The following is a 113212-nucleotide window of genomic DNA, read 5'->3' on the forward strand; positions in this document are numbered from 1 at the left end:
CGGGTGCCCGCCCAGGCCCAGCCCCCGGCGCACGCCCAGCTCCAGGGAAGATCCTCGGCCCCCCCCCCCCGCCCCCGCGCCCCCCCCCCGCCCCCCCACCCCCCCCCCCCCCCCCCCCCCCCCCCGCGCCCCCCCCCCCCCCCGGCCCCGCCCCCCCCCCCCCCCCCCCCCCCCCCCCCCCCCCCCCCCCCCCCCCCCCCCCCCCCCCCCCCCCCCCCCCCGCCCCGGCGAGCCACCCTCGGTGCCACTCGACGTCATGGATTCACCCTTCGAAGTCGACTGGATAATTAGGCTCTTTGGCTCAACTTGTGAAGTCAAGGCGCGGCGGGGGAGCGAGGGAAGCATTAGGCATCCTGCGAGTGCGCCCCCTCACCGGCGTTCGAGGTTCTTCCCTGTTCTTCCGCCTCGGCGTTGCGGCTTGCACGAAGAGGAGTGGAGCCGCAACACCGAGGCGGATGGGTCAGCCGCCGATCACCTGAAGCGTTGTCGGCCAGCCGTTCCTCTTGAGGTTGCGGAAGAGCTTCTTGATGTCCTCGGGGTGCATCTTGATGCACCCGTTGGACTTGTAGTCGTTCGTACCGTCCCAGCGCCGGCTCTCGGTACTGCCCTGGCCTCCGGAGCGCGTCATCTCACTGTGGATGAACAGCTCGGTGCGAGGTGTGCCGTTGTGGCACTTCTTGCTGCCGATATCGATGGCGTAGCCCTTGATCAGCCTGCCGTTGTAAGAGGTGTAGTGCCCCTTGATGGTGTAGGTGCCGTTGGGAAGCCAGCCCTCGTTCCGGACGCAATCACTGGTGCTGGTTCCCGATCCGGCGCGGAAGTCGGCCACCGCTTTGCCGTTGCGGACGATGGACAGGGTCGAGTTGGTGGTGGAGCGCTTGACGAACCGCAGCTGATACGAGCCGACCGAGGTCGGAGCTTCGGCAGTGGTACGGCCATTCGAGAAGGTCGCAGCGGCCTGTCCTGCGGGTGCGAGCAGGGTCAGCGCGGTCAGAGCGGCGCCGACCATCACGGTTCGGGGTGCACGGAAGAGTGATGTGCGGTTCATGGGATTACCTCCTGCGGGGGAGAGCCGAGAGTCGAATCCCCTGCCTCGGACCGGAACCCGCGCGGCCAGGAGTCTCCTGCGAGCTGCGCGTATACGAATCAGGGAAGGGGGCGCGGCGGTCACGCCGGGCGCAGAACAACCATGCGGCCTGCTTGTCGACCACACCTAGCATCTGCGCGATACAGAACATGCACCGCATGCACCGCTCGCGGATAACCCTCCGGCCAGCGGTTATACAAGGCATTTGCATCGAGGAGCGGCAGTGGACACGGCACGTGGCAATCACGACGCAGAGGAAGCCGGCGCGGCAGGGGCGGAACTCGCCGCGATGCTACGAAAGTGGTGGGACGACTCGGCGCGCGACGGGCTGACCAAGCCGACTCAGCAGTCACTGGCCAAACAGCTCGTCATCACCCAGGCAACGCTGTCTCGGTACCTCAACCCTCGCCACCCCTCCAACGCCCCCGTCCGAGTCATCGCCGAACTGCACGCCCGTCTGGGTGCCCCCGTCGAAGAACTGGAGCGTGCCCGCGCCTTGCGCGAGGCGGCACTCGCGGAACCGCTACGCAGACGCACCGGGCCCGACGACACCGACGCGGCCGGGACCGAAGCCCCTGCGCCGGAGACGGGCGACACCCCGGCAACCGCGTGCCTGCCCACCAGGGCGCCGGACCGCCGGAGGAGCGTTCTGCGGACCGCGGTCGCCGTGCTGCCGGTCTTCCTCGTCGGCCTGGCGACCTGGTGGGCCACCACCGCACCCGCATTCCGCTCGGACAACGACAAAAGCGGTACCCACGCTCTGTCGGCGAACCGGACGCCGGGACGGGCGACATGGCCGCTGATCCGCGAAGGGGACCGGGGCGGAAGGGTGTTCGCCGTACAGCACCTCCTCGCCGAGCACGGATACCGGCTGAACGCCGACGGCATCTTCGGGAAGATCACCAAGACCGCGGCGAAGGAACTGCAGCGTCGCGCCGCGCTGCTCCCCGATGGCGAGATCGGACCGGACACCTGGCCCCACCTGATCGTCCTGGTCGATTCTCGTGCACAAGGACATGCCGTCGAGGCGCTGCAGATCCTCCTGCATCACGCGGGGCACCGGACCAGCATCACCGGTGACTTCACCGCAGCGACGGGAGAGTCCCTCAAGAAGTTTCAGGGCTCCCATGAACTGCCGGTCACCGGCGTCGCGGACGAGGAGACCTGGCTGCTGCTCGTGACGTCGCAACAGCCGGCCATTCACTCCTAGAGAATCAGAGCGCAGTGCCCTGGACCACGGCTCCTTGGGGGCGAACATGGCCGGTCGCGGCACTAGGCTGACCTCCATGCATGATCTGGGGTCGGGTTTCGGCTATGTGATGAAGGGCCAGCGCTGGGTCGCCGGTCACGGCCGGTGGCTGGGGTTCGGGCTGCTGCCCGGTCTGGTCACCCTGGTGCTGTACGCGGGCGCGCTCGTCGGGCTCTTCTACGGGGCCGACAACGTGATCGCCTGGACGACACCCTTCGCCGACGGCTGGGCCTCGCCCTGGCTCGGACTCTTCCGCGGCTTTCTGACCGTGCTGCTCTTCGTCCTCGGGCTCTTCCTCGCGGTGATCACCTTCACCGCGGTGACGCTCCTGGTCGGCCAGCCCTTCTACGAGTCGCTGTCCGAGGAGGTCGACCGCACGGAGGGCGGCGAGGTCCCGACCTCGGAGCTGCCGCTCTGGCGCGATCTGTGGATCTCCGCCAGGGACAGCGTGCGCATTCTGGTGCGGGTGGCGTTCTACGGGATCCTGCTCTTCGCGCTCGGCTTCATCCCGGTCGTCGGGCAGACGGTCGTGCCCGTGCTCGGCTTCTGCGTCACCGGCTACTTCCTGGCGGAGGAGCTGACGGCGGTGGCGCTTCAGCGGCGCGGCGTCGAGCTGAAGGAACGTCTCGCGCTGCTGCGCGGCCGGCGGATGCTCACGCTCGGCTTCGGCGTCCCGATCGCGCTCGCCTTCCTCGTCCCGGTCGTCGCCGTCTTCCTGATGCCGGGGGCGGTGGCCGGAGCGACGCTGCTGGTCCGCGACCTGACGGCGGAGCGCGAACCGGAGCGGGATGCGGAGCCGGACGACACGGGCGCGGGACGGCCCGGCGTACCGCTCACACTGGAGAAGTAGCCGGGCGCGTCCCGTGCGGGTGAGGGCAGCCCTCAGGAGGCGTCGGCGGCCACGGTGATGATCGACCGGAGTTGCGCGATGATGTCCAGCCGGTTCTGTACGAACTCCGGGTCGGTCACCGTCCCCGTCGCCGGATCCGTGTTCCCGGCCCCGAACTGGAGCACCGGCGTGTGCACATGGCCGCCCGGGATGTCCCGGCCGAGCCGGTCGCGCAGCAGGGTCGCCCGGTAGGCGATCTCGTTGGAGAGGTAGTCCCCACCGCCCCCGGCCCGCGCCGCCGAGCCCAGGGTCGGCCCGTCAGGGCGCACCACCGGGGCGGTGGCGCCCGCCGGGACCTCGGTCACCGACGTGTTGTCGTACACGGGGAAGCGGCCGGTGTCCGCCGCCACGATCGCGCGGTACGGCAGGCTGGTCACCGTCCACTGCGGCTGCGAAGCCGGGTCGCTCACCGGGACGAGGCCGGTCTCCGACACGTTCTCGTTGTCCCCGAACCCGCCCCGCCAGGCGCCGTTGAACCGCTCGACGTCGATCCGGCCGACCCGGCCCTGGCTGACCGTGGTGAAGAGATCGGCCCGCGCCAGCGGCCGGCGCAGCGCCCGCTCCACCGTCCCGTCGGCGAAGTCCTGCCAGCGGACGGGGAAGACGGCGGTCTCGATCCTGGCCGGCCCCTCGGCGGTCTCGACGACCGTGCCGTCCAGGGCGAGCGCGGTCGCCCCCGACGGGTTGCTGATCCGGATGTCACGGTCGAGGGTGAACGGGTCGAAGCCGGTCACGACGATCCGCTTGACGTCCTTGCGGTCCGTCCTGGGAAAGTCCATGGAGTCCTGCCCCCGCGAGGTACGCTCCAACGTCCCGAGCAGCCGGGCGCGCGCCGCCTCCGACAGCCCGAACCCCGGCTGCCACTGCCGCAGTTCACGGCTCATCGCCAGCCGCGCCCAGTACAGCGGCCGGTCGTCGTCCCGACTCAGGGCCGGTGCCCCTGGATCCCCGAGCGCGGACCCACGCCCCTGCGCCCGGTCCACCGCCCGCTGCCACAGCCGCGCCCCCTCCCTCCCGACGGCCCGCTCGGCCGCCCGGTACGAAGCGGCGCCGCGCAACGCCCGTACGAAATCGGGCGCCACCTGGTCGAACCCGCTGCGCCGCAGGATCTCCCGCGGCACGGCCCGGTCGAGGCGCTGCTCCTCGACGGTGGGCGTGGGCGCCTTCGTGGCCGGGGCGGCGGAGGCGGCCGGAGGCAGTGCGGCGAGAGTGAGCGCGGCGGTGGTGAGCAGCACGATCCCGAGCCGATCGGGCCGTACGCGCAGACGTATTCGTAGGGGCGTGAGTCTCACGGGAGTCCTTCCGTCGGGTGGCGGAAGTATCGCCTCCGGACAGCCCTGTTGACCATGGCCACCGGTGGACCGGCCGGGGAGAGGCGGCCGGCTCAGCCGGGCGAGCCCGTGCCCTCCGCCGGCCCCGTGTCGTGTTCCTCCGCTGTACCGCTCAGGAGCCCATCGGCATGGGCGAGTTCTTCTCTGAACTACCGAGGGTGTCCCGTGATCAGGTGAGGGGACGATCAGTCCTGAGGGGAAGGGCCGGCGAACGGCTGCGACCGGCGAAGGTGTTAGTTTCCTTCCCGTGTTAAGCCACCAGGACGAGACTAGGGCGGCCTATGACGGGGTCGTCGACCTGTACGCGTCGATGTTCGCTAATCGGCTGGAGACGCAGCCGTTCGCGCGGAACATGATCGGTACCTTCGCCGAGCTCGTGCGTGCCACGGGGAACCTGCGGGCAGCCGACGTCGGGTGCGGGCCCGGTCATCTGACGGCTATGCTGCACGACTTGGGGCTGGACGCCTTCGGGCTCGACCTCTCCCCAGCCATGGTCGCCCACGCCCGGCGGGCCCATCCGGCGCTGCGGTTCGACGAAGCGCGAATGGAGGCCTTGCCGGTCGAGGACGCCGCGCTCGGCGGAGTGCTGGCCCACTACTCGATGATCCATACCCCACCTGAGGAATTGCCCGTGCTGCTCGCCGAGCAGGTGCGTGTCCTGGCACCAGGGGGCCTGCTCCTGGTGTCCTTCTTCGGGACCGAGGGACCGAAGCCGGTCCGCTTCGACCACAAGGTGACGCCCGCCTATAGCTGGCCGGCGGAGCAGTTTGCCGCGCTGCTGACCGGGGCCGGACTCGTCACAGTTGCTCGGTTGCTCCATGACCCAGCGTCCGAGCGTGGATTCCTCGACACCCACTTGCTGGCCCGCCGCCCGTAGAGCGTGGCCCGTGGCCTGGGTCAGGGTGGTGTAGATCATCCGGGTGGATGAAGCTCGTCTAACTTGAAGGTCCTCTTGCCGTACTGATTCGTGTCGCGATCTGGCTGAAGCTGGGCATGCCCAGATCGATCACATGGCGTTGACGGACTTGCTCTGCATCGAGCTGGATGAGCTTCTCCTCTGCGCTGGCGAGGCTGACTTGGAGTCCTTCGATCTCACCGAGCCATCCCTCCTGTTCTGCTTCGGTGATTCGGGCGATCAGGTTGTCGCGGATCTCGACGAGGCGGTGTCTCTGAGCCGGATCCGGTCGGAGCATGGAGCATCGAATGTCCCGTTGACCGAACTAGTTTGGGCTCCCTTCCAGGTCAACTCATAGTGATGACAAGGGGGTTGTGGCTGTTGCTCGCGAGTCGTGGTGATGAGCGGGTAGTGGTGGATCTGGTTTCATCGCGTGTCGTCGAGTAGGTCGGCCCGTGGAGGTATGGATGCCAGAGCACAGCACGACGGTCCGGGATGTGGCGGTGCTGAAGGTGGCGCGGGTCGGCCGCGTTGAGAAGAGCGATGACCCGCTGAGGCCGTTTCGGCTCGTAGACGCCGATGGCACCGAGGTGGCGGCGGTCAGTGAGTTTCTGCACCACATGCTCGCCGACGACGCGAGTCCGACGTCGCTGCGGTCTTACGCCTATGAGCTGTTGGCGTGGGTCCGGTTCTTACGCGCAGTGGACGTTCCCTGGTATCTCGCGAGCCGGGTCGAGGCCCGCGACTTCGCACTGTGGCTGAAGACCACGAAGAAGCCGCCGCGGCAGCGCCGTCCCGATGCGCCCGCCCCGGGTTCGGTGAACCCGGTCACTGGGAAGGCCGTGCCCGGCGAGAACTATGCCGCTCGGACCAGGCGGCACGCTCGCGCGGTGATCGGCTCGTTCTACGAGTACCACCGCGAGACTCACGGCCGACCGCTGATCAACCCGTTCCCCCAGGGCGGGGCTGCCGACGAGGGGAGTCCGAATGCGCATCACAACCCGATGCAGCCGTTCCGGCGGCCCTCGCGCCGGGGCACCTATCAGCCCAAGGAGCCCAAGCCGACCCCGCGGATCATTCCTGACCAGGCGTTCAACGACCTGTTCGCCGCGTTGAAGTACAACCGGGACAGGGCACTGATCGCGTTCTACATCTCCACCGGCGCCCGCGCCTCTGAACTGCTGGGTGTCCCGCAGGGTCTGGTCGCGCCCGGGGAGCAGACGATCGGCGTGGTCCGCAAGGGCAGCCAGGTCCTGCAGCATCTCCCCGCCTCCGCCGACGCGTTCGTGTGGCTGCGGTCTACCAGCAAGAACTGCGCGGCGTGGTCCCCAAGCACCCGTCGGAGCCGCTGTGGTGGACGCTGCGACGGCCCTTCCGCCCGCTGGAGTACGACGCTGCCCGGATGGTCTTCACCCGTGCGAACCAGCTGCTCGGCGCGAACTGGACCCTGCACGATCTGCGGCACAGCGCGGCCAAGAGGATGGTCCGCGATCCCAACCTGACCCTCGCCGACGTGCAGTGGGTCATGGGGCATGCCCACATCACCACCACGGAAATTTATATCGCTCCCACTCCCGACGAGGTCGTCGCCCACGTCCTGGCCCACCACGAGCGGCAGCGCACCGAGCAGGCCAAACCGCCGGCCCCGCCGGCGCCGGGGTACCGCCCCGAGGTGCTGGCAGCGCTGTTCGGGACATCAGCTGCGGGCGGCGAAAGCCGGTGAACCCGACCGCGAACGTCGACGTTGCCAGGGCCGTTGAGTCACCTGAGGTAGACAAAGCGCTGGAGTGGGAACCGCGAGTCGGCGAAGCGAGCTGGTGGCAGACCCGTCAGAGCCGGGAGAGCCTGGTCGAGCGGTTGCTGGGATTGTTCACCGACCCCGGTGCGGGCCTGACCCGCAACAAGACCCGACGGCGGGGCCTGGGCAAGCTGCTGGACTGGCTCGAAGGCCAGCCCGGAGAGACCTGGCAGGATCGCTGGATGGCCAGCGGGGCGGACGACGCCGGCTTCGAGTGGACCGATCTGCCCCTGCAGGGACGCGGCACGCCCAAGAGCCACTGGCGCGATGAGCTGGCCACGGGACTCGTGCTCCTGGTCGCCGGGCAGGCGATCCGCCCCAGCTACCCGTGGCTGCTGCGGCAGCGCGTGACGGTGATGCTCACCGAGTCCCGGGCCGCCAGCGACCCCGATGCCTTCCAGCGGCTCGAACAGCTGGCTCAGCATGCGACAGCCACAGCGAGGTCCGACGCCCTGAACAAACTCACCTGGATCGTGATCCGCAAGGGCGGCCTGGTCAGCGATATCACCGTCGGCGACTGCATCGAGCTGACCGCCGCACTGGAGGAACACCACTTCCGCGGCAGCGCCGGCCGGCCGCTGTTCTACGCCCTGCTCAAGGAGACCGGCGTGCTCCCGGCCAGCGCACCGCTGCGGCTGCGGGCGCTTCGCATCGAAGGCCGCCGCAGCGTCGAGCAGATCGTCGACGCGTACGGCATTGAATGCCGGGCCGTCCGTGACCTGCTGGTCGAGTACTTCACCGAGCGGGCTCCCGAGCTCGACCACGTCTCGCTGCGTTCCATCGCCCGCAACCTGTGCCGGTCATTCTGGCGCGACCTGGAGATCCACCATCCGGGCATCGAGTCGCTGCGACTGGCGCCCGAGGTCGCGCAGGCGTGGAAGGAACGTCTGGCCTTCATCCGTGATGCCCAGGGCCACCCGGTGCGGCCGCGGGTAAACTTCCGCAGCGAGCTGGTGTTCGTCCGGGCGTTCTACCAGGACATCGCCCGCTGGGCAGCCGACGATCCTGCGCGGTGGGCGCCTTGGGTGGCGCCGTGTCCGATCAAGTCGAACGAGTGCGCGACGAAGAAGGCCAGGTCCGGGGTGAAGTCCCGGATGGACCAGCGGACCAGGACCCAGCTGCCGCTGCTGCCCGCGCTGCTTCGCGCCGTCGACCGGCAGCGCAAGGACACCATGGCCCGCCTCACCGCAGCTCGGGCGACGCCGGCCGGTGCACGGTTCCTCTTTGCCGGGGAGGAGTTCGAGCGCTGCCAGTCCGGGCAGGCCCGCCGCGTCTACGCCACCGAGGTGGCCGCTGGCAGGCGGCGGAACCTGACCCACGAGGAGGAGGCGGCGTTCTGGTCCTGGGCGACGGTGGAGGTGCTGCGGCACACCGGCATCCGGATCGAGGAGATGCTGGAGCTCACCCACCACAGCTTTATCGCCTACGCCCTGCCCACTACCGGCGAGGTGGTGCCGATGCTGCAGGTCGCCCCGTCCAAGACCGATGCGGAGCGGCTGCTGCTGGTCTCCCCAGAGCTGGCGGAGGTGCTGACCGCGGTGATCTTCCGGGTCCGGGCCGGGGATGCCGCTCTGCCGCTGGTGTCGGCCTACGACGTGTTCGAGCAGACCTGGAGCCCGCCCAGGCCGTTCCTGTTCCAACGCAGGTACGGCACCGAGGACCGGCCGCTGACCCGTAGCTACATCCGCGAGTGCCTGGTCGCGACCTCGCAGTCCGCCCAGATCACCGTGGCCGGCGACCCGCTCGAATGGCGCCCCCACGACTTCAGAAGGATCTTCGTGACCGACGCCCTCCGCTCCGGACTGCCCCCGCACATCGCCGCGAAGATCTGCGGCCACGCTGCTTTGGACACCACCATGGGGTACGCCGCGATCTACCCGCAGGACGTGATCTCCCATCACCGGGCCTTCATCGCCCGCCGCAGAACCGAGCGGCCCAGCGAGGAGTACCGCGAGCTCACCGCCACAGAGTGGGACGAGTTCCTGGCCCACTTCGAACTCCGCAGGGTCGCCCTGGGGACCTGCGGCCGCGACTACGCGACCCCATGCCAGCATGAAAACGCCTGTGTCAGATGCCCCCTACTGCTCGTGGACCCAGCCCAGATGCCACGCCTCCAGGAGATCCACGCCAACCTCGTCGACCGCCTCCAAGAGGCAAAGGATCAGGGCTGGCTCGGCGAGGTTGCCGCCATCGAAACCACCATGGCCGCCGCCGCGCAGAAACTGGGGGCCATGCGCGACCGTGCAGCCCAGCCGTCCACCGTCCACCTCGGCATGCCCGACATCCGCAGCAGCGTTGGTCGCATTACTCCGGAGCCGTGACAGACACTGCCGCCGAAGAAGTCAGCATCGCTGGGAGGGTCGGCCCATAGCCCTAGACACCCGCGTAAAGCCGTCGGTGCCACCATCGGTACGGACTCCCGCTCCAGTCCACCCAGTGGCTTGGATCAGGATCGTGCAGTGTCCTGCTTCGGAATTCCGCATCAAGGCCGGCAAGCAGTCGTCGCAGTTCGATGCGTGCCGGAAGCGGGAGCATGCCCACTATGCCCTCCAACGCGTCCCTGACTACCGCGACATCGTCGTACTGGCACCCAGGACAGGCCGGGCACTCCGAGGCAGTCAACCTCAGCTTCCGACCGGGCTGGCGCAAGAAATTCCGGTAGCTGTAGAGGAATTGAGAGGTCCGCCCAGGTTGGACCTCATAGCTGTGAGAGCTATGTTCCACCAAGTGAATCGCGGCACTCGTGTCAGCCGACAGACGGTCGATGGTGGGCAGTTCACGCGCCCACTTGGGCGGTTGGCGCTCGCGCACGGCGCGGATTGCACCCGGGCGCTTACGCGGCATGAGCCTTTCTGGTGATCATCATGGAGGCCATCCTGCCATCAGCGGTACTTGACGCGCTAGAGCCGTGCCTGCAGGCCCCAGACGAGGGCACGACTAGACGGGCTCAGGTGCGTGGCGGCAGTATCTCGATCACGGTGGCCGTGCCGGCTACAGGTCGGGCTTCGTGCATGGTGATGACATCGCCGCACTTCAGATGTCTCCACTGTTCGGGGTTCAGGGGAGCCAGCCGAACGTCGGCGGTCTCTCCCGGGCCGAGCTCCTGCGCGTACTCCACCCACAGCCTTGCGATGCTCAGCTCTCGTTCTCCACCAGCGCTGCGGTTGCCGATGTCCCACATCGGCCGGAGTCGACCGTCTCCGGAAAAGGCAGTCCGGCGTCGGCCCTCCTCCGCACCCACCAGGTTCAGGGTTGCCCGGACGGTGCCGTTTTGGACTTCCCAGGCTCGCCACTCGCACCAACGGCAGCTGCGGTCGAGCATCATCTGGCGAGCGGCCTCGGCGAGGAGTTCCCAGAAGTCCACTGACACGGGGTGGACATCCCCGATCTCGATGAGAACGCCGAGCACCATCTCCCACTCCTGGCGCCCGATGTCCTCGCGAACATCCCCAACCGTCTGCCCGTTCTCTGCTGCGGCGTCCTCGGACAGCAGGTCGACGGCCCGCCGAAGGAGTGTGAACGCGTCATCCATATCCTGCATTGTCCCCTGTCTCCGGAAGCCCGTTCATCGGCGACAAGGCAGGAGTCAGCCGCACGACACGCCCGGATGGTCCCAGCAGGCGAGATTTCTGCCCACTACTTTCAGCAACTCGATGGCGGTCCACCCCACCGGGCGGCCAGCTGGGCTAGTTCGGATAAACACGCGTGCTCGTGGATGCAGGGAGTTCCGAATGCGCGAGCGCAGATTCCGATGGACAGTTTGCGTCGCTCGAAGTGCCCGAGGAAGGCATCCCATTCCTCGTTGGTGGGGGTTCGGTACTCCTCGCTGGGTCGGAGCGTTCGGCGCCGGGCGATGAATGCGCGATGGGCTTCGATGGCCTCGCCGGGGTAGATGGCGTTGTATCCCATGGTCGTGTTGATGCTGGTGTGCCCGGCGATGACCTGCGCGATGTGCGGGGGAAGGCCGCTGCGGATGGCATCGGTGATGAAGATTCGCCGAAAGTCATGGGGCGAGAAGTCCAAGGGCTGTCCGGCTGAATCGGTCAGATTCGTGGAGGCCAGCACTTCCTGGAGTGCTTCGCGCAGGAGCTTCGGGGAGAGGCGGGAATTCTCGCCGCTGCGGCACCACTGGAAGAGCAGTGGCATCTGTGGATTCCAGGTCTTCTCGGCCATGTCATAACTGGAGACGTAGGGGACGGCACCGGTGCGAGGGTCGCGGATGCGGGCGATGATCGCACTCAGCACATCGGCGAGCTCCGGGCTGACCAGGATGACCCGCTCCTCATCGGTCTTGGACGGCGCGATCTGCAGGAGGGGGACAGTTTCGCCGGTCGTGGGCAATTTGTACTGGATCAGGCTGTGATGGCTGGCCTCCAGCATCTCCTCGATGCGGACACCAGTGTGCTGAAGGAACTCGACCATCGCCCAGGCCCAGAACGCTCGGCTCTCCGCGAGGGCCAGGTCGACGCGCCGACCGGTGGCGATGTTCACCGCCCAGGTCGTGCCGTCCTTCGCTGCCCGCCTGAAGGTGTCGCCCGCGAAAGCGAACCGACCGCCTGGCGGGGTGGCCATCAGAGCTTGCAGCCGGGCTTTGGCCTCGTTCAGGCATGATGAAGCCGCTCGGGCGACGAGAGGCAGAGCCGGAAGGCGTTCCCTCGTCCGGTGGTCCATTCGCGCTTTGCGCCGCTTGTTGCCTTTCACGACAGCGACATCAGCGTCCTTGATCGGACTCGGCACCGCCCAAGGCCCCCAGCGCGCCGGCTCGTCAATGGCCCACTGGGCGATGTCGAGATAGAACGCCCGGACGGAGAGCATGATGCTGGCGACGTTGGCGCGTTCGGTCACTACTTCACGCACTTTTCCGTCTGGTTGGCGGCGCCGTTCGATGCGGGTCTGGCATCTCTGCTTCCAGGCCGCGCTCACCTCGGGCGTCAGGTGGAGAGAGTCGATCCCTGGATGATGTTGTTCCAGGTCACCCCAGAAGTTGCTGGCCAGGTGCCGGGACAAGTTGTTCAGGGACGTGTAGTCGAGACCCGGCTGCCGCTCTTTGAGATAGTCCGCCAAGAGATCTCGGACAGGGCGGCAGCGGACACCGAACCGGTCGATGAGCTGCTCCATCGACACCTGACCACTGGTGTTGGCCAGGTAGCGCAAGGAACTGGGTGCTTCTGCAGGCAGGGTGCCTAACTCTCGCAGCCAGGCGTAGAAGAGGGTGTTGCCGCGCGCTTTGGCGTTCGCGGCTTTGTTCGCCGCTTTGAGTGCGGCGAGATACTCCACGGCGTCGCCGACGGTGATGTCCGCCAAGGTGCCGCCCTTGGCGGCCACGATCTTGACCAGGGAGTGCAGGGCATCACGCCCAACCTTGGAGGACCACGAGGCAGATTCGATCATCGCTTCAAGTTGGGCGAATCCTTCCGGGTCACGGGCAGGGATCAGTCCGATCCGCAGGCTCGTCATGTTGGCCGAGGTCCGTGACAGCAGCCAGGCGAGGGCGGGCCTGACAACGTCGACGCAGATCAGACTCAGCAGCCCTCCCGACAGTGCCTGCCGCTGCGAGGGACCAGCAGCCGTTCTGATCCAACCGGGGGCCAACCGGGCCCAGTCATTGCCAGGAAGCGTGCTCGCGGGACTGGCGTTCCAGCGCTGCTGCCAGGTGGCCCCCGGGAACGTCTCCAGCCACTGCAAGATCTGGCGAGCGCCGCGGATCCTGGCTCGGTGCTGCTTCACGTTCATCGGCCGCAAAGGAGTTTGCTGCAGACGAGCCAGGATGTCGGCTCGCGCGCGTGCAGTGGCCGCCCAGTGATCCTCCGCAGGTCTGGGCGGGAAGCGCAAAGCGACGGCTTTCAATGCCTCCCCGGCCAGGCTCAGGGATGCGGGAGGTGCGACATGCGTCGCGACGGACAGGGTCTCCGTAGGTGTCACCAGGCTGTCCCGAAGAGGTTGTTGAGGGATTCAGGGTTGTAGCCGGCTGCCGGAGGTGCGGGAGTCCGCTCGGCGGACTTGGCCCGTCGGGCATGGTGTGCCCGAACATGTTCGATCACCTCGTCCCGGTCGGCCGGAAGATAGAGCTGTGTCGTCGACAGGTGTGCATGACCGAGCACCCACTGCACGTCGGTCAGCGGCATCTTCGGATCCCGCGCCAGCCGAAAGGCGGCGGTGTGTCGAAGATCGTGGAGAGTCCAGTTCGAACCGAGCAAACTGTTGGCCCGGTTGAACATCGCACGGGCCGCCGGATAGTTCAGGGGACGCCACGGGCGGCGCAACGTCCACCACAACCCCTCGTTCTGTCCGCGGGGCACCCCAGCCTGCCAGGCGCTCTCCTGATAGAGCCGTAGCCAGACGAAAGCGTCCGCTGAGCAGGGAAGTTGTTGATAGGCCCGGCTCCCCTTGCGGACCACCCCCAGGATTTGTTGGCCGGGCAGTGCGTCGCGTTGCCGACTGGTGAGCAGTTCCTCGGCGCGTGCCCCGTTGGAAACCCAGAAGGCCAGCAGAGCTCGATCACGGTCATGCTTCAGCGCGGCGAAGAGTGCGTTGAACATTGCGTCGGGGATCCGCCGAGGGGCTCTCTTGGGGATGGTCGGCCGATAGCGGCCTTGCTGTTCGTGGCGAAACCGCTTGTCAGGGTTGTGGTGAGCGTGTGTCCTGCCATGGCGCCGGGAGCGATCCAGTGGAAACGGGTTCAGGATCGGCCCGGTTCCTTCGGAGAGGTGGAAGTCGTAGAAGGCCCGCAGGACGGTCTCGCAGTGCGCTCGCGTTGTCGGCGCATACCTCAACCCTGGTGACGACTTTCCCGTGATCGGATTGGGGGCTCCGGGAGGCAGCTGCTCCGGTACTCGGTTTGGTGCTGTCTGTGTCTTGATGTCCCGTCGGTGGCGCCAGTGTCGCGGTGCGGGTTTGTTCGCGATCTTCATCCAGCGGGCGAAGTCCCGAGCGTCCGACCGGACTGCTCGATCCCATGCGATCCCCCAGCCCCACAGGAAGCGCCACCAACGCAGCAGATCCATTCCGTACGACCGGATCGTGGCTGCTGACTTGTCACAAGCCAGCAGCTCCGCGAAGAAGGCGGCCACGGGTTCGATCTCGACCCCGTCCGCGTCCAGCAGGACAAACGGCCTCCATCGATCTCCCGTCTCCGCCAGTTGTCCGGCCTCGGGCAGCACGAAGCTTGCTAACTCCCTCTCGGGATCACGTCCAAGCATCCACGGAAACTAGCAGAAGGGCTATCTGACCTGCGAGAATACTGGATCTAGTTCAGTCAACGGATCGTCATCGCTGAGTTCTCCGTGGCGGGCCTCGTGATCGTCGACGAGTTCCTTCAGCCGGTCCATGGCGGAACGATGCCCAGGGGCAGCGGTCACCTGCACCGGGAATCCTCCGCTGTCGCAGTACTCGTGCGTGGCGTCGTTCATGCCCTGACCGTACGGTCGGCGGTAGCCCGAAGAATCGCTCACGCGGGCGCCCCCGTGCCTTCCGGCGGCCCCGGGGCCTGAGGCGCCCCGGCGCCCCCCGCCCGCAGCAGGGTCAGGAAGTCGCGGAACGCCGCCGCCATGTCCACCGCGTCCGGGTCCAGCAGCCACTGGTACTGGAGCCCGTCCAGCACCGCCGTCAGCAGCGGCGCCGCCTGTTCCGGGGTCAGTCCGCCGGGCAGCCGGTCGCCGAACTCGCCGCGAAGCACCTCGGCCATCTCGCCCCGTACCTGCGTGTAGCGGCGGGTGAAGAACTCCCTCGCCGGGTGGGACTCCGTCACGCTCTCGCCGAGCAGCGCCGAGAAGGTCTGCACGATCCCCGGGCGCATCGCGTTGTACTCCACGAGCGAGCCCAGCAGATCGAGCCGCCACCCCCGCCGGCCGTCGCTGCGTCCGCCCGTGTCCCACTGGTCGCGCTCCTCCAGTACGGCGACGAGCAGCGCCTCCTTGGAGGGGAAGTAGTGCAGCAGCCCCTGCTGGGTCAGGCCGGCGCGCTCGGCCACCGCGCCCAGGGCCGCGCCGCGGTAGCCGCGTTCCGCGATCACTTCGAGGGCGGCGCGGAGGATGTCCGCGCGCCGCTCCTCGCTCCTGGCCCTCGCCATCGACCGCTCCCTCGTACCTCAAAAGTAACGGAGAAATAACCAAACTTACCGGTCTACAGAATGGGGCGTCCCCATGTAACCATTCCTTCGACCGCCGGTACGCAGTAACACTGACGAGGAGGTACGGCCGTGGCCGACGCACCCACCACCCGGGCCGATCAGGCACGTGACGCCGCCGTCGCCGCGGCCCTCGGCGCGCTCGATCTGGACGCCAAGGCCCGGCTGCTGGCCGGCCAGGACATGTGGTCCCTGCCCGGCCTGCCCGAGATCGGGCTCGCGTCCCTCGTCATGTCCGACGGGCCCGTCGGGGTGCGCGGAGTGCGCTGGACCGCGGGCGACCCGTCGGTGGCGCTGCCGTCCCCGACCGCGCTCGCCGCCTCCTGGGACCCGGGGCTGGCCCGCGAGGCGGGCCGGCTGCTCGCGCAGGAGGCGCGCCGCAAGGGCGTGCACGTCCTGCTCGCGCCGACCGTCAACCTGCACCGCTCGCCGCTCGGCGGCCGGCACTTCGAGGCGTACAGCGAGGACCCGTACCTCACCGGCGAGATCGGCACCGGCTATGTGCTCGGCGTCCAGGACGGCGGGGTCGGTACGACGGTCAAGCACTTCGTCGCCAACGACGCCGAGACCGACCGCTTCACCGTCGACAACCTCGTCGCCCCGCGCCCGCTGCGCGAGCTGTATCTCGCGCCCTTCGAGGCGATCGTCGCCAACGCCCACCCGTGGGGCATCATGGCCGCGTACAACCAGGTCAACGGCTCCACGATGACCGAGCACCGCTACCTCCAGAACGATGTGCTGCGCGGCGAGTGGGGCTTCGACGGCTACATCGTCTCCGACTGGCTCGCCGCGCGCTCCACCGTCGGCGCGCTCCTCGGCGGTCTGGACGTCGCGATGCCGGGGCCGCGCACGGTCTACGGCGAGGCGCTGGCCGCCGCCGTACGGGCCGGGGACGTGGCGGAGTCCGCCGTCGACGACGCCGTACGCCGGGTCCTGCTGCTCGCCGCCCGGGTCGGCGCCCTCGACGGCGCGCCCGCCGCCGTCACCGACCCGCCCGCGCCGATCGACGGCGAGGCGCTGGCCCGCGAGATCGCCCGCCGCTCCTTCGTCCTCGTACGGAACGAGGAACGGGGAGGCCGCCCCGCGCTCCCGCTGGACCCGGCGGACGGGACGATCGCGCTCAGCGGCGCCGCCGCCCGCGACGCCCGGGTCCTCGGCGGCGGTTCGGCGACCGTCTTCCCCGACCATGTCGTCTCCCCGCTGGACGGCCTCACCGCCGCGCTCCCGCCGGGGCGTCTGACGTACGCGATCGGCGCCGACCCCAGCGACGAACTCGCCGACGCGGGACAGGGGTTCGAGCTGACCGCCGTCTGCCGGGACGCCGCAGGGCAGGTCCTGGGCACCGCCGCCGTCCCCGACGGCCGGGTGCAGTGGGCGGGCAGCGACCTGCCCGACGGGGTCACCCACGAGGCGCTCCACACCGTCGAGCTGACGGGCACGTTCACACCCCGGGAGAGCGGCGAGCACACCTTCGGCACCCGCGGCCTCGGCGGCTTCCGGCTGACCGTCGGCGGCGACGTCCTCTTCGAGGGCTCCCAGGAACCCGGCCCCGGCGCCGACCCGTTCGAGGAGTTCTTCGGGGCACCCGTGGAGCGCGCCCGCGCCACCCTGACCGAGGGGGAGCGGGTCGAGGTCTCCCTCCAGTACACCGTCTTCACGATGCCGGACGCCCCGATCAGCGCCGTCGCCCTCTCCCTGCTCCACCTCGGCCCGCGCCACGACCCCGACGAGCTGATCGCGGAGGCCGTCGAGGCCGCCCGTACCGCCGCCACCGCCGTGGTCGTGGTCGCCACGACGGAGAGCGTCGAGTCCGAGGGCTTCGACCGGGAGAGCCTGCGGCTCCCCGGCCGTCAGGACGACCTCGTGCGCGCCGTCGCCGCCGTCAACCCGAACACGGTCGTGGTCGTCAACACCGGCTCCCCGGTGGAGCTGCCGTGGCGCGCGGACGTGGCCGCGGTGCTGCTGACCTGGTTCCCCGGCCAGGAGGGCGGCGGGGCGCTCGCCGACGTCCTGCTCGGCGCGGCGGAGCCGGCCGGCCGGCTGCCCACCACCTGGCCCGCCGTCCTCGCCGAGGCGCCGGTCACCAGGACCACCCCGGAGAACGGCGAACTCCCGTACACCGAAGGCGTGTTCATCGGCTACCGGGCCTGGGAGCGGGCGGGCGCGACCCCCGCTTACCCCTTCGGCCACGGCCTCGGCTACACCGACTGGGAGTACGAGACGATCGCCGCCACCCCGGAGGAGACATGGGTGCGGGTGCGCAACGCCGGTCCGCGCGCGGGCCGCGAGGTCGTCCAGATCTATCTCGCGCCGGTGGCCGCAGCGGACGCGGACCAGGTCGAGCGCCCGGCGCGCTGGCTGGCCGGCTTCGCCTCCGTGGCGGCGGCGCCCGGCGAGCGCGTCGACGTGCGCATCCCGCTGCGCCGCCGGGCGTTCGAGATCTGGGACGAGGCGTCCGGCTCCTGGCGGTACGTCGCCGGTACGTACGAGGTCCAGGCGGCCCGCTCCGTCACCGACCGCCGGCTGAGCACCCTCGTGGCGGCCAAGGGCCTGGCGTGAGGTGAGCGGGCGGGAGAAAGACGTGCGGCCCCGGGGCGGAACCTGACACCACCCCGGGGCCGCACCCCTGTGCGCGCCGCGTCAGCGCGTGGAGAACCGGCAGACCGTGGTCGACGCGTACACCTCGCCGGGCCGCAGCACCGTGCTCGGGAAGTCCGGCCGGTTCGGCGAGTCCGGGAAGTGCTGGGTCTCCAGCGCGATCCCGGCGCCGGGCCCGAACGGCTTCCCGTCGAAGTGGTCCCCGGTGTAGAGCTGGAGCCCCGGCTCGGTGGTGGTGATCGTCAGCACCCGGCCGGACGCCGGGTCGTACAGCTCGGCCGCGAGCGCGTCCTCCGGAGCGCCGTCGCCCCGCCCGCCGTCCAGGACGAAGTTGTGGTCGTAACCGGGGCCCACCGGACGGGACTTGCGGAAGTCGAAGCGCGTGGCGTCGACCGGTGCCAACTCCCCGGTCGGCAGGAGGGAGCCGTCCACCGGGGTGATCCGGCCGGCCGCGATCCGCAGCTCGTGCCCCGCCGTCGCCGGAGCACCGCCCGCGCCGCCCAGGTTCCAGTACGTGTGGTTGGTCAGCGCGATGTGCGTGGGGGCGTCCGTCACCGCGCGGTACGCGATGCGCAGCGCCCCGTCCTCGTCCAGCGTGTACGACACCGACACGTCGAGGCGGCCGGGGAAACCCTCCTCACCGTCCGGGCTGACCCGCGACAGCCGTACCCCGTACTCGTCCCCGCCCACCGGCTCCGCGTCCCACACCCGCCGGTCGAAGCCGTACGTGCCGCCGTGCAGGCAGTTCGGCCCCTCGTTGGGCGTGACCCGGTGCACCACCCCGTCCAGGGTGAAGGCGGAACCCGCGACCCGGTTCGCGTAACGGCCGACGAGGGCCCCGTAGTACGGGCCCCGGTGGTCCAGATAACCGGCGAGGTCGGGGAAGCCGAGGACGATGTCGGCGACGGCGCCGTTCCGGTCGGGAACCTCCACCGACTGCACGATGCCGCCGTACGTCAGCAGGCGTATCCGGGTACCGGCCCGCTCCAGGGTCCAGCGGTCGACGGGCGTACCCTCGGGCGTGGCGCCGACGCGCTCGGTGTTCATGACAGTCACGATCAAGCACCCTACGCGGGCGGCCGAGCCGCCGTGACATTGCGGTACGCGATCTCCGCCAGCCTGCCCTGCCCGTTCTTGCTGGGGTGGAACCAGTCCCAGGGGCTGAGCTGCTTGCCGCTGAACCGGACGGCGAAGACCTCGCCGCCGTCGTACCGGCAGCGCTTGTCCTTCGCGCACACGTCCCGCAGCGCGCCGTTGTACGCCACCACCCGCTCGTACACCAGATCCCGCCGCGCCCCGGCGGCCTTGCTGTCGTCCTGGGAGTCGCCGAGCATCGACGCGCAGATCCCGAGCTTCCAGACCTGACGGCCCAGCGGATTGCCGCGCCCCGCCGACCAGAGCCGCTTGAGGTCCGGCACGCTCGACACATACACCTGCGCCTTGGGCGCGCCCGCGCGGAGCCGGCGCAGCGACGCCTCGAACGAGGACCTGAAGGAGTCGACCGGAGTCATCCGCTCCGTCGAGTTCCGGCAGGCGTCGTTGGCGCCGGCCAGGACCGTGACCAGCTCCGGTTCGTGCTGCGCGGCCCGCGCCATCTGGGCCGGCAGATCGGCCATCCGGGCGCCCGTCTCGGAGAAGTTCCAGGTCTTCTCCGCGAGCAGCTCCGCCGGCGGCCCGTCGAGGAGCCGGTAGGCGAGGCTCCGTACGGCACGGTCCGTACCGGTCGCCCAGGACACCTCGGGGCAGTCGGCGAGCACCCCGCAGGCGTCGAAGCCACGCGTTATCGAGTCCCCGACGGCGGCGACGGAGGACGGGCTGCGGTCCCAGACCGGGGTGGGGCGCGGAGAGGGCCTGGCCGCCTCGGTGGAGGAGTCGGAGGAGGCGGAGTCGGAGGAGGTGCACCCGGTGAGCACCCCCGTCCCGGCGAGGACGGCGGCGGTCACGGCCGCGAACACGGTACGGGCCCGCCCGGGCCCGCCACGGCTCCGCAGGCTCTCTCCTCGCATCAGGCCTCCCGATCGGCGTCCGTCGCGTGTGCTCGGTCTTCCCGGGGTCCGGCCGCCCCGGCGCCGTTCGGGCGAGTGAAGGCTTCGCGCATATCGGCCTCGGGACCGACGGTACGTCACCCCGGGCACCCCACCGCACGATAGCTTTTCCCACGTCGAAACAGAGGCGCCTGATCGCTCGGCTCCGGTAAATTACCTCACGTCACAAGCTGTCCCTTTTGCGGGGTTTCACTCCCGATGCTGTTTACTGAGGCCGCTGGGAAAGGCGAACCTCGTCCCACACTGGAGGTCCCGGTGACGACACGTGGAGTTCTGTACATTCACTCCGCACCGCGCGCGATGTGTCCCCATGTCGAATGGGCGGTGGCCGGGGTGCTGGGGCTGCGGGTCCAGCTCGACTGGATCAGGCAGCCGGCCTCGCCCGGCACCTGGCGGGCCGAGGTCTCCTGGAAGGGCCGGGCGGGCACCGCCTCCAAGATCGCATCCGCGCTGCGCGGCTGGCAGATGCTCCGCTTCGAGGTCACCGCGGAACCCTGCCCCACGGCCGAGGGCGAACGCTACAGCGCCACCCCTGACCTGGGCATCTTCCACGCGGTCACCGGCATGCACGGCGACATCCTGGTCCCCGAGGACCGGCTGCGGGCGGCGCTCGCCCGCGCGCAGCAGGGCGAGACCGTGCTGGCGGCGGAGATCGCCAAGCTGCTCGGCAAGCCGTGGGACGACGAACTGGAGCCGTTCCGGTACGCGGGCGAGGGCGCCCCGGTGCGCTGGCTCCACCAGGTGGTCTGAGCGGACGCCCGGCAGGTGCGGGCGCCCGTGCAGAGGCCCGGCCTGTGCGGCGCACCGCCCCCGGGCCTACGGTGGCCCTATGGCTGACACCCTCGCAGTAGCCGTCCTCGGCACCGGAATCATGGGCGCCGCGATGGCCCGTAACCTCTGCCGCGCCGGACTCGACGTACGCGTCTGGAACCGCACCCCCGCCAAGGCCGAGCCCCTCGCCGCCGACGGCGCCCGGGTCGCCGGGACCCCCGCCGAGGCGGTGAGCGGCGCGGACGTCGTCCTCACGATGCTGTACGACGGACCGGCCGCGCTGGAGGCGATGGAGGCCGCGGCGCCGGGCCTGCGCCGTGGCGCCGTCTGGCTCCAGTCGACGACGGTGGGCGTCGAGGCCGTCACCCCGCTGGCCGAACTGGCCGCGGAGCGGGGGCTGCTCTTCGTCGACGCCCCGGTCCTCGGCACCCGGGCCCCCGCGGAGAGCGGCGAACTCCTGATCCTGGCCGCGGGCCCGCAGGAGGCACGGGGGCCGCTCGCCCCGGTCCTGGACGCGGTGGGCAGCCGTACGGTCTGGCTCGGCGAGGACGGCACCACGGCGGCGGCCACCCGGCTCAAGCTCGTCTGCAACAGCTGGGTCCTGGCCCTCACCAACGGCACGGCCGAGGCGCTCTCCCTGGCCAAGGGGCTCGGCGTGGACCCGAACCACTTCCTGGAGGCCATGACGGGCGGTGCGATGGACTGCGGCTACCTCCATGCCAAGTCCCACGCGATCCTGAACGACGACTACACCCCGAGCTTCACGGTCACCACGGCCGCCAAGGACGCCCGCCTGATCGTCGCGGCGGGCGCGGCCGAGGGCGTACGCCTGGACCTCGCGGCGGCGGGCGCGGAACGCTTCCGCCGGGCGGAGGCCCAGGGACACGGCGAGGACGACATGGCGGCGACGTACTTCGCGAGCTTCGGCGGCGCGTAGCGAGGGCGGGACGTCCCCACGGGGCTTCCCCGCAGCCGGCGGTCAGCCTCGGCGTGCGGCCTTGTCCGGCCACACCACATCCACGGGAAGTCCGGCCTCCCGAGCCTCGGCCACGACATCCGCCGTGCCCCCTCCTTTGCCCGAAGGCGGCTCACCGTTCCACACCGCGATCAGCCGGTCCGCCCGCTCCAGCAACACGGAGTTGGCGGCCTCGTACGCATGCCGGTTCGCGGACTCGTGCGGCATCACGAGAACCTCAGCCGCCGCCCCGCGCAGTCGGTCGAAGACGGGAGCGTGATCCGGCTTGACCTTGGCGTCCCGGTAGTCCCGTGAGGGGATCACCACGACGAGTCTCCCGCCGACCTCGATCACGACTTCGGCGAACAGGGAATCGGACCCGGCCGCGATGCAGGACACGCCGACAAGTCCGTCCCTGTACGGCTGGAGGAACTCCCGCAGAGCGGCCCGCACGAGAGGGACGCTTTCCTCTGTGAGGTCCATGTGCCCAGTCACAGCCAGTGTCGCCATGTGGCCCTTCTCCTCAACTCGACAGCAGGTCGCGGCCACTATCTCGCGTCTACGATGCGTAACGCGCCGGATGGCGGCTTCGCCATCCCCATCAGGGTTCATTTCCATGAGGGCTCACACGGGAGTGGCCCCGCCCATACGCTGACACGAACGACGAACTGTCCAGAGAAGGGCAAGGCCGTGTCATCTGACGCCACCCCGGACCCGTACGCCGACCCCATCGCCTTCGGGCAGAGGCTCAAGATTCTCCGTACCCGTCGGGGCATGACCCGAGAGCAACTCGGCGGACTGATCGGCGGTAAGTCCGCTTCGTGGGTGAGGGCAGTGGAAGTGGGCCGCCTCAAGACACCCAAGCTGGATGTCATCCTCCGGATGGCCGAGGTGCTGCGTGTACAGGACCTCGCCGAACTCACCGGGGACGAGTCAGCGCACGTCGATCTCTTCACCGGCCCCGGGCATCCGCGCCTCGGCGCCGTGCGGACGGCGGTCAACGCCTATCGCCTTGCACCGTCACGCGAGGCGCCGCCGATCGCCCACATCAGGGCCCGGCTCGCCCGCGCCTGGACGGCCCGGCACGCGGCTCCGAATCACCGGGAGGTCGTGGGCGCGCTGCTGCCGGGGCTCATCCGGGACGCGCAACTCGCCGTACGCCAGTCCGATCGCGCCGCAGAGCGCCGCACGGCGCAGGCCGCGCTCTCCGAGGTGTACTCCCTGTCGCAGTTCTTCGTGGCCTATCAGCCGGACCCCGCGCTGTTGTGGCGCGTCGCCGAGCGCGGAATGATCGCCGCGCAGGAGTCCGAGGACCCGCACGTCATCGGCGTCGCGGCCTGGCTCGCGGCGCAGGCGCACCGCGACTCGGGCCCTGGCCACTACGACGCGGCGGACGCCGTGAACCAGGAGGCACTGGCGTTCCTTACGCCGCTCCTCCCGGACGCTTCGGACGATGTTCTCGCCATCACCGGGGCGCTGACCTTCGAAGCCGGGTACACGGCTGCGCGCCGTGGAGAGACGGGCACCGCATGGCGCTATTGGGACCAGGCACGAGCCATGTCGCAACGCCTGCCCGCCGCGTATTACCACCCGATGACCAGTTTCTCCCACGCCATCATGGGCGCTCATGCCGTCACCGTCGCCGTCGAACTGCACGCCGGAGGAGAATCGGTACGACAGGCCGCCACGTCCGAGGCAACGTTCATCCCCTCCCGCCCGCGACGCGCCCGCCACCGAATCGAAGCCGCCCGCGGCTATCAGATGGACGGGCAGCCGGACGCCGCCCTGTCCACGCTGGCCCGGGCGTACGAGACTGCGCCGGAGACGGTCAAGTACAACGGATACGCCAAGACGATAGTGCTGGCAGAGACCAAGTCGAAGAGCCCTGCCCGCCGCCGCCGAGCGTCGGAACTCGCCGTCAAGATCGGGCTGTTGGCTGCCTGAATGAGGGCGCACAATCTGTGCGCCCGCGCTTGCCATACTGCTCCTACGGTCGTCATCGGAAGTCGAAACCGCTGATGACAGGGGCAGTTGTGTACACCAGAGCACGGACCGAAGCGGCGATCTCCCGCTGGCTGATGTCGTCCCTCAGCCATCCCGACGTCGCTCGCCAGGACTGGCTCGCGGGTCGCCATGCCGTACTGCGTACGGGAGTCGTCTTCGATGCCGTCCGGATGCACCAAGCGTTGGTGCACGCGGCAGTCGGCTCCACGCAGCCGGACACCGTCTCCGGCGCGCTGGCCGAGATCATCGACGGCCCGGTGATCAGCGACCCGCCCGTCTGGTTCTACGCGCTGGTGCCGCCGGGGGCGTGCGAGGCGTGGCGGTCGCCGTACGCGCAGGTGCGCGGGCCTGGTGGCTGGCTCGGGGTGCCCCGGGTGGACCGTGTGCTGCCGGTGGGTCTGCACTGGTCCGTGCCCGTCGAAAAGGTGGGCAGGCTCTGCGGGCCGGACACGGTGGCGGAACTGCTCCGGGCGGGGGCGACCTGCCTGGAAGGCACCGACCGGTGAACGCACGCATTGCTCCCTACACGGCACCCGCCTGCCGTATCGATGAGCACGGGGAGTGCTCGGGGCCCGGCGAACTCCGTCTGCCCTGGCAGTCGCCCACCGAGCCGCCACTGGAAACTCTGCGCTGCGACTGCCCGTGTCACCGGCGAGTGCGGGGGGCCACCGGTGAGCGGTGAGGCACCACGCTGCACGGCGTGCGGCACCGGCATGTCCGTACGAAGGGTCGGCTCCGAACACTCCCCGAGCGGCGCCGGCGCGGACGTCTACGGCTGTTCGGCTCACGCGGGGCCGCTCGCGGCCGCGTTGGACGACGTCTTGGCGGACCTGGAGTGGCTGATCGCTTCCCGCGCCGGCCGTATCGGGCACCGGGATCCCGCCTGACCACCGGTTGCGGGCGCGTTGGGCGTGTCACGGTGTTGGGCTTGCCTCTGGGCTGCTCTTGTAGCACTTGGAAACGACTGTGACCTCGATGAGTGACGGATCGTCGCCGTACTTTCGATTGTCCAATAGTCTGATGTCGGCTGAGAATTCTCCATTCTTGGAATTTGCTACGATCTGGGGGGCCTTCCCGACGGTGTCGTCAGGGCCGTCCTTGACGATGTTCCAGCCGTTCTTGGAAAGCTCCTCCCGTAGTCGGTCCATGGCGTTTTTCATTTCTTCGATCGGGATATTACGGAGGCTCCATGGGTGGCGGGCTCTGTATACTTCATCCTCGGGTGAGTAGTCCGAGCAGCGAAGGATCAGTGCGCCCGACTCGGTAACTTTTCCCTTCAGGTCCATCATGTCCAGGATCTGGCTTGAGGCATTTTCGGTTCCCTTCTGTACTTGCTTTCCATCGCGTTCTGGTGTGTTGGCGTCGTTCATTTGTGAGCATCCCACGAGTAGTGTGCATGCCGATAGGGTCTGCATTGCTGCCCAGACTCGCCTATTCAAGTTTCACCCACTGGTATTGTTCTGTTACGACGGCTGCCTGGTTTCGGAGACTCTGTGAGTCATCGTCCCAGAATCCGCTATGGTCGGGCGAGTCGCTCTTCATGATGTTCCCGCCGAACACTTCGTCGGTGGGGACGATGGTGTTGTCGCCGAGCCCCACCAAGGAGCCGCCCAGCCGGACGCCGAAGTCGTCACCCGGGGCGCCCATGGCCCACATGTGTTCGGGGCGGATTCCCAGGTCGACGGCGCGGTTCACCTGCATGCCGGGGCTTCCGGCGACAAGGATGTCATCGGCCATGGGGCCGTCCAGCATTCCGCCGGACTGCGATGCGACGCCGACGACCGTACTGCCGTAACTGTGGCCGATGACCGTGGTGTGCGCCGAACTGCCGGTCGCGTACTCGTGAGCCGTCCGGTTGCCGTCGAGGAACTGCCGCAACTTCGGGCCGCCTTCGTCCGCGTATGAGCCGCGTGTGGCCTCGGGGACGATGTTGTCTGGAGCGTTGTAGTCGAACCATGTAATGGTTGAGATTTCCTTCTCCGGAGAGAGCTTGTCGCTCTCGGTCCAGAGCCTTTCAGTGCGTCCGAGGTCCCCGAACTCGTCACCGTCGCCGATTTTCCCGAGCTTTGATTTTGTGCCGGGTACGTACACGGCGGTGTGGTCCGCCGTGTCAGGATTTCCATTGGCGAGGATGATCCTCCCGTCACCGTTGCTCTCGGGGTGAAATCCCAGAAGGTACGCCTCGGGCAGTCCTCCCTCGCCGGTGCGGTCGAATCGGTCCTGGACCGCATTCATGCCCTTAAGGGTGAATTCCAGATGTTTCTGTCTGTCCCCGTACTTCTCGTTCCACTTCTCCCAGTCGACGCTGTGGACGATGACCGAGGAAGAGCCGCTGGGGTTGCGGACATACTTCGAGGGTTCGGGAGGAATGGAGTCCAGCTCCATCTGGTACTTACCTCTGGTCTCCGCGAGTACCGTACGGTTCGCCTCGTCACGGACATCGCTCGGGAGTCCGTCGAGCGCGCCGAGCGAGGCAGGGCGAAGCGCGACGTAGTCGGCCTTCTCCTGTTCGGAGAAGCCCTTCCACCATTCGGCGTTGTCGTTGGGGCTGCCGTCCTTGGGCGGGGCCTTGATGTCGGCCAGGTAGTCGTCGGCGCTCTCACGGACTGCGGCCATGTCCTTCTGGGCGTCCGCCCAGTCCTCGGCGGAGACGGTGAGATCGTCGTCGGCCTTCAGCTTCCTGAGCGCCGGGGCCCACTTCTGGTCGGCCTCCGTTGCTTCTTTCAGCGCCTCGGCGATGCGGTCGGCGCAGTCCTGGGCAAACGCGTAGTTCGGATTGGGGTCGAAGCCGGCGGCCTGGCGGGCGATCGCGTTGGCCGTGTCGTCGGTGAGGCCGCCGGCCGTACCGCCTTTCGGGGACCGTCCGTCGACCTTGTCGCCCGCGGCCGGGTAACTGACCGAGCCGTCGGGTCCCACCGTGAACTTCCGGGCCTCCGCGTCAGCCAGAGCCGTGTCCAGTTTCTTCTTCGCGGATCGTGCCTCGGAGGCGAACGCGTTGAGGGCGGTGCCGACCAGACCACATTCGACCTGGATGTAGTGGAAGTTCTCCGTCAGTTTGCGGAGTTCGCCGAGGGCCGCGTTCACGGCCTCGCCTTCCAGGGCTTCACGCATCTTGGCGCTGATCTGGTTTTCGAGGTTGTCCTTGGCCTGGGCGGCCATGGTGCTGGTCGAGCGGTATCCGTCCGCCGCGTCCTCGAACTCGGACGGTGTGAGTGATCTCAGTGACGCGAGGTCCATGGCTCGGACTCACCGGCCCCGGCTCTGGCCGCCGGTGGCGGGGGTGTCCTGGTACTGGCCGCCCAGCTGCCTGAACGCGCTCTGGACGGCCTCGTCGTTCTTGTACTCGTCGTTGCCCGTTTTCTCCAGCAGTTCGCTGAGGCGACCACATCTGCCGTTCACATCGGCCAAGTAGTCCTTCCAGGAACGGTAGAGCTGTTTCTGGGCTGCCGCGCTCTCCACACCGCCCGCCGTGACCAGGCCGCTCTGTCCCTGCTCCAGGGCCGTTCCTGACCTCTTGATGTCGGCTCTGAGCAGGCCGACACCGTCTCCTGCCGCGGTCCACGCCGCCTTGTCCGTCTTCAAACCGCCAGAGCCGGTGCCACTCCCGCCGGCGCTTGCGAGGACCATTCCGGAGCGTGCGGCCGCATCCCGCTTCATCTCCGCCCACTCAGCCTCAAAAGACACCGTGATCCTCGCCCTCGAATCCGTATCGCCGTTCGCGATGGCAACAACCGGGAGTCTAAGGGCGGGCATTGGGCAGACGTATGAGTAGTCCTACTCAGAATCGGGCACGTCGGGTGTGGGAAGTGGCCTGGGGAAACGGACCGGCCGACGAGGCCGGAACCGCGCCCCGGGCCGACGGTCGGCGCGCCCCGGGAGCACCAGCGGGCCCTTCTCGGGTAACGCGGCTCGTAGTCGGCCTCTACGGAACATGGCTCCTTCCTTACGTTTACAGTCGGTGGCTGCGCCGCCATTGAGCTGTGTCTTCCCTGACTGCGAGGTGCTTGATGGGTAGGTTGCTGGATTCCTGCGACACGACGGTGTCAGCGAGCTATCGGTTGTTCGGGCTGGTCGACACGACCATGGGGGCTGAAACGTTCGATGATGATGCGGACAGATCGAAGTGGCTGCTCCCCGGGCCGGGCCTGGTGTATCTGCAGGTGCCCTCGGAGGTGGGCACGACGGTGATACGTCTGGAGTCGTGGACCAGTGCACCGGCGCTGCCGCCCGGTCGGTGGGCGGGGTGCGAGGAGGTCGAGGTGGACCTTCCTGAGGGCGAGCTTGGGGTGCAGACCGTCGACGGTGGGCTGAGGGAGATTCCGCTGGTGTTGCCGTCGCCGGGTACGTACCGGATGCGGTGGCAGTGGACGTTCAACCCGAACGCGGGTCCTTTCACCTCTCCTCTGCAGGGTTGTTCCGACGTGTTGGACACGCCCGCCGGTCATGAAGCCGCTCCGGGGGGCGAGGACCAGTTCTGTCTGGTTCAGATCTGGCGGACCGTCACCGCCTGAGCCGCGTCGAAGGGACCGCAGGGCCGCCCCCGATCCAACCCGGTTCGGGGGCGGTTGCATGTGGTCGACTTGGTCAATGACGTCACGGACTCTGTACCTGTTCGGCACTGCTGCGCCGCCTGTCTTCGACATGGCTCAGGTGATCGGGGACGCCCACAACCAAGGGTGGGACGTGCGGCTCGGGTTGACGCCGACAGCGGCTCGTTGGCTGGAGCCGCAGCGCACCGAGCTGGAGCGGCTGACCGGAGGACCGGTTCGCTCCGATTACAAAATGCCTGGGGAGCCGGATGTCTGGCCGAAGGCGGACGCCATCCTGGTGGCGCCGACCACGTTCAACACGCTCAACGAGTGGGCGCTCGGGCTGACGTCGAAGTTCGTGGTGGGCGTGCTTGCCGAAGGCATCGGCAAGGGCATCCCCATCGTGACGATGCCGTGCGTGAACGCCGCCTACGCGCAGCATCGCCGGCTCGACAAGAGCGTTGAGGAACTGCGAGCCATGGGCGTGACGGTTCTGTACGGCGAGGGTTGGTTCGTCCCGAACCAGCCGGGCGAGAAGAAGCCGTATCCCTGGGCGACGGCGCTGGAAGCAGTCGGAAACAGCGCCAGGGCATGACGGGAGTGCCCTCCATCAGCGCGCCGTAAGCCTGCGGGCGCCGAAGGCTTACGGCGCGCACCAGGCCGTATCACGCAAAGGCGCCCGCCCGGGAAGTCCCCGGACGGGTGCCTTGGTGCAGGCGATGCGGGCGGCTGAGGCCCGGGACCGAGCGCGTCAGACCGTGCGCAGCGCCAGCACCACGTTGTGGCCGCCGAAGCCGAACGAGTTGTTGATCGCCGCGATCGTGCCCGACGGCAGGGTGCGGGGCTCGCCGCGCACCACGTCCGCGTCGACCTCCTCGTCGATGTCGTCGAGGTTGATCGTCGGCGGAGCCGTGCGGTGGTACAGCGCGAGAGCCGTGGCCACCGTCTCGATACCGCCCGCGCCGCCCAGCAGATGGCCGGTCATCGACTTCGTGGCGGAGATCGCGACATGGTCCAGGTCGTCGCCCAGGACCTGGCGCAGCGCCTTGATCTCGGCGATGTCGCCCTGCGGCGTGGACGTGGCGTGCGCGTTGAGGTGCATGACCTCGGACGGCTTGAGGTCCGAGGAGTCCAGCAGGTTGTGCATGGCCTTCGCGATACCGCGGCCGGTCGGCTCGGGCTGCGCGATGTGGTGGGCGTCCGAGGAGAGGCCCTGGCCCAGCACCTCGCAGTAGACGCGCGCGCCGCGCCTGGCCGCGTGCTCGGCCGACTCCAGGATGACGACACCGGCGCCCTCACCGAGGACGAAGCCGTCGCGGCCCTTGTCGTACGGGCGCGAGGCCCTGGTGGGCTCGTCGTTGTTCTTGGACATCGCCATCATGTTGGCGAACGCCGCGATGGGCAGCGGGTGGATGGCCGCTTCCGTACCGCCGGCCACGACCACGTCGGCGCGGCCCGTACGGATCATCTCCACCGCGTAGCCGACGGCCTCGGCGCCCGAGGCGCACGCGGAGACCGGGGTGTGCACGCCCGCGCGGGCGCCCACTTCCAGGCTGACGTTGGCGGAGGGGCTGTTGGGCATCAGCATCGGCACGGTGTGCGGGGAGACGCGGCGCACACCGCGCTCCTTGAGCACGTCGTACTGGTCGAGCAGGGTCGTGACGCCGCCGATGCCGGAGGCGATCACGGTGCCGAGCCGGTCGGCGTCGACCGTGGGGTCGTCGCCCGCCTTGGCGGTGTAACCGGCGTCCGCCCATGCCTCCCTGGCCGCGATCAGCGCGAACTGCGCCGAGCGGTCCAGCTTGCGGGCGAGCGGCCGGGGCAGTACGTCGTACGGGTCGACGGCAGCGGTGGCGGCGATCCGGACCGGCAGGTCGGCGAAGCGCTCGCCTTCCAGGGGCCGTACTCCGGAGCGGCCGGCGAGCAGACCCTCCCAGGTCGAAGCGCTGTCGCCACCCAGTGGTGTGGTTGCGCCGATACCGGTGACGACCACGGTGCGATTGGTCTGGCTCACTGGAATTCTTCTCCACGTGTAGAGGGTGCTGAATTTGTTACGGCGCCACCACCGGGTGGCGTCTGCCGCGATGAACGGGTCAGGCGTCAGGCGTCAGACGTGTCCGGAGGGACCTCTCCGGAGGGATCCGGAGTCGTGCCTCGGAGCTGTCAGGCCTGGTGCTTGGCGATGTAGTCGGCGGCGTCGCCGACCGTCTTCAGGTTCTTGACGTCGTCGTCCGGGATCTTCACGTCGAAGCGCTCTTCGGCGGCGACGACGACCTCGACCATGGACAGCGAGTCGACGTCCAGGTCGTCGGTGAAGGACTTGTCGAGCTGGACGTCCTCCTCGGGGATCCCGGCGATCTCGTTCACGATCTCGGCGAGACCCTTGACGATCTCTTCCTGGGTGAAGGCCATGGTGGGCGATCTCCTTCGATATTGAGCAGATATTGAGCAGAGGATTACGGAAGGCGCTCCGGAATGATCCGGTGTGCCTAGGGGAGGGTAACGACCGTCGCCGCGTACACGAGACCCGCCCCGAAGCCGATGACGAGCGCGGTGTCACCGCTCTTCGCCTGCCCGGTCGCCAGTATCCGCTCCATAGCGAGCGGGATCGAGGCGGCCGAGGTGTTGCCGGTGGTTTCGACGTCGCGCGCGACCGTGACGCTGTCCGGCAGCTTCAGAGTCTTCACCATCGAGTCGATGATCCGCATGTTGGCCTGATGCGGAATGAAGACGTCCAAATCTTGCGGGGTGATGCCTGCGGCGTCCAGCGCCTGCTGGGCGACCTTCGCCATCTCGAAGACGGCCCAGCGGAAGACCGCCTGGCCCTCCTGCGTGATGGCCGGGAACTTCTCCATGGACCCCGCGTGGAAATCGTCCCACGGCACGGTCTGCTTGATGGTGTCGGACTTGTCTCCCTCGGAGCCCCACACCGTCGGGCCGACCATCGGTTCCTTCGAGGGGCCGACGACGACGGCGCCCGCGCCGTCACCGAAGAGGAAGGCCGTCGCGCGGTCCTCCAGGTCGGTCAGGTCCGAGAGCCGCTCCACGCCGATGACCAGGACGTGTTCGGCCGAGCCCTCGACGACGATGCCCTTGGCCAGGGTCAGTCCGTAGACGAAGCCCGCGCACGCCGCCGAGATGTCGAACGCGGCGGGCCTGCCCGCGCCGATCCGGTCCGCGATCTCCGTCGCGATGGCCGGGGTCTGCTTGAAGTGCGAGACGGTGGAGACGATCACGGCGCCGATCTGCTCGGGAGTGATCCCGGCGTCGGCGATGGCCTTGCCCGCCGCCTCGACGGACATCGCGGCGACGGTCTCCTCCGGGGAGGCCCAGTGACGGGTCGCGATACCGGAGCGGGAGCGGATCCACTCGTCGGACGAGTCGATCGTTTCGAGGATCACCTCGTTCGGCACCACCCGGACCGGACGGTACCCGCCCACGCCCATGATGCGCGCGTACGGGGCGCCCTTGCTGGGCTTGATCTTCGACATGCTCTCTGGCTCCTTATTCAGCCGTGGAGGAGTGCTCGGCGATCAGTGCGCGGGCCGCTTCGAGGTCGTCGGGGGTCTTCAGCGCCAGGGTCGTCACGCCGGGCAGGGCGCGCTTCGCGATCCCGGTCAGGGTGCCGCCGGGGCACAGCTCGATCAGCGCGGTCACCCCCCGCTCCTGGAACGTCTCCATGCAGAGGTCCCAGCGCACCGGGTTGGCGATCTGGCCGATCAGCCGCGCCACCACCTCGGAGCCGGTGGGAACGGCGCCGCCGTCGCTGTTCGAGACGTACGGGACGACCGGGTCGGCGGTGTCGACGGAGGCGGCGGCAGCCGCCAGCTTCTCGACGGCGGGCGCCATGTGGTGCGTGTGGAACGCCCCGGCGACCTTCAGCGGCACCACACGCCGTACGCCCTCGGGCTTGTCCTCGGCCAGCGCGGCGAGCTGGGCGAGCGTGCCCGCCGCCACGATCTGACCGGCGCCGTTCACGTTCGCCGGCGTCAGGCCGAGCGTGTCGAGATGGGCGAGCGTGGTCTCCGGGTCGCCGCCGAGCAGCGCGGACATTCCGGTCCCGGTGACGGCGGCGGCCTCGGCCATCGCCAGCCCCCGGGCCCGTACGAGGCTCATGGCGGCGTCGTCCGTGAACACACCGGCGAGCGCCGTGGCGGCCAGCTCACCGACGCTGTGGCCCGCGACCGCGCCGACGTGCGGCACGAGGTCGGCGGTGGCCGGGAAGAGCTGGCGCGCCGACAGCAGCGAGGCCGCCACCAGCAGCGGCTGCGCGACGGCGGTGTCGCGGATCTCGTCCGCGTCGGCCTTCGTGCCGTAGTGGACCAGATCCAGGTCGATGGCGGCCGACCAGGCCCGCAGCCGGTCTTCGGCGCCGGGGAGATCGAGCCAGGGGGTCAGGAAGCCGGGCGTCTGAGCGCCTTGGCCGGGAGCGACGAGTACGAGCACACTCACACTCTCTCTTGTGGACGGTCCTCACCGCCCGTGGGGACAGGAACGAAGAACCGCTGGGGGAATTGTTGGGGTACGACAAAAGTCTAGGACTGGGGATCCCCGTCGGCCAGACGCCCCAGGATCAGGGCAATCCGCAGCGTAAACGCGGACCTGACATCGGAGGGTGACCATCCGGTGACGTCAGTCACACGTCGCAGCCGGTAGCGCACGGTGTTCGGGTGGACGAAGAGCATCCGCGCGGCGCCCTCCAGACTGCTCGCCTGTTCGAGATAGACACTCAGAGTCTCCAGCAGCGCCGACCCGGCCTCTTCGAGCGGTCTGTAGATCTCCTCCACCAACTGCTCGCGCGCCGCCGGATCGGAGGCGATCGCGCGCTCCGGCAGCAGATCGTCCGCCAGCACCGGGCGCGGGGCGTCCTGCCAGGCGAAACACGCCTTGAGGCCCGCCGCGGCGGCCTGCGCCGACTTCGTGGCGGCCAGCAGATCGGGCACCACGGGGCCCGCGACGACCGCGCCGGCCGCGTACGGGCCGATCAGCGCCTTGGCGACCTTCAGCGGATCGTCGCTGCCGCCCGCGATCACCACGAGCCGGTCGCCCAGCACCCCGGTCAGCACCTGGAGCTTGGCGTGGCGCGCGGCCCGCCGGATCGCCTCCACCGTCAGCTCGCTGTCCCCGTCGGGGGCCGTGCCGAGCAGCACGCAGACATGGTCGGGGGAGCTCCAGCCCAGCGCCGCCGCCCGGGACACCGCGCCCTCGTCCGCCTCACCGGAGAGCACCGCGTTGACGACCAGCGACTCCAGCCGCGCGTCCCACGCGCCTCGCGCCTCGGCGGCCTGCGCGTACACCTGTGCGGTGGCGAAGGCGATCTCCCGCGCGTAGACGAGCAGCGCCTCGCGCAGCGCGGACTCGTCGCCGGGGGCGGCCACCTCCCCGATCGCCGTCTCCATGACCTCGATCGTGGTCCGCACCATCTCGACGGTCTGGCGCAGGGTGATCGCCCGCGTCAGCTCGCGCGGCGCCGTACCGAAGACGTCCGTGGAGATGGCCTGCGGGGTCTCCGGGTGACGGAACCACTCGGTGAACGCGGCGATGCCCGCCTGTGCCACCAGCCCGATCCACGAACGGTTCTCCGGCGGCATCGCGCGGTACCACGGCAGCGTCTCGTCCATGCGGGCGATGGCGTTCGCGGCGAGCCGTCCTGAGGACTGCTCCAGCCGCCGCAGCGTCGCGGGGTGCGGATGGGGTTCGTTCGAGGGTTCAGGCACGGGACAAGACTGCCTTATCGGGTCGGGTGCCCGTGGGGCCGGGGCCATGGGGCGGGGCTACGGTGGAAACGTGATTCTCGTACGGTACGCAGCGGAGCGTTACGCGGGCGGCGACGCCGCCGCGGGCGTCGAATCGCTGCACGCCTTCTCCTTCGGGCACTTCTACGATCCGGACAACCTCCGCTTCGGCGCGCTGCTGGCCTGCAACGAGGAGCGGCTCGAACCCGGCGCCGGGTTCGACGAACACCCCCACAGTCACACGGAGATCGTCACCTGGGTCGTCGAGGGCGAGCTGACCCACCGCGATTCGGCCGGACACGCCACGGTCGTCCGCCCGGGAGACGTCCAGCGGCTCAGCTCCGCGGGCGGGGTGCGCCACGTGGAGCGCAACGACGGGGCGGTCCCGCTGGTCTTCGTCCAGATGTGGCTGGCGCCGCTGGAGCCGGGCGGCGAGCCCGCGTACGAGGTCGTACGGGGCATCGCCGACGCCACGCCGTACGCCCTGCCGCAGGCCGGCGCGATGCTGCACGTACGGCGGCTGCGGGCGGGCGAGCGCTCCGCCGTGCCGGACGCGCCGTCGGTCTACGTGCACGTGGTGCGGGGCGCGGTACGGCTCGACGGACCCGACCGGACCGAGGGTGCCGGGGGCACGGGGGAGCTGGGCCCCGGCGACTCGGCGCGGATCACGGACGCGCGCGGTCTCGAACTGGTCGCCGGGCCGGGGACGGGGAGTGCGGCGGCCGAGGCGCTGCTCTGGGAGATGCCGGCCTGACGCACGTCCGTCCGGCGGGGCGCGGCAGGGGCGCTACGACAGCTCCGCGAGCACCGCGTCCGTGAACGGCGGCCACGCCTCGATCGCCCATGGCCCGAAGTCCCGGTCCGTCAGGGCCACACAGGCGGCCCCCGCTTCCGGGTCGACCCACAGGAACGTACCGGACTGCCCGAAGTGGCCGAAGGTGCGCGGCGACGACGAACCCCCCGTCCAGTGCGGGGACTTGCCGTCGCGGATCTCGAAGCCGAGACCCCAGTCGTTGTTCTTCTGGTTGCCGTAGCCGGGCAGTACGCCGGAGAGCCCCGGGTGGACGACGCTCATCGCCTCCAGGACCGTACGCGGGTCGAGCAGCCGGGGCGCCTGCACCTCGGCGGCGAACCGTGCCAGGTCGTCGGCGGTCGACACCCCGTCCTTGGCGGGCGATCCGCCCGGCGGCAGTGTCGTGTCGGCCATCCCGAGCGGTTCGAGTACGGCCTCGCGGAGGTAGTCGGCGAAGGGGATGCCGGTGGCCTGGGCGACATGGTCGCCCAGCACCTCGAAGCCCGCGTTCGAGTAGAGCCGCCGGGCGCCCGGCGCGGCGGCCGTACGGTGCTCGTCGAAGGCCAGCCCACTGGTGTGCGCGAGCAGATGCCGCACGGTGGCCCCCTCGGGCCCGGCGGGCTCATCCAGCTCGACGGCGCCTTCCTCGTACGCCACGAGCACCGCGTACGCGGCGAGCGGCTTGGTCACGGAGGCGAGCGGAAAACGCCGTGACGTGGGCCCGTACGACCCGGCGACGCTCCCGTCCCCCCGTACGACGACGGCCGCGGCGTGCGGCACGGGCCAGTTCTCGATCATCGCCAGGCTCTGCATGCGCACGAGCCTACTGGGCGGGTACGACACCCCGAGGGGCGCCCTGTGGGCCCGTGCGGTCCGACCGGGACCGGGCCCACCGCGATCATTCGGGCGTAAGGACTTGCTTCGAGCGCACTCGAAGGTTCTAGCGTGGAAGGCATGACGCTGATCCAGACCAGCCCCGTACGGACAGACCGCGTCGATCACTGCGCCGCCGCGCCGCCCGCGCATCCACGCCCCAACGGCCAGGACCGTTACACGATCAGCGAGGTCGCCGGCTTCACCGGACTCACCGCGCACACCCTGCGCTGGTACGAGCGGATCGGCCTCATGCCGCACATCGACCGGTCGCACACCGGGCAGCGCCGCTTCAGCAACCGGGACCTGGACTGGCTCATCTTCGTCACCAAACTGCGGCTGACCGGGATGCCCGTCGCCGACATGGTCCGTTACGCCGAGCTTCTGCGGGTAGGCGACGACACGTTCGAGGAGCGCCAGGAGCTGCTGGAACGGACACGCCGTGATGTCCTGCGCCGGATCGCGGAGCTCCAGGACACCGTGTCCGTACTCGACCACAAGATCAGCTTTTACGCGGACGCCCGCACGGCGTCGGAGAGGTTCTGAACCCCGATGAGCGACAACAAGAGCCACAGCGCGGGTCACGGCACGAACGACGGCAGGATCGAGAAGGTACGCCTAGGCGTCGGCGGCCCGGAGGTCGGCTCCCAGGGGCTCGGCTGCATGGGCATGAGCTTCGCGTACGGGCCCACGGACGCCGACGAGGCGCGGGCCACCCTGGAGCGCGCCCTGGAGCTGGGCGTGACCCTGTACGACACGGCGGACGTGTACGGGAACGGCGAGAACGAGAAGTTCCTCGCGCCGTTCGTCGGGGCACACCGCGACGAGATCGTCCTGGCCACCAAGTTCTCCCTGGGCGTCGACCCTGACGACCCCACCAGGCGGACCATCCGCAACGACCGCGCCTACCTGCGAGGCTGCGTCGAGGCCAGCCTCCAGCGGCTCGGCGTGGAGCGGATCGACCTCTACTACATGCACCGGCGCGATGTGAACGTCCCCATCGAGGAGGCCGTCGGCGCCATGGCCGAACTGGTCGACGAGGGCAAGGTCGCGTACCTCGGGCTGAGCGAGGTCACCGGCGCCGAGCTGCGCGCGGCCCACGCCGTGCACCCGATCACCGCGCTCCAGTCGGAGTGGTCGCTGTTCAGCCGGGACGTCGAGCGGACCGCCGTCCCGGCCGCCGCCGAGCTGGGCGTGGCGCTCGTGCCGTACTCCCCGCTCGGCCGGGGCTTCCTGACCGGCTCGTTCGTCCACGCCGAGCGCGAGCTGAGCGCCGACGACTTCCGCCGTCAGCAGCCGCGCTTCACCGGTGACAACGCCGCCGCGAACGCCACACTGCTGGACCCGGTCCGCAAGATCGCCGAGGGGCGCAACGCCACCCCGGGCCAGGTCGCGCTCGCCTGGGTGCAGCAGCAGGCACCGCTGCACGGCCTGGCCGTCGTACCGATCCCCGGCACCCGCAGGCGCACCAGGGTCGAGGAGAACACCGCCGCGACGCGCCTCATCCTCACCGAGAGCGAGCTGAGCCTCCTGGAGCCGATCGCGGCGAAGGTGGCGGGCGGCCGGTACGCCGACATGAGCTCCACGTCGACCTCCCGCGAGTAGCCGGCCCACGGCGAGTAGCGCCGTCCCCACGGCTCACGCCAGCCCCAGCGCGAACACCGCGAAACCCGCCGCGAGCAGCCCCGCCGCCGCGCGGCGGGTCCTCGCGCGCCGTGTCCCGGTCTCCCACGGCGCGTCGAAGCCGCGCGCGTACCGGCCGATGACCACCAGCAGCGTCGCGAAGAGCGGCAGCCACGACAGCCGGGCCAGGATCCACCCGAGCGTGTCCGGCGAGGTCGTCAGTCCGGCCAGTTCGCCGACGAAGGAACCGGGCACGGCGACGGCGAGCATCGCCGTCTGGTGCCAGCACAGGATCGTCATCGCGGACAGGTTCACGACCACCACCGGCGCCCACAGCGCGGGCCGCGCCAGCAGCCGCCCCAGCCGGTCCCTGACCAGGATCGCCGCACCGCTCTGCGCGGCGGCGAGGGCGAGCACCAGCAGCGACGGCGGATGCGAGTTGGTCCGCACCTCTCCCGGAACCCCGACCATCGACGCCGGGTAGTGGAAGACCACCAGCAGTACGGCGAAGAGCAGGCAGCCGCCGACGAGCAGCACCCGAGCCCCGCGCCGCCCGATCCGCCCCTCGCCCCAGGAGACGCCGAGCTGGTACGCGAAGAGCCACCCCGGCAGGATGTTCAGCACGCTCAGCCAGGACGGTACGGCCTGCGCGTACGGCCCGTACCGCAGCAGGTCGACGGCGGCGACGGAGACCAGCAGCGGGGCGGCGGCCCAGGCGCCGAGCCGGCGCGCGGCGGCGACGCAGTACGGGGTCAGCGCGGTCACGATCACGTAGATCCCCACGAACCACAGCGGCTGGATCACCAGCGTCGACCCGGTCCGCAGGGTCGTGGCGGGCACCCCGAGCGCGTACAGCACGGGCAGCAGCACCGCCCACACCGCCGTCACCCCGAGGACCGGCCTGCCCAGGCGCACCACGCGCCCACGGAGCCAGGTGGCGGTCGTGGAGCGCCTTCTGCGGTACGAGAGGACGGAGGCGTATCCGCCGACCAGGAAGAAGATGCCCAGCATCTGGAGCACCCAGCTCACCGGGGCGAAGCCGCCGAAGGTGGAGAGAGGGCTCGCGTTGTGCAGCGCGCCGTCGGCGTCGAGCGTGAAGCCGCCGAGCAGCCAGTGCCCGGTGGGTACGGCGAGCAGCGCGAGGGCGCGGAGCCCGTCGACGGCGCGGTCGCGGGAGGCGGGGGTGCGCGCCTCGATCTTCGCCACGGCAGAGGCCGCGGTCCCGGCGATCATCGCGCCTCTCCCGCCGTGCGGGCGCCGGCGCTCTCACCGAGCGCGATGGCGGCGAAGGCACGGAGCGAGTCCGTGCCGGGGACGAAGTAGCCGGTGTGGCCGTGGGCCGTCGCGGCGGGCACCCGGCGGGCGCCGAAGTCCGCGCCGGCCGGGTCGGGGCCGTGGCCGAGCCCCGCGAACTCGACGTTCGGAACCTTGGAGATCCAGTCGGACGGGTCCTTCGCCGCCCAGACACGCGCCTCCGTACGGAGGTCCGCGACACGGTCGGCGCGCATCCCGGGCGAGCCGGACACCACGATGTCGATGGCGTTCACCTCGGAGGCGGCGAGCCCGCACACCACCGAGCCGTAGCTGTGGCAGAACAGCGCGGGCTTCGCCGCCCCGGCCGCCACGAGCCCCCGCGTGAACCGGGCCAGCCGCCCGGCCCCCACCTCGGCGAGGTGCCCGGTGGCCGCGTCGAGACCGACGCCCACGGGGGTGGTGTAGCCCGCCCACGCGACGACGGCGGTACGGCCGCCGGTCGCGGCCCGCAGCGACCTGGCCATCCCGGCGGGCGTGCCGTACGGGTCCTTCGCGCGGTCGAAGGTCCCCGCGTCGATGTCCGAGCCCGGCACGACGACGGAGACATGGCGAGCGGCCGTCAGATCGCCGTACACCTCGGCCACCTGGCCCCGGCCGCGCGGGTCGAAGGCGAGGATCCGCCGGCCGGGCTCCGCGAGGCGCCCGTAACGGGGGTCGCGCGTGGCCCGGATCGCGAGCGCGTTGGCCTCGTAGCGCAGCGCCACCGGCGCCCCGTCGAGATTGCCGACGACCGAGGGGTGCCGGTGGGCCAGCTCCCGCTGCCGGCCGGGCGTCAGCGTACGGAAGAAGGAGGCGATGTCGCGCGGGCTCGCCGTGCCCGGATCGGGCAAAGGCCGGCCCGGCGAACCGTCCGCCCGCCAGGCCGCGCTCCCCGGCGGCGGCCCGGTCACGGCCTGCTGGGCATCGCCCGCGGCCCAGCCCGCCGTACCCCCGACCACGGTCGTCGCCAGCGCGGCGGCGGCCAGAGTCCTCTTGTAGCGGCGCATGTACGTCCCCCCTCTTCCCGCTCCCGTCCGTCGAGGCGGCGAGAGGGAAGGTAGGAAGAGGGTGTACGGGCGGACATCACACCGGAGGGCCAACTACGGTGTCATACCTGGGTAGTGGGGGTACTCAGGGGCTCGGGCGGGGAGGCTCAGGCGGGCGCGTCCCCCGGGGTGACCAGGCCCGACTCGTACGCGAAGATCACGGCCTGTGCGCGGTCCCGCAGCCCGAGCTTGGAGAGCACCCGGCCGATATGGGTCTTCACCGTCTGCTCGGCGACCACCAGCCGGTCGGCGATCTCCAGGTTGGAGAGCCCGCGCGCGATCAGCTCCAGCACCTCGGTCTCCCGTGGCGTCAGCCCGCGCAGCCGCAGCGCCCGGTCCTTGCGCGGGGCGGGCCGCTGCTGGGCGAAGTCCGCGATCAGCCGGCGGGTCACGGACGGCGCGAGCAGCGCCTCGCCGGCCGCGACGATCCGTACGGCCGCGATCAGATCGGCCGGGGGCGCGTCCTTGAGGAGAAAGCCGGACGCGCCGGCGCGCAGCGCCTCGTACACGTAGTCGTCCACGTCGAAGGTGGTCAGCATCAGCACCTTCGGCAGGTGGACCACGCCCACCGGCGGGCTCAACAGCTCGCGGGCGGCGGCCAGTCCGTCCATCTCCGGCATCCGGACATCCATCAGCACCACATCCGGGTGGACGGTACGGCTGACCTCCACGCCCCTGCGGCCGTCGGGCGCCTCGCCCACCACGTCGATGTCGGACTGCGCGGACAGCAGCGCGGCGAACCCCGCGCGCACCATGGCCTGGTCGTCGACGATGATCACGCGGATGGTCAAGGGGTGTCCTCGGGGGCCGGGCCCTTCGGCGCGTTCGTCGGATCGCCCGTCAGGCCGTCGGTCAGGGGGAGCCGGGCCGCGACCCGGAAGCCGCCGTCCGGCAGCGGCCCGGTGTCCAGCGTGCCGCCGGTCAACCGTACGCGTTCGCGCATCCCGATCAGTCCGTGGCCCGTGCCGGTGGTCTCCAGCGGCGAAGTCCGCGCGGTGCCGGGGCCGTTGACGATCAGAACGGTCAGCCGGTCCGCGTGGGCGACCACCGACACCTGGGTCCGCGCGCCGGGCGCGTGGCGCACCACGTTGGCCAGCGCCTCCTGCACGATGCGGTACGCGGAGAGGTCCACGGCCGGCGGTACGGCTCCGATCCCGGCCTGTAGCGACAGCTCGGCGGGGACCCCCGCCCGTACGGTCGCCTCCACGAGCTGCTGCACCCGGTCGAGCCCCGGCTGCGGTGCCCGCTCGCCCTCCGTACCGTCGCTGCGCAGCACCGAGAGCAGCCGCCGCATCTCCGTCAGGGACTCCCGGGCGCCGGCGGCGATCGTGGTGAACTCCTCGCGCGCGGCGTCCGGCAGCCCCTCGATCCGGTACGGCGCCGAGTCGGCCTGCACGGTGATCACCGACATGTGGTGGGCCACCACGTCGTGCAGCTCACGGGCGATCCTGGCGCGCTCCTCCAGCAGGGTCCGCCGGGCCCGTTCCGCCTCGCTGATCGTCTCCTGCTCGGCCAGTCTGCGCTGGGCGTCGCCGCGCTCGCGCAGCGCCGCGCTGAGCACCAGGAGGAGCCCGCTGAGGACGAACAGCAGCAACTGGGTGCCGTCGCCGCCGACCGGCGAGAGCACCTCGAAGAAGAGTCCGGCGAGGCCGGTGGCCAGCCAGACGGCGAGCAGGGTACGGCGCGGTTCGCGCAGCCCCAGGCAGATCATCAGCACCAGGTAGCCCACGATCACCATGGGCGTCCAGGGCCAGGGCCGCCCGTCGATCCCCTCCGCGCCCCGGAGCAGGATCCCGCCGAGGACATCGGCGGTGAAGACGACCCACCACGCCTGGAGCGGCCGGGTCACGGCGAGCAGCAGCGGCGCGCTCTGCGCGGTGGCGAGCGCCCCCGCCCAGCCGCCGCCGAGCCGGTAGTCGTGGCTGAGCACCGAGGCGGTGACGGGCAGCAGGGTGACGGCGAAGCCGAGGACCACCGCGTACGGGAAGAGCCGCTGCCACTGCTTGGGCGCGTGCGAGAGGAGCGGTTCGGTGGAGTCCGAGGGGGTGCGCAGCGAGGCGGCGAGCGCCCGCAGGGTCCGGAGCGAGGAGGCGAAGCGCGGGGAGGCCGGGGGCGGGGAGGCCGGGGGCGGGGAAGCCGGGGGCGGCGGGGACGGGGGAGCGGTACTCATGACCTGGTCAGCCTAGGCAGCCGTCGGCCGGACGGCGTCATACCGGAGAGCCGGTCCACGTCTCATACCCAGGTATGACACACGGCCCCGCACCCGCCACGCCCCCTGTCCCGCTGCCACGCCCCCCGCCATGCAACCCGCCACGCCCCTCCCGCCCCGTGCGCTCACAGCTCCGCCAGCAGCTCCGTCTTCTTCGCGGTGAACTCCTCGTCCGTCACCAGACCCGCCTGGTGCAGCTCCCCGAGGTGTCTGATCCGGTCCGCCACGTCGGCCGGGTCGCGCCGGCCCGTCGGGGCCATCGCGAGGACCGGGGCCGCCACCCGCTTCGTCGCCGCGCTGCGGACCGCCTCCAGGACGGCCGCGGCGAACGGCAGTGACTCGTGGACCGGGCCGTAGCCGAGCCCGAAGACCACGGCGGCCGGATCGTGGTCGGCTCCGCCCGCGCCGGAGCCCGCCCCGGAGCCGGCGCCGGATCCCGCGGTGGGGCCTGCTCCGGAGCCCACCCCAGAGCCCGCCGCGCCGTGTCCGTCGCGCGGCAGCAGGCGCAGATAGCCGTTGAAGAGTTCGGGGGAGCGCCACTCGACCCCCTCCAGCTCCGTGACCGGCAGGCTCTGGTCGCCCGCCTTCCACTTCGCGGAGGACGCGCCCGTCCAGAACCAGCGGAACGAGACCGTCTCGCCGTCGAAGGACGCCTTGCCGTCGTACGCCTTGAAGTGGCGCGGCCCCTCGGGCGCCGCCACCAGATACCGTTCGGCGGGCTCGTCGGGCGCCGGTCCGCCGTCCGTGCCCCGGCCCCGGCGCCGCAGCCGCGAGGCGGCCAGCGCGGCGCGCAGCTCGTCGGCGTAGTACTCGGCGAGGGTCTCGGACTCGGCGGGCAGCACCAGCCGGTACGGATCGCCGCTCTCCTTGAGCTGCCCTGCCGCGGCCTCCGTGAGCGGGTCGGCGCCCGGTCTCGGCACGGCGCGCAGCACGACCGTGCCCCGTTTGCCCGGAGTGAGCGTCACCGCTGACAACGCCTCGTGAGGGATACGCCGTTCGCCCAGCGCCGAGAGGAGCTTCGGCGTCCGTATCCCGCGTTCGAAGCGGATGAGCACGCTGTCGCTGTCGAACTCCCAGGTGGCATGAATCCCCGCAAGCACATCACCCATGTGCCTCATCGTAGGCGGCGCGCGCGCTCGCGTCGCCTGCGGAAGAGGGGGAATCTACGCGCGTCGGGCCCGGTGGGGCGCGCCACGCCGCCGGGAAGCGGGTGGCCTACGGCCGCTGCCTATCCGGCCATCGTCTCGCCGTCGTAGGCGATTCCGCTCCGGCACGACCCGGCGGCGTCCGCGCACGTCACCGCGCGGTACGAACCGACTCCGATGTCCGCGAAGTTGTCCAGGCTCTCCGTGCCCGGCTCGAAGTAACCGGCGTGGCCGGCCGCGCCCGCCGCCGAGAGCACCCGGGCGCCGAACGCCCGGGTCACCGGGTCGGCGCCGTGGCCGAGCCCGCCGACGGCGAGGTACGGCACGTCCTGGATCCAGTCGTCACGGTCCCGCATGGCCCACACATGGGCACGGGTCCCGAGCTGCGCCGCGTTCTCGACGCGCATCCCGGGGCTGCCCGCGACGGCGACGTCGGTGACCCGGGAGGGCAGGGCGTGCGCGGCGACCCCGCACACCACGGAGCCGTAGCTGTGGCAGAAGAGCGAGATCCGCGACCGGCCGGGCAGGGCGGCGGCGAGCGCGGTGAGCCGTACGGCGCCGTCCTCCGCGAGTTTGCCGATGGCCGCGTCCACACCGACCCCGGCGGGCGAGGTGTAGTCGGCCCAGGCGATGACGGCGGTACGGGTACCCGGGTCGGCCTTGCGCTCGGCGGAGTACAGCGATTCGGCCATGCCCGCGGTCGCCGAGTACCAGCGGTCCGAGCGCTCGAACGTCAGGACGTTCGTGTCGACCCCGGGCACCACGAGCGAGACGCGCTGGGCGCGGTCGAGATTGCCGTGGACCTCGGCCACCCGGCCCTGGCCCGACGGGTCGAACGCGAGGATCTGCCGGTCGCCGCTGAGCAGTGACTCGTACCGGTGCATGCGGCGGCTCGCGAGTTGACGGCCGTCGCTCGACAGCCTGCTGTCCCGCATCCGGCCTTCCTCGATCGTGCGGGCCTGCGCCAGCGCGATCCGGTTGGCCCGGTAGCGGAGGGTGACCGGGGCGCCGTTGAGGTTGCCGACGGCGAGCGGATACCGGTGCGCGAGCTGTGACTGCTCCCAGGAGCGGAGGGACGCGAAGAAGGCGGCCAGTGTCTTGGCCGGCCCGGTCGGGTCGGGCAGGTGACGGGCGCCTATCCGGCCCCGCTCCCACGCGCTGAAGGCGGCTGTCAGCGGCTCGCCGGGACCGCGCTGGTGCTGGACGGCGGTCCATCCGGTGGTCGCCAGCATCACGAACACGACGGCGAGGGCGAGCAGCGCGCGCCACACGCTCAGGGTGGGGGAGGAGTCGAAGGAAGTCACTGGTTCTCACCCTAGAGCGCGCGCGAGGGGCCTCGCGACGAGCGTGAGACAGATCACCGGGCACGCAGGATTGAACCGCCGGTAACTTCACCGAACGTGCGGCGAGGTGCACGCTCCGCCGCCTGTGGGTGCCCGGAAGGGCCGTACCGCACGGCCGCTGCGGCCGTCGCGGGTTGTCCCCGGTTTTCACCCGAACAGCCCTTGCGGATGGCGCTGCGGCGCGAGTGGGCCGGGTGCTGTACGGCGGCTCAGTGCCAGTCGTCCCTCAGGAGCCGCGGGGTGAGCTGGTCGAGATACGCCTCGGTCATGCGGCCCAGCCCCGCCACGCTGCAGTCCTCGCCCCGGCCCCAGATCCGCCCGGTGGCCCGCATCACGCCGGTGAACGCGGCGACCGCCACCCGGGGGCGCGGGTCGGCGTCGACGTCCAGGCTCTCCCGGTCCGCGATGAGCCGGGCGACCCCGTCCTCCAGGTCGGAGGAGCGGCGCAGATGGGCGGCGAGCAGGACCGGGGTCGACTCGATCATCCGGTAGGACCGCATGTACAGCTCCACCGTCACGACGGACTCGATCGTGTCGCCCACGCTGCCCCAGACGGACGAGACGGCGTTGCGCATCGCCTCGAACGGGCCTTCCGCGGCCGGCCGGGCGCGCAGCGCCTCGACGAATTGGGACTCCACCATGTCCACCAGGGCGAAGGCCACTTCCTCCTTGCTGGCGAAGTAGCGGAAGAACGTGCGCTGGGAGACCTCCACCGCGTCCGCGATCTCGTCGACGGTGGTCCGCTCGTACCCCTGCGTGGTGAACAGTTCGAGCGCCACACGGAGCAGGGACTCCCGAGTGCGTTGCTTCTTGCGGGCGCGCAGTCCGCCGGTCATCGCGGAGACCTCACTCTCGCTCAGGAGCAACATGACTCGCTCGGGAGTAACGTGACAGTTACTGGCTTGTGAAATGGTTTGTCAATTGTCAGTGGCTGACACTACCGTCTGCGGTATGACTAGTCAGACCACTGTCGACAAGGCGCCATCGAGCCCGGAACCCGCGGAACCTCTCGGACCGTCGCCCTCCAAGGGACGGCGCGGCCACCCTTGGCTGACTCTCTTCTCCGTGGCCATCGGCGTCATGATGGTGGCCCTCGACGGCACCATTGTCGCCATCGCGAACCCGGCCATCAAAACCGACCTCGGTGCGTCGTTCGCCGACGTCCAGTGGATCACCAACGGCTACTTCCTCGCGCTCGCCGTGGCGCTGATCACCGCGGGCAAGCTGGGTGACCGCTTCGGCCACCGGCAGACCTTCCTCATCGGTGTCGCCGGATTCGCCCTTGCCTCCGGGGCCATCGGGCTCTCCCACAGCATCTCCCTGGTGATCACCTTCCGGGTGCTCCAGGGGCTCTTCGGCGCGCTGCTGATGCCGGCCGCGCTCGGTCTGCTGCGGGCCACCTTCCCGGCCGAGAAGCTCAACATGGCCATCGGTATCTGGGGCATGGTCATCGGCGCCTCGACCGCCGGCGGACCGATCCTCGGTGGTGTGCTGGTCGAGCACGTGAACTGGCAGTCCGTCTTCTTCATCAACGTGCCGGTGGGCATCATCGCCCTGGTGCTCGGCACGCTGATCCTGCTGGACCACCGGGCCAGGAACGCCCCGAGGTCCTTCGACGTCCTCGGCATCCTGCTGCTCTCCGTCGCCATGTTCGCCCTGGTGTGGGCGATCATCAAGGCCCCCGAGTGGGGCTGGGGCGCCGGGATGACCTGGATCTTCATCGTCGTGGCGGTGGTCTGCTTCGGCGGGTTCGCCTACTGGGAGACGAAGGTCAGGGAGCCGCTCGTACCGCTGGCGCTCTTCCGCTCCGTACCGCTCTCCGCCGGTGTGGTGCTGATGGTCCTCATGGCCATCGCCTTCCTGGGCGGGCTCTTCTTCGTCACCTTCTACCTCCAGAACGTGCACGGCATGGGCCCGATCGACGCCGGTCTCCATCTGCTGCCGCTCACCGGCATGATGATCGTGGGATCGCCGCTCGCCGGGATCGTGATAACCAAGGTGGGGCCCCGGATCCCGCTGGCCGGCGGCATGGTGTTCACGGCGGCGGCCATGTTCGGCATGTCCACCCTGGAGACCGACACCAGCAGCCTCACCATGTCCGTCTGGTTCGCGATGCTCGGCTTCGGCCTCGCCCCCGTGATGGTCGGCGCGACCGAGGTCATCGTGGGCAACGCGCCGATGGAGCTCTCCGGGGTGGCCGGCGGCATCCAGCAGTCCGCCATGCAGATCGGCGGCAGCCTCGGTACGGCCGTACTCGGCGCCGTGATGGCCTCGAAGGTCTCCAGCGACCTGCCGGGCAACTGGACGGCCGCCGGGCTGCCCCCGCTCACCGCCGCCCAGGTGGGCCCGGCGACCGAGGCCGTCCAGGTCGGGGCGCCGCCGGTGACACCGGACATGCCGCCCGCGGTCGCCCAGCAGATCACCACCGTCGCCCACGACACCTTCATGTCCGGCATGAGTCTGGCCAGCCTCGTCGCGGCCGGGGTCGCGGCCGTGGCGGTCCTCGTCGCCCTGCTGACGAAGCGCGGCGACAACGCGGACGCCGCGGGTGGCGGGGTGCACATCTGACGTCAGCCGCCGGGTGACCCGACGTCAATTCCACGCCCAGGACAGCCCCGCCGGAAGGTTCCGGCGGGGCTGTCGCCTATTCGGGTGGAGGGTGGCCCGCCCCCCTTCCGGCAGCCCTCAGCCGCAGGTCAGAGTGGTGGGACCGGGATCGCAGCACGCGCTCCCGGCACCGCACGACACGAACACCACCGACACCACCGACGCGACCGACACGACACACGGGGGCAGAACGAGATGACTCAGCCGCGCACCACCACGACGCCGGGCTTCACCGCCACCACCTTCCGCCGTACGGCCGGGACCGTCGGCGCCGCCGTCGGGGCGCTCACCCTCGCCGTCCTGCTGCCCCAGACCGGCACCGCCGCGCCGGCCGCCCCGGCCGCGCCGCCGCGCCTCGGGGCGTGCGCCGCGGGCGAGCTGTGCCTCTGGGCGAAGGACGACTTCAAGGGGGCCTGGCAGACCCACGAACTCTCCGGGACCGACATCGACAGTTGTGTGCCGCTCCCCGCGGGTACGAGCGCCCACTCCCTCGCCAACCGCACCGGACGGCCCGTGACGACCTACCAGTCCGACACCTGCGGGGAGACCGGGGAGTTCGAGACCTACCCCGGCACCGGCACCTGGCTGCCCAGCTCGCCGTACCGGGTGAGGGCCTTCAAGATCTGGGAGCGATGACCGGGCGCCGCCGTACGCCGGAGGGCGGCGGAACCGTCCAGGTCCCGCCGCCCTCCGTACGTACCGACTCCCCGAGGCTACGTACCGACTCCCCGCGCCCTCGGTCAGGCGTCGCCGCCCGCCGCGCCCGGGTCCGCCGCCGACGCGTCCAGGAGCTGGTAGCGGTCCACCGCCTGCTTCAGCGCCGAACGGTCGACCTTGCCCTCCCTGGCCAGCTCGGTCAGCACGCCCAGCACGATCGACTGCGCGTCGATGTGGAAGAAGCGGCGGGCCGCGCCCCGCGTGTCCGCGAAACCGAAGCCGTCCGCGCCCAGCGACTGGTACGTACCCGGCACCCAGCGCGCGATCTGGTCCGGCACGGAGCGCATCCAGTCGGAGACCGCCACGAACGGGCCCTGTGCGCCGGAGAGCTTCCGCGTCACGTACGGCACGCGCTGCTCCTCCTCCGGGTGCAGCAGATTGTGCTGCTCCACCTCCACCGCCTCACGGCGCAGCTCGTTCCAGGACGTCGCCGACCAGACGTCCGCCCGGACGTTCCACTCCTCGGCGAGGATCCGCTGCGCCTCGACCGCCCACGGCACGGCCACGCCGGACGCCATGATCTGCGCCGGGATCTCGCCCCGCTCGGCCCCCCGGTAGCGGTGGATGCCCTTGAGGATGCCGTCGACATCGGCGTCGGCGGGCTCGGCGGGGTGCTGGATCGGCTCGTTGTAGACCGTGAGGTAGTAGAAGATGTCCTCGCTGTCCGGGCCGTACATCCTGCGCAGACCGTCCCGGACGATGTGCGCGATCTCGAAGCCGAAGGCCGGGTCGTAGGCGACGCAGCCCGGGTTGGTCGAGGCCAGCAGATGCGAGTGGCCGTCGGCGTGCTGGAGCCCCTCGCCGGTCAGCGTCGTACGGCCGGCGGTGGCGCCCAGGACGAAACCGCGCGCGAGCTGGTCGGCCATCTGCCAGAACTGGTCGCCGGTCCGCTGGAAACCGAACATCGAGTAGAAGACGTAGACCGGGATCAGCGGCTCGCCGTGCGTGGCGTACGCGGAACCCGCCGCGATCAGCGACGCCGTACAGCCCGCCTCGGAGATGCCGTCGTGCAGCATCTGCCCGGTCGGCGACTCCTTGTACGCGAGCAGCAGCTCCCGGTCGACGGACTCGTACTGCTGGCCCAGCGGGTTGTAGATCTTGGCGCTCGGGAAGAACGAGTCCATCCCGAACGTGCGGTACTCGTCGGGCGCGATCAGCACGAAGCGCCTGCCGATCTCCTTGTCCCGCATCAGGTCCTTGAGCAGCCGGACGAACGCCATCGTGGTGGCGATCGACTGCTGGCCGGAGCCCTTCCTGACCGCCGCGTACGCCTTGTCGCCGGGGAGCGTCAGCGGCTTCGCCCGGATGACCCGGGTCGGTACGTACCCGCCCAGCGACCTGCGCCGGTCGTGCATGTACTGGATCTCCTCCGAGTCCCTGCCCGGGTGGTAGTACGGCGGCAGCCCGTCCTCCAACTGGCTGTCGGTGATCGGCAGGTGCAGCCGGTCCCGGAAGCCCTTGAGGTCGGCGACGGTGAGCTTCTTCATCTGGTGGGTCGCGTTGCGGCCCTCGAAGTTCGGCCCGAGCGTCCAGCCCTTGACGGTCTGCGCCAGGATCACCGTCGGCTGGCCCTGGTGGGCCTTGGCCGCCGCGTACGCCGCGAAGACCTTCCTGTGGTCGTGTCCGCCGCGCCCGAGGTGCAGGATCTGGTCGTCGGTCATGTTCTCGACCATGGCGCGCAGCCGCTGGTCGTCGCCGAAGAAGTGGTCGCGGATGTACGCGCCGGTCTCGGTGGCGTACGTCTGGAACTGCCCGTCCGGCGTGGTGTTCAGCCGGTTGACCAGCACACCGTCGCGGTCCTGGGCCAGCAGCGGGTCCCACGAGCGGTCCCAGACCAGTTTGATGACGTTCCAGCCCGCGCCGCGGAACTGGGACTCCAGCTCCTGGACGATCTTGCCGTTGCCGCGCACCGGGCCGTCGAGGCGCTGGAGGTTGCAGTTCACGACGAAGGTCAGATTGTCCAGGCCCTCACGGGCGGCGATGGAGAGCTGTCCCAGGGACTCGGGCTCGTCCATCTCGCCGTCGCCGAGATACGCCCACACGTGGGAGCCGGAGGTGTCGGCGATGCCGCGCGCCTCCATGTACCGGTTCATCCGGGCCTGGTAGATCGCGCCGAGCGGGCCGAGGCCCATCGAGACGGTCGGGAACTCCCAGAAGTCCGGCATCAGGCGCGGGTGCGGATAGCTGGACAGCCCGTACGGGGCCTTCGACTTCTCCTGGCGGAACGCGTCGAGCTGCGTCTCGCTGAGCCGGTCCAGCAGGAAGGCGCGGGCGTAGATACCGGGGGAGGCGTGGCCCTGGAAGAAGATCTGGTCGCCGCCGTCACCGCCGTCCTTGCCCCGGAAGAAGTGGTTGAAGCCCACGTCGTACAGGGAGGCGGAGGAGGCGAACGTGGCGATGTGGCCGCCGACGCCGATCCCCGGGCGCTGGGCGCGCGAGACCATGACCGCGGCGTTCCAGCGCGTCGCGTTGAGGATCTTGCGCTCGATCTCCTCGTTGCCCGGGAAGAACGGCTCGTCCTTGGTGGCGATGGTGTTGACGTAGTCCGTGCTGCGCATCTCGGGAACGGCGACACGCTTCTCCCGCGCGCGCTCGATCAGCCGGAGCATCAGATACCGGGCACGTTCACGGCCTCGCTCGTCGACAGCGGCGTCGAGTGAGTCGAGCCACTCCTGGGTCTCTTCGGGATCGAAGTCCGGGACCTGGCTGGGAAGGCCGCCAATGATGATCGGATTGCGATCGGATCCGGAAGCCACGCTTGTCCTTCGCTGGTCGGGAGGTGTCGTGCCCCGCACGCGAACGATGCGGTGCACGCCGTCGGGATACTGCTGCTACGCGGGGGTACGTACGCCGCATCCATCGTGTACCGCGACGACGGAAACGTCATCTCTACCGAGGGGTAACCCGGATTCCCCAGGAAATTCCTGGCTCCGGGGCCGCTCGGGGCCGGTTCTCGCGACGATCAAATCGCAACCTTACGCCCATCCCGTCCATCCGTTTCGTTCGGCCGTTCGGGCCGGATTGACGTACCGAAACGGCATAGCATGGCAAAGAAGGAGGAAACGTGTGGCCCAGGTCACGCGCGGTGGGGTCGAAGTGGCTGGAGATGCGTCGAAGGCGCCCGGAACGTCACCGTTTCGGCGGTCTCGGCGGCCGGGTACTTGCGCGATCCGCCCCGCCCGTGTGGACTACGGCCAATGCCCCGCGTACGCGCGCGGCCCGAAGCGTTTAATCGAAACATGATCAGGAGGCAATCCGTGAGCGCGACCGCGGACCACGCGGAGGAACGGACCAACCTTGCCGCACGGCTTGGGTTCGAACCCGGACAGGTGGTCCAGGAGATCGGTTACGACGACGACGTCGACCAGGATCTCCGCGAGTCCATCGAGGCCATCACCGGCCAGGATCTTGTCGACGAGGACTACGACGACGTGGCCGACGCCGTCGCTCTGTGGTTCCGTGACGAGGACGGCGACCTTACGGACGCGCTGGTGGACGCCATCGGTTTGATCGAGGACGGCGGAGTGATCTGGCTGCTGACGCCCAAGACCGGCCGTGACGGCTACGTCGAACCGAGCGACATCAACGAGGCGTCCCAGACCGCGGGCCTGTCCCAGACCAAGAGCATCAACGCGGGCAAGGACTGGACCGGCAGCCGGCTCGTCACGCCCAAGGCGGCGAAGAGCAAGCGCTGACCCCCGGCGCCGCCTCGGGCGCGCAATGAAGCGGCAGCCCCTGGTGCCACCACCGGTACCAGCAGCGCAGCCTTGAAGGCCCCCGCCGACCTCGTCGGCGGGGGCCCTTTTGCGTGTGTGCGTGATCTCGGGGCCACCGATCCCTTCGGGAGCCCTTTGCGTAGGCTCGGAGGTCCACCCGGCGTGTGGGCCGGATGCCGCCCCTGGCATCGGGACCGCCGCGCCGAGCCTTCGAAAGGACGTGCATCCATGGCGATCGAGGTCGGCACCCCTGCCCCGGACTTCGAGCTGAAGGACAACCACGGGCGGACCGTGCGGCTGTCCGACTTCCGCGGGGCCGACGCGGCCGGCGGCGCCAAGAACGTGGTGCTGCTCTTCTACCCCTTCGCCTTCACCGGTGTGTGCACCGGCGAGCTCTGCGCCCTGCGCGACGAGCTGCCCTCGTTCGTCAACGACGACACCCAGTTGCTCGCCGTCTCGAACGACTCCATCCACACCCTGCGGGTCTTCGCCGAGCAGGAGGGCCTGGAGTACCCGCTGCTGTCGGACTTCTGGCCGCACGGCAACGTTTCGCGCGCGTACGGCGTCTTCGACGAGGAGAAGGGGTGCGCGGTGCGCGGCACCTTCATCATCGACAAGGAGGGCGTCGTGCGCTGGAGCGTCGTCAACGCCCTGCCCGACGCCCGGGACCTCGACGAGTACGTCAAGGCCCTCGCGTCGCTCTGACGCGCACCCTGTTCTGACGCGACATCCCCGTATCGACCGCCGAAAACGCGCAAGGGCCGGGAACCGGTCACTAGGATCCAGTCGTTGATCGGATGCCAACGCTTCACACCATAGGGAGGACTCGTGGGAGTCAGCCTCAGCAAGGGCGGAAACGTCTCGCTGACCAAGGCCGCGCCCAACCTGACCGCGGTCACCGTGGGTCTGGGCTGGGACGCACGCAGCACCACCGGCAGTGACTTCGACCTCGACGCCAGCGCCCTGCTGACGAACGCCGAGGGCAAGGTCGCCATCGACGGGAACTTCATCTTCTTCAACAACCTCAAGAGCCCGGACGGCTCCGTCGAGCACACCGGTGACAACCTCACCGGTGAGGGCGAGGGCGACGACGAGGCGATCAAGGTCAATCTGGCCGCGGTCCCCGCCGACGTCGACAAGATCGTCTTCCCTGTCTCGATCTACGAGGCGGAGGGCCGTCAGCAGTCCTTCGGCCAGGTGCGCAACGCGTTCATCCGCGTCGTCAACCAGGCCGACAACAACGAGCTGGCGCGTTACGACCTGAGCGAGGACGCCTCGACGGAGACCGCGATGGTCTTCGGCGAGCTGTACCGCAACGGCGCGGAGTGGAAGTTCCGCGCCATCGGCCAGGGGTACGCCTCGGGTCTGCGCGGTATCGCCCAGGACTTCGGCGTCAACGTCTGAGCCGACCGTCCCTCCGTACCCCCGCCTCCGGCGCCGCACCTTCCGTGCGGCGCCGGACGCGTCCCCGGACCGGCCCGGACCGGCCCGGACCGGACCAGGTCCCCGCACCGGTCCCAGGTCCCGGGTTCGTACCGTCCCAGGTCCCGGGTTCGTACCGGTCCCGGAGAGTGGGTGCGCGGACACGGGCGGGGACGGCATGATCTCGGTACGGGCACGAACGGCATGACCGGGTACGGAACGGGCAGGACCTCAGGCGCGTCCCGCCTGTCAGCACGGCACGAACACCACCTCGGGGAGGACTCACCATCATGGGCGTCACACTCGCCAAGGGAGGCAATGTCTCCCTCTCCAAAGCCGCACCCAACCTCACCCAGGTGTTGGTCGGGCTCGGCTGGGACGCCCGCTCCACCACCGGAGCGGACTTCGACCTCGACGCCAGCGCGCTGCTCTGCCAGTCAGGGCGCGTGCTCGGGGACCAGTTCTTCATCTTCTACAACAACCTGACGAGCCCCGAAGGCTCCGTCCAGCACACCGGGGACAACCTGACCGGTGAGGGCGACGGCGACGACGAATCACTGATCGTCGATCTCCCCCAGGTCCCGGCCCACTGCGACAAGATCGTTTTCCCGGTGTCGATCCATGACGCCGACAATCGCGGCCAGACGTTCGGCCAGGTCGCCAACGCTTTCATCCGGGTCGTGAACCAGGCCGACGGCCAGGAACTCGCCCGTTACGACCTCAGCGAGGACGCCTCCACGGAGACGGCGATGATCTTCGGTGAGTTGTACCGGTACGGCGGTGAATGGAAGTTCCGGGCCGTGGGCCAGGGGTACGCGTCGGGCCTGCGGGGCATCGCTCTAGACTTCGGGGTCAACGTTTCGTAAAGCAGTACGCTGCGCGGGGGAAAACCCGTTAATCACCAGATGGGGTAGCCAGTGATCCTGAAAACCTTCGGCTGGTCGTTCGCCATCACGGCGATCGGCCTGGCCTTCGCGGCCTGGCAGTGGGGGTGGGAGGCGTTCGGGATCGTACTGATCCTGTCGGTCCTTGAGATCTCGCTGTCCTTCGACAACGCGGTCGTCAACGCCGGGATCCTGAAGAAGATGAATGCCTTCTGGCAGAAGATCTTCCTCACCATCGGCATCCTCATCGCCGTGTTCGGTATGCGACTGGTCTTCCCCGTCGTCATCGTCGCCATCAGTGCCAAGGTCGGGCCCATCGAGGCCGTCCAACTGGCGATGGACGATCCAGGCCGTTACGAGGACCTGGTCACCGACGCCCACCCGGCGATCGCCGCCTTCGGTGGCATGTTCCTGCTGATGATCTTCCTGGACTTCATCTTCGAGGACCGGGACATCAAGTGGCTCGCCTGGCTGGAGCGCCCGCTGGCCAAGCTCGGCAAGGTCGACATGCTGTCGGCCTGCGTCGCGCTGATCGTCCTGCTGGTCACGGCCATGACCTTCGCGACCAACGCGCACACCAGTACCGGGTACGCGGACAAGTCGGCCACCGTGCTGCTGGCAGGCATCGCCGGTCTCATCACCTATCTCGTCGTCGGCGGTCTCTCGGGCTACTTCGAGGACAAACTCGACGAGGAGGAGGAGCGCGAGCACGAGGAGGAGGAGAAGGCCAAGGCCGAGGGCAAGGAGGTCTCCGCGATCGGCCTGGCCGGCAAGGCGGCGTTCTTCCTCTTCCTGTACCTGGAGGTCCTGGACGCGTCCTTCTCCTTCGACGGCGTGATCGGTGCCTTCGCCATCACGAACCACATCTTCTGGATGGCGCTGGGCCTCGGCATCGGCGCGATGTACGTCCGTTCGCTGACGGTGTACCTGGTCCGTGAGGGCACCCTGGACGACTACGTCTACCTGGAGCACGGCGCGCACTACGCGATCGGTGCGCTGGCCGCGATCCTGCTCATCACCATCGAGCACTCCATCAACGAGATCATCACGGGTCTGGTCGGGGTCATTCTCATCGCGGCCTCCTTCTGGTCCTCCGTGCGCCGTAACAAGGCGCTCGAAGCGGAAGGCGGCGGCAAGGACGCCGACGGGGACAAGACGGCGCTCCACGTCTGAGCGCATGCTCCGGTGAGCCCTCCCGTGAGCCGGTGCTCAGGGGTGTGACACGGAGCGGATCCAGGGAACCCTGTTGAACGGGGCGGCCAAGAGGCGGGAGCCTACCGGCCGCCCCGTTCTGCCGTGCCGATATGACGGACTTTTGGCACGCGGGACGACGAGCAGGACGACGAGTGGACGACAGGAGTGGGGTGGGGGCATGGCCTTCTGGGACAACCTGTGGCAGGGGCAAAGGGCATCACAATTCGATTCGGGCAGCGCGTCCAACTCCATCGAGCTGACCAAGCGGCGCCCGACGATCTCGCTCTCCAAGCAGGGCGCGGCGACCGGTAACCTCCGGGTGAACCTCTCCTGGCAGATGCGCACCTCCGACATCGGGGGGCGCTCGCGCCAGAGCGGCAAGCTCCTGGGCAACCCGCTCAAGCTCTTCAAGCCCGAGGTGGTCCAGGCCCATACGCAGGGCGTGGTCAATGTCGACCTGGACCTCGGCTGCATGTACGAACTGATGGACGGCAGCAAGGGCGTCGTACAGCCCCTGGGCAACTTCCTCGGGGACCTCAACGACCCGCCGTACGTGAAGCTCAGCGGCGACGACCGGTTCGGGGCGGGCTCCGGGGAGACCGTCTATGTCAACCTCGACAACCGGGACGAGATAAAGCGCCTGCTGTTCTTCGTCTACATCTACGACCAGACGCCCGCGTTCAACCGTACGCGCGCGCATGTGACGCTCTACCCGAGCAACGGCCCGCGGATCGAGATCGACCTCGACGACGACGAGCCGCAGGCCCGGTCCTGTGCCGTCTTCTCGCTGCAGAACGTCAAGGGCGATCTGGTCGTCCGCCGCGAGGTGAAGTACGTGTACGGCTTCCAGGCCGAGTTGGACCGGCTGTACGGCTGGGGCCTCCAGTGGGGCCGCGGCTACAAGGCGAAGACCTGAGGAGAGGCGGCCTTGACCGGGAAGGACCGGTACGGGCGCCCCGGGCCGCGTGGACTGACCGACGGCGGTCCACCGGCCGGTGGACCGCCGTCGTGCGCCGCGCTACTGGCGGGCGAACTGCGGGCCCATCGGAGGCAGCCTGAAGTGCGGATCCGGGGCGGGCGCCGCCGCGGCGGCCGGCTGCGGATAGCCGTACGCGGGCTGCGGACGCGGCGCCGAGACGGGCTGCGGATAGCCGTAGGGCGGCTGGGCGGCGGGCAGGTCGGGCTGCGGATAGCCGTACGCGGAAGGCGGGACCGGGAGCGGCGGGAGCTGGGCCGCGGGCCGGGTGGCCTCCGTGGCGTCAGGCCCGGGGTGGAACACGGTGTCGGCGCCGGGGTCGGCGGCGATCGTGCCTTCCTCCGGTGCCTCCGCCCCGGCCGGCCCCTCCGTGTCGTCGACCGAGATGCCGAACGCGGTGGCGAGGCCGATCAGCCCGGTCGGATACCCCTGCCCCACGGCGCGGAACTTCCAGGAGTCCCCGCGCCGGTACAGCTCACCGCAGATGATCGCGGTCTCCTCGCCGGTCTCCGGCTGGACGTCGAAGACGGCCAGCGGCTCCCCGTCGGCCGCGCCCGCGTCGTACAGCATGATCCGCAGGTCGCTCACGTGCTGGAAGCTCGCGCCGTCCGAGGAGGCGGCCAGGACGACCTGTTCGACCGAGGGGTCGAGCGCGGTGAGGTCCGCCTCGACGGAGTCGGTCAGCCATTCGCCGACCTGCTTCTTGGGCAGCCTGCGCACCACCCCGGACGGATGCCTCGGCTGGTTGTAGAAGACGAAGTCCTCGTCGGACCTGACCCGGCCGCCGGAGCCGAGCAGCAGCGCCGAGGCGTCCACATCCGGGACCCCGGCGCCGGGAGACCAGCGCAGCACGGCCCGTACGGCCGTGGCGTCGAGGGGGACGTTCGAGCCCTTGAGCATCGCGTGCGTCATACCGGTCATCCTGCCTTCCCACCGCCCACGGGGACAACGTGGCGGCCCCTCCGCCACGTTCCGTACCGCCGGCCGTACGGCCGGTACGTCGGTGGAGCCACCGCGAAGCAGACGAGTTACCAGGATTTCATGCGCCCGGGGAACTCTTGACACCCGTCCATACGTACTATTACCGGCCACATGACCAACGGGCCATATTGGCGGTACGGGGGGTTTACATGCGTCATTTCGGGCATATCCCGCCCGCTGCCCGCAAGGGCCTGTTCCACCAGGAACCGTGCGAGTTCACCGCCGGGTCCCCCGCCAGGCTGCTCTCGGCCGCACTCGGGGCCACCCTCTACAGCCCGGCGACCCGGCCCCGGCTGGCGGACGACGTCCTGAAGCAGGCCGGGCGCGGAGTCGTCTCCATGGTGCTCTGCCTGGAGGATTCCATCCACGACGCCGAGGTCGAGGACGCCGAGGCCAACCTGGTGCGCCAGTTCGCCGACCTCGACGAGCGGGGCGCCGGGACACCGCTGCTCTTCATCCGCGTCCGCGAACCGGAGCAGATCCCCGACCTCGTCCGGCGCATGGGCGCCTCGGTCCGGCTGCTGTCCGGATTCGTACTCCCCAAGTTCACCGAGGAGCGCGGCACCGCCTTCCTGGAGGCCCTCGCCGAGGCGGAGGCCGCCTGCGGACGCACGCTCTACGCCATGCCCGTCCTCGAATCGCCCGAACTCCTCCACCTGGAGACCAGGACGGCGACGCTCACCGGCATCGCCAACGCCGTCGACAAGTACCGCGAACGGGTCCTCGCCCTGCGCCTGGGCGTCACCGACTTCTGCTCCGCGTACGGACTGCGCCGCTCGCCCGACATGACGGCGTACGACGTGCGGATCGTCGCCGGGGTCATCGCGGACGTCGTCAACGTCCTGGGCCGCGCCGACGGCACGGGCTTCACGATCACCGGCCCCGTCTGGGAGTACTTCCGGCTCCAGGAGCGCATGTTCAAGCCCCAGCTCCGCCGCAGCCCCTTCCTCGAAGGGCGCGCGGAGGAGCTGCGCACGGCCCTGATCGAGCACGACCTCGACGGCCTGCTGCGCGAGATCGAACTCGACCGCGCCAACGGCCTCATGGGCAAGACGTGCATCCACCCGTCGCACGTCCCGCCCGTACACGCGCTGTCGGTCGTCAGCCACGAGGAGTTCAGCGACGCCCAGGACATCCTGCGCCCCGAACGGGACGGCGGCGGGGTGCTGCGCTCCGCGTACACGAACAAGATGAACGAGGTGAAGCCGCACCGCGCCTGGGCCGAGCGCACCCTCCTGCGGGCCGAGGTCTTCGGCGTCGCCCGCGAGGACGTCGGCTTCGTGGAGCTGCTGACCGCCGGACTCGCGGAGTGAGCGGGCGGGAACGGACGCGCGGACCACGGAGCGCCGCCACGGAGACGCTCACGGGCACGGATACGACGACGTTCACGGATACGGGGAAGATCACGGACACGGAGGAGAACACCGGCATGGTCTGGTCGGGCACATGGGTCGCCGAGCGGCTGGGCATAGAGCTGACCGGCGACGACGGACTGCGGGACCTGCTCGGTCTCGCCCTGCGCCGCAACCCCAAGCGCGCCCACCTCCTCGTCTCGAACGTGCTGGGCAAGCACGTGCCGCAGAGCCCCGCCGTCGTCCACGGAACGGGCGTCCGGCTGGGGGAGCGGGTACGGGAGCTGCTGGGCGCGGACGTCGCGCGGGCGCTGGTGCTCGGTTACGCCGAGACCGCGACCGGGCTCGGTCACGCGGTCGCGGACGGCGTGCGCCACGCCCCGTACCTGCACTCCACACGCCGCGCCGTCGCGGGCGTCGCGCGCGCGGGCGGCTTCGAGGAGTCCCACTCGCACGCCACCTCCCACCTGCTGCTGCCCGAGGACCCCGGGCTGCTGGCCTCGGACGGGCCGCTGGTCCTCGTCGACGACGAGTTCTCCACCGGCAACACCGTCCTGAACACGATCCGCGCCCTGCACGACCGCTACCCCCGGCGCTGGTACGTGATCGTCGCGCTGGTCGACATGCGGTCACCGGCCGATCAGGGACGGCTCGCCGAGTTCGCCCGCGAGATCGGGGCGCGCGTCGACCTGGTCACCCTGGCCTCCGGTACGGTCCGGCTCCCGGACGGTGTCCTGGAGAAGGGCCAGGAGCTGGTGGCGCGCCACGAGGCACCGGTAGGGGACGCGGCGCCGGGCACGCCCGCGCCCACGCTCGACCCCCGGCCGTCCCGGGTCGCCCTGCGCTGGCCCGCCGGGGTCCCGGACGGCGGCCGGCACGGCTTCACCCCGGCCCACCGGGCGGAGCTGGAGGCGGCGCTGCCCGCGATGGCCCGCGACCTCGCGGCCGGCCTTGGCGGGGCCCGGCGCGTCCTCGTCCTCGGCTTCGAGGAGCTGATGTACGCGCCGCTGCGGCTGGCCGTGGAACTGGAGCGTACGTACGGAGCCGGAGCCGGAGCCGGAGACGGAGACAGGGACGCGGGGCCGGAGGCACGCCCGGAGGTGCGGTACTCCACCACGACGCGCTCGCCCGTGCTGGCCGTGGACGACCCCGGCTACGCGATACGCAGCCGCCTCGTCTTCCCGGCCCACGACACCGCGGCGGACGACGGCGGCGACCGGTACGCGTACAACGTCGCGGGCGGCGGCTTCGACGCCGTCGTCGCGGTGGTCGACTCCGTCGCCGACACCGCCGCGCTGCACGCCCCCGACGGCCTGCTGGCCCGCCTCGCCGAGCACACGCCCCGCGTGCTCCTGGCGGTCGTCCCCTCGTACATCCCCTCCCACAGCTCAGAGACGCCCAGCCCGGAGACGCCCAGCCCGGAGACGTACCTCTCAGAACGACAGGACCCCCTCATGCCGGCCGAACCCCTCCGGGGCCCCGCCTTCTCCTCGTACGCGCCCGAGGACGTCGGCTGGCTCCTCCAGGACCTCTCCGACGTCGAGCTGGAGGCCCCGACCGAGGAGCGCGAAGAGGCCATCCAGAGCGGGGGCGCGCACTACGCCGAGTCCCTGCCCGTGGAGTACCAGCCGAGCGAGCGGTACCAGGAGCTGTACGCCGCCGCGCTGGAGACCTCGGCCGCCCGGGTCGCCCGCGCCGTCGGCACGGTCACCGAGACCGTCCTCGCCGAACGCTCACCCCGCCCCGTACTGGTCTCGCTGGCCCGCGCCGGCACACCCGTCGGCGTCCTGATGCGCCGCTGGGCCCGGCACCGCCACGGCCTGGACCTGCCGCACTACGCCGTCTCCATCGTGCGCGGCCGGGGCATCGACGCCAACGCCCTGCGCTGGCTCGCCGCCCACCACGACCCGGCCGACGTGGTCTTCGTCGACGGCTGGACCGGCAAGGGCGCCATCACCCGCGAACTGGCCGACGCCCTGGCCGGGTTCGACGGCTTCGACCCGGAGATCGCCGTCCTCGCCGACCCGGGCGGCTGCGTACGGACGTACGGCACCCGCGAGGACTTCCTCGTCCCCTCCGCCTGCCTCAACTCCACGGTCTCCGGGCTGATATCCCGTACGGTGCTCCGCGCCGACCTGGTCGGCCCGGACGACTTCCACGGCGCGAAGTACTACCGGGAGCTCGCCGGGGCCGATGTCTCGGAGCACTTCCTCGACACCGTCGCGGCCCGCTTCGACGAGGTCGCGGACGCCGTCGACGCCGAGGTCAAGGACCTCCTCGCCGCGGACCGCGCCCCCACCTGGGAGGGGTGGGCGGCCGTCGAGCGGATCAGCGAGGAGTACGGCATCCACGACGTGAACCTGGTCAAGCCGGGCGTCGGCGAGACCACCCGCGTCCTGCTGCGCCGCGTCCCCTGGAAGATCCTCGCGCAGCGCGGCGCGGGCGCCGACCTCGACCATGTGCGGCTGCTGGCCGAGCAGCGCGGGGTGCCCGTCGAAGAGGTCGACGGCCTTCCGTACACCTGCGTCGGGCTGATCCACCCCCAGTACACGCGGGGCGCGACCGGCGCCGACGGCAAGGCGGTGGCCACCCCGTGACCGCCACCGCCCCGGGCACCCCGGTCCTGGTCGCCAGCGACCTGGACCGCACCCTCATCTACTCCGCCGCCGCCCTCCAGCTCCCGATGTCGGACGCCCAGGCGCCCCGGCTGCTCTGCGTCGAGGTCTACGAGAGCCGGCCGCTGTCGTATCTGACGGAGACGGCCGCGGCGCTCCTCGACCGGCTCGCCCGCACCACCGTCTTCGTACCGACGACGACCCGTACCCGCGAGCAGTACGGCCGGATCCATCTGCCGGGCCCCGCGCCGAAGTTCGCGATCTGCGCCAACGGCGGGCATCTCCTGGTCGACGGTGTCTCCGACCCGCGGTGGCAGGCCGAGGTGGCGGAGCGGCTGGCCGCCGAGTGCGCGCCGCTCGCCGAGGTCCGCGCGCATCTGAACGCGACCGCCGACCCGGCGTGGCTCCTCAAGGAGCGGGTCGCCGAGGACCTGTTCGCCTATCTGGTCGTCGAACGCGCGCTGCTGCCCGAGGGCTGGGTGAAGGAGCTGGCCGGCTGGGCGGGGGAGCGCGGCTGGACGGTCTCGCTCCAGGGCCGCAAGATCTACGCCGTACCGCGCCCGCTCACCAAGAGCGCGGCCATGCGGGAGGTGGCCCGCAGGAGCGGTGCCGGGCTCACCCTGGCCGCCGGTGACTCGCTGCTCGACGCGGACCTGCTGCTGGCCGCCGACCGCGCGTGGCGCCCCGGCCACGGCGAACTGGCCGAAGCGGACTGGCGCGCCCCGCACGTCGACGTACTCCCGCACACGGGTGTCGCGGCGGGCGAGGAGATCCTGCGCCGCCTGCTGGACGCCGCTTCCTGACGGCCTCAGCCGCAGCAGCCGCCCCCGCAGCAGCCGCCGCCCCCTCCGCCACCGGCGGCGGGGGCCGGGGCGCCGCCCTTGGCGGTGCCGCCGACCGCGACGGTGGAGAGCAGCTTCACGGTGTCGGCGTGCCCCTCGGGGCAGGACGCGGGCGCCCCGGACTCCGCCATCGGGCGGCTGAGTTCGAAGGTGTCACCACAGGAGCGGCAGCGGTACTCGTAGCGAGGCATACGCCTCAGATTATCCGACGCGCAGCCGCCCCCGGGCGCTGTCGTCCATGGCCCTGCGCCGCTGTTCACGCTCCGCCTCCTCCGGGTGGCGGGCCCGCCAGTACGGGTTCTCGTGCGGGAGGCTGCCGCTGACTCTGCCGTACATCCCGAAGAACATCAGCAGCAGCCCGACGACAAAGCTGAAGAGCACGTTCTGGAGATGGAAGGCGAGGAAGTTGTAACTGGTGTCCAGCAGCGCCAGATTGACGAAACCGCTGAGGATGAAGAGGACACCGAGGACCATGTTGACGGTCGACGCGGTGTTCCCGCCGATCACCATGCCGGCCAGCAGCAGCACCCCGACGCAGATGGACAGGACGCTCAGCGTGCCGTTGGCGTTGAGCCCCGCGACCTGCTGGCCGCCCGTACCGAAGAAGCCGATCCGGTCCATCAGCCCGAGGATCCCGAAGGCGATCAGGGCCAGCCCCATCAGCCCGGCGCCGACACGGTAGACCTGGTTGAGCCGGTGGTCCAGCGGAAGCTGCTGGTCGAGCCTGACGCGCCGCCGGTGGGTGCCTCGCCGACGGGTGGACCGGCGGCCGGCTCCTCGGTTGCGGGGGACGGCGCCGGGGGAGTGGCGGATCGCTGGGCTGGCCATGGGCGGCCTCCTTCGGGGGCGGCACGCAGGTGGTACGTACGTATCCGTGGGTATCCATGCGTATTCGTGCGTATCCGTACGTTTCCCCATGGTCCGCCCGCCGGGACGGCCCGACAACTCGACGGTCCGGACGGTCCCGGCGGGCGGCCCTGATGCCGCCCGCCCGGCCCAGCCGCCCTGAAGCGTGCTTGAGGTCCTCCGAGGACTACCGGGTCCTGAAGCGGCGGAAGAGGTTTCGGGCCACGTGCACTCCCGGGCCGCCGAAGCCGACGATGTCGACGCGCCCGTCACCGGTGATGTCGGCGAGGAAGCGCGGGTGGCGGTCGACCCGCCAGCCGCCCGCGTCCTCGTTGTACCCGAACCCGCGGCACACCATCTGGGCCTGCTCGAACGTGCCGTCGCCGCGGCCGTGCGACACCCAGACCCCTTCGTCGCCGAAGCCGATGATGTCCGGGGTGCCGTCGCCGGTGATGTCGGCGAGGAGCCGCAGGTGCTTCCCGCTGGTCCACCGCTGGGCGAGCCCGAAGTCGTTCAGGACGAGCTTCGAGGGTTCGAACGTGCCGTCGCCGCGTCCGCGGGAGACGACGACGCCCTGCGGGCCGAACCCGACGATGTCCGGTACGCCGTTCCCCGTGGTCCCGACCAGGAACCGGGGGTGCTCCTCGACCGAGGTCCACCCCTGGTCGACCCCGAAGTCCCCGAGGACGTACAGAGGGTCGGCGAACGTCCCGTCCTCGTCCTGGAGCGATACCCAGACGCCGTCGTCGTGGCAGCCGACGATGTCGAGCCTGCCGTCCCCGGTGGTGTCGACGAGGAAGCGGGGATGCTTGCCGACCAGCCAACCGCCCGCCTTCTCGCTGTGCCCGAAAGCCCGGAGAACGGGTTCATCGGCGAGCGGCGCGTACGTTCCGTCCTCGTCCTGGAGCGACATCCAGACGCCGTCGTCGTGGCAGCCGACGATGTCGAGCCTGCCGTCCCCGGTGGTGTCGACGAGGAAGCGGGGATGCTTCTCGGTAAGCCACCCGCCGGCCTGCCCGCCCTGTCCGAACGCCCTGAGGACCAGCTCGCCGCCCGCGGGCGCGAAGGTCCCCTCCTCGTCCTGCCGGGACACCCGGACACCGTCGGCGGAGAGCATGACGACATCAGGCCTGCCGTCGCCCGTCGTGTCCACGAGGGTCCACAGGTCCGCCGGCCCCGGGGAGGGCACCGGCCGGTGCAGGACGCGCTCGTCGTCGAACGTCCCGTCGCCCCTGCTGGACGACGTCACAAGTCCCTTCGCGGGTTCGAACCCTACGATGTCCGCCCGCCCCGCTCCCGTGGTGTCGGCGAGGAACCGCGCCCCGGCCCCGGCCCACCAGGCCGGTTGCCCACCGGGAGAGGGGCGGGACCCGTCGGCTTTCCACCCACCGGCGTCCTGGTCGCTCCCGAACCGCTCGGCGACGAGCAGGACGTCGCTGAAGGAGGGCGTCGCGTCGGGTGCCGGCCGCAGCGCGGTCGAGTGGACCAGCCGCCAGGACCGGCGGCCGTTCCAGTGGGTCAGTGGTGCCCAGCGCAGTACGGGGTCGCTGGTGCGCTCGGGCTCGGCCGGGACGAACCGCCACCGCTGGCTCTCCGTGTGGTCGTCGTACTCGCGCAGGACGATGCGGGGGTCGTCCTCGCCGGGGTCGGCGAGGTCGAGGACGGAGCCGTCGGCCGCGCCCTCGATGAAGTAGAGGTCCGCTTCGCCCTCGACGGGGACGACATGCCACTGCTGGCCCTTCCTGCCGGCGGCGGCATCCCACTGGCGGACGCCGCGGTCCGCGGCGGCGGGGTTGTCGAGCACCTTGCCGCTGACCGCGTTGCGGATCACATAGACCCCGTCGTCCTGCGCGGCCTCTACGGGGGTGAGCTGCCACTGCTCCGGACTCGGGCCGCCATCGGGGAAGTCACGGGCGACGAGCGCCCCGTCCGCGCCGGGCGCGGCCTTGGCGCCGAGGGTCTTCCCCGTGGCGGCGTTGACGATCTCCAGCTTCAGTTCTTCCGTGGGCACGGGCATCGTGGTGCCTCTTCCAGGCGGTGCGGGCGTGGGCTCGGGAAAGGTGCGGCCCGGGAAAGGTACGGGCTCGGGACGGGTGCGGTGCGGCGGTGGCCGCTGATCACGTGAAGACGTGGTGGTAGGGGACGTTCCACTCGCTGGGCAGCCGCGGGTAGAACGTGTTGATGACCGTCCCGGTGAAGTCCCCGCCCCAGTTGTAGGTGAGACGTACTTCGCTGTCGGCCGTCACCGCGTGGTCCTTGAACCCGAGGATGGCGTCGGGGTGGGTGATCGGTACGAAGGTGATCCCGCCCCACGGCGTCACCGTGACGATCCAGAGCTGGGTGTCCTCGGCCGCGCCGTTCTTCCCGCGCCACTTGGCGCCGACCTTGCCGGGGAGGCCGACCTGGACGGTGTCGGCCGTGCTCTTCGGCGCCTCCTGGTGGGCGGTGACGCGCCTGCGCTGCGGCTTCGGCGCGCCGTCGTCGCCGCGTCCGCCGTCGGCCTCGCCGGCAGCGGCGGGCTTGGGCGACACCTGGCCCGCGGCGCTTTCGAGGAAGTACAGCGGTCGCTGCCCGAAGAAGCCACCGGGGGTGATGTACCAGAGGTGGCCCTGCGCCTCCTTGGTGGCCGGGTCGAGGGCGGTGGCCAGCTTGACCCCCTTGTCGTGGCTCTCCTCCTTCAGCTCGGCGGGCCGCAGATAGCCGCCGTTGAAGGCGTGGGCGAGCATGACCGGACGATTCTCGACCAGTGCCGCCACGATTGCGTTGTCGTAGCTGTTCACCGCCACCGGTCCGCCGACCACCAAATTCGCCATAGCCGTGCGTTCTTGGGTGTACATCGCGGAAACCTCACCTGTTCTTGATATGGAGAACAACGCGTCGGGCGCTCAGTGCAGTGGTTTATCACGCGGCATTGCCGCAAGCCCAACCGCTCTCGATCGAAACGACTCCGAAAGCGAATGAATGACCGAGTCAAATGCCATCAAAAACGGCAAAGACCCAGGTCAAAGCACTCGAAGGTGGGGATTCCGGAAGGTTGTCGATCGTGTGAACGGCAATGGCCAGAGCTTTCATTCATCTGATGTGAGGGTAGCCGGTCAACCTTGATCACCCGATTGAGCGTGATGCTCGCAAGTGTCTTCTCCGGCAATGGAGCCCGTGATAGCTTCGATTTTCGGAACGTGTGCAGATTCCTGTTTCCACTTCACCGAGCGCGGTTCGACCGGATCAGTCTGAGGACAGAAATTGCCTTCCCACGCGTACAACCTGGAACGGGCCAAGCGCCAGCCGCTGACCAAGAAGAACCTGCGGGAACTCAACATCGAGCAGACCTGGAAGTCGATCCTGGACCACCCGGACCTGGTCTACGTCGACGACTACGGGGTGCGGCACAGGCCCGTCGGGTTCTCCGTGAACAAGTCGACATTCGGCTCTTTCCCCGGGTCCGCGACCCAACTGGGCTGGCTCGCCTACATGAACCTCGGGGAGCCGCTGATCGAGGAGCGGCGCAACATCCATCAGCCCCCGCCCGACACGTTCTCCTCGCGTGCCTACGTCAACCGCAGCCAGACGTCCCCGATGACCTTCACCGACTCGGTCGATTTCACCGTGTCGAACGGGGTCACGTGGTCGCTCCAAGGGGACGCCCGGCTCACCTTCGGCGGCAGCGTCAGTGCGTCGCTCCAGTTGCAGCTCCAGAATCAGCTCCGGATGGACCTCCAGACGCAGCTCCAGACGCAGCTCAAGAACGACGTGGCGAACAAGAACGCCAACACCGTGACCAACAAGAACAGCAAGGACAGCATCGGGGTGGACAACGCCAACACCACCGAGACGGCCATGACGAACTCCGCGTCGAACTCCGCATCGAACGCGGTGACGAACTCGGTGGCGTTCACGACCCAGGGCAGCGCCACCGGCAACGCGGCGCTCAACGCTCAGTTGGCGCTGGGCATCACGGCCTCTGTCGGTGGCTCCCTGACCACCAGTTGGGCCTCGAAATCGCAGATCTCCGGCACGGTCCCGCCGGGCTCCCGCGTGGAGACGATCGTCTCGCAGCGGCGTACCCGCAAGCAGTACTCCTACGAGATCCCGGTGACCTTCTCCGGGCTGCTCGCGGTGAACTACGACGTGCCGGTGGCGGTCCTGTCTCCCCCGCAGCCCGGGGACTACCCCGGCCTCGCCCCGTTGGTCGCCCGCGACATCGGCGATCTCGACCTGGCGGGCGGCGGCTTCCGCATGAAGGGGCTGGCGGAGGTCGTTTCCGCCCTGGAGGTCCACCACACGATGTTCGACGGCGAGAGCTTCGCCGACAGCCAACGAGAGCTGCACAAGCAGCCTTGACCGGGCGGGCGGCGCCGCCACGACCACGACGATCAGGGGTGACCACCATGGTGTTCGACAACATCTTCGGCTTCGCGGGCAGGGGCGCGGGACTCTTCTCGGTGACCACCGACGGCGCCAGACCGCAGCCGGGAACGGGCGTCGACTTCGAGGACGCCGACGACGACACATACGACGACACGAGCACGAGCCTGTTCAACAGCGCGATCCACGGGGCTTCCTCCCGCGCGAAGATCGTGCAGGAGCAGTCGCCCGAAGCCCGGGCCATCCTGGGCTTCCTCGGCTCCTTCATCCAGACCACCCAGGCATCGGCCGGCGCGCAGGCCCAGTACGCGCAGAATCCCGGCTCCGTGTCCACGGCGGCATCCGCCGGCATGCGGGAGTCGAGTGCGACGGTGACGGAACACAGCGGCCTCCAGAGGGACGAGGACCTGGAGAACAAGCCGAAGAAGAGCGACTACACCCAGGCCCCCAAGGCCCCGGAGACGCCGAAGGCCTCCAAGCCGGCCGCCGAGGAGCCCTCCGGCTCTCAGTAGTTCCCGGCTTCCGAGGGGGGCAGGGGCGAGTCCGCCCCTGCCCCCCTCACGCATCACACCGGAAGCAACTGCCACTGCCGGTCCCGGTGGTCGCCCTCCGCCCCGTGCTGCTTGATCACCGTACGGGCGTTGGTGTCGACCCGCAGAAGCAGACCGCTGTTCCGGTTCGCGATCTCGTACACCCGCTGCGAGCCGCTCGTGGAGCCCACCGGGATCAGCCTCCACTGCTGGTGACGTGCGGCACCACCTTCATAGGCGCGCTGCGCGACCACCGCCCCGGCCGCCTCCTGCGCGCCGACGACCTCCAGGACCCGGCCGCTGCGCACGTTCTCGATCGTGTACAGGACGTCGCCGTTGTCCTGGCCGGCCACGACCAGCCGCCACCGCTGGTGAGCCCTGGGGGCGGCGAGTGCCTGGTGGATCTCGGCCCCGTCCTTGGTGGACTCACGCAGGACCGCCATCCGCAGCTTGCTCCGGACGTTGGCCCAGGAGACCACCGTGCCCGAATCGGGCAGCCCGGCCATCCTCGCCGAGGCGATCTTCCGCACCCGGTGGTTGACGTGGTCCGTGATGTAGAGAGCGTCGACGCAGTCCACGGCGAGCCCGAACGGGCTGTTCAGCCGGGCCGAGGCCGCCGGGCCGTCGTCTCCGTCGAAGCCCGCGGTGCCTGTGCCGGCGACGGTGCTGATCTTCCCGTCGGTGGTGATCTTCCGGACCCGGTGGTTGTTGTGGTCGGAGATGTAGAGGGTGTCGGCGCTGTCCACTGCTACCGCCAACGGGACGTTCAACCGGGCAGCGGTGGCCGGTCCGTCGTCTCCGCCGAAGCCCGCGGTGCCTGTGCCGGCGACGGTGCTGATCTTCCCGTCGGTGGTGATCTTCCGGATGCGGTGGTTGTTGGAATCGGCGATGTAGAGGTTGCCCGCGCTGTCCACCGCCACCCCTCGCGGGTTCCGGAGCTGGGCTGAACCCGCAGTTCCGCCGTCTCCGCCGAAGCCCGCGACCCCGCTCCCTGCGACGGTGCTGATCTTCCCGTCGGTGGTGATCTTCCGGACCCGGTGGTTGTGGTAGTCGGCGACGTAGAGGGTGTCGGCACTGTCCACCGCCACCCCCACCGGGAGGTTCAGCCGAGCAGCGGTGGCCGTTCCGCCGTCTCCGCCGAAGCCCGCGACCCCGCTCCCTGCGACGGTGCTGATCTTCCCGTCGGTGGTGATCTTCCGGATGCGGTGGTTGTTGGAATCGGCGATGTAGAGGTTGCCCGCACTGTCCACCGCCATCCCGCGCGGGCAGTTCATCTGGGCCGAGACAGCAGGGCCGTTGTCACCTCGGTAGCCGGCCCCGCTCCCCGCGACGGTGCTGATCTTCCCGTCGGTGGTGATCTTCCGGACCCGGTGGTTGTGGTAGTCGGCGACGTAGAGAGTGCCGGTGCTGTCCACCGCGATCCCGATCGGGCGGTTCAACTGAGCCGAAACGGCGGGCTCGTTGTCCCCCGCGAATCCCGCGACCCCGGTCCCCGCGACCGTACTGATCGGAGGGGCGGAGTTCTCGCCATCTGTGGCTGCCGCGTGGGCAGTGCTCATCGTCATCCCTTCACCGTTCACTGACCGCCGCTACAAGCGGTTGTCGAATGGTTCCAGAAAGTCACAGGAGTGGTCGGGTTGGCAAGATCACTCCCGGGTGATCCTTGTGGAGCACGTTGACGAGACGTCAACGAGCGTCGCCGGTACGGAGCGAGTGGAGCGGGAGCGGTGCACCGGGCGTCGCGAACCTCGCCCCACCGGCGGACGGCGCCATGTGCCGGACAGAGGTCCTAACCGCCCTGCCCGCCGCCGCGCTCCTCACGGATCTCCGAGACCACCTGGGCCACCCGGTGCCGTACCGCCTCGGTCTCGGTCAGGAAGTGCCAGTAGTCCGGGTGGCGGCCCTCCAGCGAGGACACCGCCCGGTCCAGCCGCGCCACGGAGTCGTCCAGCGGGCGGGCGTGCCGGGGCTCGGGGGTGGTCCGGCCCGACATGGCCAGGCGCTGCGCGTCCCGGATCGCGAACCGTGTGCGGTCGATCTCCTGCTGCGGGTCCTTCGACACCGCGTTCAGCCGCTGGAGCCGGTCACCGGCGGCGGAGACCGCCTCGTCCGTACCGTTGAGCAGCGCCCGCGCCGTACTGAGCAGCGACGTCGCGTCCGCCCATCGCTGCTCCTCACGGGCCTTCGCCGCCTCCGCGAGCTTCTCCTCCGCCTGCCGTACGCTGCCCGCCGCCTGGTCGGGGACCTGCTGGAGGTCCTGCCAGCACGCCGCGGCGAACCGTCTGCGCAGTTCGCTGAGCACCGGGTCCACCGTTCCGGCGCGGGTGGTGAGGGCCTGCGCGCGAGTACGCAGCGACACCAGCCGCCGGTCGATCTCCCGGGCCCGCTCGGGCAGCCGCTCGGCCTCGGACCGTACGGACTCGGCGTCCCGCTTGACCCGGTCCGCGCGCTGAAGGGTCTCCGCGACGCCGTGCCGGCCCGCGCCCTGGTTGAGCATGGTGAGGTCGGGGGCGAGCGAGGCGAGGCGGGCCGCCAGGTCGTCGGCGCGCAGCCCGGCCTCCCGTACCGCGTCGAGCGCGTTGCTCGCCGCCAGCAGCGCCTGCCGGGCCCGCTCCACGGCGGGCGCCAGCCGCGCGAGCTGCGTCTCCGCCTTGTCGAGCAGCGGCCCGAGCCCCCGCTCGAACCGGTCGAGATCGCCCTTGACCCGGTCCAGCTCCTGCTTGGCCTTGGTGAGGTCACCGCGCGCCTTCGAGGCGGCCGACGGCTCCAGATCGTCCTTGTCCAGGTCGTGGGCGTCCACGGCGCTGATGTAGCCGTGGCTCACCTCGTCGATCCGCTGCCCCAGCGCGGCGAAGTCGTCCACGGCCTTGCGGGCGCCCGGCGAGCTGTCCACCGCCGTGATCGTCTCTATGGAGATCCGCAGATCGCGCTGGGCCGTGTCCAGCTCGTAGAAGGAGGCAGCGGCGGCGTCCTTCGCCGCCTGCGCGTCGGCCCGCAGACTCTCGCCACGACCGCCGAACCAGCGCCGCGTACCCCCACCCGCGAAGGCCCCGGGCACGGCCGCCACCAGCAGCGGCAACGGCAGCAGGACCAGCGTCACCGCGTCCCTGAGGCCCGCGAGCGCACCACGCCCCGCACGCCCCGTACCACCCTCCGCCGATCCACCGGCGCCACTGACGGCACGTGCGTTGGCTCCTGCGTACGGCCGCGCGTGTGTCGCCGTCACATCACTCTCCTGTGCCGAGTTCGCCCTGCCCTCGTTCATTCTCCCACCTGGTAATGACGAACACACGGGCCGGTTAGTTCGCGCTCAGGACCGCGACCTTGGTTTGTGACCTGGTCCCCTGGGCCATGTACGCTGTTCCCTCATCCACGGGTGCGTAGCTCAGGGGTAGAGCGCTGCTCTTACAAAGCAGATGTCGGCGGTTCGAAACCGTCCGCGCCCACAGCGGTAATGAGCAGGTGAGAGGGCCCTCGATCGACACCGGTCGGGGGCCCTCTTGTGATCGAATGCCACTAAGAACGCACATCCCCCTTCTCCGGGACACGCTCTTCCGTATCGCCGACACGATCCCCGCTGCCCGAGGGGCGAGCCCGGAGTTCGGAGCCCCAGTACTGCGGCTCTCCGCAGCCGCAGGAGCACGTGCCCGGGGCGCCTGTGGTCAGGTCGGCGTCCGTGATCGGCGGGCCGTGCCACAGCAGGGTGATGCCGTGCTCGTCGCAGCGCGCGGCCTGGTCGTCCTCGTGCGGGAAGTCGTGGCCGCCTCCGGGGCACCTCGTCACCGGACGTCCTGCGCGGCGGCGAGGATGTCGGCCTGGTCGTCCTCGCCGAACGTCGTCTCCGTGTGTCCGCCGGCAAGCGCGATCCGGCGCTGGTACTCGGCCCGGTCGCCGTGGCGGGTGAGGCGGTCCCAGTGGTGCACCAGGCAGATCAGGGTGCGATCCGGCGCCAGCTCGGACACCTCCGTCATGAACGCGATCAGCTCGTCGAAGCGCGGCCGGTCGTGGTCGGTGAGGGCCTGGTCCCCGAGGTCGACCCAGCTGCCTGCGATCTCCCAACTCTTGCGCGCCGCCCAGTTCTGGCAGCCCTCCAGCCGGAGATCGAGGGTGCCGCGGGCGCGCGGGCTGGCGTGGCGGTCGTAGATGAACACGAGCGGCGGGGGCTCGGTACTGCTGTCCGACATGGTCGACTCCATGTGCTCGTAGGTGAGTAGAGCCATGGTGGGAGCACGGGAAGGCCCCGGCTATCACGAGATGGTGATAGTCGGGGCCAAGGTCTAACGGAGTGTCAGGCGCCCAGCCAGGAGCCGTACGACAGGAAGCTGTCGGGGAGTTGGCGCTTCGCGGCCTCCAGGCCCGAGTAGGTCTCACGGACCGTCGCGTGATGCCTTGCCTGCTGCGGAGCCGCCTTGCGCGCGGCCAACAAGTTGGCGAACGCCGCGTCCAGGTCACCCGTCCACATCTGCGCCCGCGCAAGTTCGGCGTGGTGGTGGCTGCGCCGGGAGGCCGGCCAGCCGCGGGGCATCGCGATGGACCGGCCGACCCGGGCCGCGTCCTCGTACTGGTCCAGCTCGGCGGCCACCGATACCCGGTGTACGGCTACGTTGGTCGGCCCGAAAGACAACCAGTGCACGTCCGCCGCCTCGCCGGTGATCGACGCGATCTCCGCCGCCTGGTCCAGGTGGACATCCGCGCGGCTCTTGTCCTGCGCCCGGCCGGCCATGACAGCGGCGCCCAGGTGGAGCTGTCCGGTTACGACATCCCGCTCCCGTCCCGCATCGGCCTGTTCCAGCGTCGACAGTCCGAGGGTCACCAGACGTTCGCCCGTGCGGTACTGCCCGTCCCGCAGGTAGGTCAGGGCCCGCATGTACCGGTACATGCCACCCACCACCGCGTCCGAGCCGCGTTGCGCGGCCCAGTCCATGCGCGACAGAGCGATGGCCGCCAGGTCGCCGAACCCCAGCTTCGCCGCGACGTCGTACGCCGTGCGGTAGGTGCTGGCCAGCAGCAGCCAGCTCTCCGTGGTGTCAGCCGTATGCGCGGCAGTCGTCACCTCCTGGATCAGGCCGGCTACCTGTCCCGCAGCACGTTTGATGTCTCCCGCTCGGACGATGACGAGGAGTTCCTGGGCGTCGTCGTGCAGGAGCTGCTGTGCGCGAGGGGCGATGTCCGGATCCGCACCGAGGTCGTAGACGTCCAACGATTCGCGGATCGGCCTTATCAAGACGTCCAGTTCGTCAGCGCGCAACTCGGTCAGGTACGGCTGCCCGGTGATGCTCGCGACCTCCACCCGCATTGCGCGGGCGAGGCTGGCGATGACGTGAGGGCTGGCGGGCAGGACGCCCTGTTCGGTCTTGGTGAGGGTGCTGTAGGGGACCTGCGATAGGTCGGACAGGGCGCGTTGGGTGAGGTGGCGCTCCTGGCGGAGGCGTTTGATGCGTGCGCCGGTGTGGTCATGCGGCAGAGCATGCATACTGAACTCCGTTCTGACTCGACACCAGAACGGTACCCCCGGTCGGCTCCGGGATATACGAATGCGCCCCCTGCCCAGCCCGTTGAGGGCCAGGCAGGGGGCGCGGTCATGCCCAGGGGCTGAGGTCCAGCTCTGGTGGGGGGCTCGGGCACCGGATCACCCTCAGGGGCGACCCTGCGGCCCCACTTCACCAGGGCCACCAGGTAGTACGTCTGGATCCGGCCCACAGGACCCCTACGGCGATCGCCACCCAGATGCGCGCCGAGCCGGAAGCCGTCGGGTACCGGGTGATGGCGATCGTGTACGCGGCGCCCCACAGGCCGGCCGTTCCGGCGAGCGCCGATGTCGGCGGTTCGAAACCGTCCGCGCCCACCAGCCCGGAGACCCCCGGCCGATCACGGTCGGGAGCCTCCGGCATGGCCGCCCGGCGGCAGGCGCGCGGTGGCAGGTGCGCGGTGGTGGTGTCACCGGTCGGGTTTCACCGGTCGAGTTTCTCCGCGACGCGGGTGCGCAGAAGCTCGTACTCCGGCACGAGGCGGCGCCACTCGGCCACCGGCGGGCGGGGGACGACGGTGCCCCCGGTGACGATCTCCTCCGGCCGGAACTGCTCCCGGGTGAGGTCTATCTCGATCCCCATGCCCAGCCGGTTCCACCAGTGGTAGTCCGTGCGCTCGCCGTTGACATGGACCTCTCCGCGGATCAGCTCACCGCCCAGCAGGTCGTTCAGGACCATGGCGGTCACTCCGCACTGGTCCCTGGCCGGGTTGTCCGGGGTCCAGCGCGCGCGGAACTCCGGGGTGCAGGTCTCGGCGCTCCAACTGCCGCGGACGGCGTGCTCGATGTCGGTGAGAAGCCACGGTGTTGTCATGGCGGTCATCCTGGCAGCGGGCACTGACAATCACCGGCTGTGACGCGGGACACCGCCGGGCGTGCCCCACGGCCGGTGTCCTGGGCGGCGTAGCGAGTGAGCCGCCGTTGAGGCGGGAGCGCTCGCACATGTGGTGGGGAGCCGTTCATGAATGGGCCGGACCAGAAGGCCTTCCTCGTTCTTCTGATTCTGATCGTCGCGGGACTGGTCACCTATGTGGCCTTCCTCAACCCTCTGTTGGGGGTCGCCCTCCTCGTCGGGGTCGGTGTGGCGTTCTTCCTGTACCAGCTTCTCGGATAGCCGATGTCGCGGCGGTGGAGATCGGTGGAGATCGATCAGATCGGTGGAGATCAAATGCCCCGTGCGGCAGGAGTTCTGACGGCACAACAGAATGCGAGGGCCGTAACCCGGTCCCTCGCGCGGACATGCCGGAGGACACGACAGAAAGGACGCGCCCATGAAGAACGCACCTGAGGTGCGGGGGCCGACGGGCGGAGAGGGGTCTGTCTCCGCCGTCCCCCACTCAACGGTGCCCCGGCAGGACCGGCGGCCGGCGGGGGCGGGTCGGCGCCGGAGTGGGCTCACGGAGGAACAGGTGGCGGAACTCCTGCGGCTGAAGCCGGTGCTGGAGTCGATGGTCCTCGCCAAGCGACTGGGACGCGATCTGGAGGACCTCGTCCAGACGTGCGTGGTCAAGCTCGTCGCCCGCTGGTCGGACCCCGGCTTCACGCTCGACCGGCAGGACGGCGGCCGGGCCTTCGCCGCCAAGGTCATGTCCGGTGTCATCGCCGACGCCTGCCGTGCGTACGACCGTGACAAGTCGTTTCCCACGGACGAGATCCCCGACCGTGAGCTGCCCGCCCCGGAGGCCAGCGCGTACTTCGAGGTCCAGGCCGTGGAGGCGGTCGAGGGGCTGCTGCGCCAAGCCCTGCCGGACGAGGGCGGGATGTACGAGGTCGGACGGCTGTCGATCGTGAAAGGGCTCAACCAGACCGAGATCAGCCGGTACTTGGAGATCGACCGGCAGACCGTGAAGCGCCGCCTGGACAAGGTCAGGGGACTCCTCGCCGCGTACCGGGCGACGATCCACGACGAGCTCGGAGACGTCAGCTAGAGCTCTTCTCGGGATCACGGGCGGGGGTCCGTGATCCCAGGTTGGGTCCTAGAGGCCCGAACGACAACGGGAAAAGAATTGCACAGCGCAAGGGAAAAGGTGTTCCGGGACGGCAGTCCCGGGGCGCGCCGCTCACCATCCGATCAGGAGGAAGAGGGAAGTTAATGGAAGACATGCACGATCTGCTCCAAGAAAGGGCGCGCGCGAGCCAGGCGCGCCTGTTGGAGCTGCACGGCGGAATCGCCCCGGATGCCTGGGAGTCGCTTCTCGACCGTGTGGAGAACGAGCTGGCGAGGGAGGGAGGGAAGAAGGAAGGAGCGAAGCGTGACGAAGGAAGCGGCGGTGACGAGGGCGACCAGCGGAGCGTGACCGAGCAGACCATGGGGGGATCTGCTCGGCACGTCACCGTGGGGACGCTCGTCGCCGCCGCCGTCGGACTCCTGCGGCACGGGGCCGTATGCCGTCCGGCGCTTCCGTGATCGGAGCATTCCTCGCGGCCCCTTCACTCCAGCGGGAGTGGAGGGGCCGTACGTCAGTGGTGGATGGACAGTTCCGTACGTGTCAGCCGCTCGCCCGTGCCGCCCCAGCGCAGCGCGATGATCTCCGCCATGATCGCCACCGCCGTCTCCTCGGGCGTACGGGCGCCCAGGTCGAGCCCGATGGGGGAGGAGAGACGGGCCAGCTCGCCCTCGCTCAGGCCCGCCTCGCGCAGCCGGGTCAGCCGGTCCTCGTGGGTGCGGCGGCTGCCCATCGCGCCGATGTAGCGGGCGGGGGTGCGCAGGGCGCGTTCCAGCAGCGGGATGTCGAACTTCGGGTCATGGGTCAGTACGCAGATCACCGTGGACGCGTCCACCGGGTGCTCCTCCAGGAAGCGGTGCGGCCACTGGACGACCAGGTCGTCCGCGTCGGGGAAGCGCCTGCGGGTCGCGAAGACCGGGCGGGCGTCGCAGACCGTGACGTGGTAGCCGAGGAACTTCCCCATCCGCGCGACCGCGCCCGCGAAGTCGATCGCGCCGAACACCAGCATCCGGGGCGGCGGCGCGAAGGACTGGACGAAGACCGTCAGGTCGTCCATGCGCTGCTCGCCGTGGCGCCCGATGTGTACGACGCCGGTGTGGCCCTGCGCGAGCAGGCCGCGCGCCTGCTCGGTGACCGCCGCGTCCAGCCGCGCGCCGCCGAGCGTGCCCGGGGTGGGGGCCATATCCGGTGGTGGCGGGGCCGGGAGCACCACCAGGGTTCCGCCCGGTGCGGTGCCCTCGGGCCCGCCGGGCGCCCCGGAGCCCCCGGCCTCCCCGGGCAGTACCGACGCCACCGCCACCGGCCGTCCGGCCGCGATCAGCTCCAGGACGCCCGGCAGCCCGGGAAAGTGTGTGGCGTCGGCCGGCCGCACCAGGATGTCCACGATCCCGCCGCAGGTCAGCCCCGCCTCCAGCGCCTCGCCGTCGCTGACCCCGTAGGTCGTGAGGCGGGCCTCGCCCGTGGCCAGGACCTCCCGCGCGACCTCGTACACCGCGCCCTCGACACAGCCGCCGGAGAGGCTGCCGGCCACCTCGCCGTTCTCCGCGACGGCTATCGACGCGCCCGGTCCGCGCGGCGCCGACCTCCAGGTCTGTACGACGGTGGCCAGGGCGAAGCGCACCCCTGCGGCCTGCCACGCGGCGATGGATCCGGCGATGTCCCGCACCTGAGCTCCCTTCGAGCCCGCTTCGAGCCTGCTTCGAGCCCGCCTCGGAGACCTGAGCGCCACCTTAATTCGCCGGGGTCGGCCGCGCTCGCCGGGACTTCGTCAGGACCGGACGGGCACGTCCAGGAGCGCGGTGAGTTCCCCCAGGACGCGCGCCGCAGGCGCCGGGTCGACCAGCCACTTCAGATGGCTGCCCGCCAGGGTGCGGACGTCGTACGGGTTGTCCGGCGTCAGCTCGTCTCCCTCGCGGATCAGCCGGTCCTGGAGGGCGGGCGGCAGGCTCGTGTCGTCGGCCAGGCGGACGTAGGTCTTCGGGATACGGCCCCAGGTCGCCGCCCGCGCCCGGTCGGCGGAGGTGCCGGCGTCCAGGTTCTCGTCGGGCTGGAAGGTGTTCAGGAAGGTCAGGAACTCCTCGTCCGTGCCGTCGGCGAGGAAGGCCGCCTTGAACGTCGCGAGGACATCCGGGTCCGCGGTGCGGAAGTTGCAGCGGAGCAGCCCGAGTTCGGCCGGGTTCCCGGCCATCGCCGAAGCCAGGCCGGCGGCGTCGGCCGTGGCCATCTCCGGCTCGGCGTAGTAGGCGCCGACATCGAGGGCGACCGGGCACCAGGCGGACACGTACACGATGCGGTCGATCAGGTCAGGACGCGCGTTGGCGGCGGCCGTGGCCGTGATGCCACCGCGGCTGTGCGAGACGAGGATGACGGGGCCGTTGCGCTTGGCCCGTTCCAGGATCCCGATGAGGTGCGCGGCGTTGTCGGCCAGCGTGACGCCCTTGATCGAGCCGGGCGTGGTGGCGAGCTTTTCGAGGTCCTGCGGTGCCTGATAGGCGCCGGGGAAGGTCGCCGCGAACCCGTGGCCGGGCAGGTCGACGGCGACCGAACGGTGTCCGAGGAGGCCGAGTTCGGCCTGGAGCGGCGCGAAGGAGAAGGAGTTCGCGAATGCTCCATGAACCAGTACGAACGTCGGTTGCATCTGTCTGCTCACTCTCTGACGGCCGCGGCGTCGGCGGCACGGACGTCGCCGGTCCGGGCAGTGTGCGAACGGTTGTCCGGTGCCCGGTGGTTCACACTACCCAGCGCAAGATCGCCGCCGAGGGCGTCCTCAGAGGTTCCCGTGTGACACCGCGCCGGTCATCCGGGCCGCAGGCGGGAGCGGCGAGCGCACCGGGGAGGTCTGGAACGCCTGGATCATGAGCGCGGCGAAGCGCCGGGAGGCCCTGACCCGGTCGGTCGTCGATGTGGCGCGGATGCCCCGGTGGCTCATGAGGACGAGGATCAGGTCGTCCAGGACGAAGTCGGCGCGCAGTTGGCCGGTGGCCTTGGCGCGGTCGGCCAGTTCGGCGATGGAGCGCAGTGTGTACGCGCGACTCGCCGAGAGCTCCGCCGCCTTGGGGAAGGCCGACAGGAAGGCTTCGGTGAAGCCCCGGTTGTGCGCGTGCAGTTCACAGGTCTTCTCGATCACACGGCAGAAGCCCTGCCACGGATCCGGCTCGGCGAGCCCCTCGTCGACGAGCGCGTGGCAGACCCGTACCTCTTCCGCGAAGGCCTCGGTCACCAGCGTCTGCTTGGTCGGGAAGCGCCGGTACAGCGTGGCGGGCCCCACCCCGGCGTGCCGGGCGATCTCCCGCATCGGCACGTTCAGCCCGTCGGCGGCGAACAGGGCGCGGGCCGCGGAGAGGATGCGGTCGCGGTTGTCCAGGGCGTCGGAGCGCAGGGGCTGAGGCAAACGGTCGGTCATCGCTCTCACTTTAGCCAAGTGGACGGTGGCGTCCACTAGCGTCCGAAGACATCAGGCGTCGAGCCATCCCGGTACGGGGCCGCGCCATCCCGGGGCAAAGACACGGCATGGGCAATGACACGGCATGAACAGAGACACGGCATGAACAAGGAGACGGCATGAAGGCAGTAGCGATCCGGACGTTCGGACGTCCCGAGGGTCTGGAGGTCATCGAGGTCCCCGTCCCGGCGCCCGCCGCCGGAGAGGTGCTGATCGCCACGGAGGCGATCGGCGTCGGCGGCGTCGACGCCGTGATCCGCAGGGGCACTCTCTCCGGCTACGGCTTCGAGGAGGGCCATGTCCTCGGCAGCGAGGTGGCGGGCACGGTGACCGCGGTCGGTGACGGCGTCGACCCGTCCTGGACCGGTCGGCGCGTGTGGGCCTTCACCGGCAGGGGCGGCGGTTACGTCGAACAGGCGACGGTGCCGGTCGAGGAGATTCTTCCCCTCCCCGAGGATCTGTCCGCGGCCGACGCGACGACGCTCGGCAGCTCCGGAGCGGTCGCCCACTTCGCGCTCTCCCATGCCCACTTCACCGCCGGCGAGTCGGTGCTGGTGCGCGGCGCGGCCGGCAGCATCGGGATCATGGTGGTCCAGCTCGCGGCTCGTGGTGGTGCGAGTGCGGTCGCGGTGACCACGTCGTCGGCCGAGCGCGGTGATCGCCTGCGTACGCTCGGCGCGACCCATGTGCTGGACCGCTCCGGCGGGCGAGACGAGGACGCTCCCGAGGGCTACGACGTCATCATCGACATCGTCGCCGGTGCGGACATGCCGTCGTTCTTCGACAGGCTCAACCCGAACGGCCGCATGGTGGCCGTCGGCGTGATCGGGGGCCCGCCACCGGCGGATTTCGGCACGAAGCTGATGGCGGCGTTCCAGAAGTCGATGTCGTTCGCCACCTTCAGCGCGGACACCGTGCCCGGACCCGATCTGCGTGCCGTACGGATCGAGCAGTTCGCCGCCGCGAGCCGGGGCGAACTGCCCCTGGTGGTGCACGAGGTGCTGCCGTTGGACCAGGCCGTACTGGCGCACCGGAAGATGGATGACGGCGAGGTGTTCGGCAGGATCGTGCTGACTCCGTAGCGTACGGGCCCGCGTCGCACCGGAATTGGTATGCCGCCGCCTGGGGCACATTGAATGATCCTCCGCATGGAAGATGCCAGGCGTACGGAGCAACTCGGGCGCCGACTGCGGGAACTCTTCGTCTGGCGAGGGGAAGAAGGGTTCGCGGACACATCGGCCTGGTGGTCCGATGCCGCTGTCCTCGCGGGCGTGGGTCCGGCCCTGGCCGGTCTGCACCCCGACGCCCGGCCCACCGCGGTGATGGGACCGGAGGCCCTGGGTTTCCTGCTGGGACCGCTGGTGGCCGTCGAGGCGGGAACCGGCTTCATCCCGATGCGCCGGGAGCTCCGGGAGCTCCGGGAGAGCGAGACAGGGGACCAGGTCCTGCTGCGCACCACTCCGCCCGACTACAACAACCGCACGACCGAGTGGGGCGTCCGGCGGCGGAATCCGCGTCCGGGACAGCGGGTGCTCTTCGTCGACGACGGGGTGGACACCATGGCCACCGCCCGAACGGCACGTCGGCTGGTGGAGGACAGCGGCGCGGCCTGGGCCGGGGCGGTGGCCGTCGTCGACGCCACCTCTGGACAGGCGCGGCGCCGCCTCGGACTGCACGCGCTCCTCCGCAGAGAGGAACTGTGGTGATGGCCGCCGTGCTGCTCCCCTTCCTGGCCGACGGGTGCGGGCGGCCTAGGGAATGTCCGGCAGCGTGTGGACGGCGAACGTCGCGTGCAGCGCGCGCGTGTGGTCGACGTACCGTACGGGGCCGGTCAGGGTGAGCGCGGCGGTGAGCCGTACGTCGGTGCTGGAGGCGGCCAACCGCAGTTCCAGCGCGCCGGGTTCGACGGTACGGCGGCCGTCGCGCCCGGTGAAGGACGCCAGGTCGGCGGGGACGGTGACGGTGACCCTGGCCCGCTCGCCCGCCTCCAGGGGGAGCCGTACGTAGCCGATCAGGCGCTGCACGGGCTGGACGACCGAGGCGACCGGGTCGTGCAGATAGAGCTGGACCACCTCGGCGCCCGCGCGCCCGCCCGTGTTGGTGACGGTGAAGGACAGCTCCGCCGCGCCGTCCGTGGGCGGCAGGGGATCGCCCGTCGTCAGCTCCGACCAGGTGAACGACGTGTACGTCAGCCCGTGGCCGAAGCCGAAGGCCGGAGTCGGGTCGATGCTGGAGACATCGCTCGCGCGGGCCAGCGGCGCCGCGAGATACGTGGACGGCTGCGCCCCGGGCAGCCGGGGGACGCTCACCGGGAGGCGGCCCGAGGGGTTGATCCGGCCGCTGAGCACCCCCGCCACCGCCGGGGTGCCCTCCTGCCCGGGGAAGAACGCCTGCACGATCGCGCCCGCCTCCGTGACGGCCCGGCCGAGTACGTACGGCCGTCCGGAGAGCAGCGTGACCACCACCCGCGTCCCCGTGCCGCGCACCGCGTCGAGCACCGCGTCCAGCAACGGGCCCTGGGCGCCGGGCAGATCGAGGGTTTCCGCGTCGCAGCCCTCGCCGCTGGTGCCGCGCCCGAAGAGCCCCGCACGGTCGCCGAGCGCGACGACCACGGCATCCGCCGCGCGGGCGGCCTGTACGGCCTCCGTGAAACCGTCCGAGGGGGCTGGGGTGTCGATGCCGGTGGCCGCCACCGTGACGATCTCGCTCCGCGGGAACTCCGCCGCCAACGCCTCGCGCAGAGTGGGCAGTTCGATGCCCACCGGGACGCCGGGGTGCTGGGGTCCGACATGGAGCGGGAAGGAGTAGCAGCCCAGCACGGCCGTGGCGGACTCCGCCTGCGGGCCGATCAGCGCGATCCGCGCCGGACCGGCGCCCCCGGGTCCCGTACGCCCGGCCAGCGGGAGCGTCCCGTCGTTGCGCAGCAGGATCACCGAACGCTCCGCGAGCCGGCGGGAGATGTCGCGGTGCGCGGGGGAGTCCAGGGTGACCGTGCCGCGCAGCCGCTCCGGGTCGTCAAGGTCCGCCCCCGCCAAGGCCGTTGGCCGTGCGCTCCACTCGGGGTCGAGCAGCCCGAGCCCGGCCTTCTGCGTCAGGACGCGGCGTACCGCGCGGTCGAGGGCCTCCCGTGGCAGCCTCCCGTCGGCGATCGCGTCCCGCAGCGGCTGCCCGAAGGTCTTCACGGTGGGCAGCTCGACATCGACCCCCGCCGTCAGCGCGGCCGTCGCCGCCTGGGCCCAGTCGCCCGCCACCCCGTGCAGCGTTCTGAGGAAGGCGATCCCGAAGTAGTCCGCGACCACGGTGCCCTCGAACCCCCAGGTGTCCCTGAGGAGTTCGGTCAGCAGCCGCTCGTCCGCCGCGCACGGCACCCCGTCGATGTCGTTGTAGGCCGACATGACGGACCGTACGCCGCCCTCCCGTACGGCCATCTCGAACGGCGGCAGCACCACATCGGCCAGCTCCCTGGGGCCCATGCCGACCGGGGCCAGATTGCGTCCGCCGCGCGAGGCCGAGTACCCCGCGAAGTGCTTCAGCGTCGCCACGACGCCCGCCGACTCCAGGCCCCGCACATAGGCGGTGGCGACCGTGCCGATCAGATACGGGTCCTCGCCGATGGTCTCCTCGACCCGCCCCCAGCGCGCGTCGCGCACCACGTCGAGGACGGGTGCGAGCCCCTGGTGCAGCCCGACCGACCGCATGTCGCGGCCGATCGCGCCCGCCATCTCCCGTACCAGATCCGGGTCGAAGGACGCGCCCCACGAGAGCGGGACGGGGTACGTGGTGGCGCCCCAGGCGGCGAAGCCCGCGAGGCATTCGTCATGGGCCATGGCGGGGACGCCGAAGCGGTGGGCCCCCGCGATACGTTCCTGCGTACGCATCAGGGAGAGGGCGCCGAGCGCGGGATCCACCGGTATGGTGCCGAACGGCCGCGTCAACTGGCCCAGCCCGTACGGCAGTAGCTCGGACAGGGTGGGCGGGGCGTCCATGTCGTGCTGGTGCGGGGCGACTTCGGCCCCGTCGGCGGACGCGCCGGCCCACAGCCCGTAGAGCTGCGCCAGCTTCTCCTGCGTGGTCATGGCCGCGATCAGCTCCTCGACCCGGCGCGCCCGCGCCTCGGAGCGGGCGCGTGCCTCGGGCACAGGTGCGGGAACGGGCACAGGTACGGCTACGGGTGCCGGTACGGGCACGGGTACGGGTACGGACGTGGTGTCGGTGTCGGCGCTCACGTTGTCGATCACTTTCCTCCGACCCCCATGAGCCCCTGCACCAGGGCTCGGCGGGCGAACAGGTAGACGAGCAGGACAGGCAGCGTGGACAGCACCACGGCCGCCAGCAGACCGGGGATGTCGACGCCGTGCTCGGTCTGGAAGTTGTACAGCCCGAGCGTGAGCACCTTCGTCTCCTCCGACTGCGTCAGCACGAGCGGGAAGAGGAAGCCGTTCCACGCCTGGAGGGCGGAGAACACCACGATCGTCGCGAGCCCGCCCTTGGAGAGCGGGACGACGAGCTGGAAGAAGACGCGCCGCGTGGTCGCCCCGTCGATGGCCATCGCCTCGAAGAGTTCGTCGGTGATGTCCCGCATGGTCCCGGTGAGGATCAGCGCGCAGACGGGCAGACAGAACGCGGCGGTCGGCAGGATGACCCCGATGAGGTTGTCGTACAGGCCCGCCTTGCTGATCGCGTAGAACATCGGGACGATCACGGCCTGGGCGGGGATGGCGAGCCCGAGCAGGAAGAGCCGGAAGATCCGGACGGTGCCCCGCCCCCGGTTCCGTACGATCGAGAACGCCAGCGGGGGCACCAGCAGCAGCACGATCGCCACCACGCTCCCGGTGACGACCATCGTGTTGAGGAAGTAGCGGCCGAAACCGCTGGAGAAGTCCTGCGCGTAGTTGTCGAAGGAGAAGGCGGGCGGGAACGCGAACGGGCCGTTCGTGCTGTACTCGGAGCGGGTCCGGACGGTCGCGCCGAGCATCACGTACAGCGGGAGCGCGACCAGCGCGAGCCACAGCAGGGCGCCCAACCCCGCGAGATAGTTGGGGCGGCCCTTCGTCACGGAACGCCGTCGCCCCCGGCTGCCGGTGACCACCGCGCCGGGGCGGGTCGTCGGAAGGCTCATCACATCCCCTCCTTCGTGCCGGCCATCTTGTCGTAGCCCGAGATCCGCACCACGATCAGCGAGATCACCGTGGCGACCACGACCAGCAGCAGCGCGATGGCCGCGCTCTGGCCGAAGTCGAACTCCCGGAACCCCTTCTGGTACATGTAGTAGGCGCTGATGCTGGTGTCGGTGCCGGGGCCGCCCTGCGTCAGGATCAGTACGGTGTCGAAGGTGGTGAGCCCGCCGACCACCATCAGGATCACCGACGTGATGATCGAGTTACGGAGCTGCGGCAGCGTCACGTGGAAGAACTGCCGCACCCGCCCCGCCCCGTCGATCGCCGCCGCCTGGTAGAGCACGGGCGGGACGGCCCGCGCCGCGCCCTGGTAGATCAGCGCGTGGAACGGGGTGAACTGCCAGGTCGCCACGAGCACCAGCACACAGATCGCCCCGGTGCGGGTGCCCAGCAGGTTGCCGTCACCGAAGAGCCACTTCGCCTCCGCCGGCACTCCGAAGTTGGGGTCGAGCAGCGCCCGCCACAGGACGGAGATGGCGGTGGCGGAGAGCAGCAGCGGCACGAAGAAGATCGCGGAGAGCACCGCCCGGTTGCGCTGCCGCCCGGCCGCCCAGACCCCGAGCAGGATCGACAGGGGCGTCTGGGTGACCACACCGAGCCCGGTGAGCAGGACGCTCAGCCACAGACTCTTGATCATCACGGGGTCGTGGAACAGCGCGGTCCAGTTGTCGAACCCCGCGAAGCGCGGCGCTTCGAGCCCGTTCCACTCGGCGAACGAGAGGACCGCGACCAGCACCAGCGGGACCATCGCGAACAGGGCGAAGAAGACGGCGGCGGGCAGCGCCCAGAGCAGCCCGGGCCTGGCCACCGTATGCCCGGCGGGACCCCGGCCCGGCGCGGCCCTTACGCCTCTCCGTCTCCCTGGGTGTGCGCTCTTCACCGGGTCGGTGAGAGTAACCGTGTCGGCCATGTCGGGCGTCGCTCCCAGTCGGTGATCGGTCGGTGATCGGTGGGGTGGGGCAGATGGGGGCTGCGGGGCTATGGGGCTGCGTGGCTGTGGGGGTGATCAGCCGGTGGACAGGGCCTGCATGGCCTTGATGAAGCCGTCGGCGTCCATCGACCCGTTGAAGAACTGCTGGACGGCCTGCATCATCGGGGCGTCTGCCGCCGGCGGGTACGCCTGGTTCCACGAGAGCTGGAACGAGGGCGCCTTGCTGACCAGGTCGAACTGGTACTTCAGATACGCCGGGTTGTCCGCCGAGTCCAGGAACTTCTCGGTGTTCGTGGTGGTCGGCAGGTTGCCGATGGCGAGCTGCGCCTTGACGAACTCGTCCGAGTACATGAGCTTCAGGAACTCGGCTATCGCGTCCGCGTGCTTGGTCTTCTTCAGCACCGAGTAGAAGTTGTTGGTGTTGCCGACGATGTCCGCCGGGTCGCCCTTGCCGCCCGTGACCGTCGGGAACGAGGTGTAGCCCAGGTCGTTCTTGGCGAAGTCCGGGTTGGTGTCCTGCTGGGTCGAGTACACCCACGAGCCCATCAGCTCGAAGGCGGCCTTGCCGGTGCCGACCAGGGCGGGGGAGCCGCCGTCGGTGAACTTCACGGAGTCGTAGTTCGTGCCGAACGCGCCCGCGTCGACCAGTTCCTTGAGCATGCCCAGCGCCCGCTTGCTGTCGGCGCTCTCCCAGACCTTCTTGTCGCCGGCCAGCGCCTCCTTGAAGAGCCCCGGGCCCGCCACCCGGTCGTACAGGTACTCGAACCACATCAGCGTCGGCCACTTGTCCCCGCCGCCCAGCGCGATCGGCGTGACGCCCTTCGCCTTGAGCCGCGCGACCGTGCCGAGCAGTTCGTCCCAGGTCTTCGGCGCCTCGACGCCGGCGTCCGCGAGCACCTTCTTGTTGTGGAAGAGCAGCACCGGCTGCGTGCCGCGCATGGGCACGCCGTACGCCTTGCCGTCGATCTCCGCCGTGTTGTACACGGACGGCAGGAAGTTGGACTTCAGCTCCGGGTTCTTCGCCACCAGGTCGTCCAGCGGCAGCAGCAGGCCCGACTTCACGAAGGGCTGGATGGAACCGCCGCCCCAGTTGAAGAAGACATCGGGCGCCTGCGGGGTACTGATGGTGGTCTGGAGCTTCTTCTGGTAGTCGGCGCCCGGGACCGTGTCCAGGACCGCCTTGACCTTCGAGGTCTTGTTGAACGTCTCGACGATCTGCTTCTCCACCTTGTTGGTGGCGTCGCCGTAGACGAGTACGTGGAACTCCCCGGCGCCGCCCGAGGAGCTGTCACCGCCGCAGGCCGTGAGGCCCAGGCCCAGGACGAGCACCGCGCCACCGGCGACCGTCCGGGAAAACCGTGCGCGAGTCGTGCGAGTCTTCATCGCCTTCATCGGTCGACCTCTCGAAAGTATCGGCCACGTTGCCGAAAGTATCTGGCGTGTGACCGTAGGACTCCTCTCCGGGGCGGTCAACAGTGCGGTCAGCACGCAGCCAAACCGTTACCGATTTCCGCCCGACATCCGGTGCCTTATCCTTCAGTCCATGCGAGACGAGACGAGTGCAGGCCGGGTCACCCTGGCTCAGGTGGCTTCGCAAGCCGGGGTTTCTCTTTCGACAGTTTCGAAAGTGCTCAATGGGCGCCCTGATGTCTCCGCACCCACCCGGGGCAAGGTCGAGGAACTGCTGGAGGCCCACGGCTACCGCCGCTCCGCCCCCACCGCCCCCGAGGCGCCGCTCATCGAGATCGTCTTCCCCGAACTGGACAGCGCCTGGGCGATGGAGCTGATCAGAGGCGTCCAGAACGTCGCCAAGGAGACCGGCCTGAGCGTGGTCCTCACCGAGACCGGCACCCGGCACTCCCCGGGCGCCGACTGGGTCGAGGGCGTCCTGCGACGCCGCCCGCTCGGTGTCGTCCTGGTCTTCTCCACGCTCCCCGACGACCTCAAGAAGAAGCTGTGGTCCCGGGCCATCCCCTTCGTGATCATCGACCCGGCCGGCGACCCGGAGCCCGACGTACCGTCCGTCGGCTCCGCCAACTGGGCGGGCGGCCTCGCCGCCACGCGCCACCTGCTCGACCTCGGCCACCGCAGGATCGCCGTCATCACCGGTCCCGAGGACATGCTCTGCTCCCTGGCCCGCCTCGACGGCTTCCGCTCGGCCATGGGCATGGCGGGCGTCGATGTCGACCCGGCACTGGTGCGCTTCGGCGACTTCCATGTCCGCGCGGGCCACGCGCACGCCGTCGAACTCCTCCAGGGTCCCGACCGGCCCACCGCGATCTTCGCGGGCAGCGACCTCCAGGCGCTCGGCGTGCTGGAGGCGGCGCGCGTGCTCGGTCTGCGGATCCCGCAGGACTTCTCGCTGGTGGGGTACGACGACATCCCCCTGGCCCAGTGGTCGAGCCCCGCGCTCACCACCGTCCACCAGCCGCTGGTGGAGATGGCGGAGGAGGCGGCCCGGATGCTGCTGCGGCTGCGCCGCGCCGACCAGGGCCAGGGCGACCAGGCCGGGCAGGCGGAGCAGGCGGACACCCGTATCGAGTTCGGTACGCGGCTGGTCGTACGGGACAGCACGGCGCCGCTCGCCCCGTAACCCTCCGGCGCCCCGTAACCCCCTGGCGCCCCTGGCCACGCCCCGGGCGCCGGGTCCACACTGGAGGCATGTGCCGCAGCATCAAGACCCTCCGTCCGCCCGTCCTCCCCGAAGAGGCCACCGAGGACGACATCCGCGCAGCCGCGCTCCAGTACGTACGCAAGGTCTCCGGCTTCCGCGCCCCCGCCGCGCACAACCGTGAGGCCTTCGACCGGGCCGTCGACGAGATCGCCGAGGCGACCGCACGGCTGCTCCAGGACCTGGAGGTACGGGGCGCCGCCGCCCGCGCGGTGTGAGCCCTCGGAAGAACCGTGCCCTGGAAAGAACCGTGCCCTACGCGGTGGCCGGGCTCCGGCCGGGCCCCGGGCGCCGTATCACGTACGCGGCCAGCGAGCCCGCCGCGAACAGCGCCAGGACCGAGAGGGCCGCGCCGATCCAGGACGAGCCGACCCACTGGGCGCCGAAGTAGCCGAGCCCCGCGCTGTATCCGGTCCAGGCCACGGCGGCCAGCGCCGACCAGGGCAGGAACTCCTTCACCTTGCGGTGCGCCGCGCCCGCGCCCAGGGAGACCACCGAGCGCCCGGCGGGCGCGAAGCGGGCGATGACCACCAGGACGCCGCCGCCCCCGCTGAGCGCGCTGCCGAGCCGGTCCTGCGCGGTGGTGAGCCTGCGGGAGCGGGCGACGGCCCTGCGGAGCCGGTCCCCGCCGCGCCGTCCGAGCCGGAACGCGACCAGATCGCCGAGCACGGAGGCGCTGAACGCGCAGAGCATCAGCAGGATCAACGACGGGACTTCCTGGGGCACTTGGGCGACCTTTCCGGCCGCGCCCGCGACCGTCGCCGTCGTGGACCCCGCCGCCGCCGCGGTGGCGGCCGTGATCACCAGGACGCCGCTGGGCAGCACGGGCAGAAACACGTCCAGCAGTACCGAGAGGGCCACCACGGCGTAGATCCATGGGCTGCCGGTCAGCGACCCCAGACTCTCCAGCACTCTTCCGACTCCCCCGCCCGTACCCGTGGCAGCGCCTCGATGTCGCATGGTGGGCGGCAGCGGCTGCTGAGCCACACAGCGTACGCGTGTGCGGTACGGAGCGTTCGTCCGGGGCGGCATGTCGGCGCCCCGGACCCGTGGGCGACGGCGCGGCCGGGAATCCGACCGGGGACGTGACCGAACGAGAGGGGCCGGGGCGTCGGACCGTTGCCGTTGCCGTTGCCGTTGCCGTTGCCGGGTGCCGAAGGGGCCCGGTCAGGCGGCGACCGTCGTGCGCTCGTCGCGCTTGTGCTCCGTGGTCGCGGTGGCCGAGCCGCGCGACGGAAGGAACTGGTCCAGGGCGAACGCGCCCGGTCCGGTGAAGACGATCAGCAGGAACGACCAGCAGAACATGACGGACAGCTCGCCGTTGTTCGCTATGGGGAACAGCCCCTCGGGCTGGTGGACCGTGAAGTACGCGTACGCCATGGCGCCGGAGGAGACGAAGGCGGCGGGGCGGGTACCGAGACCCAGCAGCACCAGGGCGCCGCCGACGAGTTCGATGGCGGCGGCGAACCAGCCGGGCCAGGTGCCGGCCGCGACCGTCTCCTTGGAGAAGGCGCCGAAGAGTGATCCGGCACCGTGGCAGGTGAAGAGGAGCCCGACGACGACGCGGAACAGTCCCAGGGCGTAGGGCTGAGCGGCGTTCAGACGTGTGTACATGGGGGGTTGTACTCCTTCGGTCGGGGTCTGGACCACGGGAGTGGGGCGAGGTCTGGACCGACGAGTGACGTCCCGCAACGTTAGGCTGGCCTAATCTATGCTTGCAAGTTCAACATTCTGTCGAGGATCAATTCGCGTCGTGTATGACGCGCCTTCGCTGGTCGCGGCCCGGAGGATGGCACGTGCCACCGCGTCCGTGTCCGCGAGCATGACCGAGTCCACCCCGGGCCTGGCGCCCGCGGCGGTCACCCAGTGCACACCCTCCGTGGGCACCCCGAGGGCGAACCTCCGCGGGTGCACCCCTCCTTGACGATCTATCAGACGGTAAGGACGGCGTGTTACGTCCATCCCACCCGTCTCGTAACCGTCGAGTGTGTGCGGCCGGCACTGCCCCGTCTTCAGCAACCGCGAGAGCAGCGGATCACAGCTCCGCCTCAGATCCGGTTCCGGCAGCCGCGCCTCCACGAGCGTGGTGGCCCGCACCGCGGAGCCGGGTATGACGGGGGACTCGGCCAGGAAGGCACCGTCCACCGCCCGTACGGCCATCCGCGGGCCGATCACGTCCAGCACCCCCGCCTCGATCAGGGCGGCCAGCTCCTCGATACGCCGGCGCGGTGGCCCGATGGAGAGGAACGCGTTCAGCGGCGTGTACCAGCGGTCGAGATGGTCGCGGCGGGAGATGCCGGAGAGACCGGCGTGGTCCACGATCAGCCGCAGCTCGTTGCGGAGGTCGCGCAGCACGTCCAGCGCCGCCTTGACCGGACCGGCGACATTGCCGAGCGCCGCCTCCGCCGCGTCTTTCCGCAGGTGGGCCACGAGCCAGGCACGGTGGTCCGCCGGGTCGCGGAAGGTCTCGTCGCCGTACGGACGGGAGATCCGGTCCCACGACCAGCGGTCGGCGACGGCGATCCCCGCCTCGTCCAGGACGGCGGCCTCCCGCGCGCTGCCGCCCGGCGCCGACAGGAACCGGTCCAGCGTCGACCCGTCGGCCGACCGCCCCGGGGCCGGCCACCCGAAGGCCGCCACGTAGTAGACGGCTTCCACCTCCTTGGCGACCAGGGGCCATATCTCCTGGAGGAAGTCCGGCGGATCCCCCGCGTCCGCGCGCTTGCGGAACAGCGCGATCACGTCCGGGGTCAGCACCAGCGGCAGATGCCGGCCCGAAGGCCCCTTCGCGTTGTCGCCGCGCGCCTGGTAAGGCACCCCGCGCCGCGACCCGGCGTACAACTGCGGTTCGCGCCCCGACGGGTGGTATACGAGAACACCGCCCGCGTCCCGCGCGAAGATCCCGCCGCGCCCGGCCGTCAGGAGCGCCATGTGGTCGAAGAAATTCAGCCCGAGCCCGCGCAGCAGTACCGGCTCGCCCGGAGCGATCCCGGACAGGTCGAGATCGGCCGGATTGGCGGGCGGCAGATATCGCAGCCGGTGACGGGCGGCGAACTCCGCCAGCGTCGCCTGGGTCTGGCCGGAAACCACCGGAAGATGGCCCTGTGCGAGCACGACGGCACAGAGGCCGGAAATCGTCGTGCCATCGTCGAGCGTGAGGCTCTGCGTCGGCCGGTACGGAGCGCACGCACCGGGCACACCGGTCACAACGGGTGAAACGCGGGAGGCGCCGGGGGCCGCCCCGCCGAAGGCCCCGGTGTCGGCGTCGTCATCCAGTCGTACGGCGCGCGCCCGGTGCACCTCCACCGTCACGTTCCCGGGCGCGCCCTCCGCCGTCGTACGGAACGCCCACTCCAGATAGCGGCCGTAGGCGGCCCTGCTCGGATAGTCGTCGGGCCCCAGCCGCTCGGCGGGACGGCCCGCCGCCCACTCGTACAGGCTGGGCCCGGGACGTATCGGCCCCTCGCACTCCACGCTCGCGTCGGTGAAGACGGTCACCTGCGAGGCCACCGTGTTCATCAGCAGCTCGGCGGACTGGTCGGTACGCCAGACCCGGCCCGCGCCCGGCGGCGCGGGGTCGACGAGATGCACCGTCAGCTCCACGTCCGGCGCCAGTTCGGGCACGGACGCGCAGAGTCTCTCCAGGACGGAGGTGCCACGGGGTCCGACGCCGACGACGGCGAGTGAACGGTGCGGGTACTGCCGTACATCGGACAAAGCTGTGACTCCCGGGGCATGGGGGGTGCTGGAAGCGGATGGTCCGCATCATCATGCCGTTGCTGTGTGGTGAGTTCGAACCCTTGGGTGAAGGATCACATCGTGTGGGAATGATCACGCGAAGGGTACTCGAACACCAACGGGCGGATAGTGTGGGGTATTTGAAGAGATGTTGCGGATGTCGCGCATTCCGACGCGGCCCGCGTTTCTCCGGACGCGTCCTAGGAAGCCGCAGAGGCGTCCTGGGGAGCTTGGGGGCCTTGGGGAGCTAAGGTCCGTTCCTCCACGACCACCAGCTCCGCCGCCGCCCGCCCGTCCCCGGTCCGCCCGTCCCCGGACCGTCCGGCGCGGGCCCGCTCCAGGGTGAGTCCGGCCGTACGGCCGCGCAGCGTGAGTGTCATGAGCTGGTTGCCGAACCACGGTCCGCCCGTTCTGCGCCAGGTGACCTGCGGCGCACCGACCCGGCCGTGCCGGGCCAGCGCGCGCCCCAGCCACCGCCCCGCGCCGCTCCAGCCGAAGCGGAAGCCGAGCCGTATGACGGCGGGGACGGAGTTGTGCACGGGGGAGCAGGTGAGCTGGAGAACCCGCGGGCCCGATCCCATGGAGCCCGGTCCTGTGCCGCCCGGTCCTGTGCCGCCAGGCCACGACGGCTCGGCGACATAGGCGTGGTGCACATCGCCCGACAGCACGCACACGGTGGCCGGTGCCGCCGCCCCGTCGCCCACCTCCGCGATCAGCGAGGCCAGTTCCTCGAAGGAGTCGGGGAAGGCGGCCCAGTGCTCCAGATCCGCCGCCCTGCGCAGCCGTTCACCGATGCGCGCCCAGCGCGGCCCGCGTTCGCCCCGGCAGAGCGCGGCGTCCCAGGACTCCACGTCATGGATGAAGGGCGGCAGCAGCCAGGGGAGCGAGGTGCCGATGAGGAGATGGTCGTACGCGTCCCGGTCGGCCAGCGCCTGCTCCCGTACCCACCGCGCCTCGTCCTCGTCCAGCATCGCGCGCCGCTGCTCGTCCAGGACGCGGGCGGCGCGCGAGTCGACCATCAGCAGCCGGGTCCGCCCGAAGTCACGCCGATAGCTCCAGCGCACGCCCGCCGGGTCCCGGTCCGCCCCGGCGGCGAACGCCCGCAGCAGCTCCGTGCCGTCGGGCGCCGCGCGGACGGCCGCGTACAGCTCGTCGGCAGCGAGTTCGGCGGGGGAGAGGTTGCCGAGGTGCTGATAGACCCAGTACGACATCAGCCCGCCGAGCACCCGCTCCTGCCACCACGGCAGCGCCCGCATGTCGGCGAGCCAGGCGGCGCTGGTGTTCCAATCATCAATCAAATCGTGGTCGTCGAAGATCATGCAACTGGGCACGGTGGAGAGCAGCCACCGTACGTCCGGGTCCGTCCAGGACTCGTCGTAGAGGTGGGTGTACTCCTCGTAGTCCGCGACCTCCGCGCCCGGCGCCTCGCTCAGATCCCGGCGCGCGGCCAGCCTGCGCCGGGTCGCCTTGGACGTCTCGTCCGCGTACACCTGGTCGCCCAGGAGCAGCAGGACATCGGGGCGGGGCGCGGCGGGGTCGGCGGCGAGGCGGGTGGCCAGGGTGTCGAGCGCGTCGGGACCGACCGGGTCGGGTTCACCGTGCGGGGGCGACGCCCAGCGGCAGGAGCCGAAGGAGACGCGCAGCTCGGCGGAGGCGGCCCCGGGAGGCGGCGGGGTGCGGATGGTGCTCGGCGGAAAGCGGGTGTCCTCGGGCGGCCAGACGCGGTGGCCGTCGAGCAGCACCTCGTACGGGGTGGCGGTGCCGGGGGTGAGGCCGGCCACGGGTATCAACGCGTAGTGGTGTCCGGCCACATGGAACGTACGGGAGGTACCGCCCGCACCATCGGCACACCGGACCTCGGCGGTGGCAGGCCGGTCCGCCTCGACCCAGACGGTCGCCGTTCCGGCGCCCTCCCCGTCGACATACCGCAGCAGGGGTCCCACGCGCAGACCGGTCATCGGTGTCCTCTCCGGCATCCTCGCCCGTCCTCCGTCGCTCCGTACGGTACGGAAGGCCCGTGCGGGACGACGGAGGGGGTGGGGGAGAGGTGGTGGCGGTTGCCTGTGCGTGTGCCCGCGTATGCGACGCCGGACAGGGCAATGTGATCGGCGTGATCACCGCGTACTGCAACGGCATGCAGAAGTGTCCAAACTGGGTGAATGGGTAATTTGGTGAGCGAGGACGACCGGGAGATCGAAGACCTTCAGGTGGAAGTGGCGGACCTCCTGTCGGACTTCGTCCACGCACCGTTGCTGGAGGACCAGCACGTACGCGGAGTTCTGCCCGCGCCGTCAGGTGCGCCGGCGGTGCGGGCCGTCCTCGGCGACAGGGGCGAGTGCGCGCCGGACCGGCTGACCGCCTACGAGATCCCCCTCAGGGCGGACGAAGAGCTGCGCACCGCGCATGACGTCGTCGCCCTGCTCCGCGCAGTGCACACCGGGACGCACATCTACCCGGCGAACAGGGTCACTTCCACCATGAGGACGGACCTGTACCTGATCGACCCGGAGCAGGTGACCGAGGCCCCGTTCACCACGGATGACTGGTCAGCCACTTTGCTGCGGGTCCTGGCCCGTCCGTCCACGGAACAGGTCAGGTCACATCTGCGCGGGTTCCTCTTCCGTGACGACGGCCTGCTGCGCCTGTATCTGGACAGCGACGAGATCTCCGGCGTGGTCGCCACGGACGTGCGGCCGGGCGGTGCGCTGACCGCCCTTCTGGCGGCACTGCCATCCTTGCTCGGCGATGAGTGGCGAACGTCCGACGCCGCAGACGACCCGCACTGCCGTTATCTGGTGGACCTCACCGACTGGTGAGCTGCCCCGGCCGGCCGTGGGGCCGCTCAGTGGTCGGAAGGCGGCCCGGCCGGGTTCTCTGCGGCGCCCTCCGCCGGTCCTCCGTCGTTCCGTACGGTGCGGAAGCCTCGTGCGGGACGACGGAGGGGGTGGGGGAGCGGGGTGGTGGCGGTGGCCCGGGCGGGGGTGGGTCAGCAGCCGCTCAGGGCGTTGGTGAGCGCCGTCTTCTCGGCGGAGTCCACCTTGAGGTTGTAGTAGTACTTCACCTGCACCCAGGCGCGGACGTAGGTGCACTTGTACGAGGCCAGCGGGGGCATCCAGTTGGCCGGGTCCTTGTCGCCCTTGGACTGGTTGACGTTGTCCGTGACGGCGATGAGCTGCGGGCGGGTCAGGTCGTTGGCGAACGACTGGCGCTGCGCGGTGGTCCAACTGCTGGCGCCCGACTTCCACGCCTCGGAGAGCGGGACCATGTGGTCGATGTCGACGTCGGAGGCGGCGGTCCAGGTGGCGCCGTCGTAGACGGAGTGCCAGGTGCCGCTGGTGGCGGCGCAGGCGGAGTCCTGGACGACGTTCGTGCCGTCGCGCTTGAGGACGACCTCACGGGTGTTGCAGGCGCCGGACTGGGTGATCCAGTGCGGGAACAGGTCGCGGCTGTAACCGCTGGAGGAACCTTCCGCCTGGACGGTGAGGCTGCCGAGGTAGGTGCGGGCCGTGGCGGCGCTGACCGGCGTGGGCATGGCGGCCTGCGCGGCGGGGGCGGTGAGCAGGGTGGTGGTGGCGGCGATGGCGGCGGTCGCGGAGAGGACGGCGAAGCGGCGGATTCGACGCGCGTAGACACGAGACATGCGAACTCCCTTGAAGTGGGGGGAACCTGCGGAACCTGACGTGAGGCTGCGGTGCGATGCGGAGCTGAGCTGAGGGGGGCTCGGCCGGTGAGGCCGGTCGCCATCGTTGCCTCGGCGGGTTTCCGGGAGGGGGGCTTCAGGTAACAGAGTGGCGACATGGACACGTCACATCAAGGGGTTGGTGGGTTCTGGTTGTTTCTGACGGGAAAACAATTCGGGCTTACGGGGGCAAAGTTGACTTTGGTGACAGCTAGGATGGGCACGTGCTGCTGCGGGTCGATATCACGTTCGGAGTCGTGCTCGGTCTGCTGCTGATCGCCGCGGTGGCTGTGGCCGGACTCGCCCGTCTCGGGCGGGCCCGCGAGATCGCCGTCGCCGGGGTGCGGGCCGCGCTCCAACTCGGCGCGGTCTCCCTGGTGATCGGCTGGGTGATCGGCTCCGTACCGCCGCTGCTCGGCTTCATCGCGCTCATGTACGCCGTCGCCGTACGGACGGCCGGGCGGCGCGTCACCGCGAACGGGACCTGGTGGTGGGCCGCCCTGCCGATCGGCGTGGGGGTGGCGCCGGTGATCGCGGTCCTGCTGCTCACCGGCGTCGTACCGGCCAAGGGCATCGCCCTGATCCCCACGACGGGCATCCTCATCGGCGGCGCGCTCACCGCGACGGTCCTGGGCGGGCGCCGGGCGCTCGACGAACTCCACGCGCGGCGCGGCGAGGTCGAGGCGGGGATGGCGCTCGGGCTGCTCGACCGCGAGGCGCGGATGGAGGTGGCCAGGCCGGCCGCGGCCGACGCGCTGCTGCCGGGGCTCGACCAGACGCGCACGGTGGGGCTCGTCACGCTGCCGGGGGCGTTCGTGGGGATGCTGCTGGGCGGGGCGTCACCCGTACTGGCGGGGGCGGTTCAGCTCTTCGTGCTGGTGGCGCTGATGGCGGTGCAGGCGGTGGCCGTGAGCGTGGTGCTGGAACTGGTGGCTCGGGGGCACCTGAACAGGGACGCCTGAACGGGGGTGCGTGAACGGGGGTGCGTGACGCTTCGCCGCCGGGGCGTCGCCGTTACGCGTCGATGTGCAGGGCCAGTTCGCCGTCCGGCAGGAGTTCCACCCGCAGTCGCGTGAGGTCCTGGACATGGGCGTCCGGCGCCATGGCCGCCGCGCGCGGCCCCACGCCCACCACGCGCATGCCCGCCGCCCGCGCCGCCGCGATGCCCGCCTCGGAGTCCTCGAACACCACGCAGTCTTCCGCGGGTACGCCGAGCGTCGCCGCGCCCAGGAGGAAGCCCTCCGGGTCGGGCTTGCTCGCCGCGACGTCCTCGGCCGTGACGCGGATCTTGGGCATCGGGATCCCGGCCGCGGTCATCCTGGCCTCGGCCAGCGGTACGTTCGCCGAGGTCACCAGGGCGTGCGGGAGGGTGGCGAGCGACGCCATGAACTCCGGGGCGCCCGGTATGGGGACCACGCCCTCCGTGTCCGCGATCTCCTCGGCGAGCATCACGCGGTTGTCGGCGAGGTTCTGTTCCATCGGGCGGTCCGGGAGCAGTACGGCCATGGTGGCGTACCCCTGACGGCCGTGGACGACCTTCATGACCTCGTGGGGGTCCATCGCGTGAGCCCGCGCCCAGCGGGTCCAGCAGCGCTCGACCGAGGCGTCGGAGTTGACGAGGGTGCCGTCCATGTCGAGGAGCAGGGCCTTGATGGCGTCGAGCTTCACAGGGGTCTCCGGGCTGGGCGGTGCGGGTCGTCAGAGGGCCGGGCGGGTGCGGGTCGTCAGGGCGGGTCGTCAGAAGGTCGTACGACCGTACGGGCGCACGCGGCCGGGGCAAAGTGACTCCACCCGTCGGTCAGGTGAACGGGCGAAGCCACTTTGTTTCGCCATTGTACAAAGAACCCTCAGCCGCGCGAACCGTACCCCTGCCCATAGCTCTGCCCGGCCCCCCGGCCGTCCTGCCCGGACCCCTGGGTCTCCGTCTCCAGGGCGAGCCGGGTCCGGGGGCCGTAGATGCCCGGGGTGTCGTCCTGGATGTTCCGCGTCTGCTGGAAGCGGCGCACCGCGTCCTCGACGGTCCGGTCGTACTGGCCGTTCGGCTGCGCGTAGAAGAGCCCGGCCCGCGCCAGCCTGAACTGGAGCTCCACGACCTCGTCGCCCGAGTCCCCCGGCGTCAGCGTGCCGCCCGTCGCCTTGCTCGGCTGCGCGGCGGCCGAGGTCTCGGCGGACGTGCTCGGTGTGGCCGTCGCCGTCGGCTTCTCGGACACGGACGGTCCCGGCGAGCCGGCGGACGCCGGTGCGGACGGCGTGATCTCGGCCGACGGCGACTCCGTCACGGCCGGGGGCCGCGCCGACGCGGCGGGCGACGGGGTGGCCGGCGCGGACGGCTCCTCCGCCGTCCCGTCGTTGGCCGACGGCAGCCAGGTGCTGATCGTGTCCGGCACCGCGTGGTCCTCGCGATCGGCTCCCGCGAACAGCCCCCCGGCGAACGCGGCCGTACCGATCACCGCGACCGCCACCGCGCCGGCCGCCACGAGCCGCAGCGTCGTGCGGCGTCCCGCCGGTGGCGGGGTGGGCGGGAACCGCGCGGGCGGCGGCTCGGCGGAGGCCGCGGCCGGCCCGGTCCAGGCGGCGGGCGTGAGCGGCGGCAGCGGGCCCGCCGTACGGAAGGCGGTCGGCGCCGCCTCCACGTCCTGGTCGCCGAGCTTCACGTACGGCCGTACGCGCAGCGGATGGAAGTCCTCGGACTCGGCGATCTCCGCGTCCTGTGCCGACCGGGCGGTCTCGGTGTTTTCTTCGGTTGCCTGCGTTGCCTGCGTTGCCTGCGTTGTCTGTGTGTTCTGTTCGGGCTGTTCCGTGGCCTGCGCGGGCCCCCCGCAGTCGCAGCCGGGCCTGCCCTCCGCTCCCGGCGGCGTACCGCATCCGGGACAGAGCTGTCCTGACACCTTGGGTTCCCCTCCCCTTGAACTGCCGCCGATTATGCAGCCCCCGTATGAAGGGCGTACGCGCGCCCGAACAGCATCGGCCGCCGCTCGGCAGGCCATAACGGGACAGAACGGCCAGGATGGAATCCAGCGGACCGACGGCTGACCGACGGCTGACCGACGGCTGACCGACGGCTGACCGATGGCGGATCGGCGGCGGATCACGGCGTACCGATGGCAGATCGATGGCGGATCGACGGCGTACCGACAGCGGATCGACGGCTGATCGACGGCGTGCCGAGCGGCCCCGACGGACCCAGTGGACCCGAGGAGTTGTCCCATGGCTCAGGAAGTGACCACCCCGGCCGTGAGCCCGGCCCCCGGCACGGGCGGGAGCCCGCGCACCGTTCTCCTCGCCATCGGCGCTCTGCTCATGGGCCTGCTGCTCGCCTCGCTCGACCAGACCATCGTCTCCACCGCCCTGCCGACCATCGTCAGCGACCTCGGCGGTCTGGAGCACCTCTCCTGGGTCGTCACCGCGTATCTGCTGGCCTCGACCGCCGCCACCCCCCTCTGGGGCAAGCTCGGTGACCAGTACGGCCGGAAGAAGCTCTTCCAGACGGCCGTCGTCATCTTCCTGATCGGCTCCGCGCTCTGCGGCATCGCGCAGAACATGACGCAGCTCATCGGCTTCCGCGCGCTCCAGGGCCTGGGCGGCGGCGGGCTGATCGTGCTCTCGATGGCGATCGTCGGCGACCTCGTCACGCCCCGCGAACGCGGCAGGTACCAGGGCCTGTTCGGCGCCGTCTTCGGTGCGACCAGCGTGCTCGGACCGCTGCTCGGCGGCTTCTTCACCCAGCACCTGAGCTGGCGCTGGGTCTTCTACATCAACCTGCCGCTCGGCATCGTCGCCCTGCTCGTCATCGCCACGGTCCTGCACATCCCGGTCCACCGGGCCCGGCACACCATCGACTACCTCGGCACGTTCCTCATCGCGTCCGTCGCCGTCTGCCTCGTCCTCGTCGCCTCCCTCGGCGGCACCACCTGGGCCTGGGGCTCCGCCGAGACCATCGGGCTCGCCGTGCTCGGCCTGGTGCTGCTCGCCTTCTTCATCCGCGTCGAGCGGCGCGCGGCCGAGCCCGTACTGCCCCTGCGTCTCTTCGGTCTCAGGACGTTCACGCTCGTCGCCTGCATCAGCTTCATCGTCGGTTTCGCGATGTTCGGCGCGATGACGTACCTGCCGACGTTCCTCCAGGTCGTCCACGGCATCAGCCCCACCCTGTCCGGCGTCCACCTGCTGCCCATGGTGCTCGGCCTGCTGATCACCTCCACCCTGTCCGGCCAGATCGTCAGCCGTACCGGCCGCTGGAAGGTGTTCCCGATCCTCGGCACCGGCGTCACCGCCGTCGGGCTGCTCCTGCTCCACCAGCTCACCGAGTTCAGCGGTACGTGGGAGATGAGCGCCTACTTCTTCGTCTTCGGCGCCGGGCTCGGGCTCGTCATGCAGGTCCTCGTCCTGGTCGTGCAGAACGCCGTCAGCTACCAGGATCTCGGCGTCGCCACCTCCGGCGCGACCTTTTTCCGCTCCATCGGCGCCTCCTTCGGCGTCGCCGTCTTCGGCACGATCTTCACCAACCTGCTCAGGGACAAGCTCGCCGACGCCCTCGCCGGCAAACCCCTGCCGCCCGGCACCGGGACCGGACAGCTCGCCGCCGACCCGCACTCCCTCGGCCGGCTCCCCGCCGCGCTGCGCGGCCCCGTACTGCACGCGTACGCGACGTCCATCACCGATGTCTTCCTGTACGGCGTGCCGGTCGTGCTCATCGCCTTCGCCATCGCCTGGTTCCTGAAGGAGGACCCGCTGCGCGGCTCCGTGACCGCCCCGGAGATCACCGAGACCCTGGCGTCCAACCCCGTCGAACGCTCCTCGCGCGACGAGGTGGCCCGCGCCCTGTCGGTCCTCGGCACGCGTGAGGGCCGCCGCCGCGTCTACGAGACGATCACCGAGAAGGCGGGGTACGACCTGCTCCCGGCGGCCAGTTGGCTGCTGCTGCGGGTCAGGCGCGAGGGGGTCGTGCAGCCCGCCGTGCTCGCGGAGGACGCGACCGTGTCGCTGCGGACGGTCACGGACGCGTCCCGGCAGTTGGAGGAGCGCGGACTGACCCGCCGCCGGGGGGTGGAGCTGACGCTCACGGAACGGGGCGCGGAGACGGCGGAGGCGCTGGCCGCTGCCCGGGAGGAGTCGCTCTCCGAACTGCTGGGGGACTGGTGGGGAGCCGACCGGCCGACCGATCTGGTGGCGCTGGTGAAGGAGCTGAACGCCGAACTGTGCGGCTCGGACGCCGAACGGCCCATGGCCCCGGGGCCGCCCAGGGACCACGCCGCCTGAGCAGGTCCTCCGAACCCGCTCTCCGAACCCGCTCTCCGGGCCCCGGCTATCGGCCGGTGGACACCGTCAGCTCCTTGCCGTACCAGATCTCCTTGTACGGTCCCGAGCTGTACGCCGGGATCTCCCGGAAGCCGTATCCGACGTACAGCCCGCGCGCCTCGACCAGATCCAGCCGCGTGTCCAGCACCAGCCGCCGCGCCCCGAGCCGCCGCGCTGCCTCCTCCAGACCGGCCAGCAGCGCCGCGCCGCCGCCCGTCCGCCGCGTGGCGGGGCTCACGTACACCCGGGTCAGCTCGGCGGTCGCCGTGTCCAGCATCCGCACCCCGCCGCAGGACGCGGCCACGCGGGGGCCGCCGCCCTGCCCGCCGTACCGTCCGACCACGAACTCCCCGGTGGGCGGGGTCAGATGATCGGGCGGGTCACCCGCGAGGCCCTCGTCGATCTCCGCCTCCGTCGCGGGCCGCCGCCAGTACCGGCCCGCGACCTCCGCGTAGTAGGCGCGGCGCAGCCGGGTGGCGTCGGGTGTGGCGAAGGATTCGGGGCGGACGGACCAGTTCATGGTCGTCTTCCTACCGGGGCCCCGCGCCGTTTGGCCAACGGATTACGGGCAACCCGACACCACGAGCAAGAGCCGACACGACACGGCGCGGCACGAGCCCGGCGCCGAGAACCAGGAAGGCAAACATGTCCACTGTTCTGATCGTCGTCGCTCTGATCGTGGGGTTCGCGGCCATCGTGGCCGCGGTCCTCTTCACGGGACCTGGCAAAGCGAGCGGACGCGGCGGCCTGAAGCGCCGGTTCGGCCCGGAGTACGACCGCGTTCTGGCCCGCCACGACGGCGACTCCAAGGCCGCCGAACGCGAGCTGGGCGAACGGGTCGAGCGCCATGGGCGGCTGCGGCACGAGCCTCTCCCGGACGAGAAGCGCGAACAGTACGTGGCCGAATGGGCCGCCCTCCAGGAGCGGTTCGTCGACGCGCCGCAAGAGGCGGTCGCGCAGGCCGAGCGGCTGGTGGCCAGGCTGGCGCAGGAGCGCGGCTACCCCGAGGGGACGCGCTACGACGACCAGGTGGACGCCCTCTCGGTCCACCACGCGCACGCGATCGACGGCTACCGCCGGGTGCACCACGCGGCCTCGGACGAGGGCCGCGGCGCGAGTACGGAGGAGATGCGCGAGGCGATGGTCGGCGCGCGCGAGCTCTTCGAACGACTGATCCTCGCCCACCCGGAGGACACCGGCGGCCACGACGACCGCACGACCCGGGGCACCGGGCGGAACCGGAACTTCTCACTGCGACCCAAAGGGAGTGGTGCGTGATGAGTGACCAGCGGAAGACGACGACCGACGAGAAGAACCACGGAACACCCACGACACCGGAAGCGTCCGCCGACCCCCGTGGGGCGGCCGACCCGGTGACCGCGGTGACCCCGGTGAAGCCGCTCCACGCCCCGGACGCGGCGGCCGGTGGTACGCGGACCCCCGAGACCCCGCCGCCCCCGCCGAAGCAGGCCTCGCCGACGGCCCCCTCGAAGCAGGCCCCGCGGGCCGGGCAGCAGCCCCCGCCCGCGCCCCCGGCGAAGGCCGGGCGTGCTGCGGGGACGAACGGAGCCCGCAACGGGGCCTCCGTCGGTGCCTTCGACGGAGCCTCCGACGGGGTTTCCGGGAAGGCGGACGGGAAGGCGGACGGGCGGCTGTTCCCCAGCGCCGAGAGCGACCGGCTCTCCCAGCGGCTCCAGGAGGCCCTCAACTCCTTCGTCGACGGGCCGCGGCGCTCGGTCGAGGAGGCGGCCGGGGTGCTCGAAGAGGCCGCCCGGCAGCTCACCACCGCGCTCGCCGAGCGACCGCGTTCGCTGCGCGCCGGCTGGGACGGGGACCGCGACGACGCTGCGGCGGACGGCTCCGACACGGAGGAGCTGCGCCTCGCCCTCCAGAGCTACCGCGAGATGACGCAGCGGCTGCTACGGGTCTGACCTGATCCGACAGACCCGGACAGACGGAGCCGCAGACACAGACGGGAGGCGGCGGGCAAGGGACGGCCCGCCGCCTCCGTTCGCGTCCCGCCCCCCCGAAAACCCCGTCGGTCCAGAACCCCGTCAGTCCAGGACGTCAGTCCAGGACGTCAGTCCAGGACACGGGCGAGCGCGAACCCGTCGTACCCCTTGGTGCCGACCGTCTGCACCGCCGTCGCCGACAGCCGCGGGTTCTTCCCCATCTCCTCGATCATCCGCCGGGTCCCCAGCACCGAGGGGTCGGTGCTCTCGGCGTCCGCGACGGCCCCGCCCCGTACGACGTTGTCGACGACGATGACGCTGCCCGGCCGGGTGAGCCGCAGCGCCCACTCCACGTAGTGCGGGTTGTTCCGCTTGTCGGCGTCGATGAAGACGAAGTCGAACGGTCCCGCGCCCTCGGCCAGCAGCGCGGGCAGCGTGTCCAGGGCGGCCCCGGTCCGTACCTCGGCGATCCCGTCGAGACCGGCGTGCGCCAGGTTGGCGCGGGCCACGTCGGCGTGGGCCGGGTCGTACTCCAGGGAGATCAGCCGGCCGTCCTCGGGCAGTGCGCGGGCCAGCCAGATGGTGCTGTAGCCGCCGAGCGTGCCGATCTCCAGGATCGTACGGGCGCCCTGCACACGGGCCAGGAGCTGGAGCAGCTTGCCCTGGTTCGGAGCGACGCTGATGGCGGGCAGGCCGGCCGCCTCGGTGGCGGCGAGGGCGGCGGACAGGGCTTCGTCGGCAGGGGCGAGGCGATCGGTGACATAGTGATCGACCGCGTCCCACCGCTCGCGCTGTGCCTGGTCGTTCTGTGACATGCGGGCCTCTCAATCGTTGCGGAGATGCGTGATGTGCGTGCGGCCCCATCGTGATCCGCCCGTACCTCCCACGCATCTCCCGACCCCTGATGTCATGGGTGTCGAGACGAAACAGGGGTGACAGTCAGGCGAAGAGGGGGTTGCCGTGGTCTTCTCCACGGGGCAGTGCGACGCTCTATGCCCCAAGGACGGGGTTTTCGGACGGAGGTTCGGCGCGGCGTGGTGAATGCAGAACACAGCGTGCACGGCGGTGCGGCGGCAGGTACGGCGGGGACCGGTTTCGGTACGGCCCGCGTCGTGCTCTGGCTGCTCGCCGCGGTGCTGGCGGTACGACAGGCGGCGGTGGTACTGAGACAGCCGCCCGGTGAACGGCTCACGGATCTGGAGACCTGGATCGGGGACAACGGTGTCCTCCATGTGACGGGATCGCTCTACGACACCGGGAAGTTCACCGGGACCCCGTTCGCCGGGCTGGTCCTCAAACCCCTGGCCAGGTCGGCCGAGCAGAGCCTCGGCGTCGCCTGGACGCTCGGCACCCTGCTGCTCGTCGTGGCCCTCGGCCTGGTCGTGGCGCGCCGCGCGCTGCCGGGCGAGCTGTCGCGCCGTACGGGGCTGATCGCGGCGCCCGTCGCGATCAGCCTGCTCATGCTCTCGCTGCCGGTGCGCAACAGCTTCTCCCTCGGCCAGACCAGCATCATCCCCGTCCTGCTGGTGCTGCTCGGCTGCTTCGCCGTACGCGGGGAACGCGGCTCCGGCTTCCTCATCGGCCTGGGCGCGGCCCTCCAGCCCGCCGTGCTTCTCTTCACGCCGCTGCTGTGGCTGACGGGACGGAAGAAGGCCGCCGTGACCTCGGCGGGGAGCTTCGCGGCGCTGACGGCGCTGGCGTGGGCGGCGATGCCGAACGACTCGTGGGCGTACTGGGTGCACCACGTGGCGGGCGCCGGGCTCGGCGAGCGCGCGGACAGCCTCGCCAACCAGTCCCTGCACGGCGCGCTGCTCAGGATCGGTCTCGAAGGGCCGCTGGAGGTCGTGCTCGTCATCGCCCTCGCGGCGGTCGTCGCCGTACTCGGCCTGCGCAGGGCGGCCCACTACGCGCGCGACGGACAGCTCCTGCTGGCCGTCTCGCTCACCGGCTGCGTCGCGATCGCGGTCTCCCCGACGGCCTGGCAGCACCAGCTCCTGTGGGTGCTGCTGGCGCTGGTCGGCCGGGTCGGCACCCGGGCCAGGGACCGGCTGGTGTGGCCCGCGGTGGTGGTGCTGGTGATGACGCTGCCGGGCAAGATGATGCTGCCGAACATGGCCGCGCTCGCCCCGCTCCGGGAGAACATCCCGCTGATCGCGGCGCTGGCGGCGGCCTGCGCGGTGCCGTTCCTGACGCGCGCCTCGCCCTACTTCGACCGGCCGGTCCCGACCGAGTACGCGCGGGCCGAGCCCGCACGCTGGAGCCGGGTCCCGCTGGCACCGTTCTGGAAGCGGCTGGTCAGCCGGCCCAACCTGCTGCTCGAACTGCTGGTCATCCGCGTCGGCTACTCGGCGTACTCGCACATCAGGCTCGCCGCGACGGGCGGCAGGGAGGCGGCGGAGGAGCACGGCCGCCAGATCCACGGGATCGAGCGGGCCCTCGGGATCGACATCGAGCACTGGGTCAACCACGCGGTCGTGGACATCAAGTGGGCCGAGAGCTTCTTCAACTTCTACTACACGTCGTTCCACTTCGTGGTGCCGCTGACGATCCTCGGCGTCCTGTACGTTCGCCGCCCCGCCGACTACCGCTGGGCCCGTTCCTCGCTCGGCTTCGCCACCGTCCTGGCGCTGATCGGCTTCTGGTTCTACCCGCTGGCCCCGCCGCGGCTGATGCCGGGGATGGGGTTCATCGACACCGTGCACGGCCCGCAGGACCTCACCAACCCGGACTACGGCGCGCTGACGGCGCTCACCAACCAGTACGCGGCGATGCCCTCGCTGCACTTCGGCTGGTCCCTGTGGTGCGGCGTGGTGATCGTGGTCCTCGCGCCCAAGACGTGGATGAAGCTCCTCGGGCTGCTCCACCCGCTCTTCACGGTGTGCGCCATCGTCGCCACGGCCAACCACTGGGTGCTGGACGCGGTGGGCGGCGCGGCCGTCGTGGGCGCGGGCTTCGCGCTGACGTATCTGCTGGCGGGGCCGAGGCGGCTGCTGCCGCGGGTGGTGCCGAAGGCCGACCCGTTCCCGAGGAGCCGGGAGGCCGCCGACGACGCGACCCCGGCCCCGGGCGGCGCCGGTGCCGGTACGGGTGGCGGAGTGTCGGTGAAGACGGCGGGCGCGGCGCGGGACTAGGAGAAGGCAGGGAAGAAGGGAAGAGGGGAAGAGGGGATTCAAGGGCGGACGGGGGTGTTCCCGGCCGCCCGCTGCTCCTCGAAGACCGCCTCCGCGTCGAACGCCGCCCGGCGCGTGGCCCTGCGCAACGCCCTGAGCAGGGCCGGCCCGGCCGTCAGCGTCAGGACGACCGTCAGCACCGCCCGGCCCAGGTCCCAGCCGAAGGACGTCGCCGCGCAGTACGCGAGGAAGCGGCCCAGGTTGGCCTGGACCGGGTCGCCCGGGTGGAAGGAGACCCCGGAGGACATCCCGCCGAGGTACGTCCACCCCTGGAGGTTCATGACCGTGCCGTACGCGAACGCCGCGCCCGCCCCGTACAGCGCGAGCATCGCCCGCTCGGCCCGGCCGCGCAGCGATCCGTGGCCCGGCAGCAGCCCGGCGCCCATCGTGAACCAGCCCATGGCCAGCATCTGGAACGGCAGCCAGGGGCCGACCCCGCCGGTCAGCAGCGCGGACGCGAACATCGTCACCGAGCCGAGCACGAAACCGAATCCGGGCCCCAGCACCCGGCCGCTCAGCACCATCAGGAAGAACATCGGCTCCAGTCCGGCCGTCCCCGCGCCCAGCGGGCGCAGCGCGGCGCCCACGGCGGCCAGCACCCCCAGCATCGCCACCGCCTTGGCGTCCAGCCCGGAGTCGGCGATGGTCGCGACGACCACCCCGACGAGCAGCGGGAGCAGCGCGGCGAAGAGCCACGGGGCGTCGCCGGAGTGCGCGAGCCCGGAGCCGGGTCCCGCGAGCAGCGGCCAGCCGAAGGCGGCCACCCCGATGGCGCCGGTCAGGGCGAGGGCGCAGACCGCGCGCGGCCCCAGCCGCACGGCGCGTACCCCTGCCCCCGGGCGCGCCCGCCCGGCCACCCCTCTCATGGGGTCTCCGTCGTCGCGGCGAGCGCCGTACGCACCTGTGCCACCGTCAGCCACTCCTGGGGCGCCATGACCTTCGCGACCTGGGGCGCGAACGCGGGCGACGACATCACCACCCGGGGCGTCGGGCCGTCCGCCACGATCTCGCCGTCGGCCAGGATGACCACCCGGTGGGCGAGTTCGGCGGCGAGTTCCACGTCGTGCGTCGCCAGGACGACCGCGTGCCCCTCGGCCGCCAGTGCGCGCACCACTCCGACGAGCCGCGCCTTCGCCGCGTAGTCGAGGCCGCGCGTCGGCTCGTCGAGGAGCAGCAGCGGCGGCCGTCCCGTCAGGACCACGGCGAGCGCCAGCGCCAGCCGCTGCCCCTCGGACAGATCGCGCGGATGCGTGGTGCCCGCGATGTCCGGCAGGAGTTCACCGACCAGGGCCAGGCAGGTGCCCGGCGGGGCGCCCGTGTCCTCGTCCGCCGCCGCGCACTCGGCGGCGACCGTGTCGGCGTACAGCAGGTCGCGCGGCTCCTGCGGCACCAGGCCGACGTGCCGGACCATCTCGCGCGGCGGCGTACGGTGCGGGGCGCGGCCCCCGACGCGTACCGTCCCGGCGGTCGGCGCGACCGTTCCCACCAGGGCGGCGAGCAGGGTGGACTTGCCCGCGCCGTTGCGGCCCATCAGGGCCACCGTCTCGCCGGGCGCGACGGTCAGCGACACGGCGCGCAGCGCCTCGGTCCGCCCGTGCCGTACCCGCAGCCCCTCGACCGCCACCGGACCGGTGGCCCCGGTGTCGTCCTCCGCCCGCGCGGGCCGCCGGTGGAACAGGGCGCCGAGCCCCCGCCGTACGGGCGCTGCCGGAGCGCCGGGGGCCGGCCGCGCCCGTACGGGAGGGACCTCGACCGGCTGCGCCCCGGCCAGCCGTGCGCGCAGCCCCGCGGCCCGGCGCCGCGCGTCCCGTACGGAGAGGGGCAGCGGCTCCCAGCCGCTCAGCCTGCCGAGCGCGACGACCGGCGGGTACACCGGCGACACCGCCATGATCCCTTCCGGCGCGCCGATCACCGGGGGCAGGCCGGGGCCCGGCAGCAGGATGACCTGGTCCGCGTACTGCACCACCCGCTCCAGGCGGTGTTCGGCCAGCAGGACCGTCGTGCCGAGGTCGTGCACCAGCCGTTGCAGCACCGCGAGCACCTCCTCGGCCGCCGCCGGGTCCAGCGCCGACGTCGGCTCGTCCAGCACCAGCACCTCGGGGTGCGGTGTCAGTACGGAGCCGATCGCGACCCGCTGCCGCTGCCCGCCCGAGAGCGTCGCGATGGGCCGGTCGCGCAGCTCGGCCAGGCCCAGCAGGTCGAGCGTCTCCTCGACGCGGCGCCGCATCACGTCGGGCGCCAGCCCCAGCGACTCCATGCCGTAGGCCAGTTCGTCCTCGACGGTGTCGGTGACGAAGTGGGCGAGCGGGTCCTGGCCGACCGTGCCGACGAGATCGGCGAGTTCGCGCGGCTTGTGGGTACGGGTGTCCCGGCCGCCGACGGTGACCCGGCCGCGCAGCGTGCCGCCCGTGAAGTGCGGTACGAGGCCGGAGACCGTCCCCAGCAGGGTCGACTTCCCGGCGCCCGACGGGCCGACGAGCAGCACCAGTTCGCCCTCGGGCACGGTGAGATCGACCCCGCTGATCACGGGCGCGGGAGCGCTGTCGCCCCTGTCGCCCCTGCCGCCGCTCTCGGCCCTGCCGTCGCCGTCGGAGTACGTCACCGACACCCGCTCGAATCGGATCACGGTGTCGGCTCCTCGGGTGGGGGCGGTGGCCCTGGCGCGGGCGCGACGAACGCGGGCAGCAGCCCGATCAGCGCCCCCGCCGCCGGCCACAGCGGCAGCGTCGGCGCCTCCAGCGGTACGACCCCGGGGTGCAGCGCCGCCGGATCGGCGGCGCCCGCCGCGATCAGCACGGTGGCCACGGCCGCGCCCGACCCGGCGACCAGCCAGGCGCGGGCGCCCCAGCGGTCCGGCCGGTACCGGGTACGGACCGAGCGCCGCCCGCCGAGCCGCAGCCCGGCCGCCGCCGCGACGGCCCCCGCCACCAGCAGGGGCAGCCCGTATCCGCTGCCCGCCGAGGAGAGCAGCCCGTACACGCCCGCGCAGATGCCCAGCAGCCCGCCGAGGGTGAGCGCGGTGGTGGTGTGGCGCACGGCGGGCGGGACCTGTGCCGTACGGCCGTACCCCCGGGCGTCCATCGACGCGGCGAGCGCGACCGAACGCTCCAACGCGCCCTCCAGCACCGGCAGTCCGATCCGGAGCACCGCCCCGACCCCGCCGGTGGACCGGCCGCGCAGCCTGCGGGCGGTGCGCAGCCGTCCGACGTCGGCGACCATGTTCGGCGCGAAGGTCATGGCCACGACGACGGCGACGCCCACCTCGTAGAGCGCGCCCGGCAGCGACTTGAGCAGCCTCACCGGATTGGCGAGGGCGTTGGCGGCGCCCACGCAGATCAGCAGCGTGGCCAGCTTCGCGCCGTCGTACAGCGCGAACACGACCTGCTCGGCCGTGACCCGGCCGCCGAGCCGCACCCCCGCCGCCCAGCCGGGCAGGGGCACCTCGGGCAGCGTGAACAGGACGTGCGCGCCGGGCACCGGGGAGCCGAGGAAGACCGAGAACAGCAGCCGGACGGCGAGCACGGCCAGCCCCAGCTTGACGAAGGCGCCGTACGAACGGGCCCAGGGCGCGTCCGTACGCCGGGCCGCCACCACATAGCCGGCCACCCCGACGAGCAGTCCGAGCAGCAGGGGGTTGGTCGTACGGGAGGCCGCAGCGGCCAGCCCGAGCGCCCAGAGCCACCAGGCCCCGGCGTGCAGGGCGTTGAACCGGCTCGCCTCGGGCGCCCGCAGCGTACGCCGGGGAGCGGCGGGGGCCACCGGACGGTCCACGGCATGGTCGAGGGGGCGGTGCGCGGCGGGGACGGCAGGGCGGTGCGCGGGGCGCTCGGCGGGGCGATTCATGGGCACGTCACGGGCGGTTCAGCCGCGCCGGCGGCGTGCCTGCCACAGCCCGGCCACGGCGAGGACGGCCACGGCGGCGAGACCCGCGAAGAGGCCGAGCGAGGGACCGCCGCCGTCCCGCTCCGGCTCGGCGGCCCCCGTACGGCCGGCGGTGGACGTGGGCGCGGGGGAGGGGGATGCGGAGGACGCGGGGTCCGCCGCCGCGCCGTCGCGCACCTGCTCCCCGCAGCCGGACTCCGGGTAGCCGGAGATCGCGCAGAGCAGCGCGTCGCTGTTGTAGCGCAGCGGCTTCGCCACCGCGGCGAGCGCGTCGGCTGCGGTGGCGTCCGCGCCGACCCGCGCGCACCGTGCCCGGGGCGCGGGCGGCTCTTCCCCGGCCGGGGCGTCCGCGGCCGTACCGGCGTCGACGACGACCGCGATCCGCTTGGCGCCGTCCCGCGCGGGGGTGGCCGCGCAGACCGCCGCGAAGTCCGGCGCGGTACGGGGCCCGGCCGCGTCCCCGCTGTCCGCGCTCACCGCGAAGCGGAAGCCGGTGACGGTGCCGTCGGCGGGGCGGAGCACGGCCGGGCCCTGGGTGGCGTACGCCCAACTCCCGCCGGTGGCCTGCCAGAACGACCAGTAGCGGTAACCGGCGGCCTGCGCGCCGCCCGCCCCCGCCCCGAGCACGAGCCCCAGCGCCACCGTCAGAGCGATCACGTACCGCGGGCGGGTCACGGCTGCCGGGTCTTCCTGCGGCTGAGCAGGAACGCGGTCCCCAGCGCCGCGACCACACCGATCCCGGCGACCCACAGGAGCACCGCGGCCCCGCCGTCGGCGATCGCGCTCTCCGCGGCGTTGCCGGGGCGCGGCTCCGGGGGCGCCACGGACCGGGGCGTGGGCCCGGTCGCGTTCAGCCGCTCCACGAGGTCGATACCGCCGAAGTTGCGCGGGTCGGTGTCCGTCGCGTACGCCGCGAAGATCAACTGGGCGTAGGCGGCGGGCCCCTGCTGCTGGGCCCAGGTCCCGGAGTTCTTCTTCAGCCACTCCAGGGCGCCGGTCGCCTGGTCCCCGTAACCGGCCGCCGTCAGGGCGACCACCGCGTCCGCCGTGTTCCCGATGTCCGGCGTCGCGGCGCCCGCGTCGCCCGCGTCGCTGTTACTGGTCCCGGGCAGCGGCGGCTGGTCGAGGTGGCCGGTGGCCGCGAGCACGCCGGCCAGATAGGCGGCGCCGTTGCGGGCGGCACGCTCGGGGGAGGGCCGCTTCGAGCCGGTGGCCGGTGCGCAGGTGGGCGCGGGGCCCGCCGTGACCGGTGCGGTGACCAGCCGCTTGCCGAGCCCGGCGAGTACGGCCGCCGCCGTGGCGTCGTCGTTGGCGGTCAGCCTGCCGTCCTGGTCCGGCTGGTACGCGAAGGCCCCGGCGTCCGCGCCCGACCCGGCGTCGCACGGGATCGACAGCCCCACCAGCGCGTCGTAGGCGTGCTTGCCGTCCGGGTCGCCCTGCGGCACGCGCACCGCGGTGGGTCGTACACCGGCCGAGGTCAGCGCGCCGATCACCAGGGAGGTGGAGTTGGCGTCGCTCGGCGCGCCCGGGGTGTAGCCCCAGCCGCCGTCCTCGTTCTGGGTGGAGCGCAGCCACGCCACGCTTGCCGCCATGAAGGGCCGCTGGTCGCCGAGCGAGGAGAGCGCCTGGACGGCGACCGCCGTGGAGTTGGAGTCGATCGGTGTGCTCGCGTCGCACGGCGCGGCCGGGCCGGCGCGGAACGCCGCGAACCCGCCGTTCGCGCACCGCTGCTTCTTCAGCCAGCGCACGGCGTCGTTGGCGGGCCTGACCCCGGCGGCGGCCTGCCCCAGCAGGGCGAGGGACTGCCGCCAGACGCCGTCGTACGTGGGGTCCTTCTCGCCGTACATCCCGCGCGGGAGCTCCACCACCGGGGGCGGCGCGGACGCCGACGGGGAGGGAGAAGGAGAGGACGAGGGGGAGGGTGAGGGCGAGGAACCGGAGGCCGGGGGAGGCACGTCGCCGCCCGCGAAGGCGGCCGGGGCGAACACCACGCAGAGCACGGCGGATGCGGCGAGCGCCGCGGTGCAGCGGCGAACGGTGGTCATGCTGGGCCTTTCGTTCGGGTTTTGCCGGGCTCGCGTGCCCTGGTGCCGCGCCTCGCGGCGTTGACGGCGGATACGGGGGAGCCGAGGCTCCCGCGTCGCCTCCCTCCTCCGCCTTGCGATCCACGACACCAGGCCCCGCTCCCTGATCCGGCCAGACCCGAACGAGAGGCCCTGGCCTCTCCTGCGCGAGCCGGACACCAGGCACACTCAGGCACCGGACTCCGGCCTCGTGTACCTCGACGATGCCTGCCCCGGCGGGTTGCCGGTGGCATGAGCCGGTCACGACCGTGTACGGAGCATTCCGACTCGCCGCCGGCGACGGCGGCTCACGGCTGCGGGTCAGTGCCGGTTTCGCACCGGCTTCCCTCCATACGGGCATGATGACGACGCGCCCACTCTACCGGCCCGGCCCCGCCGGACTCCCCGGCCCCGGCCCGTTCCGGGGCGCCCGGGGACGGGCCGGAGCAGAGGACCGGAGCGGTCCTCCCCGGCAACCAGGTTAAATCCGGCGAACACTCGGGAAACACTTGCCTCTTGGTGTGCGCGACCTCTTGTTCGGGCAGTATCTACGCGCGTATCTTGAGCCGACTTTTCCGCCATCACGCTCATCCGCGACGTCACCGAAGGAACCCACGGGGGGCCCGCCGGAAGTCGCAGCCCAAGGAACAGAAAGAGTCACTCGTGTCTTCCTCCATACCCCCGGCCTTTCGTGGCCGTCGCGCGAAGATCGTCGCGCTGGCGCTCCCCGTAGGTCTCGCCGGTTCCCTTGTCGTGCTGCCTTTCAACGCCCAGGCGACCCCGTCCCCGGACGCCGTGATCGCCGAGGTCTTCGGCGGCGGCGGTAACTCCGGGGCCACCCTCACCCACGACTTCATCGAGCTGGGCAACGCGGGCGGCGGCGCCTTCGACCTCACCGGCTGGTCCGTGCAGTACCTCAGCGGCTCGCCCACCGCGAGCTCCACGTGGCAGGTCACCCCGCTGACCGGCGCCATCCCCGCCGGTGGCAGCTATCTCGTCGGGGAGGGCAAGGGCGCGGGCGGCGACACCGCCCTGCCCACCCCGGACGCGGCCGGCGCGATCGCGATGTCGGCGAGCAGCGGCACCGTCGCGCTCGTCCACTCCACCACCGCGCTGACCTGCCTGACCGCCGCCGACTGCACGGCGGACGCCACGGTCAAGGACCTGGTCGGCTTCGGCACCGCCGTCGTACGGGAGACCACCCCGGCCACCGGCGCCGGCAACACCACCTCGGTCGCCAGGAACGCGGCGCTCAGCGACACCGACAACAACTCCGCCGACTTCACGGGCGCCACTCCCTCCCCCCGTAACAGCGCGGGCGCGGGCGGCGGCCCGGAGCCGTCCCCGACCCCCTCGCCCACCAGCACCACCCCCGGTGAGCTGCGCGTCCACGACATCCAGGGCGCCACCCGCCTCTCCCCGCACGCCGGTTCGACCGTCACCGACGTGCCCGGCGTCGTCACCGCCGTACGCGCCACCGGATCCGCGCGCGGCTACTGGCTCCAGGACCCGAACCCGGACAAGGACCCGGCGACCAGCGAGGCCGTGTTCGTCTTCACCGGCTCCGTCACCCCGCAGGTCAAGGTCGGCGACTCGGTCCTGGTCAGCGGCAAGGTCACCGAGTACTACCCGGGCGGCGCCGCGGGCGGCAACCAGTCCGTCACGGAGCTGACCGGCCCCACCTCCACCGTCCTGTCCTCCGGCAACGCGCTGCCCGCCGCCGAGGTCATCGACGAGAAGACGCTGCCCGAGGCGTACGCGCCCAAGGTCAAGGGCCTGAACATCGAGCCGCTGGCCCTGAAGCCCAGGAAGTTCGCCCTGGACTGGCTGGAGTCCCGCGAGGGCATGCGCGTCCAGGTCGAGGACACCCGGGTCGTCGGCGCCTCCAACGCGTACGGCGAGACCTGGGTCACCACCAAGCCGAAGCAGAACGCCACCCCGCGCGGCGGCACGCTCTACGGCTCCTACTCCCAGCCCAACTCGGGCCGTCTGCTGGTCGCCTCGCTCACCGGCGAGAAGGCGGTGGCCGACGTGGGCGACACGCTCACCGGCCCGACCACCGGCGTGCTGGACTACTCCAACTACGGCGGGTACGGCCTCCAGGCCACCACGCTCGGCACGGTGAGGTCCGGCGGCCTCAAGCCCGAGGTGGCGAGGAAGGCGAAGGCCGACGAGCTGGCGGTGGCCACGTACAACGTGGAGAACCTCGACCCGACCGACCCGCAGGCGAAGTTCGACCGGCTGGCCGAGGGCGTCGTCAAGAACCTCGCCTCGCCCGACGTCGTGAGCCTGGAGGAGATCCAGGACAACAACGGCGCCAAGGACGACGGCACGGTCGCCGCCGACAAGACCCTCG

105 protein-coding genes, 1 tRNA gene and 1 riboswitch (1 of these 107 cut by a window edge) are annotated in these 113212 nt (G+C 70.9%); of the genes, 45 read left to right on the forward strand and 61 right to left on the reverse strand.

Features of this window, described 5'->3' with window-relative positions:
* Nucleotides 1-460: 460 nt before the first annotated feature.
* Entirely contained in the window at nt 461-1048 is a 588-nt protein-coding gene (locus ACIBJC_RS22625) for a L,D-transpeptidase (RefSeq protein ID WP_399295202.1), read from the reverse strand.
* Between the two features lie 262 nt (nt 1049-1310).
* Here ACIBJC_RS22625 and ACIBJC_RS22630 point away from each other — a divergent pair, with 262 nt between their 5' ends.
* Together ACIBJC_RS22630 and ACIBJC_RS22635 are read left to right on the forward strand one after the other, a co-directional pair.
* The gene (locus tag ACIBJC_RS22630; RefSeq protein WP_399295204.1) at nt 1311-2297 is read left to right on the forward strand and encodes a peptidoglycan-binding protein; all 987 of its coding nucleotides are present in this window, start codon (nt 1311-1313) and stop codon (nt 2295-2297) included.
* A 76-nt stretch (nt 2298-2373) separates the two neighbouring features.
* Nucleotides 2374-3186: an EI24 domain-containing protein gene (locus ACIBJC_RS22635; RefSeq protein ID WP_399295206.1), complete on the forward strand. Its 813-nt coding sequence runs from the start codon at nt 2374-2376 to the stop codon at nt 3184-3186.
* A gap of 32 nt (nt 3187-3218) precedes the next feature.
* Here the strand turns inward: ACIBJC_RS22635 and ACIBJC_RS22640 are convergent, their stop codons facing one another.
* Nucleotides 3219-4490 carry a pyroglutamyl peptidase gene (locus tag ACIBJC_RS22640; protein ID WP_399295995.1) on the reverse strand — a complete coding sequence of 424 codons (1272 nt, stop codon included), beginning with the start codon at nt 4488-4490 and terminating at the stop codon, nt 3219-3221.
* A gap of 313 nt (nt 4491-4803) precedes the next feature.
* Between ACIBJC_RS22640 and ACIBJC_RS22645 the strand changes: the two genes are divergently transcribed.
* Nucleotides 4804-5433: a class I SAM-dependent methyltransferase gene (locus tag ACIBJC_RS22645; RefSeq protein WP_399295208.1), complete on the forward strand. Its 630-nt coding sequence runs from the start codon at nt 4804-4806 to the stop codon at nt 5431-5433.
* Nucleotides 5434-5491: 58 nt separating this feature from the next.
* On the opposite strand, the gene ACIBJC_RS22650 is transcribed toward ACIBJC_RS22645, so the two are convergent.
* Nucleotides 5492-5749: a hypothetical protein gene (locus ACIBJC_RS22650; RefSeq protein ID WP_399295210.1), complete on the reverse strand. Its 258-nt coding sequence runs from the start codon at nt 5747-5749 to the stop codon at nt 5492-5494.
* 169 nt (nt 5750-5918) lie between these two features.
* On the opposite strand from ACIBJC_RS22650, the gene ACIBJC_RS22655 reads away from it, so the two are divergent.
* The 3 genes from ACIBJC_RS22655 to ACIBJC_RS22665 are packed head-to-tail and all read left to right on the forward strand — an operon-like array spanning nt 5919 to nt 9570.
* A complete protein-coding gene (locus tag ACIBJC_RS22655) occupies nt 5919-6953 on the forward strand; it encodes a hypothetical protein (RefSeq protein ID WP_399295212.1) in 1035 nt (344 codons plus the stop codon).
* The gene (locus ACIBJC_RS22660; protein WP_399295214.1) at nt 6854-7174 is read left to right on the forward strand and encodes a tyrosine-type recombinase/integrase; all 321 of its coding nucleotides are present in this window, start codon (nt 6854-6856) and stop codon (nt 7172-7174) included. Before ACIBJC_RS22655 ends, ACIBJC_RS22660 begins: the two co-directional genes overlap by 100 nt.
* On the forward strand, nt 7171-9570 hold the full coding sequence (locus ACIBJC_RS22665; RefSeq protein ID WP_399295216.1) for a tyrosine-type recombinase/integrase: 2400 nt from the start codon (nt 7171-7173) through the stop codon (nt 9568-9570). The genes ACIBJC_RS22660 and ACIBJC_RS22665 overlap by 4 nt, the downstream gene beginning before the upstream one ends.
* Nucleotides 9571-10196: 626 nt before the next feature.
* Here ACIBJC_RS22665 and ACIBJC_RS22670 read toward each other — a convergent pair.
* The 5 genes from ACIBJC_RS22670 to ACIBJC_RS22690 form a co-directional block, all read right to left on the reverse strand.
* Nucleotides 10197-10790: a hypothetical protein gene (locus ACIBJC_RS22670; protein WP_399295218.1), complete on the reverse strand. Its 594-nt coding sequence runs from the start codon at nt 10788-10790 to the stop codon at nt 10197-10199.
* 101 nt (nt 10791-10891) lie between these two features.
* On the reverse strand, nt 10892-12982 hold the full coding sequence (locus tag ACIBJC_RS22675) for a tyrosine-type recombinase/integrase (RefSeq protein WP_399295220.1): 2091 nt from the start codon (nt 12980-12982) through the stop codon (nt 10892-10894).
* 185 nt (nt 12983-13167) lie between these two features.
* A complete protein-coding gene (locus ACIBJC_RS22680; RefSeq protein WP_399295222.1) occupies nt 13168-14448 on the reverse strand; it encodes a tyrosine-type recombinase/integrase in 1281 nt (426 codons plus the stop codon).
* A 21-nt stretch (nt 14449-14469) separates the two neighbouring features.
* Nucleotides 14470-14658, reverse strand: coding sequence for a hypothetical protein (locus ACIBJC_RS22685; protein ID WP_399295224.1), 189 nt, complete (start codon nt 14656-14658; stop codon nt 14470-14472).
* A gap of 38 nt (nt 14659-14696) precedes the next feature.
* A complete protein-coding gene (locus tag ACIBJC_RS22690) occupies nt 14697-15317 on the reverse strand; it encodes a TetR/AcrR family transcriptional regulator (protein ID WP_399295226.1) in 621 nt (206 codons plus the stop codon).
* A 129-nt stretch (nt 15318-15446) separates the two neighbouring features.
* Here ACIBJC_RS22690 and ACIBJC_RS22695 point away from each other — a divergent pair, with 129 nt between their 5' ends.
* Nucleotides 15447-17933, forward strand: a complete 2487-nt coding sequence (locus tag ACIBJC_RS22695; RefSeq protein WP_399295228.1) for a glycoside hydrolase family 3 protein — start codon at nt 15447-15449, stop codon at nt 17931-17933.
* Between the two features lie 81 nt (nt 17934-18014).
* Here the strand turns inward: ACIBJC_RS22695 and ACIBJC_RS22700 are convergent, their stop codons facing one another.
* Nucleotides 18015-19019, reverse strand: a complete 1005-nt coding sequence (locus ACIBJC_RS22700) for an aldose epimerase family protein (protein WP_399295230.1) — start codon at nt 19017-19019, stop codon at nt 18015-18017.
* 20 nt (nt 19020-19039) lie between these two features.
* The gene (locus tag ACIBJC_RS22705) at nt 19040-19978 is read right to left on the reverse strand and encodes a GDSL-type esterase/lipase family protein (protein WP_399295231.1); all 939 of its coding nucleotides are present in this window, start codon (nt 19976-19978) and stop codon (nt 19040-19042) included.
* 294 nt (nt 19979-20272) lie between these two features.
* Between ACIBJC_RS22705 and ACIBJC_RS22710 the strand changes: the two genes are divergently transcribed.
* Nucleotides 20273-20767, forward strand: a complete 495-nt coding sequence (locus ACIBJC_RS22710) for a DUF3145 domain-containing protein (protein WP_329827275.1) — start codon at nt 20273-20275, stop codon at nt 20765-20767.
* A 79-nt stretch (nt 20768-20846) separates the two neighbouring features.
* Entirely contained in the window at nt 20847-21725 is an 879-nt protein-coding gene (locus ACIBJC_RS22715; RefSeq protein ID WP_399295233.1) for an NAD(P)-dependent oxidoreductase, read from the forward strand.
* Nucleotides 21726-21767: 42 nt separating this feature from the next.
* Here ACIBJC_RS22715 and ACIBJC_RS22720 read toward each other — a convergent pair whose 3' ends face one another.
* Nucleotides 21768-22253 carry a hypothetical protein gene (locus ACIBJC_RS22720; protein ID WP_399295235.1) on the reverse strand — a complete coding sequence of 162 codons (486 nt, stop codon included), beginning with the start codon at nt 22251-22253 and terminating at the stop codon, nt 21768-21770.
* Nucleotides 22254-22433: 180 nt separating this feature from the next.
* On the opposite strand from ACIBJC_RS22720, the gene ACIBJC_RS22725 reads away from it, so the two are divergent.
* The 3 genes from ACIBJC_RS22725 (at nt 22434) to ACIBJC_RS22735 (ending at nt 24634) form a co-directional block, all read left to right on the forward strand.
* On the forward strand, nt 22434-23687 hold the full coding sequence (locus ACIBJC_RS22725; protein ID WP_399295997.1) for a helix-turn-helix domain-containing protein: 1254 nt from the start codon (nt 22434-22436) through the stop codon (nt 23685-23687).
* Between the two features lie 89 nt (nt 23688-23776).
* Nucleotides 23777-24253 carry a hypothetical protein gene (locus tag ACIBJC_RS22730; RefSeq protein ID WP_399295236.1) on the forward strand — a complete coding sequence of 159 codons (477 nt, stop codon included), beginning with the start codon at nt 23777-23779 and terminating at the stop codon, nt 24251-24253.
* Between the two features lie 207 nt (nt 24254-24460).
* On the forward strand, nt 24461-24634 hold the full coding sequence (locus tag ACIBJC_RS22735) for a hypothetical protein (protein WP_399295238.1): 174 nt from the start codon (nt 24461-24463) through the stop codon (nt 24632-24634).
* Between the two features lie 27 nt (nt 24635-24661).
* Here ACIBJC_RS22735 and ACIBJC_RS22740 read toward each other — a convergent pair whose 3' ends face one another.
* The 3 genes from ACIBJC_RS22740 to ACIBJC_RS22750 form a co-directional block, all read right to left on the reverse strand.
* The gene (locus tag ACIBJC_RS22740; RefSeq protein ID WP_399295240.1) at nt 24662-25117 is read right to left on the reverse strand and encodes a hypothetical protein; all 456 of its coding nucleotides are present in this window, start codon (nt 25115-25117) and stop codon (nt 24662-24664) included.
* 61 nt (nt 25118-25178) lie between these two features.
* Nucleotides 25179-26984, reverse strand: coding sequence for an alpha/beta hydrolase (locus tag ACIBJC_RS22745; RefSeq protein ID WP_399295242.1), 1806 nt, complete (start codon nt 26982-26984; stop codon nt 25179-25181).
* Nucleotides 26985-26993: 9 nt separating this feature from the next.
* Nucleotides 26994-27329, reverse strand: coding sequence for a hypothetical protein (locus ACIBJC_RS22750; RefSeq protein WP_399295244.1), 336 nt, complete (start codon nt 27327-27329; stop codon nt 26994-26996).
* Between the two features lie 425 nt (nt 27330-27754).
* Between ACIBJC_RS22750 and ACIBJC_RS22755 the strand changes: the two genes are divergently transcribed.
* Together ACIBJC_RS22755 and ACIBJC_RS22760 are read left to right on the forward strand one after the other, a co-directional pair.
* Nucleotides 27755-28258, forward strand: coding sequence for a hypothetical protein (locus ACIBJC_RS22755; protein ID WP_399295245.1), 504 nt, complete (start codon nt 27755-27757; stop codon nt 28256-28258).
* A 76-nt stretch (nt 28259-28334) separates the two neighbouring features.
* On the forward strand, nt 28335-28871 hold the full coding sequence (locus ACIBJC_RS22760; protein ID WP_399295247.1) for a flavoprotein: 537 nt from the start codon (nt 28335-28337) through the stop codon (nt 28869-28871).
* Nucleotides 28872-29027: 156 nt separating this feature from the next.
* Here ACIBJC_RS22760 and fabF read toward each other — a convergent pair whose 3' ends face one another.
* The 5 genes from fabF to ACIBJC_RS22785 form a co-directional block, all read right to left on the reverse strand.
* The gene (fabF, locus tag ACIBJC_RS22765) at nt 29028-30290 is read right to left on the reverse strand and encodes a beta-ketoacyl-ACP synthase II (protein ID WP_399295249.1); all 1263 of its coding nucleotides are present in this window, start codon (nt 30288-30290) and stop codon (nt 29028-29030) included.
* 149 nt (nt 30291-30439) lie between these two features.
* Nucleotides 30440-30688 carry an acyl carrier protein gene (locus ACIBJC_RS22770; protein ID WP_384997131.1) on the reverse strand — a complete coding sequence of 83 codons (249 nt, stop codon included), beginning with the start codon at nt 30686-30688 and terminating at the stop codon, nt 30440-30442.
* Nucleotides 30689-30765: 77 nt separating this feature from the next.
* Complete coding sequence (locus tag ACIBJC_RS22775; protein WP_399295251.1) at nt 30766-31767, reverse strand: ketoacyl-ACP synthase III; 1002 nt, start codon at nt 31765-31767, stop codon at nt 30766-30768.
* A 13-nt stretch (nt 31768-31780) separates the two neighbouring features.
* Nucleotides 31781-32722: an ACP S-malonyltransferase gene (locus ACIBJC_RS22780; RefSeq protein WP_399295999.1), complete on the reverse strand. Its 942-nt coding sequence runs from the start codon at nt 32720-32722 to the stop codon at nt 31781-31783.
* A gap of 89 nt (nt 32723-32811) precedes the next feature.
* On the reverse strand, nt 32812-34041 hold the full coding sequence (locus tag ACIBJC_RS22785) for a PucR family transcriptional regulator (protein ID WP_399295253.1): 1230 nt from the start codon (nt 34039-34041) through the stop codon (nt 32812-32814).
* Between ACIBJC_RS22785 and ACIBJC_RS22790 the strand changes: the two genes are divergently transcribed.
* Complete coding sequence (locus ACIBJC_RS22790) at nt 34040-34765, forward strand: pirin family protein (RefSeq protein WP_399295255.1); 726 nt, start codon at nt 34040-34042, stop codon at nt 34763-34765. The two genes, ACIBJC_RS22785 and ACIBJC_RS22790, sit on opposite strands and share 2 nt — an antisense overlap.
* Before the next feature lie 33 nt (nt 34766-34798).
* On the opposite strand, the gene ACIBJC_RS22795 is transcribed toward ACIBJC_RS22790, so the two are convergent.
* Nucleotides 34799-35617, reverse strand: a complete 819-nt coding sequence (locus ACIBJC_RS22795) for a serine hydrolase domain-containing protein (RefSeq protein ID WP_399295257.1) — start codon at nt 35615-35617, stop codon at nt 34799-34801.
* A gap of 141 nt (nt 35618-35758) precedes the next feature.
* On the opposite strand from ACIBJC_RS22795, the gene ACIBJC_RS22800 reads away from it, so the two are divergent.
* Both ACIBJC_RS22800 and ACIBJC_RS22805 read left to right on the forward strand, forming a co-directional pair.
* Nucleotides 35759-36223 (forward strand): MerR family transcriptional regulator, encoded by a 465-nt coding sequence (locus ACIBJC_RS22800; protein WP_399295259.1) that lies wholly within the window; start codon nt 35759-35761, stop codon nt 36221-36223.
* Nucleotides 36224-36229: 6 nt separating this feature from the next.
* Nucleotides 36230-37282, forward strand: a complete 1053-nt coding sequence (locus ACIBJC_RS22805; RefSeq protein ID WP_399295261.1) for an aldo/keto reductase — start codon at nt 36230-36232, stop codon at nt 37280-37282.
* Between the two features lie 33 nt (nt 37283-37315).
* Here ACIBJC_RS22805 and ACIBJC_RS22810 read toward each other — a convergent pair whose 3' ends face one another.
* From ACIBJC_RS22810 to ACIBJC_RS22840, 7 genes are all read right to left on the reverse strand, one after another.
* Nucleotides 37316-38533 (reverse strand): acyltransferase, encoded by a 1218-nt coding sequence (locus tag ACIBJC_RS22810; RefSeq protein ID WP_399295263.1) that lies wholly within the window; start codon nt 38531-38533, stop codon nt 37316-37318.
* A complete protein-coding gene (locus ACIBJC_RS22815) occupies nt 38530-39600 on the reverse strand; it encodes an alpha/beta hydrolase (protein WP_399295265.1) in 1071 nt (356 codons plus the stop codon). Before ACIBJC_RS22815 ends, ACIBJC_RS22810 begins: the two co-directional genes overlap by 4 nt.
* Before the next feature lie 146 nt (nt 39601-39746).
* Entirely contained in the window at nt 39747-40430 is a 684-nt protein-coding gene (locus ACIBJC_RS22820; RefSeq protein ID WP_329827306.1) for a response regulator transcription factor, read from the reverse strand.
* A complete protein-coding gene (locus ACIBJC_RS22825) occupies nt 40427-41809 on the reverse strand; it encodes a sensor histidine kinase (protein ID WP_399295267.1) in 1383 nt (460 codons plus the stop codon). The genes ACIBJC_RS22820 and ACIBJC_RS22825 overlap by 4 nt, the downstream gene beginning before the upstream one ends.
* A 164-nt stretch (nt 41810-41973) precedes the next feature.
* Nucleotides 41974-42957, reverse strand: a complete 984-nt coding sequence (locus tag ACIBJC_RS22830) for a DUF4429 domain-containing protein (protein ID WP_399295269.1) — start codon at nt 42955-42957, stop codon at nt 41974-41976.
* A gap of 119 nt (nt 42958-43076) precedes the next feature.
* On the reverse strand, nt 43077-44297 hold the full coding sequence (locus ACIBJC_RS22835) for an alpha/beta hydrolase (protein ID WP_399295271.1): 1221 nt from the start codon (nt 44295-44297) through the stop codon (nt 43077-43079).
* 248 nt (nt 44298-44545) lie between these two features.
* Nucleotides 44546-45205, reverse strand: coding sequence for a TetR/AcrR family transcriptional regulator (locus ACIBJC_RS22840; RefSeq protein ID WP_399295273.1), 660 nt, complete (start codon nt 45203-45205; stop codon nt 44546-44548).
* Nucleotides 45206-45287: 82 nt separating this feature from the next.
* Here ACIBJC_RS22840 and ACIBJC_RS22845 point away from each other — a divergent pair, with 82 nt between their 5' ends.
* Both ACIBJC_RS22845 and ACIBJC_RS22850 read left to right on the forward strand, forming a co-directional pair.
* A complete protein-coding gene (locus tag ACIBJC_RS22845; protein WP_399295275.1) occupies nt 45288-46904 on the forward strand; it encodes an MFS transporter in 1617 nt (538 codons plus the stop codon).
* A gap of 234 nt (nt 46905-47138) precedes the next feature.
* Nucleotides 47139-47579, forward strand: a complete 441-nt coding sequence (locus tag ACIBJC_RS22850; RefSeq protein ID WP_399295277.1) for a peptidase inhibitor family I36 protein — start codon at nt 47139-47141, stop codon at nt 47577-47579.
* 104 nt (nt 47580-47683) lie between these two features.
* Here the strand turns inward: ACIBJC_RS22850 and aceE are convergent, their stop codons facing one another.
* Nucleotides 47684-50416, reverse strand: a complete 2733-nt coding sequence (gene aceE, locus ACIBJC_RS22855; protein WP_399295279.1) for a pyruvate dehydrogenase (acetyl-transferring), homodimeric type — start codon at nt 50414-50416, stop codon at nt 47684-47686.
* Nucleotides 50417-50917: 501 nt separating this feature from the next.
* Here aceE and ACIBJC_RS22860 point away from each other — a divergent pair.
* From ACIBJC_RS22860 to ACIBJC_RS22885, 6 genes are all read left to right on the forward strand, one after another.
* Nucleotides 50918-51355 carry a DUF3052 domain-containing protein gene (locus tag ACIBJC_RS22860; RefSeq protein WP_329827313.1) on the forward strand — a complete coding sequence of 146 codons (438 nt, stop codon included), beginning with the start codon at nt 50918-50920 and terminating at the stop codon, nt 51353-51355.
* Nucleotides 51356-51604: 249 nt separating this feature from the next.
* Nucleotides 51605-52081: a peroxiredoxin gene (locus tag ACIBJC_RS22865; RefSeq protein ID WP_399295281.1), complete on the forward strand. Its 477-nt coding sequence runs from the start codon at nt 51605-51607 to the stop codon at nt 52079-52081.
* 123 nt (nt 52082-52204) lie between these two features.
* A complete protein-coding gene (locus tag ACIBJC_RS22870; protein ID WP_399295283.1) occupies nt 52205-52780 on the forward strand; it encodes a TerD family protein in 576 nt (191 codons plus the stop codon).
* A gap of 308 nt (nt 52781-53088) precedes the next feature.
* The gene (locus ACIBJC_RS22875; RefSeq protein WP_329827316.1) at nt 53089-53664 is read left to right on the forward strand and encodes a TerD family protein; all 576 of its coding nucleotides are present in this window, start codon (nt 53089-53091) and stop codon (nt 53662-53664) included.
* Between the two features lie 51 nt (nt 53665-53715).
* The gene (locus ACIBJC_RS22880; RefSeq protein WP_399295285.1) at nt 53716-54855 is read left to right on the forward strand and encodes a DUF475 domain-containing protein; all 1140 of its coding nucleotides are present in this window, start codon (nt 53716-53718) and stop codon (nt 54853-54855) included.
* A gap of 199 nt (nt 54856-55054) precedes the next feature.
* Complete coding sequence (locus ACIBJC_RS22885; protein ID WP_329827318.1) at nt 55055-55792, forward strand: Tellurium resistance; 738 nt, start codon at nt 55055-55057, stop codon at nt 55790-55792.
* A 102-nt stretch (nt 55793-55894) separates the two neighbouring features.
* On the opposite strand, the gene ACIBJC_RS22890 is transcribed toward ACIBJC_RS22885, so the two are convergent.
* Nucleotides 55895-56764: a TerD family protein gene (locus tag ACIBJC_RS22890; RefSeq protein ID WP_399295288.1), complete on the reverse strand. Its 870-nt coding sequence runs from the start codon at nt 56762-56764 to the stop codon at nt 55895-55897.
* Between the two features lie 218 nt (nt 56765-56982).
* Here ACIBJC_RS22890 and ACIBJC_RS22895 point away from each other — a divergent pair, with 218 nt between their 5' ends.
* The 3 genes from ACIBJC_RS22895 (at nt 56983) to ACIBJC_RS22905 (ending at nt 61603) form a co-directional block, all read left to right on the forward strand.
* On the forward strand, nt 56983-58146 hold the full coding sequence (locus tag ACIBJC_RS22895) for an HpcH/HpaI aldolase/citrate lyase family protein (RefSeq protein ID WP_399295289.1): 1164 nt from the start codon (nt 56983-56985) through the stop codon (nt 58144-58146).
* A gap of 116 nt (nt 58147-58262) precedes the next feature.
* Nucleotides 58263-60782, forward strand: a complete 2520-nt coding sequence (locus ACIBJC_RS22900) for a phosphoribosyltransferase (protein WP_399296001.1) — start codon at nt 58263-58265, stop codon at nt 60780-60782.
* On the forward strand, nt 60779-61603 hold the full coding sequence (locus tag ACIBJC_RS22905) for an HAD family hydrolase (protein ID WP_399295291.1): 825 nt from the start codon (nt 60779-60781) through the stop codon (nt 61601-61603). Before ACIBJC_RS22900 ends, ACIBJC_RS22905 begins: the two co-directional genes overlap by 4 nt.
* A 5-nt stretch (nt 61604-61608) precedes the next feature.
* Here ACIBJC_RS22905 and ACIBJC_RS22910 read toward each other — a convergent pair whose 3' ends face one another.
* The 4 genes from ACIBJC_RS22910 to ACIBJC_RS22925 form a co-directional block, all read right to left on the reverse strand.
* Nucleotides 61609-61833, reverse strand: a complete 225-nt coding sequence (locus ACIBJC_RS22910; protein ID WP_329827321.1) for a zinc ribbon domain-containing protein — start codon at nt 61831-61833, stop codon at nt 61609-61611.
* A gap of 10 nt (nt 61834-61843) precedes the next feature.
* On the reverse strand, nt 61844-62470 hold the full coding sequence (locus ACIBJC_RS22915; RefSeq protein ID WP_399295293.1) for a DUF4383 domain-containing protein: 627 nt from the start codon (nt 62468-62470) through the stop codon (nt 61844-61846).
* Nucleotides 62471-62675: 205 nt separating this feature from the next.
* Nucleotides 62676-64505, reverse strand: coding sequence for an FG-GAP-like repeat-containing protein (locus ACIBJC_RS22920; protein WP_399295295.1), 1830 nt, complete (start codon nt 64503-64505; stop codon nt 62676-62678).
* A 100-nt stretch (nt 64506-64605) separates the two neighbouring features.
* The gene (locus tag ACIBJC_RS22925) at nt 64606-65325 is read right to left on the reverse strand and encodes a hypothetical protein (protein WP_399295297.1); all 720 of its coding nucleotides are present in this window, start codon (nt 65323-65325) and stop codon (nt 64606-64608) included.
* Between the two features lie 406 nt (nt 65326-65731).
* On the opposite strand from ACIBJC_RS22925, the gene ACIBJC_RS22930 reads away from it, so the two are divergent.
* Nucleotides 65732-66829, forward strand: a complete 1098-nt coding sequence (locus tag ACIBJC_RS22930; RefSeq protein WP_399295299.1) for a hypothetical protein — start codon at nt 65732-65734, stop codon at nt 66827-66829.
* A gap of 47 nt (nt 66830-66876) precedes the next feature.
* The gene (locus ACIBJC_RS22935) at nt 66877-67365 is read left to right on the forward strand and encodes a hypothetical protein (protein ID WP_399296003.1); all 489 of its coding nucleotides are present in this window, start codon (nt 66877-66879) and stop codon (nt 67363-67365) included.
* A 53-nt stretch (nt 67366-67418) separates the two neighbouring features.
* Here the strand turns inward: ACIBJC_RS22935 and ACIBJC_RS22940 are convergent, their stop codons facing one another.
* Together ACIBJC_RS22940 and ACIBJC_RS22945 are read right to left on the reverse strand one after the other, a co-directional pair.
* The gene (locus tag ACIBJC_RS22940; RefSeq protein WP_399295301.1) at nt 67419-68942 is read right to left on the reverse strand and encodes an RICIN domain-containing protein; all 1524 of its coding nucleotides are present in this window, start codon (nt 68940-68942) and stop codon (nt 67419-67421) included.
* A gap of 230 nt (nt 68943-69172) precedes the next feature.
* Nucleotides 69173-70609: a hypothetical protein gene (locus ACIBJC_RS22945; RefSeq protein WP_399295303.1), complete on the reverse strand. Its 1437-nt coding sequence runs from the start codon at nt 70607-70609 to the stop codon at nt 69173-69175.
* A gap of 148 nt (nt 70610-70757) precedes the next feature.
* Here ACIBJC_RS22945 and ACIBJC_RS22950 point away from each other — a divergent pair.
* Nucleotides 70758-70829, forward strand: a tRNA-Val gene (locus ACIBJC_RS22950).
* 70 nt (nt 70830-70899) lie between these two features.
* Here the strand turns inward: ACIBJC_RS22950 and ACIBJC_RS22955 are convergent.
* The 5 genes from ACIBJC_RS22955 to ACIBJC_RS22975 form a co-directional block, all read right to left on the reverse strand.
* Complete coding sequence (locus tag ACIBJC_RS22955; RefSeq protein ID WP_399295304.1) at nt 70900-71166, reverse strand: hypothetical protein; 267 nt, start codon at nt 71164-71166, stop codon at nt 70900-70902.
* Nucleotides 71163-71603, reverse strand: a complete 441-nt coding sequence (locus tag ACIBJC_RS22960) for a recombinase family protein (protein ID WP_399295306.1) — start codon at nt 71601-71603, stop codon at nt 71163-71165. Before ACIBJC_RS22960 ends, ACIBJC_RS22955 begins: the two co-directional genes overlap by 4 nt.
* 68 nt (nt 71604-71671) lie before the next feature.
* Entirely contained in the window at nt 71672-72856 is a 1185-nt protein-coding gene (locus tag ACIBJC_RS22965) for a helix-turn-helix domain-containing protein (protein WP_399295308.1), read from the reverse strand.
* A 187-nt stretch (nt 72857-73043) separates the two neighbouring features.
* Nucleotides 73044-73274 (reverse strand): hypothetical protein, encoded by a 231-nt coding sequence (locus ACIBJC_RS22970; protein WP_399295309.1) that lies wholly within the window; start codon nt 73272-73274, stop codon nt 73044-73046.
* 60 nt (nt 73275-73334) lie between these two features.
* Entirely contained in the window at nt 73335-73724 is a 390-nt protein-coding gene (locus ACIBJC_RS22975) for a hypothetical protein (RefSeq protein ID WP_399295311.1), read from the reverse strand.
* A 147-nt stretch (nt 73725-73871) separates the two neighbouring features.
* On the opposite strand from ACIBJC_RS22975, the gene ACIBJC_RS22980 reads away from it, so the two are divergent.
* The 3 genes from ACIBJC_RS22980 (at nt 73872) to ACIBJC_RS22990 (ending at nt 75317) form a co-directional block, all read left to right on the forward strand.
* A complete protein-coding gene (locus tag ACIBJC_RS22980) occupies nt 73872-74024 on the forward strand; it encodes a hypothetical protein (RefSeq protein WP_399295313.1) in 153 nt (50 codons plus the stop codon).
* Nucleotides 74025-74319: 295 nt separating this feature from the next.
* A complete protein-coding gene (locus ACIBJC_RS22985) occupies nt 74320-74838 on the forward strand; it encodes a sigma-70 family RNA polymerase sigma factor (protein ID WP_399295315.1) in 519 nt (172 codons plus the stop codon).
* Between the two features lie 164 nt (nt 74839-75002).
* A complete protein-coding gene (locus ACIBJC_RS22990) occupies nt 75003-75317 on the forward strand; it encodes a hypothetical protein (protein WP_399295317.1) in 315 nt (104 codons plus the stop codon).
* Between the two features lie 53 nt (nt 75318-75370).
* Here the strand turns inward: ACIBJC_RS22990 and ACIBJC_RS22995 are convergent, their stop codons facing one another.
* The 3 genes from ACIBJC_RS22995 to ACIBJC_RS23005 form a co-directional block, all read right to left on the reverse strand.
* Nucleotides 75371-76522 carry an XdhC family protein gene (locus ACIBJC_RS22995; RefSeq protein WP_399295319.1) on the reverse strand — a complete coding sequence of 384 codons (1152 nt, stop codon included), beginning with the start codon at nt 76520-76522 and terminating at the stop codon, nt 75371-75373.
* 102 nt (nt 76523-76624) lie between these two features.
* Entirely contained in the window at nt 76625-77494 is an 870-nt protein-coding gene (locus tag ACIBJC_RS23000) for an alpha/beta fold hydrolase (protein ID WP_399295321.1), read from the reverse strand.
* Between the two features lie 129 nt (nt 77495-77623).
* Nucleotides 77624-78259: a TetR/AcrR family transcriptional regulator gene (locus ACIBJC_RS23005; RefSeq protein ID WP_399295323.1), complete on the reverse strand. Its 636-nt coding sequence runs from the start codon at nt 78257-78259 to the stop codon at nt 77624-77626.
* A gap of 158 nt (nt 78260-78417) precedes the next feature.
* Here ACIBJC_RS23005 and ACIBJC_RS23010 point away from each other — a divergent pair, with 158 nt between their 5' ends.
* Nucleotides 78418-79380 carry a zinc-dependent alcohol dehydrogenase family protein gene (locus tag ACIBJC_RS23010; protein ID WP_399295325.1) on the forward strand — a complete coding sequence of 321 codons (963 nt, stop codon included), beginning with the start codon at nt 78418-78420 and terminating at the stop codon, nt 79378-79380.
* A gap of 66 nt (nt 79381-79446) precedes the next feature.
* A complete protein-coding gene (locus ACIBJC_RS23015) occupies nt 79447-80004 on the forward strand; it encodes an adenine phosphoribosyltransferase (protein WP_399295327.1) in 558 nt (185 codons plus the stop codon).
* 45 nt (nt 80005-80049) lie between these two features.
* Here the strand turns inward: ACIBJC_RS23015 and ACIBJC_RS23020 are convergent, their stop codons facing one another.
* From ACIBJC_RS23020 to ACIBJC_RS23035, 4 genes are all read right to left on the reverse strand, one after another.
* Nucleotides 80050-82374, reverse strand: coding sequence for a beta-glucosidase (locus tag ACIBJC_RS23020; RefSeq protein WP_399296005.1), 2325 nt, complete (start codon nt 82372-82374; stop codon nt 80050-80052).
* A 158-nt stretch (nt 82375-82532) separates the two neighbouring features.
* The gene (locus tag ACIBJC_RS23025; protein WP_399296007.1) at nt 82533-83354 is read right to left on the reverse strand and encodes a carbohydrate ABC transporter permease; all 822 of its coding nucleotides are present in this window, start codon (nt 83352-83354) and stop codon (nt 82533-82535) included.
* Between the two features lie 62 nt (nt 83355-83416).
* Nucleotides 83417-84385 carry a carbohydrate ABC transporter permease gene (locus ACIBJC_RS23030; RefSeq protein ID WP_399295329.1) on the reverse strand — a complete coding sequence of 323 codons (969 nt, stop codon included), beginning with the start codon at nt 84383-84385 and terminating at the stop codon, nt 83417-83419.
* A gap of 96 nt (nt 84386-84481) precedes the next feature.
* Nucleotides 84482-85789 (reverse strand): ABC transporter substrate-binding protein, encoded by a 1308-nt coding sequence (locus ACIBJC_RS23035; RefSeq protein ID WP_399295331.1) that lies wholly within the window; start codon nt 85787-85789, stop codon nt 84482-84484.
* A 160-nt stretch (nt 85790-85949) separates the two neighbouring features.
* On the opposite strand from ACIBJC_RS23035, the gene ACIBJC_RS23040 reads away from it, so the two are divergent.
* The gene (locus tag ACIBJC_RS23040; protein ID WP_399295333.1) at nt 85950-86999 is read left to right on the forward strand and encodes a LacI family DNA-binding transcriptional regulator; all 1050 of its coding nucleotides are present in this window, start codon (nt 85950-85952) and stop codon (nt 86997-86999) included.
* Between the two features lie 68 nt (nt 87000-87067).
* The gene (locus ACIBJC_RS23045) at nt 87068-87295 is read left to right on the forward strand and encodes a DUF2277 domain-containing protein (RefSeq protein ID WP_399295335.1); all 228 of its coding nucleotides are present in this window, start codon (nt 87068-87070) and stop codon (nt 87293-87295) included.
* Between the two features lie 37 nt (nt 87296-87332).
* Here ACIBJC_RS23045 and ACIBJC_RS23050 read toward each other — a convergent pair whose 3' ends face one another.
* The 4 genes from ACIBJC_RS23050 to ACIBJC_RS23065 all read right to left on the reverse strand — a co-directional run bounded on the left by ACIBJC_RS23050 (nt 87333) and on the right by ACIBJC_RS23065 (nt 92773).
* Nucleotides 87333-87989: a VTT domain-containing protein gene (locus ACIBJC_RS23050; RefSeq protein ID WP_329827337.1), complete on the reverse strand. Its 657-nt coding sequence runs from the start codon at nt 87987-87989 to the stop codon at nt 87333-87335.
* Between the two features lie 255 nt (nt 87990-88244).
* Nucleotides 88245-88691 carry a DoxX family protein gene (locus ACIBJC_RS23055; protein ID WP_399295338.1) on the reverse strand — a complete coding sequence of 149 codons (447 nt, stop codon included), beginning with the start codon at nt 88689-88691 and terminating at the stop codon, nt 88245-88247.
* Nucleotides 88692-88781: 90 nt separating this feature from the next.
* Nucleotides 88782-90794 carry an FAD/NAD(P)-binding protein gene (locus tag ACIBJC_RS23060; RefSeq protein ID WP_399295340.1) on the reverse strand — a complete coding sequence of 671 codons (2013 nt, stop codon included), beginning with the start codon at nt 90792-90794 and terminating at the stop codon, nt 88782-88784.
* Nucleotides 90795-91015: 221 nt separating this feature from the next.
* Nucleotides 91016-92773: an alkaline phosphatase D family protein gene (locus ACIBJC_RS23065; RefSeq protein WP_399296009.1), complete on the reverse strand. Its 1758-nt coding sequence runs from the start codon at nt 92771-92773 to the stop codon at nt 91016-91018.
* A 201-nt stretch (nt 92774-92974) separates the two neighbouring features.
* On the opposite strand from ACIBJC_RS23065, the gene ACIBJC_RS23070 reads away from it, so the two are divergent.
* Complete coding sequence (locus tag ACIBJC_RS23070) at nt 92975-93631, forward strand: hypothetical protein (protein WP_399295342.1); 657 nt, start codon at nt 92975-92977, stop codon at nt 93629-93631.
* Between the two features lie 170 nt (nt 93632-93801).
* Here the strand turns inward: ACIBJC_RS23070 and ACIBJC_RS23075 are convergent, their stop codons facing one another.
* A complete protein-coding gene (locus tag ACIBJC_RS23075; protein ID WP_399295344.1) occupies nt 93802-94455 on the reverse strand; it encodes an HNH endonuclease family protein in 654 nt (217 codons plus the stop codon).
* Between the two features lie 263 nt (nt 94456-94718).
* On the opposite strand from ACIBJC_RS23075, the gene ACIBJC_RS23080 reads away from it, so the two are divergent.
* Nucleotides 94719-95456, forward strand: coding sequence for an ABC transporter permease (locus ACIBJC_RS23080; RefSeq protein WP_399295347.1), 738 nt, complete (start codon nt 94719-94721; stop codon nt 95454-95456).
* Between the two features lie 52 nt (nt 95457-95508).
* Here the strand turns inward: ACIBJC_RS23080 and ACIBJC_RS23085 are convergent, their stop codons facing one another.
* Together ACIBJC_RS23085 and ACIBJC_RS23090 are read right to left on the reverse strand one after the other, a co-directional pair.
* On the reverse strand, nt 95509-96162 hold the full coding sequence (locus tag ACIBJC_RS23085; RefSeq protein WP_399295349.1) for an HAD-IA family hydrolase: 654 nt from the start codon (nt 96160-96162) through the stop codon (nt 95509-95511).
* Nucleotides 96163-96341: 179 nt separating this feature from the next.
* The gene (locus ACIBJC_RS23090; protein WP_399295351.1) at nt 96342-97382 is read right to left on the reverse strand and encodes a peptidoglycan-binding protein; all 1041 of its coding nucleotides are present in this window, start codon (nt 97380-97382) and stop codon (nt 96342-96344) included.
* Nucleotides 97383-97701: 319 nt separating this feature from the next.
* Here ACIBJC_RS23090 and ACIBJC_RS23095 point away from each other — a divergent pair, with 319 nt between their 5' ends.
* Entirely contained in the window at nt 97702-99750 is a 2049-nt protein-coding gene (locus ACIBJC_RS23095; protein ID WP_399295353.1) for a DHA2 family efflux MFS transporter permease subunit, read from the forward strand.
* Between the two features lie 46 nt (nt 99751-99796).
* On the opposite strand, the gene ACIBJC_RS23100 is transcribed toward ACIBJC_RS23095, so the two are convergent.
* Nucleotides 99797-100309, reverse strand: coding sequence for a GNAT family N-acetyltransferase (locus ACIBJC_RS23100; protein WP_399295355.1), 513 nt, complete (start codon nt 100307-100309; stop codon nt 99797-99799).
* A 125-nt stretch (nt 100310-100434) separates the two neighbouring features.
* Here ACIBJC_RS23100 and ACIBJC_RS23105 point away from each other — a divergent pair, with 125 nt between their 5' ends.
* Both ACIBJC_RS23105 and ACIBJC_RS23110 read left to right on the forward strand, forming a co-directional pair.
* Nucleotides 100435-101067 (forward strand): hypothetical protein, encoded by a 633-nt coding sequence (locus ACIBJC_RS23105; protein ID WP_399295357.1) that lies wholly within the window; start codon nt 100435-100437, stop codon nt 101065-101067.
* Entirely contained in the window at nt 101067-101720 is a 654-nt protein-coding gene (locus tag ACIBJC_RS23110; RefSeq protein WP_399295359.1) for a hypothetical protein, read from the forward strand. The genes ACIBJC_RS23105 and ACIBJC_RS23110 overlap by 1 nt, the downstream gene beginning before the upstream one ends.
* Nucleotides 101721-101869: 149 nt before the next feature.
* Here the strand turns inward: ACIBJC_RS23110 and ACIBJC_RS23115 are convergent, their stop codons facing one another.
* Nucleotides 101870-102556, reverse strand: coding sequence for an O-methyltransferase (locus ACIBJC_RS23115; RefSeq protein WP_399295361.1), 687 nt, complete (start codon nt 102554-102556; stop codon nt 101870-101872).
* Nucleotides 102557-102775: 219 nt separating this feature from the next.
* On the opposite strand from ACIBJC_RS23115, the gene ACIBJC_RS23120 reads away from it, so the two are divergent.
* Nucleotides 102776-104872, forward strand: a complete 2097-nt coding sequence (locus ACIBJC_RS23120) for a bifunctional glycosyltransferase 87/phosphatase PAP2 family protein (RefSeq protein ID WP_399295363.1) — start codon at nt 102776-102778, stop codon at nt 104870-104872.
* 38 nt (nt 104873-104910) lie between these two features.
* Here the strand turns inward: ACIBJC_RS23120 and ACIBJC_RS23125 are convergent, their stop codons facing one another.
* The 5 genes from ACIBJC_RS23125 to ACIBJC_RS23145 are packed head-to-tail and all read right to left on the reverse strand — an operon-like array spanning nt 104911 to nt 110838.
* Nucleotides 104911-105777, reverse strand: a complete 867-nt coding sequence (locus tag ACIBJC_RS23125; protein ID WP_399295365.1) for an ECF transporter S component — start codon at nt 105775-105777, stop codon at nt 104911-104913.
* Nucleotides 105774-107537, reverse strand: a complete 1764-nt coding sequence (locus ACIBJC_RS23130) for an ABC transporter ATP-binding protein (RefSeq protein ID WP_399295367.1) — start codon at nt 107535-107537, stop codon at nt 105774-105776. Before ACIBJC_RS23130 ends, ACIBJC_RS23125 begins: the two co-directional genes overlap by 4 nt.
* Nucleotides 107534-108754 (reverse strand): energy-coupling factor transporter transmembrane component T, encoded by a 1221-nt coding sequence (locus ACIBJC_RS23135; protein WP_399296011.1) that lies wholly within the window; start codon nt 108752-108754, stop codon nt 107534-107536. The genes ACIBJC_RS23130 and ACIBJC_RS23135 overlap by 4 nt, the downstream gene beginning before the upstream one ends.
* Before the next feature lie 18 nt (nt 108755-108772).
* Nucleotides 108773-109468, reverse strand: coding sequence for an SCO2322 family protein (locus ACIBJC_RS23140; RefSeq protein WP_399295369.1), 696 nt, complete (start codon nt 109466-109468; stop codon nt 108773-108775).
* Complete coding sequence (locus tag ACIBJC_RS23145; RefSeq protein ID WP_399295371.1) at nt 109465-110838, reverse strand: prenyltransferase/squalene oxidase repeat-containing protein; 1374 nt, start codon at nt 110836-110838, stop codon at nt 109465-109467. Before ACIBJC_RS23145 ends, ACIBJC_RS23140 begins: the two co-directional genes overlap by 4 nt.
* 296 nt (nt 110839-111134) lie before the next feature.
* Nucleotides 111135-111203, reverse strand: a riboswitch (cobalamin riboswitch).
* A 316-nt stretch (nt 111204-111519) separates the two neighbouring features.
* Between ACIBJC_RS23145 and ACIBJC_RS23150 the strand changes: the two genes are divergently transcribed.
* On the forward strand, nt 111520-113212 hold the 5' portion of the coding sequence (locus tag ACIBJC_RS23150) for an endonuclease/exonuclease/phosphatase family protein (RefSeq protein WP_399295373.1). 773 nt of this gene lie beyond the right edge of the window; 1693 of the gene's 2466 nt are visible here — the first part of the coding sequence; it begins with the start codon at nt 111520-111522; its stop codon lies beyond the right edge, outside the window.

Origin of the sequence: Streptomyces sp. NPDC050509 (assembly GCF_044457965.1) — a bacterium.
Lineage (GTDB): Bacteria > Actinomycetota > Actinomycetes > Streptomycetales > Streptomycetaceae > Streptomyces.

Coding starts and splice junctions, on each gene's coding strand:
- ACIBJC_RS22625 (WP_399295202.1), bottom strand. CDS start 1,048: ATGAACCGCACATCACTCTTCCGTGCACCCCGAACCGTGATGGTCGGC.
- ACIBJC_RS22635 (WP_399295206.1), top strand. CDS start 2,374: ATGCATGATCTGGGGTCGGGTTTCGGCTATGTGATGAAGGGCCAGCGC.
- ACIBJC_RS22650 (WP_399295210.1), bottom strand. CDS start 5,749: ATGCTCCGACCGGATCCGGCTCAGAGACACCGCCTCGTCGAGATCCGC.
- ACIBJC_RS22655 (WP_399295212.1), top strand. CDS start 5,919: ATGCCAGAGCACAGCACGACGGTCCGGGATGTGGCGGTGCTGAAGGTG.
- ACIBJC_RS22660 (WP_399295214.1), top strand. CDS start 6,854: ATGGTCTTCACCCGTGCGAACCAGCTGCTCGGCGCGAACTGGACCCTG.
- ACIBJC_RS22670 (WP_399295218.1), bottom strand. CDS start 10,790: ATGCAGGATATGGATGACGCGTTCACACTCCTTCGGCGGGCCGTCGAC.
- ACIBJC_RS22675 (WP_399295220.1), bottom strand. CDS start 12,982: ATGAACGTGAAGCAGCACCGAGCCAGGATCCGCGGCGCTCGCCAGATC.
- ACIBJC_RS22680 (WP_399295222.1), bottom strand. CDS start 14,448: ATGCTTGGACGTGATCCCGAGAGGGAGTTAGCAAGCTTCGTGCTGCCC.
- ACIBJC_RS22685 (WP_399295224.1), bottom strand. CDS start 14,658: ATGAACGACGCCACGCACGAGTACTGCGACAGCGGAGGATTCCCGGTG.
- ACIBJC_RS22690 (WP_399295226.1), bottom strand. CDS start 15,317: ATGGCGAGGGCCAGGAGCGAGGAGCGGCGCGCGGACATCCTCCGCGCC.
- ACIBJC_RS22700 (WP_399295230.1), bottom strand. CDS start 19,019: ATGAACACCGAGCGCGTCGGCGCCACGCCCGAGGGTACGCCCGTCGAC.
- ACIBJC_RS22705 (WP_399295231.1), bottom strand. CDS start 19,978: ATGCGAGGAGAGAGCCTGCGGAGCCGTGGCGGGCCCGGGCGGGCCCGT.
- ACIBJC_RS22715 (WP_399295233.1), top strand. CDS start 20,847: ATGGCTGACACCCTCGCAGTAGCCGTCCTCGGCACCGGAATCATGGGC.
- ACIBJC_RS22720 (WP_399295235.1), bottom strand. CDS start 22,253: ATGGCGACACTGGCTGTGACTGGGCACATGGACCTCACAGAGGAAAGC.
- ACIBJC_RS22735 (WP_399295238.1), top strand. CDS start 24,461: ATGTCCGTACGAAGGGTCGGCTCCGAACACTCCCCGAGCGGCGCCGGC.
- ACIBJC_RS22740 (WP_399295240.1), bottom strand. CDS start 25,117: ATGAACGACGCCAACACACCAGAACGCGATGGAAAGCAAGTACAGAAG.
- ACIBJC_RS22745 (WP_399295242.1), bottom strand. CDS start 26,984: ATGGACCTCGCGTCACTGAGATCACTCACACCGTCCGAGTTCGAGGAC.
- ACIBJC_RS22755 (WP_399295245.1), top strand. CDS start 27,755: ATGGGTAGGTTGCTGGATTCCTGCGACACGACGGTGTCAGCGAGCTAT.
- ACIBJC_RS22760 (WP_399295247.1), top strand. CDS start 28,335: ATGACGTCACGGACTCTGTACCTGTTCGGCACTGCTGCGCCGCCTGTC.
- ACIBJC_RS22770 (WP_384997131.1), bottom strand. CDS start 30,688: ATGGCCTTCACCCAGGAAGAGATCGTCAAGGGTCTCGCCGAGATCGTG.
- ACIBJC_RS22775 (WP_399295251.1), bottom strand. CDS start 31,767: ATGTCGAAGATCAAGCCCAGCAAGGGCGCCCCGTACGCGCGCATCATG.
- ACIBJC_RS22790 (WP_399295255.1), top strand. CDS start 34,040: ATGGGGCGGGGCTACGGTGGAAACGTGATTCTCGTACGGTACGCAGCG.
- ACIBJC_RS22785 (WP_399295253.1), bottom strand. CDS start 34,041: ATGGCCCCGGCCCCACGGGCACCCGACCCGATAAGGCAGTCTTGTCCC.
- ACIBJC_RS22795 (WP_399295257.1), bottom strand. CDS start 35,617: ATGCAGAGCCTGGCGATGATCGAGAACTGGCCCGTGCCGCACGCCGCG.
- ACIBJC_RS22800 (WP_399295259.1), top strand. CDS start 35,759: ATGACGCTGATCCAGACCAGCCCCGTACGGACAGACCGCGTCGATCAC.
- ACIBJC_RS22805 (WP_399295261.1), top strand. CDS start 36,230: ATGAGCGACAACAAGAGCCACAGCGCGGGTCACGGCACGAACGACGGC.
- ACIBJC_RS22810 (WP_399295263.1), bottom strand. CDS start 38,533: ATGATCGCCGGGACCGCGGCCTCTGCCGTGGCGAAGATCGAGGCGCGC.
- ACIBJC_RS22815 (WP_399295265.1), bottom strand. CDS start 39,600: ATGCGCCGCTACAAGAGGACTCTGGCCGCCGCCGCGCTGGCGACGACC.
- ACIBJC_RS22825 (WP_399295267.1), bottom strand. CDS start 41,809: ATGAGTACCGCTCCCCCGTCCCCGCCGCCCCCGGCTTCCCCGCCCCCG.
- ACIBJC_RS22830 (WP_399295269.1), bottom strand. CDS start 42,957: ATGGGTGATGTGCTTGCGGGGATTCATGCCACCTGGGAGTTCGACAGC.
- ACIBJC_RS22840 (WP_399295273.1), bottom strand. CDS start 45,205: ATGTTGCTCCTGAGCGAGAGTGAGGTCTCCGCGATGACCGGCGGACTG.
- ACIBJC_RS22845 (WP_399295275.1), top strand. CDS start 45,288: ATGACTAGTCAGACCACTGTCGACAAGGCGCCATCGAGCCCGGAACCC.
- ACIBJC_RS22850 (WP_399295277.1), top strand. CDS start 47,139: ATGACTCAGCCGCGCACCACCACGACGCCGGGCTTCACCGCCACCACC.
- ACIBJC_RS22865 (WP_399295281.1), top strand. CDS start 51,605: ATGGCGATCGAGGTCGGCACCCCTGCCCCGGACTTCGAGCTGAAGGAC.
- ACIBJC_RS22875 (WP_329827316.1), top strand. CDS start 53,089: ATGGGCGTCACACTCGCCAAGGGAGGCAATGTCTCCCTCTCCAAAGCC.
- ACIBJC_RS22885 (WP_329827318.1), top strand. CDS start 55,055: ATGGCCTTCTGGGACAACCTGTGGCAGGGGCAAAGGGCATCACAATTC.
- ACIBJC_RS22890 (WP_399295288.1), bottom strand. CDS start 56,764: ATGACGCACGCGATGCTCAAGGGCTCGAACGTCCCCCTCGACGCCACG.
- ACIBJC_RS22895 (WP_399295289.1), top strand. CDS start 56,983: ATGCGTCATTTCGGGCATATCCCGCCCGCTGCCCGCAAGGGCCTGTTC.
- ACIBJC_RS22900 (WP_399296001.1), top strand. CDS start 58,263: ATGGTCTGGTCGGGCACATGGGTCGCCGAGCGGCTGGGCATAGAGCTG.
- ACIBJC_RS22910 (WP_329827321.1), bottom strand. CDS start 61,833: ATGCCTCGCTACGAGTACCGCTGCCGCTCCTGTGGTGACACCTTCGAA.
- ACIBJC_RS22915 (WP_399295293.1), bottom strand. CDS start 62,470: ATGGCCAGCCCAGCGATCCGCCACTCCCCCGGCGCCGTCCCCCGCAAC.
- ACIBJC_RS22920 (WP_399295295.1), bottom strand. CDS start 64,505: ATGCCCGTGCCCACGGAAGAACTGAAGCTGGAGATCGTCAACGCCGCC.
- ACIBJC_RS22925 (WP_399295297.1), bottom strand. CDS start 65,325: ATGTACACCCAAGAACGCACGGCTATGGCGAATTTGGTGGTCGGCGGA.
- ACIBJC_RS22935 (WP_399296003.1), top strand. CDS start 66,877: ATGGTGTTCGACAACATCTTCGGCTTCGCGGGCAGGGGCGCGGGACTC.
- ACIBJC_RS22940 (WP_399295301.1), bottom strand. CDS start 68,942: ATGAGCACTGCCCACGCGGCAGCCACAGATGGCGAGAACTCCGCCCCT.
- ACIBJC_RS22960 (WP_399295306.1), bottom strand. CDS start 71,603: ATGGCTCTACTCACCTACGAGCACATGGAGTCGACCATGTCGGACAGC.
- ACIBJC_RS22965 (WP_399295308.1), bottom strand. CDS start 72,856: ATGCATGCTCTGCCGCATGACCACACCGGCGCACGCATCAAACGCCTC.
- ACIBJC_RS22970 (WP_399295309.1), bottom strand. CDS start 73,274: ATGCCGGAGGCTCCCGACCGTGATCGGCCGGGGGTCTCCGGGCTGGTG.
- ACIBJC_RS22975 (WP_399295311.1), bottom strand. CDS start 73,724: ATGACAACACCGTGGCTTCTCACCGACATCGAGCACGCCGTCCGCGGC.
- ACIBJC_RS22980 (WP_399295313.1), top strand. CDS start 73,872: ATGAATGGGCCGGACCAGAAGGCCTTCCTCGTTCTTCTGATTCTGATC.
- ACIBJC_RS22990 (WP_399295317.1), top strand. CDS start 75,003: ATGGAAGACATGCACGATCTGCTCCAAGAAAGGGCGCGCGCGAGCCAG.
- ACIBJC_RS23000 (WP_399295321.1), bottom strand. CDS start 77,494: ATGCAACCGACGTTCGTACTGGTTCATGGAGCATTCGCGAACTCCTTC.
- ACIBJC_RS23005 (WP_399295323.1), bottom strand. CDS start 78,259: ATGACCGACCGTTTGCCTCAGCCCCTGCGCTCCGACGCCCTGGACAAC.
- ACIBJC_RS23010 (WP_399295325.1), top strand. CDS start 78,418: ATGAAGGCAGTAGCGATCCGGACGTTCGGACGTCCCGAGGGTCTGGAG.
- ACIBJC_RS23015 (WP_399295327.1), top strand. CDS start 79,447: ATGGAAGATGCCAGGCGTACGGAGCAACTCGGGCGCCGACTGCGGGAA.
- ACIBJC_RS23020 (WP_399296005.1), bottom strand. CDS start 82,374: ATGACCACGCAGGAGAAGCTGGCGCAGCTCTACGGGCTGTGGGCCGGC.
- ACIBJC_RS23030 (WP_399295329.1), bottom strand. CDS start 84,385: ATGGCCGACACGGTTACTCTCACCGACCCGGTGAAGAGCGCACACCCA.
- ACIBJC_RS23035 (WP_399295331.1), bottom strand. CDS start 85,789: ATGAAGACTCGCACGACTCGCGCACGGTTTTCCCGGACGGTCGCCGGT.
- ACIBJC_RS23040 (WP_399295333.1), top strand. CDS start 85,950: ATGCGAGACGAGACGAGTGCAGGCCGGGTCACCCTGGCTCAGGTGGCT.
- ACIBJC_RS23045 (WP_399295335.1), top strand. CDS start 87,068: ATGTGCCGCAGCATCAAGACCCTCCGTCCGCCCGTCCTCCCCGAAGAG.
- ACIBJC_RS23055 (WP_399295338.1), bottom strand. CDS start 88,691: ATGTACACACGTCTGAACGCCGCTCAGCCCTACGCCCTGGGACTGTTC.
- ACIBJC_RS23065 (WP_399296009.1), bottom strand. CDS start 92,773: ATGACCGGTCTGCGCGTGGGACCCCTGCTGCGGTATGTCGACGGGGAG.
- ACIBJC_RS23070 (WP_399295342.1), top strand. CDS start 92,975: ATGGGTAATTTGGTGAGCGAGGACGACCGGGAGATCGAAGACCTTCAG.
- ACIBJC_RS23075 (WP_399295344.1), bottom strand. CDS start 94,455: ATGTCTCGTGTCTACGCGCGTCGAATCCGCCGCTTCGCCGTCCTCTCC.
- ACIBJC_RS23095 (WP_399295353.1), top strand. CDS start 97,702: ATGGCTCAGGAAGTGACCACCCCGGCCGTGAGCCCGGCCCCCGGCACG.
- ACIBJC_RS23100 (WP_399295355.1), bottom strand. CDS start 100,309: ATGAACTGGTCCGTCCGCCCCGAATCCTTCGCCACACCCGACGCCACC.
- ACIBJC_RS23105 (WP_399295357.1), top strand. CDS start 100,435: ATGTCCACTGTTCTGATCGTCGTCGCTCTGATCGTGGGGTTCGCGGCC.
- ACIBJC_RS23110 (WP_399295359.1), top strand. CDS start 101,067: ATGAGTGACCAGCGGAAGACGACGACCGACGAGAAGAACCACGGAACA.
- ACIBJC_RS23115 (WP_399295361.1), bottom strand. CDS start 102,556: ATGTCACAGAACGACCAGGCACAGCGCGAGCGGTGGGACGCGGTCGAT.
- ACIBJC_RS23125 (WP_399295365.1), bottom strand. CDS start 105,777: ATGAGAGGGGTGGCCGGGCGGGCGCGCCCGGGGGCAGGGGTACGCGCC.
- ACIBJC_RS23135 (WP_399296011.1), bottom strand. CDS start 108,754: ATGAATCGCCCCGCCGAGCGCCCCGCGCACCGCCCTGCCGTCCCCGCC.
- ACIBJC_RS23145 (WP_399295371.1), bottom strand. CDS start 110,838: ATGACCACCGTTCGCCGCTGCACCGCGGCGCTCGCCGCATCCGCCGTG.